This window comes from Microbacterium sp. NPDC087592, from assembly GCF_044743585.1.
In the GTDB taxonomy this organism is placed as follows: Bacteria; Actinomycetota; Actinomycetes; order Actinomycetales; family Microbacteriaceae; genus Microbacterium.
In genome coordinates, this window is the sequence record NZ_JBIUWT010000001.1 from 2147713 (window position 1) to 2257840 (window position 110128).

Below are 110128 nucleotides of genomic sequence, written 5' to 3' on the forward strand. Positions count from 1 at the left end.
CGAGATGCCGGGCCGAGGGGGTGCGCCGGCCGAGCGGTGGCTGCTGGACGGCGAGCACACGGTCGGCGTGATCGCGTCGGTGACGGCCCCGTTCTGCGGAGACTGCGACCGCCTGCGGCTCACGGCCGACGGACAGTTGCGCAACTGCCTGTTCTCCGCCGATGAGTTCGACCTCCTCCCGGTCCTGCGCGCGGACCGGCTTGGGGTCGGCGACTCCGACGCGGCGATCGACGCTGTGCTCCGCGGATGCGTGTGGGCGAAGCTCCCCGGTCACGCCATCAACGACCCCTCATTCCTGCAGCCCGCACGCGGGATGAACGCCATCGGCGGCTGATCGCCTGAGGGTGAGTGGTGTCGGGCTCGGACTGCGAGGTCAGCGTGCCGAGTCGGCGACGGCCGCGGCGAAGGGAGTCGCCGGGGAAGCGAGCACCTCGGCGACGGCGGCATCCTGAACGATGCGCCCGGCCTGCACGATCACCAGCCGCTCCGCGAGAGCCTGGGCGTCGAGGATGCCGTGGGAGACGAGGATCGTCGTGGTGGCTCCGCGCTGTTCGCGCACGACCTCGCGCAGCTGGGCCGCGGCCTCGACGTCGAGCGAGGTGAACGGCTCGTCGAGCAGCAGCAGCCGCGGCGAGGCGGCGAGGGCTCGGGCGAGGGCGATGCGCTGGCGCTGTCCGCCGGAGAGCTCGTCGGGGCTGCGGGTGCCGTACTCGGCGAGGCCGATGCGGTCCAGCCACTCGGCCGCGAGCCGGGTGGACTCGTCCCTGGTGCGACCGCCGACCTGGGCGGCGAACGCGATGTTCTCTGCCGCGGTCATGTGCGGGAACAGCAGGGCGTCCTGCCCGAGCAGGCCGATCGCACGGCGTGACGGCGGCGTGTGCTGCCGCGGTCCGGAGAGGCGGATCCCATCGAGGTCGACGTGCCCCTCGTCGAGTCGCACGAGCCCCGAGATCGCCTCGAGGAGAGAGGTCTTGCCGGCACCGCTCGGGCCCATGATCGCGACGAACTCGCCCGCGGCGACGCGGAGCGCGGCATCGAGACCCGCATGCCGCACGATGACGTGAGCGTCGAGGGCGCCCTGGTCGAGCGAGCCGACGTCGCCGGTCATCGGAGGGCCCCCGGCCGCCACGCCCGCACGAGCAGCAACACGGCGACGGCCGTGCCCAGCAGCAGGATCGACAGGGCCACCGCCGTCTCGCGGCCGGCACCGGCCCCGTTGAAGGCGGTGTAGATCGCGAGCGGCATGGTCTGCGTCACGCCGGGGGCATTGCCGGCGAACAAGGCTGTGGCCCCGAACTCGCCGATGGCGCGGGCGAAGCAGAGGATCACCCCGACCACGATGCCGGGCGCGGCGAGGGGCAGCGTGACCCGCCACAGCACCGTGCTCGGCGAGGCCCCGAGTGTGGCAGCGGTGCGCTCGTATCGGCTCCCCGTGCTGCGGATCGTCCCCTCGACCGCGAGCACCAGGAACGGCAGCGCCACGAACGCCTGCGCGAGCACCACGGCCGCCGGCGTGAACGGGATGCCGGTGCCGAACCACGCGGCGATGACGCCCCCGAGTGGACTGGAACGGCCGAGGAGGAACAGCAGGGCGACCCCGCCCACCATCGGCGGGAGCACGAGTGGCACCGCGACGAGAGCTCGCAGCAGGGCGGAGGTGCGCGGTCCCGAGCGGGCGATCAGCAGGGCGAGCGGGAGGCCGAGCACGATGCACAGCGCGGTCGCGGCGAGCCCGGTGGTGAGTGAGAGGCGGAGGGCGTCCAGTGCCACCGTGGAGGTGATGTCCGTCCAGAAGGTCGACCAGGACGCGCGCGTGAGAAGGGCGACCAGCGGCAGCGCGAGCAGGAGGATACCGAGCACGGCGGGCGCGACCAGGAGGAACGGGGGCGCTGCGCCCGTGTCGACCCGTCGCATCCTCGTCATGCTCGTCCTCGTCATGCTCCGCCGTGCGGGCCGATCCCCGATCACGGTGCGCCGAAGCCGTGGTCGGCGAGGATCCGGCGGCCGACCGGCCCCCGCACGAACTCGGTGAATGCTCTTCCGGCATCCGTGGCTCCGTCGAGTGCGACGATCGGGTAGCGGTTCACGACCTCGTCGCTGCCCTCCGGAGCGAAGCTCTCGACGTCTTCGCCCACCACATCGGTTGCATAGACCAGACCGGCGTCCGCTTCGCCGGCGACGATCTTCTGCAGGACCGCGGAGACGTTCTGCTCGAGGCTCGCCGCCGTGACCGAGACGCCGGCGGCGTCGAGCAGCGTCTGCGACGCCGCCCCGCAGGGCACCTCGGGCGCACACAGCACGGTGGTCGCGTCTGCGAGGTCGGCGAGAGAGGTGATGCCGGCGGGGTTTCCTGCGGGGAGCGCAACCACGAGGGTGTTCGTCGCGAACGGCTCCGGGGCGTCGGCGAGTCCGGTGTCGATGAGCGTCTGCATCGTGCGTTCGTCGGCGGTGGCGAGGACATCGGCGTGTGCGCCCTCGGCGAGCTGGGTCACGAGCACACTCGACCCGTCGTAGACGATCGGAGCCACGTCGACCGCCGGATGCTCCGCGGTGAAGGCCGCGGCGATCTCGTCGAAGACCGGGCTCAGCGAGGCCGCGGCGAAGACGGTGACCTCGCCGGTGAGCTCGCCATCGGCGGGGGAGGGCGACGGATCGGCGGAGGAGACGGCAGCGCAGCCGCCCAGCAGCAGGGCGAGGACCAGCGCTGCCGACCCGGTGAGGAGCCGGTGGTTCACCGTGGCGTCTCCACGATCACGGTGGTGGCCTTGATCACCGCGACGGCGAGAGACCCCGGCTGCAGATCGAGCTCGCGTACGGCCTCGGCCGAGAGCAGGGACACGAATCGATGCGGACCCGCCTGGATGTCGACCTGTGCCATGACGCCGTCGATCTGCACGCGGGTGACGAGTCCGGTGAAGCGGTTGCGGGCGCTGGAGGGCACATCGCCCGGAGTGGGTGGCGCGGCGGCGAGGGCGACCGCGTGCTGGGCAAGAGCCTCGCCGGGGATGCGGGCGGGACTGTCGGCGGTGACCGGCAGTGCGTCCTGGTCGATCCACCGTCGCACCGTGTCGTCGCTCACCCCGAGCAGCCGTGCGGCTTCGGCGATGCGATAGGTGGTCACAGACCGAGCCTAAAGGCGCGAGTTCCGCAGATCCAGGCCATCTGCCGTGCATATTCCGCATCCGCGGAGATCTGCCGCATCATCGGTCCTTCGGCGGGGGATTTCTCCGGCGCTCGGAGGCCCCGCTGCCACGCGGCCCGGGGTAGCCTGAGCGCATGCCGCTGCCTCCGCTCGTCGAGCCCGTCGCAGCACTCAGCGCCGCGGAAGCACAGCGGACCGCGCGGCACCTCGTCCTCGCCGATCTGGGGGAACTCGGGCAGCGACGGCTGCGCGCGGCTCACGTCGCCGTCGTCGGCGCGGGAGGGCTCGGATCCCCTGTCGTGCTCGCGCTCGCCGCAGCCGGTGCCGGCACCCTCACGGTCATCGATGATGACGTGGTCGAGCTCTCGAACCTGCAGCGTCAGGTGCTGCACCGTCTGGCCGACGTCGACGCGCCCAAGGTCGACAGTGCGGTGCGCGTCGCGGCGGATCTCGCGCCGGAGACGACCGTTCGTCCCGTGCGCGAACGACTCACCGCGGCCAATGCCGAGGCGCTGTTGTCCGAGGCCGACCTCGTGATCGACGGGTCCGACACGTTCGAGACCCGCACGCTGGTGGCTGCGGCCTGCGAGCGGCTCGGGGTGCCGCTGGTGTGGGGTGTCGTGCAGGAGTTCGCGGCTCAGGTGACGGTGTTCTGGTCGGCTCCGCCCGAGGGAGTGCCGCCGGTCGTGCTGAGCGACCTGTACCCGCCCGAGGGGGTCGGCGAACTGCCGAGCTGCGCGGCGGTGGGAGTGCTCGGGGCACTCTGCCTCCAGGTGGGTTCGGTGCTCGCGATGGAGGCCATCAAGCTCATCGCCGGCATCGGGGAGCCGCTGTTCGGTCGCGTGCTGCTGATCGACGCGCTGCGGGGACGGATGAGTGAGGTTCCGCTGCGCGGGCGCGCGGAGACGGCCGGTGCGGCGACGGCCAGCGAGGCGACCTCGGTTCCCGCGCGCCCGGCGGTACCTCACGTCGCCGCGGACGCACTCGACGACGAGGTCGCCGCCGGGGCGTTCCTGCTCGATGTGCGCGAGGCGGATGAGGTCGCCGCGGGGGCGATCCCCGGCTCCCGGCACGCGCCGCTGGCGGAAGTGCTCGGTCGTCCCGAGGCATTTTCCGCAGAGGGCCGGATCGTCGTCGTGTGCCAGCGCGGACTGCGGGCAGCGCGCGCTGCGGCAGCCCTGCGGGACGCCGGGGCCGATGCGGTGGTGCTGACCGGCGGCATGGACGCCTGGAGCGCGCGATGAGCGGCATGCGCACGGTCGAAGAGCAGCTCGCCGTGGTGCTCGCCGCCGTGCGGACTCGTCCGGCGGTCACCCGGACTCTGGACGAGGCCGTCGGCTTCACGCTGACGGAGCCTGCTCGCGCGCAGAACCCCGTCCCCGTGTTCGACAACTCCGCGATGGACGGCTTCGCGGTGCATTTCGCCGACGTCGCCACGGCATCCTCGGAGCGACCGGCCGTGCTGCGCGTCGTGGCGGACGTCCCGGCGGGCAGCGCGGAGGATCCACCACTCGCTCGGGGCACGGCCGCCCGCATCATGACCGGCGCTCCGGTGCCGGCTGCGGCCGACACAGTCGTGCCTTTCGAAGACACCGTGGGTGGCCTCGCCGACTCCCTGGGCGAGATCCGGGTGTTGCGCGCGCCGGCGGCGGAGGGCGCGCATGTGCGGCGGGCGGGGGCGGATGCCGCGGTCGGCGCCGTCGTGCTCGAGCCTGGATCGCTGCTCGGCGCCCGGCAGCTGGCCGCACTGGCATCCGTCGGCATCGCTCGGGTCGCCGTCGCCCCGCGGCCGCGGGTGGCCATCGTCTCGACCGGCGCCGAGCTCGTCCCGCCGGGGGAGCCGCTGGCCCGAGGGCAGATTCCGGAATCGAACGGGCTGCTGCTCGCCGGGCTCGTAGCCGAGGCCGGGGCCGAGGTCGTGTTCCGGGAGGTCGTCGGTGACGATGGTGCAGGTCCTGCCGCGGCCGTGGCCCGTGCGACCGCGCTCGGGCTCGATGCCGTGATCTTCTCCGGGGGCGTGAGCGCCGGTGCATACGAGCCGGTGCGGCAGGGGCTGAGCGACGCGATGGAGTTCGTGAAGGTCGCGATGCAGCCGGGCAAGCCCCAGGGGTTCGGGGCGACGGCTGAGGGGATGCTGCTGTTCGGCCTGCCCGGTAATCCGGTGAGCGTGGCCGTCTCTTTCGAGGTGCTGGTGCGGCCGGCGTTGCTGCGTCTGCAGGGTCGCCGCGATATCCAGCGCCCACGGAGACGTCTCGCCGCGGGCGTCGGGTGGCGCACCCCTCCCGGTCGTCGTCAGTATCTGCCCGCCGTGATCGACGCGGAGGGCCGCGTGCATCCGGCGACCCGCGGGGGATCCGGCTCGCACCTCGCGGTCGGCCTCGGGGCCGCCACCGCCTATGCCATCGTCGCCGCCGAGACCGAACAGGTCTCAGTCGGCGACCTCATCGACGTGCTGGAGCTGTCATGACCTTCACCCACCTGGATTCGGCCGGCCATGCGCGCATGGTCGATGTGACCGAGAAGCAGCCGACCGTGCGGGCCGCGACCGCGGCGGGTTTCGTGCGCTGCGCGCCGGAGACGGTCGCCCTGCTCCGTGACGGCACCGTGCCCAAGGGTGATGTGCTCGCGGTGGCGCGCATCGCCGGCATCCAGGCGGCCAAGCGCACGCCCGAACTGCTGCCGCTCGCACATGTCATCGGCGTGCACGGCTCGGTCGTCGACCTCGACATCGAAGACACCGGGATCCGGATCAGCGCCACCGTGCGCACGGCCGATCGCACCGGGGTCGAGATGGAGGCGCTCACCGCCGTCTCGGTCGCCGCTCTCGCCGTCGTCGACATGATCAAGGGTGTGGATCGCGCCGTGACGATCGAGAACGTGCGCATCGTCGCCAAGGAGGGCGGGCGCAGCGGGTCCTGGCGGAGGCCCGGGGAGTGACCACGTCGCCGCACGCCGGGGTCGGCGCCGTGCTGCTCGTCGGCGGCGAGGGTCGCCGGATGGGCGGCATCGCGAAGCCTCTTCTCACGGTGGAGGGGCGATCGCTGTTCGCCCGCACCGTGGAAGCGCTGGTCGCAGGCGGGGTCGGGCCGATCGTGGCGGTCGGTCCGGTGCTCGAGGAGTCGGCCGACGTGGTCTGGACCAGGGAGGAGCCGCCGCTCGGCGGTCCGGTGGCGGGGATCGCGGCAGGACTCGCGCGGATGCCGGCGGAGAGGGTGCTGATCCTCGCCGGGGACCTCGCGCGACCGGATGCGGTCGTGCACGGATTGCTCTCCCACCGCGCCGATGATGCGGGGGCAGCGGCATCCGTCGACGGTGTCGTGTTCTCTGCAGACGGGCAGCCGCAGTGGCTGGCCGGCCTGTATCGCACGGCATCGGTCCGCGGCGCGCTCGACGTGATCACGACCGACCGCGATGCCTCCGTCCACGCCCTCCTCGGCGGTCTCGCCATCGAGTGGGTCGTCGACCAGGAGGGGACCACCGCCGACATCGACTCGCCCGCCGACCTGGCTCGCGCACGACAGGAATTCGAGGAGACGCCATGACCGAGAACAGCCGCACTCTTCCTCCGGAGGCGCTCGACGCCTGGGCAGCCGAGCTGCGCGAACGATTCGACCTGGGTGAGGAGGATGTGCCGGTCGGGCTGATTCTCGACCTCGCCCGAGACGTCGCAAACGGGGTCGCGCGCCCGGCTGCGCCGTTCAGTGCCTTCGTCGCCGGTCTGGTCGCCGGTCGCGCCGGCGGTGCGCCCGACGATGTGCGGGCTGCGGTGGCGGCGATCGTCGAGCTCGCGAACGCGCATGCCGCGGAGGGGCAGAGCTGATGGCGACGGTGCGCTACTTCGCGGCCGCGGAGGATGCGGCGGGGCGGGCGAATGAGCCCACGGATGCGGTGACCCTCGGCGCGCTGCGGGCCGAGCTGGTGGACGCGCATCCGGCACTCGGAGCGATCCTCGACCGCTGTGCGCTGCTCGTGGACGGCGCCAGGGTGGACGACGACTTCGCGCTGGCGGGGGTGGGGACCGTCGACGTGCTGCCTCCGTTCGCCGGAGGCTGAGGCTCAGCCGCCGATACCCTTCCAGGCGGTGGTGCCGTCGGCCTCGACCTGACGCTTCCAGACCGGGAGCTCGCGCTTGATGGCCTCGATGATCTCGCGGCACACCACGAACGCCTCGTCGCGATGTGCGGCGGAGACCGCGACGACGACAGCGGCCGAGCCGACGGGCAGGCGGCCGATGCGGTGGCTCACGGCGACGATCGCCTCTCCGCTGACACCTGCGGCGACGGCGCGTTCGGCGAGGTCGCGAAGGATGCGCTCGGCGTCGGGGTGCGAGGAGTACTCGAGGGCGACGACCTCGCCGGCGGCATCCGGGTCGTGGTCGCGGACGCGTCCGAGGAACGTCGTGACCGCGCCCGCGCGGGCGTCGTCCACCGCGGCGAGGTGCGCATCGAGAGACAGGGCCGTGTCGCTGATCGCGGCAAGGGTGACGGTCATCGGTGGTCCTCTCCGTCGAGCTGGGCGATCACGTGCTCCGCGACCGACAGGATGATCGGCATGCCGTCGGCGACGCCGCCGGGGGAGCCGGGCAGGTTCACGATCAGCGTGCCCTGCGCGGTGCCGGCGAGGCCGCGGCTGAGCATCGCGGCGGGGAACCTCGCGGCCCCCTGCCGCCGCAGCTCTTCCGGGATTCCCGGGAGCTGGCGCTCGAGCACGCGTGCGGTGCCCTCGGGGGTCTCGTCGCGCGCGGCGATGCCGGTGCCGCCGGTGGTGACGATGAGCCGCAGACCGCGGGCGAGGAGTCCGCGCAGCGCCTGCTCGACGGCATCCGCGCCGTCGGGGATGATCACAGGGTCGGCGCAGTCGAACCCCGCGTCGCGAAGTGCGGCGACGGCGAGGGGACCGGCCGTGTCGGCGCGGGTGCCTGCCGCACCGCGATCGGACACGGTGAGCACGGCGGCGGAGGTCATAGGCCGAGGGTAGCGTCGGGCGTTCCGGACACGAGCGGTCAGACGCTCATGTCGACGGGTGGTTCCATCACGATGCCCTGCGCTTCGAAGGCGCGGCGGCGCTCCTCGATGCGGCGGTGCAGCTCGACCTGCGCGTCGTCGACGAACTGAGGGTCGAGGTCGACGGTCGGCGGATGCGGGTCGCCGTGGTTCGCGGCGATGTACGCGTCGAGCTCGGGTCCGCTCGTCCACGACGTGATGAGGGCGTAGCGCGGGGCGGTGCCGCGGTGCCAGACCGCGTGCCAGAAGCGCTGGGTGTCGACGATGATGCGCGAGCCCGCGCGCAGCGGCAGGCGGATCTCGGTCGCCGGGTCGAAGCGGTCTGAGCGCAGGATCAGCATCGACTCGGTGTCGTCCGAGAGGTTGAAGAACCCGCGGACCACCCACCCGGTTCCCTCTTCGTTGAGGCGGTTGTTGTCGTCCTGATGCAGGTTGTAGATCGCGTCGGCGTACTCGTTGGGCTGCAGCTCGATCACGCGGCAGCGGCCGATGCCGGAGCCCGGCTCCTGTGCCCGGCGCTGGAGCGTGGGGGCGATCGCGATCTGCGACTCGACCCAGACGCCGTCTTTGTCGGCCCGCGGCGGGGTGTGGTTCCAGAAGCCGTTGCAGTCGACGTCGCCCGCGTAGCTGGTGAGCGGGGCGAAGCGCGTGATGCCCGAGGAGCGCCACCCGACGTACTCCAGATCGAGCCATTCGGCCGGATCGGCGGCCGACGTGTGGTCGTCGAGGACGACGTAGCCCGTCTCGGCCAGTGCCTCGGACGTGATGAAGCCCATGATGAGTACCCTTCCCGTCATCGCTGCCCCCACAGGCGGCGGGTTCTTAGGCAATCCTAACCCGCATCTCCCGCTCTCGCGGAGGGATGCTGCCGTGCAAAAGCGCGAGGGTGCCGGTCCTGCACGCCGATACTCTGAGGGCATGACTCAGCCGCAGGGCGCCCTCCTCGTGGGCAGTGTGAACTTCGACGACGCCGAGACCACGATGCGCACGGCGGCAGAGCTTCTCGGTGACCGACTTCGCCGGATCCCGGACGGTGAGGTGGGCAAGCGGTTCCACTGGATCATGTTCCAGCCCGACGTGATCGGCCGGGCCGACGGCATCGAGCGCATCGGCGACGAGCCCATCCCGTTCCCCGCGGGGATCGACGCGCGTGGCCTGCGCATTGCCGAGGGAGTGGATGCCGCGAGCATCGTGCTGCCGCAGCTCGGCTACGCCGCCGCTGCGATCGAGTCGTACGCCGTGTTCGCGCGTCTCCGCGCTGAGGGGGCTGTGCCCGCCGGCATCCGATTCCAGGTGTCGCTGCCGACCCCGCTGGCCGTGATCTCCTCGTTCTTCCACGGCGACGATCGGGCCGCGATCGAACCCGTGTACACCGCCGCGATCCTCCGGGAGCTCGCCGAGATCCTTGCGGCGATCCCGCACGAGGACCTCGCCGTGCAGTGGGACGTCGCGAGCGAGATGGGGATCATCGAGCGCGCAGCCGGCTACGGCGCGGTGATGGAGGCGTGGTGGCCCGGCGACCCGTTCGACGGTCTGGTCTCGCGCCTCGCCGCCCTGGTCGACGCCGTGCCCGCAGACGTCGAGGTCGGCGTGCACCTCTGCTACGGCGACGCGGGGGAGAAGCACTTCTTCGAGCCGACGGATGCTGCGAACCTCGTGCGCTATGCGAACGCCGTGGCCGCGGCATCCGCCCGCCCACTGACGTGGCTGCACCTGCCCGTGCCGATCGCTCACGACGATGCCGCCTACTTCGCGCCGCTCGCCGACCTCGCGCCCGTGAACGAGCTGTACCTCGGGCTCGTGCACCGGGAGGACGGCGCGGAAGGGGCCGCGCGCCGCATCGCCGCAGCCACTCCGTATGCGGCCGAGTTCGGCGTCGCGACCGAGTGCGGCATCGGCCGCGCACCCGCCGGCTCGACCGACGTCATCCTACGCACCCACGCCGAGGTCGCCGCCGCCTGGTGACCCGCATCGCTCGATTCGCGCGCTCGCCCCGCGTCGCGTAAGCTATTCCGCGGTGACGTGTCCGAGCGGCCGAAGGTGCAACTCTCGAAAAGTTGTGTAGGGTAACCCCCTACCGTGGGTTCAAATCCCACCGTCACCGCCACCACGAAGGCCCCGACTCCCTTGTAAACACTGGGAGGCGGGGCCTTTGTCATGCGCCCGACCCACGCGCCGGGGCTCGTGAATCGGGCGCCCGTCACGCGGGGATGATGTGCCGCGAGGGAACCGGGCTGGAGTAGACGACATTGGTCGTCACACCGCCGAGTGTGGCGAGACTGCCCGTGATGCGCTCCAGGTCTCGCATCGATCGGGCGAGGACCTTGATGATGAAGCAGTCAGCGCCCGTGACATGGTGAGCCTCGACGATCTCGGGGAGATTGTCGACGAGGTCGTGGAACGGCTTGTAGTTACCCGAGGGATAGGCGAGTCGTACGAATGCCGTGATCGTGTAGCCGAGCGCTTCGGGGTCCACCGTGATGGAGTAGCCGGTGATGACACCAGCGTCGGTGAGGCGGCGCAAGCGGTCCGCGGTCGCACTGGGCGAGAGGGCAACTGCCCGCGCGAGCTGCGCGACACTCATCCGTCCATCGTCCTGCAATGTCGCGATGATGGCGTGGTCGGTCTTATCCAGATCCAACCGTGAATTCGCGGGCATGCGACCAATTCTACCGTTGGAAGCGGCGTCGCGACGGGCATACGCCGTCGAACATCTCTTCACCTGCCGCTGTCTGGATGTTTCGATTGATCCATGACCCTCTCCCTCTCCGCGGCCGACTTCTTCGCCGCCAAACTCGCCTTCGAGATCGACCCCTCCGACCTCGCAGCCGACCGCGCGGCCGGTACCGCACCGCTCGTCATCGACACCCGGTCGGCCGCATCCTGGAGCCAGGGTCGCATCCCCGGCGCGGTGCACATCCCGAACGCGGAACTCGAGGGGCGCATCGCCGATCTCGCCCCCGACAAGGGCACTCCGATCGTCGTCTACTGCTGGGGTCCGGGCTGCAACGGGAGTACGCGCGGAGCGCTGACCCTGGCAACCCTCGGCTACTCGAACGTGCGTGAGCTCATCGGCGGTTTCGAGTACTGGGCCCGCGAGGGCCTGTCCACCGTCAGCGACAACGGCCGCGGCCGGCTCGAGCCCGATCCGTTGACCGCCCCTGTCGCCTGAGCGCGTCTGCGAGGATCGGAAGATGCGCCAACCCGTCGACGTCTCGAACGCTGATCACTATGTGTGGGGCGAGGTCGCCGATGGGTGGCGATTGCTCGACAGCCCCGGACTGTCCGTGATCGAGGAGCGAGTGCCGGCCGGTGCCGGCGAAGAGTGGCATGTGCACGACACTGCCACGCAGTTCTTCTACGTGCTCGAGGGAACGCCTCAGATGCAGACGGCCGAGGGGGTCGTGGAACTCGCCCCCAGACAGGGCGTCGATATCCCGCCCGGACTCGCGCATCGATTCTTCAATCCAGGGGACATGGAGACACGATTCCTCGTGATCAGCTCGCCGAACACCCGAGGAGACAGACGGCCCGTCGACGCGGTGTGAGGCATCTGCCGCTGGGCAGCCTGACGTCGGTCCTGTAGGTATCTGCGGCGACCATGGTGGTCGCAGCGCATGGCGTCCGCCCAGACCCCGGGGGCGGCCGGAACTCCTAGGAGTCAGATTCAAGGGCCAGGTCGGCCCGCAGCTTCGCGCGTGCCCGTGAGTACTTGCTGCGGACGGTCGCCGGCTTCTTGCCGAGGATCTTCGCTGTTTCTGCAAGGGAGAACCCGTCCCAGTGGACGAGCTGGATGATCTCGCGATCACCCGCCGGAAGTGCCTCGAGTGCTTCCCACACGTCATCACGCACGGGGCGGGCATCGCCGCTGACGAGTGCTTCACCCGTGAGTCTGTCGCTGAGCTTCCGCCTGCGGGAGAGGGCGCGTCGGTGGTTGGCCAGGACGTTCCGGGCGATCCCGAACATCCACATCCGGGCTTCGATGTGGTCGGGCGGCATGGCGTCGATCTTGCGCCACATCGTGAGCAGGACCTCGCCGGTGAGGTCGGCCGCATCGTCGGTGGAGACGACCCGTCGAGCGAAGTAGCCGAACAGTGCACGTTTGCTTTCATCGATCAGGCGAGGAAGGTCGAGCCTGTCGTCGCTCCACATCGATACCAGTGCTTCGAGGGGCTCCTCAGGACGGCCGGGCATCAGTGCCGCACCCATGTGCACGTCGACGTGCCGGCGGTGCCGATACCGGGTGCGTTGATCAGCTCGAACGGGATCTCGTTCCCGATAGCGGTGACGATGCCTGTGGACACGGTCGTCCGGTCGAGGTCCTCCTGGGTGAGCTCGGGAGCCACGTCAGGGTCGCCGACAGAGTCCGGGTTCTTCTCGCCGAGGTCGTAGCCGCGTTGGCCGATACCGGTCCAGTCATGCGAGGCGATCCATTCCTTCGCCTCGGTGACGTCCGTGCCATCCCAGGACGTGACCGCGAGCGAGTACGTGCACTCCACCGTCTTACCCTCATCCGTGACGTAGGAGATCGGGATGACGACGTCCGGGGTGAAGCTCGGGGCGATGTAGACGGCTGCCGCAGTCGCGATCGCTCCGACGCCCAGAAGTGCAGCCACGACCGCGGCGACGCGGACACCACGCCGGCGACGCGGAGGCCGCGCGGGCTGCTCTGCGGCATTCCTGGCGACGCGGTCGAGCATCGCGTCAAGGACTTCGGGCGACTCCGCCCACTTGTCGTGTGGAGTGAGCAGCCGGTTGAGCTGTGTGTCGTCCATGGGTTTCCTCCGATGATCCGTTCACCACTGCTCATGTCCGATCATCGCCGAAGTGTTGCATCGGGGAAGAACCTCGGGAGTCGCGCGAACTATCCGTGCCGTCGCGGGTTGGCAGGAACCCAGGGCCTCAAGTCCGTCGCTCGGGGGATGCTCGCGAGCATCCGGTTTCGTAGCGTGGATCCCATGGATATCGCTTCGATGATCATGGGGGCCTCGATCGTCTCGATCGCGTGGATCGCCTTCTGGCCGTGGGCGCAGCTGAAACGCCTTCGCGAGCTCGAGGCGAGTGCCGCCGTGGACCCCGATCAGGAGTCGTAGATTCAGCCGGAAAAGGGTCTCACAGCACCTCGAGCTTGTACGCGAGGATGACCGCGTGCACGCGGTCCCTCAGGTAGAGCTTGGCGAAGACGCGGTTGACGTGGGTCTTCACCGTCGCCGGAGTGAGGTGCAGGCGCTCACTGATCTCCGGATTGGAGAGCCCTGTGGCGATCGCGAGGAAGACGTCGTATTCGCGAGGAGTGAGACGGTCGAGGGGTGAGGGCGGGCTACCGGTGACCGGAGTCGCGTCGCGCTTCACGTAGTGGTCGATGAGTCGTGTCGTGATGCGCGGTTCGACGACACTGTCGCCCGCGGCGACGGTGCGGACGGCCGCGGTGAGTGTTTCCGGCGTGGCGCTCTTGAGGAGGAAGGCACTCGCACCTGCATGGAGCCCGCCGAAGGCGTACTCGTCTATGTCGAAGGTCGTGAAGACGATGACCTTGATGCGGGAGTCTTCGGTCGTGATCAGTCGCGTGGCTTCGATGCCGCCGATGCCGGGCATGCGCACGTCCATGAGCACGACGTCGGGGCGCAGCTCCGCTGCCAGGGCGACAGCCTCTTCGCCGCTGCCGACTTCGGCGATGACCTCGATGTCGTCGGCACTGTCGAGCACGAGCGCGTTGCCCATGCGCACGAGGGGCTGGTCGTCGACGACCAGGACGCGGATCGGTGGCGGAGTCATGAGGGATCGGCTCGGCTTTCGTCGTCGAGGTGCAGGGTCGCGGTCGTTCGCCATCCGCCGGTGGGGAGTCGTCCGCTCGCACTGGTGCCCGAATACGCGGCGGCACGTTCCGCGACGCCGCGGAGCCCTCTGCCGCTGCCCTGGCTCGGTGCCCCGGCTGCGGGCGCGTGTCCGTCGTCGGTGATCGTGAGGGCGACCTGGACCCCGTCGGATTCGAGTCGCACCTCGACGCGGGTGGCTCCTTCGGCATAGCGCAGCGCGTTCGTCAGGCCCTCTTGAACTATTCGGTAGACGGTGGTCGCCAGGGTGGGGTCGTGCGGGATGGCGCTTCCGACGCGGACCAGGTGCACGGGGAGTCCCGCAGCGCGGAAGACGTCGACGAGTTCTTCCAGGTCGGGAAGGTTGTGGCCGGAATGATGCAGTGCTTCTGCGAGCCCTGCATCGTCATCGCGGAGCAGGTGGAGGATGCGGCGCATGTCGCTGAGCGCGGTTCTTCCGACATCGCTCAGGTTCCGCAGCGCGGTTGCGGAACGGTCGGGATGCTTCTGCCACCCGGTCGATGCGCCGTCCGCGAGGGCGATCATGATCGAGATCGAGTGGGCGACGACGTCGTGCATCTCGGCGGTGATCCGGTTCCGTTCGCTGACCCGCGCGTTCTCCAGTCGCTGTTCGACGAGCGCCGCGTGTGATTCCTGACGTTGCCGGCGGTTCTTCACGGCGAGCCCCAGCGACAGCGCGACGAGAGCGAGCGGATCGAGGAACAGCGGTGAGAACGACACCCCGTTTGTCAGGAAGAGCGCGAAAGCACTCAGCGCCGGAAGGCAGACGCCGATCGCGTACCCGAGGGCGGCGCGCGGAAAGGGGCGAGTGGCGGCGACGGTGTAGAGCGCGAACGCGAACGGGAAACTCAGCGCCCCGACGCCGGGGAGCACCCACACGGCGGCGGCGCCGACGCACACGGTCGCGCAGAGTGCGAGCAACGGTGATCGGCGACGCCAGAACAGCGGTACGGATGAGACGACGGCGATCAGGGCACCGGGCCAGAGCGGACCCTGCCCGGCCAGGGCGAAGGCGAGAACCTGCAGCGCGACGGCGGCGATCACCACCAGCACGTCGACGACGAACGGGTGTGATGTGAACCAGCGCATCTTCTCGAGCATCCGTCCTGCGTGCTGTTCCTTCTGCGGCATCGGGGCGGCGGCCCGGAGCTCGGACCGCCGTCCGCATGCGGTCATGCGTCCCGGCGTCTGAGCACGATCGCGGCTGCGGCGAACAGGACGACGGTCCAGGCCAAGAGTACGAGATAGCCGCCCCAGGGCCCCATCGGGTCGGTTCCGAGGGGCGCCAGAAGAAGCGACCCGGACTCGATCGGGAAGAATCGGGTGATCTCGGTGCCGTACTCGGAGAACATCTGCGGGATCACCGGCACGATGACCAGGAACACGATGGTCGTCAGGACGGCCGCGACCACGTTTCTGATGAGCGAGCCGACGGCGATGCCGATGATGCTCAGCGTCGCCAGGTAGAGCCCAGATCCGAGGATGAGGCGGATCGCACCAGCGGTATCCAGCGGATAGCTGTAACCACCGCCGGCGAGGATGGTCGGCGCGATCGCGAATCCGATGCTCGAGCTGACCACGCCGATCACGAAGGACACGGCGGCGATGATCGCGGCCTTCGACACCAGGGCCGGAACCCGCTGGGGGACCGACAGGAGCGTCGTCTTGATCTGACCCGAGCGGTACTCGTTGGTCACCATCAGGGCGGCGAGGACCGCGAGGACGACGCCGACGTATCCGGTCTTGTCGACGATCATCTCCGCGTAGGCCTCGTAGTCGGCCTTGGGCGAACCGCGGTCACGGAACACATAGGCCAACGGCATCGCGATCCCGTTCGCGATGAGCAGCAGCAGGGTGAATCCGGCCAGGGCGAAGTTCGAGGTGAGGCCCCGGAACTTGATCCATTCCGAACGGATCGCGCCGAGGAGGTCGGTGTTCCTTCCGGTGGCCTTCACCGGCTCGGTGAGAGTGGTCATCATGGTCCTTTCTGCGGTGCGGATCTCAGCGCCCGGTCGAGGCATACTCGACGGCGTCTCGGGTCAGCGCGTTGTAGGCGTCTTCGAGGGTCTGGCGTACAGGCGTCAGCTCCGTCAGGAGGATCCCGGCTTCCTGCGCTGCCCGAGCGATCTCCTCCGCGGTGAGTCCGTCGATCTCCAAGAGCTCCAGCTCCGAAGAGGTGACCGTGACGCCGGCGTTCGCGATCCGGTTGCTCAATGCGGCGGTCTCCGTGGTGCGCACCCGCACTCTGGTCTGCCCGCCCGCCGTGAGAGCGTCGATCGGTGAGTCCGCGATGATCTCGCCGCGTCCGATGATGATGACGTGGTCGGCGATCAGTGCGAGCTCGCTGAGCAGGTGCGACGAGAGGAACACGGTGCGCCCCTCAGCGGCGAGATCACCGAGCAGGGTTCGCACCCAGGTGACGCCTTCGGGGTCGAGACCGTTCACGGGTTCGTCGAGGATCAACGTCGACGGGTCGCCCAGCAGCGCGGCGGCGATGCCGAGCCGCTGGCCCATGCCCAGCGAGAACCCGCCCACCTTCTTCTTCGCCACCGACGTCAGTCCGGTCGCGTCGAGCACCTCATCGACCCTGGCCCTCGGGATGTGATGGGTGGCCGCGATGGAGGCCAGGTAGTTCACCGCCGTGCGGGACTTGTGGGCCGATCTCGCGTCGAGCAGAGCGCCGACCTGCTGCAATGGTGCTCGGTAGGAGGCGTACTGCTTCCCGTCGATCAGTGCCTGCCCCGAAGACGGGCGGTCGAGTCCGACGATCGAGCGCATCGTGGTCGACTTGCCCGCTCCGTTCGGCCCGAGAAATCCCGTGACCGCACCCGGCTGAACCGTGAACGACACGTCTCGCACGGCATAGCGATCGCCGTACCGTTTGCTGAGATTCTGAACCTCGATCGTCATTGCGTCTCCTTCGATCCAGCGTCCATCGCTGACCTGTTTCCAGGCTAGAAATTCGCACTCCGCCCGCCCGCCAACCAGGGGTTGATCTTCGAGGTCCACCGACGGATGGGGGCGTCCGGAGGAGGGCCTACAGAGCCCGGTCGGGTTCGGCGAGGACGCGCCGCAGCAGGGGAGCCGTCGCGACGACACCGAGCTGCACGAGCAGAACGCCGAGCGCGATGCACGCGATGACGGTCGCGATGAACAGAGGGGCGGTGAAGACCGACAGTGCGACCACCGGTGCGAACAGGACGCACGCGGCCACGGCCGGGAAGACCGCCGCGACGAACAGCGGAGAGGCCACGGCGAGACGTCGGGAGCGATTCATCACCCGTGGCGGCATGCCCAACCGGTCGAGGCTGACGTAGAGGGCACGACGTTCCCGCACTGACGCCGCCTGAGTGATGCCGACGGTGCAGGCCACGAGCAGATACGACACGGCCACGGCGGCGATGACGACCGTGCGGATGTCTACGAAGAACACCAGCTGGTCCGCTGCGAGGACGGTGTCGCCGTTCTGCACCATGTCGAGGAAGCCCAGAACCGAGCCCGCCGGAACCGCGATGAAGCTCGCCAATCCCACCCCGGACACCCACCGCCACGCCGCCGCCGGGGACTCCAGCACACCGCGAGCCGCGATCAGGTCTTCAGCCGTCCGGGCGCGAGCGAGCTTTCGCCGTGCGGCCCCGCCGATCAGGAACGGCCCCACGAGATTGAGAACACCCATGACCGCCACGAGCACGACCACGATCGCCGCGGTGATCCCCACAGCGCCCCAGCTCACCGACGTGACCTGCATCAGCGTGACGCCACCGGCGAGCACGACGGCGCCCGCCAGCAGCCGAACCCAGTGGAGACGCGGAGCATCCGTCCGCATCCGAACTCCCAGAGGTGAGATGATCACGCGGCGCAGCCCCACCGCGGCACTGATCGCCGCCACGGCTGTGAGGGCGCAGACCAGAACGCCGAGTGTCCACGCGGGGAGCCACACCTCGGAGAGAGCGGGGCGCTCGCCGGCTATCGGCACCAAGCTGAGCGCGGGGACGAGAACGGCATAGCCGAGCAGGCCGGCGATCGCCCCAGCCGCAGCGAGAAGAGACGCCTCGATCACGGCGAACCCACGGACCCACGTCGATGACGCACCCAGCAGGCGCAGCACCGCCAGGCGATCTTCTCGTCGACGGGCGGAAAGCTGAGCCGCCGATGTTCCCAGAGTGCCGGCGGGCACCACCAGCACGGCGACCATGGCCACCGCCAGGATGTTGTACTGACCGAAACCGTCATCCGAGGCCATCCAGAACAACCTCGCCAAGGCTGCGGCCAGATACGTCACCGCTCCGATGATCGCGAAGGCCACCACTGGCAGCGTCACCGCGGAAGCGTCGCCGCGCGAGGGACGCACGAGCACGGCCAGCGCCCGCAGTCTCATCGGGACGCCTCCTTGGCGGCATCGATTCGTCCGTCGCGGAGGCGCACCACCCGATCGCACCGCGCGGCGACATCCTCGTCATGCGTCACCACGACCAGGGATCGCCCCTGCCCCGATGTCGCCGCCAGAAGTACCCCGAGAACATCCGACGCCGTGCGCGAATCGAGCGCCCCGGTCGGTTCGTCGGCGAAGATCACGCGGGCGTTCGTCGCGCGTGCGCGGGCGATGGCGACCCGCTGTGCCTGTCCGCCGGAGAGCTGGCCGATCCGGCGGTCTCCCAACCCGCCCAGGCCCAGCTCCGCGAGCAGACTCTCGGCGGTCCGCTCGGCATCCGCCCGACCTGCGCCGTTCAACAGCAGAGGCAGAGACACATTCTCTGCGGCGGTCAACTCCGGAATGAGCAAGCCCTCTTGGAAGACGAAACCGAACTCCGTCAACCGCAGGGCGGAGCGCTCACGATCCGCCATCGCCGCCACATCCACCGCGCCCTGCTCGGTGTGCAGCATCACCGTGCCGGAGTCGGGGCGGATGACCCCGGCCAGCACGAGGAGCAGCGTGCTCTTCCCCGATCCGGATGCCCCCATGATCGCCACGGCTTCGCCGTCCAAGATCGTCAGCGAAACCCGGTCGAGCGCGACCGTCGAACCATAGTGATGGGTCAGGTCGGTCGCACGGAGGCGCGGTATTCGGTCACGGCTGTCGACGTCGTGGGCGTGATCTGATGCGTGCATGGAGCACACGCTAAGAGGCGCCGGCTCACGCGAATACCAACCACGGGTTGAGGTCTGCGGCTCCCTCGAGGTCGGCTAGCGTGGTGCGCATGCCTCTCCGCTCAGATGTCTCCCACAGCCACGCCGAGGGCGCTGCCGCATGAGCAACGACGTGTGGTTCCTCGCGGCGAACGCCTCGTTCGACGAGTTCGTCGCCGCATTCCAGCCGGGCGACGCCGGGCGTGACTTCGGTGAGGGGCAGACCCTGCTGCACCGCGCTTTGACCAACGGTGACCTCTCGGCACGCGTGGCGATCAGTTCGTTCCTGCTCGACGAGGGGGCCGATGCCACCGCCCTCTCCGGGGTCGGTGGCGAGCGGAACACCGTGCTGCACGCCCTGCTCGGCCGGGGTGACCACGACGTGCCGGCGGAGGTGCCGTTGCTGCGCCGGCTCATCGAGGCGGGTGCCGACATCAATCACTTCTCCGGTCGGTTCCGCACCCCGCTGCTCACGATCGCCCGTCAGGCGAAGTTCTCGGATGCCACTCTGGCGCCGTTCTACGACGTGTTCTTCGAACAGCCGCACCTCGACCTGCGGGCAACGGCGAAGGATGGGCGCTCGGTGTACGAGAGCATCCAGCTCATGCGCGAACCGCATCGTTCCGACCTGAAGCGCCGTGCGGCCGCCTACCTCGCAGAGCGCGGCCAGCACGCACCCGAGACCCCAGCGAAGGAGTAGATGGATGAGCATGCGGCCCGCCGACATCATCACCAGCGCGGTGAAAGACACCCTGAAGCCGTATCTCCTGGAGAAGGGGTTCGAAGCGGATGGAACCACCAAGTTCCGACGTTCGGTCGGTGAGACGGTCCAGACAGTGGAGATTCAGCGCCATGGCGTCGGCGGGGGTCAAGGCTTCGTGTATCTCAACGGCATCATCCACCTGCCGGCGATCAGCGAACTCCTGGCTGGGGTGGATAGCAGGCCACGCCCGAGTAATTTCATGTTCCGCCCCCACAACGTCGATCGGAACCTCCCCGAGGCGATCACCATCACCCAGGAATCCGACCCGGCCGACATCGGTGCGGTGGGGGTTCGCGGTATCGACGCGTTGCTCGGCAGGATGAACGAATTCACGACGACGGCCGATGCCGTCGACTATCTCTCCGGGAAGAAGCTCTCCGTTTTCGAGGGCGTCCTCGCGTGGTACCTGCAACACGATCAACTGGACCGCGCCCAGGCTTTCGTCACAGGGCTCCACGAGTACTTCGGTGCTCAGCCGCGGTGGGAGAAACTCGCGGGGATGCTCGACGCCGTCGCCGCGCACATCTCTCCGGAAACGCCCTGGCGAACCTGGCTCGTCACCCCGTGACCGGCGCGATCGGATGACGGGCGGCACGCCGCAGCCGCTGGTCGAGCTGCTGGTCGAGGGTGTCGATCTCGAGCTGGTCGATGTCACGGTCGAGCCCCCGTCGGTGCCGACGACGCTCGCGTGGTGCTGGGCCCACCTCGACCGCTCCGTTCCGGACCCTGCACGCGTGCGGCTCGTGGTGACCGGGTACATGGCCGGCTCGGTGGAGCGCTGGTCGCCCGACAAGGACGCCACGGGAACCCATACCGTCGAGCACGGTGCGGGACTCTCCGCAGGGAAGACGATCCGCCTGCCGGACGGCCGCGCCGTCGTGCTGCTGCACGCACACTACTTCCGCAAGGATCTCGAGCGCGACCAGACCGAGGTCAACGAACTGATCGCCAGGCGCGTGCTCGTGCACGAAACGCAGCACGTCGTCATGCACCAGAACCGACAGGTCTACCAGCCCGATGCGACCGCGAGCTTCCGCGATCTCAATCTCGTGGGCGGAGCTGCAGCGATCATCGAGGAGTACCGGGCAGAGATCAGCGTCGGCGAAGAGTTCCGCCGCGGCGAGCCGCTGTGGGAGCCGGCTGCGATCATCGCCGACCTGCAGGCCAACCTCGATACAGCTGTCGCCACGTACCAAGGTCATCGCTCCGTCGACCGGCTGGTGTTCGAGGTGACGAGTTGTGTGCTGATCGGGTGGCGCGGACTCGCGTATGCCGCCGCCCGAGACGTGGTCGTCCCCGATGGCCGACTCCTGAGCGAGGTCAGCACGGACCCGGTGTGGTTGCGGGGATTCGACGACTTCTGGCCCGCCTTCACCGCTGTCCTCGAACGCATCGACCCCGCGGATGCCGTCATGTCGAGACAGGCTCTGGACGACGCGGCCGCGGAGTTCGCCCGGATCCTCGGTGTCTCGATGATCGGCCTCGGCTTCCGCTGGCAGGGCGACATGTTCGCGATCGAGCCGTGGTTCGTCGAAACCTCGACGTACGCGGCCGCTCGCGTCGACGCGGTGACGGCCATGCAGCGGCTGCGGATGAAATGGGCCCGTCGCCCCGCGCTGGGTGGCCGCATCACGAGTTGAGGGTTCATCGCCGCCTCGACCTATGGTGGGACACAGTCAGATAGAACACGGCCAGATAGGAGATGGATGATGCCGAGCGCATACGGATCAGCAAAGTCGGGTTCCTACGAGGACTTTCTCGCCCTTTACGACGGAGATGCTCACGCTGTCAGCTCCACGGGGCTGACTCTGCTGCATCGTGCGCTCGGAAACCGGCATCTCGACGCTCGTATCGCGATCTCGAATCGGCTGCTCGACGACGGGGCGGATGCGGGAGCCGTCGTCGCCCCGGAGGGGTATTCGACGCTGCACATCCTCTTCTCCCAGACCTCCCATGACTTCGCCGGCGAGGTGCCGCTCCTCGAGCGGCTCCTGGAGGGTGGGGCGGACGTGAATGCCACTGCTGCCCGCTGGGGCACGCCGCTGCAGACGCTCGCGGGGTTGCACAAGTACTCCGACGAGGAGCTCGCACCGTTCTACGACGTGCTTTTCGCGCGCGACGATCTCGATCTCCTCACGCCGGCAGGTGAGGGGATCAGCCCGCTCGAGACCAGCCGACGGCTTGAAGAGCATCGTGCGAACCTCACCGCGCGGATGGAACAGTACCTCTGACGCTCGATCTGACCGCACCGGAGAGCGGGATCGAGGGTGTCGATCTCGGGCTGGCGGGCTAGGCCTGCGCGGGTGCCGACGCGGTGGACGTGGCTCCGACCGGCCTCTCGTCTGTTCCCTTGATCACCCAGCGGACGACGACGACAGCGAGGATGCCGATGACTGGTGCCAGGATGCTCGCCCCGGCACCGTTGAGCGGGGCGAAGCCGACCGCGAAGACGGATACATCCCAGAGTCCGTGCAGTGCCATGGCCCAGATGAGAGAGCCGGTGACCCGTCGCACGATGTAGAAGCAGGTGCCGGACATGGCGGCGATCACCACTTGACCGAGAGTGCCCGGGAGCGGGGCCCCGAGGGCGGCGTTGAGCAGGTGCATCGCACCGAAGAGGATCGACGTGAGCAGCCAGACCCAGACCTCGGAGAAGCGTGAGCGGAACGCTGTCAGCAGGAGGCCTCGCGACATCAGCTCCTCGCAGAATCCGACGGCGAATCCGAGGGCGAGCAGGGACAGGAGGAATGACGCGTCGAATTTGGACCAGTCGGTGCTGAACAGGTTCACCACGGCGACGACGAGCATCAGCGCGGGAACGAAGATCGGCCACTTGTGGTGCGATCGCTTCCGCTCGAACAGCGCAGGCTTCCACCATCCCAGCGCCCAGGTGGTGATGGCGAGCAGGACAGCGCCGACAGCGAGATCGAGCACCGCACCGCGCCAGGTGAACTCGGCGGACTTTCCGATGTCGGTGTATGCCACCCCGCTGAGCTTCGACACGACGAAGATGACGACGACGTAACCGACGTAGATCGTCAAGCCGATCCAGACGCGAGGAGTGACGCGCATGTGCTGTTGCCTTCCGGTCAGGGAGTGGTTCGACTGCTCAACCTAGCGCGGCGCTCCGAAAGCCGCATAGCGAGGGACAGGCTCACCCGAGCAGTTCCACCCCGAACCCCGAGACGACGGTCCGCAGTTCGGCGAGGTAGCGCTGCGCCTGCTCGGTGAGCGGGATCGCGGAGTGGCCGATCCAGCCGATCTCGATGCGCTCGTCGACGTCGAGCGGGATGGCGACGATCTCGGGGTCGAGGTCGTCGCTGATGATGCCCGTCGAGATGGTGTACCCGTCGAGTCCGATCATGAGGTTGAAGATCGTCGCGCGGTCGGAGACGCGGATCTCCTGCGGGCTCGAGAGGGTGGAGAGGATCTCCTCGGCGAAGTAGAACGAGTTGTTCGCACCCTGATCGAAGGTCAGGCGCGGCACCTCGGCGAGGTCGTCGAGCGTCACGCGATCCCGCGATGCGAGGGGATTCTTGCGGGAGATGAAGATGTGCGGCTCGGCGACGAAGAGCGGGTGGAACGCGAGCCCGGAGTCGCGGAGCAGCTTGTCGATGACGTTGCGGTTGAAGTCGTTGCGGTACAGGATCCCCAACTCGCTGCGGAGGGTGCGGACGTCTTCGATGATGTCCCACGTGCGCGTCTCCCGCAGCGAGAACTCGTACTCGGCCGCCGAGGTCGCCTTCACCATTCGCACCAGTGCGTCGACCGCGAACGAGTAATGCTGCGTCGACACCCCGAGCAGGCGTCGGGAGGGCGGCCGATCGAGGTAGCGCTGTTCGAGGAGCGCGACCTGCTCGACCACCTGCCGGGCGTAGCCGAGGAACTCCACACCATCGGTGGTGAGTGTCACGCCGCGCGCGGAGCGGAGGAGGAGCACACGGCCCACCCGGCTCTCGAGGTCTTTCATCGCCGCCGACATCGTGGGCTGCGCGACGTAGAGCAGGTCGGCGGCGGCGCTGATCGATCCCTCCGCGGCGACCTCGATGTAATAGGTGAGCTGCTGCAGGGTGATGCCGCTCGAACGCTTGGCCATAGCCTCAGACTATGTCACGGCATAGTCACAGCGCATTTCTCGATAGGGCGGCTCGCACCGCACCATGGAGTCACCCCCTTTCGCGAGGCCGAGCCCGGCCGATCAGCTCACCGATTGGCAACCTCATGGCCCACGACTTCACGTTCCGCATCACGACGACCCGCTTCGACGAGGACTATTCGCCGTCGGAGAACTCCCGCATCACCACGAACTTCGCCAACCTGGCGCGCGGTGAGCACCGCCAGCAGAACCTCCGCAACGCCCTGTCGATGATCGACCGTCGATTCAACGATCTCGCCGAGTGGGACAACCCGCACGGTGACCGCTACACCGTCGAACTCGAGATCGTCTCCGTCGCGGTCCAGTTCGCCGCGGAGGGGGAGGACCAGGACTTCCCGCTGCTCGAGGTCCTGGACATCCAGATCGTCGACCGTCTCACCGGAAAGCGCAGCCACGGGATCGTGGGGAACAACTTCTCGTCCTACATCCGCGACTACGACTTCAGCGTGCGGCTTCCGGCGGCGACGGCAGCGGCAGGAGGGTTCACCATTCCCTCCGACTTCGGCGACCTGCACGGCAAGCTCTTCCAGCACTTCCTCGACTCGGCCGCCTACCGGGAGCGCTTCGCGGTGTCGCCGGTGATCTGCATCAGCGTCTCGACGAGCAAGACCTACCGTCGCACCGAGAACCACCACCCGATCCTCGGCGTCGAATACGAGCAGAAGGACCCGTCGCTGACCGACGCGTACTTCGGGAAGATGGGTCTCTCGGTCCGGTACTTCATGCCACGCGGCAGTGTCGCGCCCCTGGCGTTCTACTTCCGCGGCGACCTGCTCGACGACTACACGAACCTCCAGCTCATCGGCACGATCAGCACGATGGAGACGTTCCAGAAGATCTATCGACCGGAGATCTACAACGCGAACTCGGCCGCGGCGAAGATCTATCAGCCGAGCCTGGAGCAGCAGGACTACTCGGTGACGAAGATCGCCTACGACCGCGACGAGCGCAGCCGGCTCGCGGCCGAGCAGGGGAAGTACACGGAGGAGCACCTCATGAAGCCGCACGGTGAGCTGCTCGAGCAGTGGGCCGCCGGCAGCTCCGCCGCCTCCCTGGTCTCCGTCGGATGATGACCGGAGAATCGCCGATCATGAACACGCTGCTTCCCACCTCGATCGTCGGCAGCCTGCCCAAGCCGTCCTGGCTCGCGCAGCCGGAGACCCTCTGGTCTCCCTGGAAGCTGGAGGGGGAGGCGCTGGTCGAGGGCACGCAGGATGCGCTGCGCATCGCCGTCCAGGAGCAGCGCGTCGCGGGCCTCGACATCGTCAGCGACGGTGAGCAGACGCGCCAGCACTTCGTGACGACCTTCATCGAGCACCTCTCCGGCGTCGACTTCGATCAGCGGGAGACCGTCCGCATCCGCGACCGCTACGACGCCAGCGTGCCGACGGTCGTCGGTGCCGTGGGGCGGGAGAAGCCCGTGTTCGTGGAGGACGCGAAGTTCCTCCGCCAGCAGACCGACCAGCCGATCAAGTGGGCGCTGCCCGGTCCGATGACCATGATCGACACTCTCTACGACCGCCATTACAAGAGCCGCGAGAAGCTGGCCTGGGAGTTCGCGACGATCCTCAACCAGGAGGCGAGAGAGCTTGAGGCCGCGGGAGTCGACATCATCCAGTTCGACGAGCCGGCGTTCAACGTGTTCTTCGACGACGTGCGGGATTGGGGGGTCGCCGCGCTCGAGCGGGCGGCCGAGGGACTGCGCGCGGAGACCGTGGTGCACATCTGTTACGGCTACGGGATCAAGGCGAACACCGACTGGAAGGCGACCCTCGGCGCGGAGTGGCGGCAGTACGAGACGTCGTTCCCGCTGCTGCAGCGCTCGAGCATCGACACCATCTCGCTCGAGAGTCACCACTCCCACGTCCCCCTCGACCTCATCGAACTCATCCGCGGCAAGAAGGTCATGCTCGGAGCCATCGACGTCGCCAGCGAGACCATCGAGACGCCGGAAGAGGTCGCGGACACCCTCCGCGACGCGCTCCGCTTCGTCGATGCCGACAAGCTCGTGGCGAGCACGAACTGCGGCCTGGCGCCGTTGCCTCGTGACGTCGCACGTGGAAAGCTGCACGCGCTCAGTGCGGGTGCCGCTCTTCTGCGCGAAGAGCTCGCCGTGGTCGAGGACTGACTGCGCGGCACCGGCTCCGCGTGCCGCTAGCATCCGCCGGGTGAGCGGGCAAGGGGCGCGGGGATGCGGCGCTGGTGCCGTAGAACGGCACTATGCAATCGATCCTGTATGGCGGCGAAGAGTTCCTGACCGGTGACGACATCGCGGACGCTCTGCTGGCGTACGGGCGCGCGCTGGGAGATGAGGAGCGCGCGGAGATCATCGAGATACCGGTGCGGGAGCAGGACGGCACCGTCGTGTCGGCGAAGTTCCTGATCGGTCCGGCCAGCCAGATCGTGGCGAAGGCGATCAGCGGCAGCGGGCCCGAGCTGGAGGATCCCGAGCTGGTCCGTCGTCTGCAGGCGCTCACCCGCGCGGTCGAGTCCCCCTCGGGGCCGCCCCTCGACGCACCCGAAGGCCCGGACTACGAGCTCGGCTAGACGGCGCGTACAGTTCTTCTCATGGGAACTCTGGAGTACAACAGTTCGCGCCCCGCGATCGAGATCGACGACGCCACTCTGGCGCACCTCAAGATCGTGATCGGCACGAAGCTCCGCCGCAACGAGAGCTTCATGATGACGTGGCTGCCGAAGCCCGAAGTGCAGTCGGGGCGGTTGAGCATCTGGGTGCACCCGAGCATCCCGTTGGTCTTCGAGTTCGACAAGCCGACGGTGCCGAGGGTCGAGGCCAACCGGGTCACGCACATGATGGAGCAGTTGAACTCGCGCGGTGAGCTCGTCCTCGATCAGCTCTGAACCGTCACGCGGTCAGCCCTCGGCGTTCCAACGGAGGCGCGGGGGTGAGGCGTCGAGGTCGGCGAGCAGCGCGGTCGGGTCGGCGACGGGGAACATCGTGATGAGTCGGCGACCCTGTGCGGGGGAGTCGAGCGCGTAGGCGAGCGCCGAGGGGTGCGGCTGCCGATCGGCGACCGCGACGACGGCATCCACCTCGCCGAGTCGTTGCCGCCGCACCGGCACGCCGGCGATCAGGGTCTCGGCGACATCGGTCACGCGGTCGAGGAGTGTGCGCTCGCCGATCCAGGGGACGAAGGCGTCGGGGGCCAGTCTGCACGCGCGGGCCAGCTCACCGCCGAGCCAGCGATCGCGCTTCAGGCCGTACGGAGTGGGCGTGGTCGAGAGCAGATAGCCGTACACGTGCAGCAGCCCGGCGTTGCCGACCGGCCACGCCGAGTCCAGACCCGCGCGGTCGTGCACTGCTTCGAAGGTCGACCGTGACAGCACCGGCGCTCCGACGTTCTCGTCCACGGCGGTGGATCGGCCCCAGCGGGCGAAGCGCTCGTCCTGAGCATCGGCATCGATCGCCGGACCGAGCCAGTCGAACATCGACAGCACGTCGGCGGCGTCGTGCGCGGTGGCCGCGGCATCCAGTCGTTCGATCACGACGATGAGCGTAGCGGGCGCGGATGCCCGCACCGGAATCGGAGTTCACGCACTGTTCACACGGAATGGTCGTATCGTCCATAAACGACTGCGACTATGGACGCATCGTCCCGATCCTGACCAGGAGAACCGTGCCTCCCACCATCGTCCTCGACTTCGACGGCACCATCGCGCTCGGCGCGGGACCGCTCGAGGCCTTCGCCCGCGCCGTCGCCACCTCTGCCGACGACCCGACGTTCGCGGATCGCGCCATGTCCGACCTCGCCGCCTTCGAACGCGGCGAGACCGCCGCACGCGACGGCTACGACGTGATCAGCTCACTCGCCGCCGGGGAGGGCGTGACCGCCGATGCGCTCGAGGCCGCCTACCAGTCGTCGCGGGCGCTGTTGGGCTCCGAGCACGCGGCGATCGCGCCACCGGCAGGGCTCGCCGACTTCCTGAACCGTGTCCACCCGCAGGTCCGGCTGGTCCTCGCGACCAATGCGCCCGGTGCCGGCATCCGCCCCGTGCTGGACGGGTGGGGCATCACACCCCTGTTCGACGACCTGCACTTCACGGTCGGCAAGCCCTCGGGGCTCATCCCCATCATCCAGGCGGCGGTCGCCGAGGGGCCGGTGCTCTCGGTCGGTGACATCTTCGAGTTCGATCTCGCGCCGGCCGCCGAGCAGGGTGCAGCGACGGCGCTCGTCGGCGCCACCGCCGAACACTCCCCGGCCGCCGTGACGATGCGCGGCCGGACCATCGCCGACCTCTACGGCGACATCGAAGCCTGGGCCGCGACTGCGGCTTCCAGTACCCCCCGCAGCACCACCCTCACCGAAAGGCACGATCCGAATGCGTAAGTCCTTGCTCACCACGGGCATCGCCGCCGTCGCCGTCTTGGCGCTCGCCGGCTGCAGCAGCAGCGCACCCGCCGAGACGGCAGACGAGACGACCGAATGGCCGTCCTCCATCACCCTTTCGCTGGTGCCGTCGGTCGAGGGTGAAGACCTCGCCCAGGCCCTCGACCCGCTCACCACGTACCTGTCCGAGAACCTCGACATCGAGGTGAAGGGGGTCGTCGCCTCCGACTACGCCGCCACGGTCGAGGCCCTCGGCACCGACCAGGCGCAGGTCATCGTCACCGACGCCGGATCGCTGTACAACGCGACCGAGCGCTACGACGCCGAGCTCATCCTCCGCGACGTGCGCTTCGGCGCCACCTCGTACGCCTCGGTGGCGTACACGAACAACCCCGACAAGTACTGCGAGGACGAGCCGGTCATGTCGACCTACGCGGCCAGCGGCATCGAGCTCTCCTACTGCAACGGCATCGAAGAGGCCGCCGCCGACGCGACCGGCTCCGGTCCCGCCGGCATCGAGGCGCTCGGTGAGATCTCCGACGGCACGAAGGTCGCCCTGCAGGCAGCCACGTCGCCGGCCGGTTACCAGTACCCCGTCGTCGCGATGCGCGAACAGGGCGTCGACACGGATGCCGGCATCACGCAGGTGCCCGTCGAAGGCAACAACAACGCGGTCCTCGCCGTGTACAACGGCGACGCCGAGGTCTCGTTCGCATACTGGGACGCCCGCACGACCGTGACCGAAGAGGCCCCGGACATCGCCGAGAAGGTCGTGGCCTTCGCCTACACGGAGATGATCCCCAACGGCGGCGTCGCGGTCACCTCGACACTTCCCGACGACCTCGTCGCGGAGCTCACCGAGCTGCTGGACGGCTACGCCGACTCGTCCGAAGAGGCCGCATCCGTGATGTTCGACCTCGTCGGACTCTCGGACTGGACCAGCGAGACCGCCGAGGACGAGATCACCCGCTACGGCGAGATCCTCGCCGAGTTCTCGAACTGACACGCAGAACTGAGAACATGCACACTGATCCGCAGCGCGCGGAGGCCGGAGCCCTGCTCCCGGCCTCCGCGTCGTGGTCGATCCGTCTCGACGACGTCTCGGTCACCTATCCCAACGGCACCCGCGCCCTCCGCGGTGTGTCCCTCGACATCGCCGCCGGCGAGATGGTCTCGGTGGTCGGCCTCTCCGGCTCGGGCAAGTCCACGCTGATCCGCACGATCAACGGTCTCGTGCCGGTGACGAGCGGCACGGTCACCGTCGGCCCGCACGCTGTCACCGGCATGCGCGGACGACGCCTGCGTGAGACCCGAGGGCACATCGGCATGATCTTCCAGGGGTTCAACCTCGCCGATCGGGCCAGCGTCTACCGCAACGTGCTGGTCGGTCGGTTTGCCCACACGGCGACCTGGCGGACGGTGCTCGGCCTGAGCACGGCGCAGGATCGCGAGCTCGCCCTGCGCGCACTCGACTCGGTCGGCATGCTCGAGAAGGTCTGGAACCGCGCCGGCCAGCTCTCCGGCGGCCAGAAGCAGCGCGTCGCGATCGCTCGGGCTCTGACCCAGCAGCCGAGCGTCATGCTCGCCGACGAGCCGGTCGCCAGCCTCGACCCGCCCACCGCGCACGCGGTCATGCACGACCTGCGCCGCGTCAACGTCGAGGAGCACCTCACCGTGCTCGTCAACATCCACCTGATGGACCTGGCCCGCCAGTACACGACGCGCATGATCGGCCTGCGGGCCGGTGAGGTCGTCTACGACGGGCCGGCAGCGGATGCCGCAGACCACGACTTCGAGCAGATCTACGGGCGTCCGATCCAGCCGAGGGATGTGCTCGGCGCATGATCACAGAGCCCCGCCCCCTCGTCGTGCCGCCCAAGCCCACGTCGAGACTGCGCACCAGCCTCGTCGTCCTGGCGTTCGCCGCGTTCACCGTCGCCACCTGCATCCCGGCGATCGGCGGCATCGAGCTGGACTTCGGTGCGCTCATCCACAACTGGGACAACGGATCCGTGCTGCTCGTGCAGTTCCTGCAGCCGGACTTCTCGTTCCTGCCGCGCACGTTCGGGCCCATGCTCGAGACGCTCCAGATGGCCGTGGTCGGCGCGGCGGTGGCCGCGGTGATCTCGGTGCCGCTGACGCTGTGGGCCGCCGCTCCGACCAACCCGAACAGTCCGACCCGCATCGCGGTGCGGACCGTCATCAACGTCATCCGCTCCGTCCCCGATCTCGTGTACGCGACCGTCCTGGTCGCGATGGTCGGCGTCGGCGCGCTGCCCGGCCTGCTCACCCTGCTCCTGTTCGACATCGGCATCATCGTCAAGCTCGTGTCGGAGGCGATCGACTCCACCGATCTCCCGGTCATCGAGGCCGGACGCGCCACCGGCGGCGGCCAGACGCAGATCAACCGCAGCGTCGTGCTGCCGCAGACCTGGCCGCTCTTCGCGAACCAGTGGCTGTACACGCTCGAGCTCAACGTGCGTATCTCGGCGATCCTCGGCATCGTCGGCGCGGGCGGCATCGGTCGACTCCTCGACGAGCGGCGGGCGTTCTACGCCTATGACGACGTCGCGGTGATCGTGCTCGAGATCCTCGTCGTCGTGGTGCTCATCGAAGTGTTCTCGAACTTCCTGCGGAGGCGACTGGTATGACGCTCTCGACCACCGCACGGGGTATCGGGCTCGACCTGCCCCGGCATCCCTCCCGTCTCGTCCCGACCGTCGTCGCCGTCATCGTCGGCGTCGTGGTGCTGGCTGCCGCCGCAGGATTGCCGATCCCGTGGAATGACCTCGGCGCGCTGCCCGCACAGATCGCGCACTACCTGACGCTCATGTTCGCCGACCCCAATTGGGAGAAGCTGCCGCAGGCGCTGTTCGAGACGTGGCGGTCGATCTCGATGGCCTGGATCGGCGCGATCGGCTGCGTGATCGTGTCGATCCCGCTCGGCATGCTCGCCGCGAACAACGTCGGACCGGTCTGGGTGCGGCTCCCGCTGCGCGGGCTGTTCGCCGTGATCCGCGCCGTGCCCGAAGTCATCATCGCGCTGCTGCTGCTCACCGTCACCGGGCTCACGCCGTTCACCGGCGCGCTGGCGCTGGCGATCGCCGGCATCGGCACGCAGGCCAAGTGGGTCTACGAGACGGTCGAGTCGGTGCAGGAGGGCGCTTCCGAGGCCGTCAAGGCCGCCGGCGGCAACACGGCGCAGGTGACGCGGTGGGCGCTCTGGCCCGCGGCGGCCCCGACGCTGCTGTCGTTCGCGCTCTACCGTTTCGAGATCAACATCCGCACCTCGGCGGTGCTCGGACTCGTCGGCGCGGGTGGAATCGGCAGCATGCTCGCGAACTACACGAACTTCCGCGAGTGGGATACGGTCGGGATGCTGCTGATCGTGGTGGTCATCGCGACGATGCTGATGGATGCGGTCTCCGGTGCGATCCGCCGCCGGATCATGCGCGGCCCGCGGGTCAAGGCGATCGTGGAACCGAAGAAGGAGCGCGCCGATGTGGCAGGGACCCGCTGAGACGCCCCCGACGGCCCGCATCGCGATGTTGGCTCCGTCGATGCAGCCGAGCGAGCGCCGTGTGGCCGAGGCGATCGCCGCCGACGTCGACCTCTCGATCGAGCGCACGGCGCAGGAGATCGCGGATGCCGTCGAGGTCGGCCGCACGACCGTCGTGCGCACCGCCCAGACCCTCGGCTACGACGGTTACCCGCAGCTGCGGGTCGCGCTCGCGCGTGAGCGGGCGAGTTCGGCGCCGTCGCAGGATGCCACCGCCGATGCCACGATGCTCGGGGCGCTGCGCGGTGCGGTCGACCGCTTCGCGTCTCGCCTCGCCCACACGGTCTCCGCCGTCACCGAGGAGACCCTGGCGGCCTTCGTCGGCGAGCTCGACGGCTCGACGCGGCTGCTCGTCGCGGCCAACGGTCTCTCCGCGCCGATCGGGGCCGATCTCTCGATGCGCCTGACCTCGGCCGGACGACCCGCCGAATACGTGGCGGACACCCTCGGACAGCAGATCACCGCGTCGCAGCTCGGTGCCGGCTCCGCCTGCCTGGTCGTGTCCGGGTCGGGAGTGAACCGCGCATCGATCGACGTGATGACGGCCGCACGGGCGAGCGGCGCCCGCGTGCTCGCGATCACGTCGTTCCCGCGCTCGCCGGTCGCCGAGATGGCCGACGTGGCACTGGTCGTCGCCCCGATCAACGACTCGTTCCGCGATGAGCTGCTGTACACCTCGCGCGCCGCGCTGATGCTCGTCACCGAGTCGGTCGTGGGTCTGCTGGTGAGCAGGCGCGGGGCGAGTGCCACCGCGGCCCAGGTCGCGACGTTCTCCGTGCTCGGCCACTCGCTGTCGGAGTGATCACCAGCCGAGGAGGGCGAGTGCGCCTGTCGCCGCGGCCGCGATGAGGCTCGTCCACAAGACGATCGCGACGACCTGCCACAGGATCACCCATCGCTTGCTCACCCCGGACGCGACGAAGAATGCCGCCGTCAGCATCGTGGGCAGGGCGAGCGGAGCCAGGACGCTCGCGCCGGGAACGCCGAAGCGCACCAGCCAGCGACCGAGCTTGGCCCGTCCCTTCGTCTTCCGCGACGGCTTCTCCGGATCCGCGTCGCTCGGCGACGTTCCGCCGGAAGCCGTCGCCGTGCCAGATCCGCCGACGAGGGATGGCTCGAGGCGCATCGCCTCGGCGCGGGCTGCTTTCCGCGACACGACGCCCGCTCTCATGCGTGCGCCGAGGAAGACCACTCCGATGACGCACAGGATGTTTCCCGCCGCCCCTGCGACCGCGGCGACGATCGGGTTGATCCCTGCGAGGATGCCGAGGCCGGCGGCGCCTTCACCCTCGATGTAGGGGATCGCACCCGCCAGCATGACGAGAAGCGGCTGCAGGAACTCCGGCAGCTGGTCGATGGCACTCTGCAGCCACTCGTACGGGTTGTCCACCATGGCGGTGTCTCTTTCTCTTCAGGCGCGGCCGGAAGCCGGCGCGGGGCACGAGAAGCAGTACAGACCCTGTTCCCCGCACAGGGTCAAGCGACCTCGGCAGATCGACGTCGGGTCTTGACCCTGTTCCGAGAACAGGGTCTTGAATGGTGCTGAGCGCCACGACCGAGACCCCGGCCCTGAGCGCCGACAGAAGGATGGACGGATGCCCTGGAGTACGAGTGAACTCGCCGAGCTCGCGGGGACGACCGTGAACACGGTGCGTCACTACCACCGCTCCGGCCTGCTCGAGGAGCCGGAGCGGATGTCGAACGGCTACAAGCAGTACCGCGCTCGGCATCTTGTCCGGCTGCTGCAGATCCGGCGGCTTCGCGACCTCGGCGTCCCGTTGGCCCAGATCGAGTCCGTCGGCTCTGCGGGGGACACCACGAAAGAGGCGCTGCTCGCGATCGATGCCGACCTCGCCGCGAGCATCGAGCGGTTGCAGCGGGCACGGGCCGAGATCCGCGCCATCGTCGACGGAGCATCGACGACCGACCTGCCGGCCGGGTTCGAGGACGTCGCGGGGAGACTGTCGACCACCGAGCGGTCGCTCATGCTCGTCTACGAGCAGCTGTACGACACGGAGGCGATGGCGGATCTGCGCACGATGGTCGAGACGGAATCCGACGACGGCAGTGCAGAGTTCGAAGCGCTCACGGTGGAGGCGGATGACGAGACGCGTCAGCGCGTGGCGGAGATGTTCGCGCCGGTGATCGCGCAGCACCTCACCGACTACCCGTGGCTCAGCGAGCCGACCGAGCATCTGTCGAAGGGCCCGCGCGTCACGGCGCAGGCTTTCCTGGAGACCGTCGGTGGGCTGTACAACGAGGCGCAGCTCGACGTGCTCGGCCGAGCATCCGCGCTCGCCAGGGAGCAGGCGTTCGGGTCGAGCGCCGCACCGAGCGACGACGCTGCATCAGCCGACGCTGCACTCGCCGATGCCGCACCCGAAGAAGGAGAGAGATGATGACGGACCAGCCCGACGCCCGCTCCACGAACGATTCGCCCGACCCGCACCTCGGCGAGCCCCTGCTCGTCGAAGACGTGCTGCTTCTGCTCTTCCAGCCTGATTCGGGGTCCATCGCGGGGGAGAACATCCTCTTCTACGTCCTCGGCGGCGCTGCTCTGGGCGACCTGGCGCTGCAGGAGCGGATCGAGGTGCGCAACGAGGGAGCGCTCACGAGCCGCATCCACGCGCTCGACGCTCACGCCGCGCCCGACGAGCTGCTCGTGCCCGGGCTCGAGTACATCGAACGGAAGCCGCGCGATGCGCAGACGGTGCTCGCGGCGATCGGTCCGAACCTCCGTGCACCGGTGCTCGACCGCCTCGTGGAGCGCGGCGATCTCACCAGGGAACACGGTAGATCGCTCGGAATCTTCCCGACGACGAAGCTCGCCCTGGGAAGCGACCGACGTGCCGTGTTGATCGAGCGGGTGCGCTCCGTGCTGACCGACGGCGAGACGCCCGACATCCGCACAGCCGCGAGCATCGCCCTCCTGTCGGCGAGCGGAACCCTGCCGCAGTTCCACAGGGAGATCCCGTGGAGCGGCGACGTCTACACGCGCGCCAAGGCGATCGAGCGCGGCGACTGGGGTGCCGCAGCCGCGGCTGAGGCCGTGGCCCGCACGATGAGCGCGGTGCTCACGAACGCGCTCATCGCCGCCCTCGCCCTCCCCAAGAACTGACAGGGCACACCGGCTCGCGCGGGAGCTGAAAGCGCTCTTCAATCCATCCGGCCGTCGGCGCTGGTGCCCGGCCCCGGCATGCGCGTCACGCGGCCGGATGCGCGCTCATCGTGCGGCCGCGGGTCACACGCCGCCGCGCGGTGTGTAGATTGCAGGACGTGGACCTCTCCGACATCCTCGCCGCCCTCGGTCTCGTCCTTCTCGCGCTCGGAGGCGGAACGTTCTGGTCGTTCTCGACCGGCGTGATGCCCGGCCTGGCCCGCACGGATGACGACACGTTCGTGTCCTCGATGAGGTCGATCAACCGCGCTGTCGTGAACCCGCTGTTCCTGCTGCCGATCTTCCTGCCGCCGGTCCCGCTCGTGTGGGCGGGGCTCCTCGATCTGGATGACCCGCGCGGATGGATGCTGGTCGCGTCGGGCGTCGTCTTCTTCGTCGGGGTCATCGTCGTCACAGGTGCAGGCAACGTCCCGTTGAACAATGCCCTGGACGGCTCGACGTCATCGTCGACGGCTGCGCGCGCGGCGTTCGAACGGCGCTGGAACGCGCTGAACGGCGTGCGCTCCCTCTCGTCGGTCGTGGCGATCGTGCTCGCGGTACTGGCACTCGTGGTCTGAGCGCGAGGATGCGGAGTCGCGGCGTCGCGCTCCAATAGGCTTCGGGGCATGACGACTTTTCGCCGCGCCGCCGTTGTGAGCGTGTCCCTCGCCGCCATCACCTTCCTCGCCGCAGCGTGCGCGCCGTCCGCTGATGTGCAGGAGAAGCCGACCACGGATCCCGCCGGGGCCGGCTGCGACGTGGACGAGTCCGCTCTCGGCGCTGCCGCGGCATCCGAGGTCGTCACAGACGAGCGGGGAGGCTACTGCCATCTCGAGGTCGATCTCGCTCAGGTGGAATTCACGCCCCTCGAGGATGTCCGCGCCGGCACCTGGGCATCTGAGACCGGCATCACATGGAGCGACGAGGCACCCGCTCTCGACGCGGAGGCCATCGAGATGTCGCAGCGGATGAGCGCGGAGTGGGTCGTCGGCGACTTCCTGGACGGACCGGCGATCGAGCTGTCGGCCGACGATTACTCCGCATGGATCGAGAGCACTGACCTCATCGGCGAGGACTGGCGTGCGGGCTATCTGTCCGAGTGGAACGACAACGGCTCGACCGGCGGGCTGACGGTGACCCCGTTCACGACGCCCCTCGTGCGGGACGACGCCGCGCGGGTCTCGCAGATCGCGCTCTCCCCGTCGTCGACGAGCGTCCTCGATGTCGAGGGGCGCACGTTCGTGGAGACCTGCTACGACGTCACCGCCGTCTATCACGGTGAGGGCGAGGCGGCTTTCGACTTCTCGGGCAAGGCGTGCTCCACCTTCCCGCACGACGGCACCACGATCAACCGCGTTCTCGAAGGCACGCACGGGGGCTTCACCGTGACCGACGAGTCCGGAACCGACATCGCCGAAGAGCAGGACAGCTGAGCCGGAGCGACCTCAGCGTGCGCTCCGTCTCGTCGGTCGTGGCGATCGTGCTTGCGGTACTGGCACTCGTGGTCTGAGCGACCCGTTGGGCTGATAACCTTATCAAGGCTGCGGCATGTTGATAATGTTATCAACATGCGTGATGCACTCGACAACCCCTTCAGCCCTGGCTCTGACACCATCCCCGAGGTGTGGGCGGGACGCACCGCGCAGTTGAGTGACTGGCGCGACGTTGTGCGTCCTCGCCGCCTCGCGGGCCTACCGGAGCGCGGCAGAACTATCCTCGGGGAGCCGGGGCTCGGGAAATCGACGCTCGTGCGACGCATCGCCCAGGAGGCATCGCGTGCCGGCGACTGGGTCACCCCGCAGCTGCGCATCCCCACCGGAGCTGACCCTTTGAAGCTCGTCGCCGGAGCCGTGCTGAAGCTCGCGACCGACGCCGGACTCTCCGCGTCGCGTGAGAAGCGCATCGGCGATGCCATCGCACGCGTGCAGGCCGTCGCCGTCTCCGGCATCTCCCTCACGCTTCGCGGTGTCGACGGGCCCGAGCCCTTCACGGCTCTCACCGAGCTGCTGATCGAAGTCGGTCTCGCCGCGATCGCCAACGGCCGTGCCATGGCGCTGATCCATATCGACGAGGTGCAGAACATCACCGATGAAAAGGCGCTTTCCCAGCTGCTCATCGCACTCGGAGACGCCCTCACGCACCAGGTCGAGGTCGCCGTGCCCGGTGGCGCACGCGTCAGCCGCTCGTTGCCGATCGCCGTCTACCTCACCGGCCTCCCGGATTTCGAAGACATGGCTGGCGCCCGCATGGGGGCGACCTTTGCCCGCCGTTTCAAGACCACCACTCTGTCGGCCATCGACGACGAGGATCTTGCCCAAGCGCTCCAGGAGTTCGTCCTCGAGGGGTGGGCAGTTCCCGACGGCGCCGGCGGATCCACTCGCGTGCGGATGGACCCCGACGCGGCAGCGCTCATCGTCGACGTCTGCCGCGGAGAGCCGTTCCTGTTCCAGCTTGCCGGTGAGCAGTCCTGGTACGCAGATTCCACTCCGACGATCACCGCGGACCAGGTCCGCCGCGGCTGGCAGGGCGCGCAACGGGAAGCGACCGCGCACGTGGAACGGATCCTCGAACGACTCCCCGCCCGAGAGCGCCAGTTCCTCCAGGTGATGTCAGCGCTGCCTGCCCCGGAGCGCACAGCTACCCGCATCGCCGAGGCGATGGGGTTCTCGAAAGTGACCGAGGTGGGGCCCACAGCCCAACGCCTGGACACCGTGCGCGGCGTCATCGACAGGGGCAAGCCCTACAGCTTCCGGCACCGCGCCGTCGAGGCCTACCTGACCAGCGAGTGGCCGAGGGCCTGAGCGACGGACAGATCTCAGTCGAATTCGTGCAGGTCTGAGGTCATGTCGCCGCCGGCGTCTCCGGTGTTCACCGTGCCCTTCGGCTCGAACAGGATCGCGTGCACCTCGTCGGTCGCCTTCGGGCAGTGCTCGACTCCGCGCGGCACGACGAACACGTCATTCGGGTTCAGTACGACATCGCGGTCGCGGAGCTGGATCGTCAGCTGACCGCTCACGACCATGAACAGCTCATCGGTGTCGGGGTGGGTGTGCCAGACGAACTCGCCCTGCAGCTTGACCACCTTGACGTCGTAGTCGTTGATGCTGGTGAGCCGATGCGGCTGCCAGTGCTCGTCGATCGTGGAGAGGGCTTCGAGCACGTTGCGAACATCGTCTGCCATACATCTCAGCGTAGCCGCGGCGTCATCGGCGGGGTCTGTCGAGCTAGGGCGCAGCGCCCACGCGGATGAACTCCCGAATGTCCGTAGCGAGTGCGACCCGGGGTGCCTCTCCGAGATAGGGCATGTGGCCGGATCCGTAGACCTTCAGGTGTACGCGCGAGCGATCGAACCGGAAGCGGGTGAAGGTGAACTCGGTCGCCGCCCTGGTCGTGACGAGGTCGTACTCGCCCACGCCGATCATCAGCTCGAAGCGCTCGTCGCGACGCACCGCCTCGGTGAAGTCGCCGAAGCAGTTGCTGTGGGGCGAATCGTGCCCGTCCCAGTCCCAACCGCCCATGGCGAGACGGAAGTCGATGGCGCGGTACTCGTCGTCACTCTCGTATCCGAGCTCTTCGCGCAGATAGTGCTGGATCGCTCCGGTGAACTGCGGTGCGTACGCGCCCATCGCCGGGTCGTCGGCGACCGGGTCGGAGCCGGCGCCGTCGGCGGAGAGCGTGTAGCGGCTGTCGTACATCCCGAGCTGGCGACCCTGCTCACGCAACGCGAGCCGGGCGAAGGCATCCGGGGTGATCCGCAGATCGTGCTCGATGATTACCGGGGTGGGGAGCCCGAGAAGCTCCCCCATGCGCGCCGCGAGGGCCTCCCGCTCCGCGTCGTCCAGCTGCGTTCCGGCGACGAGCGCCGGGAGCAGTTCGGTGCGGGCGAAATCCGAGACATCGTCATCGGAGAGGTCGGCGGCGGCGCCGTGCTGGCGGGCGGTGCGCACGAGCGTGGGGAACTCCAATGCCGCCTGGACGTCGCTGCTCCAGGCGGGTTCGCCGAGTCCGAACGCCGGCCCGAGCACGATCGCGCCGTTCAGCGAGGTCGCCCTCGTGGTGCCTCCGCGCATCGGGCCGCCGTTCGCGAGACGCGACATGCGCGCCGCACGATGCGTGCCGTAGCTCTCGCCCATCACGAAGCGCGGCGACTGCTCCCGGCCGTTCCGACGCACCCAGCGACCGATGAACTCCAGAGTCGCGCGGGCATCCTGCTCCACGCCGTGGAAACGTTCGCGATCGGCATCCGGGTGGATCCTGCTGTAGCCGGTGCCGGGCGGATCGATGAACACCAGGTCGGCGACGTCGAGCGGCGATTCCTCGTTGTCGACGAGGGCGAACGGCGGAGCCATGCGCGGATGCAGCGTGTCGGCGTCGGCCACCCGCCGAGGTCCGAGGCCCAGGTGCAGCCACACCGATGACGAGCCGGGGCCGCCGTTGAAGGCGAACAGCACGGGGCGCGCGGCGCGTTCGTCGTCGGTCAGGTCGGTGCGGATGTACTCGGTGAAGACGTAGCGCGCACCGGGGCCGTCTTCGCCGTCGGAGACGTCGATCTCCCCGACGGTGCCGCGGTACTCGATCTCGGCGCCGCCGATGCGCGCCTTCCGGACCGGGGCGGTCACTCGTGGCCGCCCGTCACGAAGTCACGCAGGTCGGCGTTGAGCTTCACGATCGTGTCTCTCTCGCTGTACATCATGTGACCGCCGTCGTACCAGTGCGAGGTCACGCGCTCCCGCGGCAGGTCCCACTGGCGAAGAAGATGATCCGCCGAGCCGATGGTGGTGAGGGAGTCGTAGATCCCGGTGCCGATGAACAGGCGCCCGGTCGGCATCTGCTTCATCCACCGGCTCAGGCGTGCCGGGTACGGGTAGGTGTGGAACGGCGACGGCTTGCCCATCGACATGAACAGGGCGCCGCCCTGATCCGCCCATTCCCACTCCCTGGCGGCGTTCGCGTCGTGGACGAGATAGGGGATGCCGGGGGTGTCGTCGAAGAGCTCCTCGAAGAGCTGCGCGAACGCCGCGGTGTAGCGAGGGGAGAGATGCGTGCCGGCCGCGTCGAGTCCGAGCTCGCCGAAGCCGGGGTCGGTCGCGGGGGAGGTGTAGCGGCTGTCGTTCACGCCGACCTCGAGCCCGCGATCTCGAAGCAGTCGCGTGCGGAAGTCGGTCTTGGAGATCCAGAGGCGGGACCGGACCAGTTCTTCTGCGGGGATCCCGATCATGCCGGACAGGCGGGCGGCCACAGCCTGCAGCTCGGCGCCGGGCAGCGACGTCCCCTGCAGCATGGCGGTGGCGAGGTCGCCCCAGGCGTAGTCGAGCGCGGCGTGGATGGCATCCTCGACCGACTCATGCTCGCGTGATCCCGCTCCGTGGTACCAGGCGACCGCGGCCTTGTACGGCACGTTCGCCAGGGCGCCGGGCACGTTGCCGGGTCGCTCAGCCGTCTCCTGGATGTTGACCGCCTGGCCCAGCAGCGCGATGCCGTCCAACGGCACCGTCGACATGCCGTGTGTGCTCGACGCGAGGAACGCGGCCCGGTGGGTGCCGTAGCTCTCGCCGAGGAAGTGCTTCGGGGAATCCCAGCGTCGATGCCGGGCCACCCAGTCGGTGAGGGCCCGGGCGAACGCATCGGCATCGCCCTCCATGGAGAAGAAGGGAGCGAGGTCTGCACCCTCCGCCACCGTGCCGAATCCCGTTCCCGGAGCGTCGATGAACACCAGATCCGCGGCATCCAGCAGCGACGACGGGCTCTCCTCGATGCCGTAGGGGGCGCGGACCCCCGACTCCAGGTCGGCGGGGATCTGGGCGCGGAACGGGCCGATGCCGCTCAGGTGCAGGTAGCTGGATGCGGCGCCGGGGCCGCCATTGGTGAGGAACAGCACGGGGCGGTGCCGACGAGTCTCGGCATCGGTCTCGGCGACGTACGAGAACGCCGACAGCGTGCCGACCTGGGTGCCGTCGGCCGTGCGCAGCGGGATCTGCTCGAGGCTCATCGCGTAGTCGATCGGGCGTCCGTTGCAGGTGGCGGAGCGGATGACGCGTCGTTCGTCCACGAATCCCTATGCCTCTTCGTTCGAGGCGTCCGCGGATTCCTCGATCTCGTTCAGATAGTTGTAGATGGTGTGGCGACCGACCCCGAGGTTCTGGGCGGCGATAGGCACGGCCTCGCGCATGGTGAAGAAGCCGCGATCGCGCAGCTGTCGGACCACCTCCACCTTGTGCCGCTTCTTCATGGCCTCGACGGGGATGCCGGTCTCGGTGACGGCCTCGGCGAGGATCCCCTGCGCGAGATCCTCGACGGAGGCGGGGAACTTCTCGGCGGTCATCGTCTCGGATCGCAGCGACGGGTCGATGGTCGTGATGGCGCTCAGGCTACGCAGCAGCTCCTGTGCGCGTACCACTTCGCTCACATCGGTGTTCAGGCACAGGCAGGCGACGGGTCGACCGCTGGCGGCGTGGAAGAAGATGCTGGACGAGCGCATCGGCAACCCGTCGTTCGTCTCGGTCCGGTAGCCGATGAGGTGCTCGTTCCACCCCGACGAGAACGTGCGCAGGCCGAGATCGGTGGCCGGCCCGCCGATACCGCGCCCCGTGATGTTGCCGCCGATCGCGGCGATCGTGCCGGGCATCTTGGTGAGATCGTGCAGCAGCACCTCGGTGCGGGGAGCGAGCGCGCGGGCCAGCGGCACGATGATCGGACCCACGATGTCGACGATCGTGGCGGCATGCGCCCGCTCCTCATCGGTGAACGCGGGGATGCGCGATGTCGTGTCCGACGTCGGTGGTGCGGTATCCGTCATGGTCCCTCCACAGTTCTGGGTACCTGGAATTTGGCACAGATTGTAGAAATTTGCAATGAATTCTTGCCCGGCCCGGATGGGAGGCAGATTCGCTCTCTCCCGGAATCACGGGGTATTTGGGCGAGTTATCACCGCCGTAACACAGTTGTTACATGAACGTTCTTCGTCATGGTGTTGAATAGCGCCCAACAAACTGTCGAAGGCGACGACGCTCGCCCCGAACCCTGGAGGACCCTTGCGCACTACCCCGAAGTCCCCGCGCCTCGTCCCCGCTGCGGTGGGGGCCGGCCTGGCCCTGGCAATGGCGCTCACCGCGTGCACCCCCGCCATCCCCGGCGAATCCGGCGGAGGTGGTGACAGCTCGAAGCTCACCATGCTGCTTCCGGACACGGTCAACAGCATCGACCCGGCACTCGCGTTCAGCACCGGCGGACGCCAGGCCACCTGGCTCATCTACGAGGCGCTCGTCCGGGAAGACCCGAAGACCGGCGAGGCCATTCCCGGACTCGCGGAGTCGTGGGACTTCACGCCGATGTCTGCCTCCTTCGTCATCAAGGAGGGCGCGATGTGCGCCGACGGCAGCGAGATCACCGCCGGCACCGTCGCCCGCAACTTCGAGCGGTGGAAGGACCCGGAGACCAACGCCCCGCTCGTGAACAACTTCTTCGGCTCCTCCGACTTCACCGTCGAGTACGACGACACCGCCCGCACGGTCGACGTCGCCCTCACGGTCGGCATGCCGTTCCTGGGTGCAGAGCCCTCGTTCACCCAGCTGGGGATCGTGTGCGACTCGGCGCTGGAAGACCCGTCGGTGCTCACCACCGGCTCCGACGGCACCGGCCCCTACGTCGTCGACGAGTTCGTCACCGGCTCGCACATCACCCTCACCCGCAACGACGACTACGCCTGGGGCCCGGAAGGGTTCTCGGTCAAGGACCTCCCGAAGACCGTCAACCTGAACATCGTCGAAGACCTCAACACCCAGGTGAACCTGCTCCTGGGCGGCGACGCCGACACCGCGCTGCTGCAGGTCGATCAGCTCGCGCGGCTGGAGGGCGAGTCGGGCTTCACCGAGCAGGTGGCCGACACCGGCGTCACGATGATGATGTTCAACGAGCGCGACGGCTACCCGACGCAGGACGAAGCCGTGCGTCGTGCGCTCGCCCAGGCCCTCGATTTCGAGGAGCTCACCCAGGTGCAGACCCAGGGGCTCGGCTACGTGGCCGACTTCCTGCGCGCACCCTCGAACATCTGCGTCGACCAGAAGGCGATCGCCGACGTCATCCCCACCGGCGGCATCGAGGCGGCATCCGCCACGCTCGAAGAAGCCGGTTACGCGAAGGGCGACGACGGGATCTACGCCAAGGACGGCGTGCCGCTGAGTGTGCAGCTGCTGCAGATGGAGTTCACCTCCGCCGCATCCGAGCTCGTCTCCAGCGCCTGGAAGGACCTCGGCGTGAAGGTCGAACTCGACAACCGCGGACCGGCTCAGGCCGTCGACGTGCTGTACTCCGGCACCGGATGGAGCGTCAGCTTCGTCTCCATGGGGGCGTCGCAGCCCACCGGCTTCCGTCCGTTCTTCGTCGGCCCGGCGGCTCCCGAGGGCCCGAACTTCGGTGCGATCAACAACCCCGTCTACGCCCAGAAGCAGGGCGAGGCGTCGCAGGTCGGCGGACTGGACTCCTGCCCGCTCTGGATCGAGGCCGAGGCCTCCGTGGTCGAGCGCGCGGACTGGGTGCCCACCATCGCCGCCGACTCCAAGTGGGTGCTCGGGGAGGGCGTGAGCTTCTTCTCGAAGGGCGCCTTCGTCGATCCGCTCACCCTCCGCAAGAACTGATCGCAGGACAGACCGCGTGATGACCAGCACCGTCACCACCCCCTCCCGGGAGGACTCGTCGGAGTCCTCCCGGAAGGGGGCGCGATCGCCGTGGGTGGGCTTCATCGTCCGACGCACCGGATCGCTGATCCTGAGCCTCTGGCTGATCGCCACCCTCATCTTCTTCCTCTCCCGCGCCATCGGCGGGGATGCCGTCCGCGCCGCCGCGGGCGTCACCGCGACTCCGGAGTACGTCGCCGCCCGTCGTGCGGAGCTCGGCCTGGATGACCCGCTGCTGGAGCAGTACGGCCGGTTCATCGAGCGGATCGTCACCTTCGACTTCGGCGAATCGATCTCGACAGGCAACAGCGTGGCCGTCGAGATCGCCGCGCGACTGCCGTACACGGTGCAGCTCGGCCTCTACGCGTTCCTGCTGGCGATGCTCGTCTCGATCCCGCTCGGGATCTGGATGGCCGTGCGCACCGAGAACGGGCGCGGCGAGCGCACCAACGCCGCCTTCAACGCGATCTCCGGGTTCTTCGCCTCGATCCCCGACTTCCTCATCGCGATCTCCCTGGTGATGATCTTCGCGGTCGGTCTGCGCTGGCTGCCGGCCGCCGGGGGAGAGGGCGTGACCGCGTTCATCCTTCCGGTGCTCACGATGTCGCTCGGTCTCATCGCCGTGCTCAGCCGTCTGATGAAGGCCGAGACGACCCGGGTGCTGCGCGAGGACTACACGCGCACCGCCCGCGCCAACAACCTTCCTCCCCGCGTGGTGCTCTTCCGGCATGTGCTGCCCAACGTGATGACCGCCACGCTCACCTACTCGGGCATGATGCTGGCCTCGCTCATGGGCGGCGCGATCATCACCGAGACCGTATTCGGATGGCCGGGCATCGGCAACCTCTTCGTCAAGTCCATCGCCGTGTACGACTATCCGCTTCTGGAAGGTCTGGTGATCATCATCGCGACGTTCTCGCTCGTTGCCACCTTCATCGTCGATCTGATCCTCGCGAAGGTCGATCCCAAGTCTCTGATCCGGAGCAGCTGATGACCGAGTCCCTCACCACCACGCTCGGCACCAAGACGCCCCGACGACTGCTGCGGCGGGTGTTCCAGACGCCGGCGGGCCTGGTCGGGTTCGTCCTCGTCCTGTTCTGGGTGCTCGCCGCCCTCTTCGCTCCGTTCTTCCTCGAACCGCAGGCGAACGACTTCGACACCGCCAATCCGCTCGCCGGGCCCTCTCTCGAGCACTGGTTCGGCACCGACGCCCTGGGGCGCGACGTCCTGAGCCGTGTGCTCGTGGCGGCACGACTGACCTTCGCGCTCACCTTCGGTGCCGTCATCATCTCTCTCGTTCTGGGTGTGTTCATCGGGGTGCTCGCGGCCGTGCTCGGCAACGGTGCCCGCCAGGTGCTGTTCCAGCTGATCGCCGCGGCGACCGCGTTCCCCTCGATCATCCTCGCCCTGCTGCTGGCGACGATGCTCGGCCGCTCGGGAACCGCCGCGATGCTCGGTCTCGCGCTCGCCGGTGTGCCGTCGACCGCGCGACTGGTGGTCAACCTCACCGCCACCGTCGCGGGCGCCGACTTCGTCGGAAGTGCGCGCCTTCTCGGCGTGCCCAAGGGGCGACTGATGTGGCGCTACATCGTCCCCAACGTGGCCGAGCCGATCGTCACGCTCACCGTCGTGACCATGGGCGCGAGCCTGATGATGATGGCCGCCCTCTCGTTCCTCGGCATCGGAGTGCAGCCGCCCGAGTACGACTGGGGCGGGATGATCGCCGAGGCGATGAAGGACATCTACTCCACGCCCTGGACCACGATCGGACCTGCCGTGGCGATCGTCTCCGCCGGGATCGGCTTCAGCCTGCTCGGCGAGAAGCTCGCGGAGCTTCTCGACCCGCGGGGCGCGGTGATGACCCCGGGCCGGATGCTGCGCCGTCTCGCCCGCGACCGCGGCCGTGGTGGAGCACCCGCCGCCGAGATCGACGACGCACCGTCGTCGCAGGCCCCGAAGGGCGAGCTGCCGCAAGACGTGGTGCTCGGTGTGCAGAACCTGCGCGTCTTCACCGGCCACGGCGACGATCGGCGCGAGCTCGTGCGCGGGATCGACCTGGTCGTCCGCCGCGGTGAGCGCGTCGGCATCGTCGGAGAGTCCGGCTCCGGGAAGAGCCTCACCATCTCGGCGCTCGCCCACATGCTCCCCGGCCTGCTCGAAGCCGAGGTAGACGCGCACACCTTCCTCGGCACGGATCTGCGCGGGCTCAGCCGTTCACGCCTCCGCCGCATCATCGGCGCGAAGATGCCGATGATCTTCCAGGACCCGATGTCGTCGCTCAACCCGTCGCTCACGGTGGGTCGGCAGATGCGCGACAAGCTCGACGCTCACACCTCGTTGCGCGGTGCTGCGGCGAAGGCGCGCATGATCGAAGCGCTCGAGAACGTCGGCATCCCCGAGCCCGCGCGGCGCCTTCGGCAGCATCCGCACGAGCTGTCGGGCGGCCAGCGTCAGCGCGTCATGATCGCGATGGCCACGCTCGGCGATCCGCAGGTGATCCTCGCCGACGAGCCGACGACCGCGCTCGACGTGTCTGTGCAGGCGCAGGTCATCGACCTGCTGAAGAAGCTCAACGAAGAAGACGGGACGGCGCTGGTGATGGTCTCGCACGACCTGGCGCTGATCAGCCAGGTCTGCGAACGCGTGATCGTCATGTACGACGGTCGGATCGTCGAGGAGGGGCCCATGGCCGAGGTGATCGGTGACCCGCAGCATCCTTACACGAGGGCGCTGCTCGGCGCGGTACCCGATCTGTCGGGCGGCACCGCGCACGAGCTGACCACGATCGACGACTACTCGTGGAACACGGATGCCTACCGCGCCGCGCATCCGGTGCCGAGGCACACGGACTCCGCAGCGAGCGTCGCAGGAGGTGCACGATGAGCGGTCAGCTGATCGGCTCGGACATCCATGTCGTCTACGGGCGCGGGTCTACTCGGGTGCACGCCGTGCGCGGGGTGAGCGTCGCGGTCTCGACCGAGCGCTCGCTGGGCCTGGCCGGAGAATCCGGATCGGGCAAGTCGACGCTCGCCCGCGCCCTCGTGGGCATGAGCCGGCCCACCGACGGGCGCGTGGAATGGAACGGCGCCCGATTGGAGACGCTGCCCGCGCGCGGCGTGGGGTCTCGTCCCCGCATCGTGCAGATGGTGTTCCAGGACCCGATGTCGTCGCTGAACCCGCGCATGACCGTGGGCGATGCGATCCGCGAGGCGCTGCAGGTCAACGACATCCCGGGAGACCACCGCACGGAGACGGTCCGGCTGCTGAACATCGTCGGTCTGAGTGCGACGGACGTCGAGAAGTATCCGTTCCAGTTCTCCGGCGGGCAGCGTCAGCGCGTGGCGATCGCCCGTGCGCTGGCCGTGCGACCCGAGGTGCTCGTCTGCGACGAGGCCACGAGCGCGCTCGACGTGAGCGTGCAGGCGTCGGTGCTGAACCTCCTTCGCGACATCCGCCGCGAGTCGGGTCTCGCGCTCGCCGTGGTGTCGCACAACCTCGATGTGCTGCGCTACCTCTGCGACGACATCGCCGTCATGCGGCAGGGCGTCGTCGTGGAGAACCGGCCGGCGGAAGACCTGTTCCGCGACCCGCACGATCCCTACACGCGGATGCTGCTCGACGCCGTGCCCCGGTTCTCGGTGACGCCGGGAATCGACCGGGGGACGGCCGCATGATCGACGAACGCGCCATCGCCGAGCACTTCCCTGATCGTCCGCGCGGGTACTTCGATCACGCGGCGGTGAGCACGGTCCCGGTCGAGGTGGAGTCGGCCGTCGCCGGGGTCGCGCGCGCTCTCGGTCGCGGGACGCGCGGTTCGTCGGACTGGCATGAGCTCACGGATGACGTGTCGGTGCTGCTGGCGGACGAGCTCGGGGTCGTGGCGACCGCGGTCTCGGTGCTGGCGAACACCGGCACGGCGATCAACTCCGTGGCCCGTGCGATCCCCTTCGTCGACGGCGACGAGGTCATCGTGCTCGCCGATGACTTCCCGAGCCCGCGGATGCCGTGGCGCACGATCCCCGGGCTCTCCGTCCAGGAGGTCGCCACCACCACGCACGCCGACCGCACGACGGCGCTCATCGCGGCGATCAGCCCGGCCACGCGGGCGGTCTCGGTGACGCACGTGCACGCGACGACGGGTGATGCGCTCGACCTTGCTCGGCTGCACGACGCGTGCGTGTCTGCGGACGCGCTCCTGATCGTGGACGGGGCGCAGGCGGCCGGGCTGTTCCCCGGTGCCGCTCGCCACGCCGACGTCTACGTCGCCGCGTCGTACAAGTGGCTGCTGGCGGGATTCGGCGCCGCCGTGGTCGCGACCGGCGAGCGCTTCGACGACCGCGCGGTCCCGGGGCTCATCGGCTACATGAACGAGCCGTCCTCGCCGCGACTGGCCGTCGGCCACAGCAACCTGTTCGGCATGGCCGCGCTGCAGGCCGCGGCCCGCGTGCGGCAGGGGATCGGGCTCGAGGCCATCCGCGCGCACACCCTCTCGCTCACCCGGCGCATCGCCGACGGAGCAGCCGAACTCGGCCTGCCACCCGCCGCGGCCGAGCCCGCATCGGGCATCGTCAGCCTCACGGTGGCGGATGCCCCGACACTGACCGACCGGCTGAAAGACCGCGGAATCACCACGACCGTCCGGGACGGCGCCCTGCGCGTCTCGCCGTACCTGACGACGACCCACGACGACGTCGACCTGCTGCTGTCTGCGCTGACAGAGCTCGCGCCGGCACACCATCCCCATGGAGGACACTCATGACCACGCGCGCCACCCTCGTGCCGCAGCCCAAAGGCCCCTACGCCACGACCAGGCGGGTCGGCGACGTGCTCTACCTGTCGGGCCAGGGATCGATCGACGTGGCAACGGGCGATGCCGTGCTCGACGACATCGGCGCGCAGACCCGCCGCACGCTCGAGAACGTCGAGGCGCTGCTGGCCTCGGAGGGATTCGCCCTCGAAGACCTGGCGCAGATCGTGTGCTTCCTCACCGACATGGACGAGTGGCCGGCCATGAACGAGGCGTATGCGGCGTACCTGAGCGATCGCGCCCACCCGGTGCGGACGGCAGTGGAGGTCTCCCGCCTGCCGTTCGGGATCAGCGTCGAGATGTCGTGCATCGCGCATCGACCGGCGGCTCGGGGATGAGCATGCCGCGGTTCGAGCTCGACCTCCGGCCCGTCGCGGACGGCGATGTGTGGACGGCGTTCGACGTGCACTACCTCGTCGACCTGCCCGCGGTGGCGGCGGGCGAGACGCTGCTCAGCATCCCGGAGGTCGTCGTCTCGATTCCGGCGACGCCCTACCGCACGGAGGATCTCGCCGTCTCCGACGACGCGGGGCCGCTGGTGCTCACGGAAGCCGAGCCCACGTCGGATTCCTCCGGTGTCTACCGTCACTGGGTCGCGGATCGCACGACGGAAGGCCGTGTCGAGGTCGCCTTCCGGGCGCCCGTGCGACCCCACGACGAACTCACTCCGGTGGGGCCGCTGTTCGACCTCCGGGCCGAAGAGCTCGGACTGTTCGGCGCCGGCCTGAACTTCCTGGTGCTTCCCGGCGACGTCTCGACCCCCGACGGTCCCGTCTTCGACTTCTCGCTCCGTTGGCTCCTGGACGAGGGCGTCCAGGCGGTGTCGAGCTACGGCACCGGCGATCGCTCGTGGAGCGGGCCGCTGCAGTCGGTCGCGTTCTGCTACTACGCCGCCGGCACCCCGCACCGCACTCCGGAGGGGTCAGGGGACTTCGGCATCCACTCCTACAACGACACCCCGTTCGATCTGGACGAGATCGGCGAGTACGTCGCGAGGCTGCACACCGAGTTCACCCGGTTCTTCGAGGACGAGGGGTCGAGCTACCACGTGCTCATCCGCAAGAACCTCGGGCAGGGGACGGGCGGTTCGGCGTTCCCCGGCTCCTTCGCGTTCGCGTTCTCAGCGGTCGGCGAGACCGAGACGGACCAGCTGCGGAGTCTCCTCGCGCACGAGATGGCGCACAACTGGCCGACCCTGAACGACCACCGCTCGGCGATCTCCTGGTACACCGAGGGCACCGCCGAGTACTACTCGCACGTGCTTCCGCACCGCACAGGCATCCTTTCGACCCCGGCGCTCGCCGCGCAGCTCACCGACAGGTTCCAGCAGTACGACACCAACGCCATGCGAGGGCTCGACAACGACGCGGCCTCCGCCGCGTACTGGGCCGATCCCCGCGCGCAGCGCATCCCCTATGGGCGCGGTCTCCGCTACCTGATCGCGACCGACGGCCGGATCCGGCAGGCCACGGACGGCGAGAAGACGCTCGACGACGTCGTGCTCGACATCCTGCGCGCGCAGCGTGCCGGCGAGCAGGTCGGAGCTGCGGGATGGGTCGAGCGGGTGGCGGCGTTCACGGGGGTTGACGCGCAGCGCGACTTCGACGCCATGGCCGCAGGGACCCCCATCCCGCTTCCGGATGTTCCATTCGAGGGGATGCGAGCGGTCCCGGCGACGGCTGCCGAGTACGACCTCGGCTTCGACGTCGCCTCTTTCCGCAGCGACGGGCGGCGCGTGCAGGGTCTGCGTCCCGATTCCGCGGCCGCCCGTGCCGGGGTGCGCGACGGGGATGCACTGGTCGATCTCGCGCTGCCGTACCACGCATCCCGCTACAGCGACCGACCGCTGTCGCTGAACGTCGTGCGCGCCGGCGAGCCGCTCGTCTTCGACTATCTGCCGGCCGGCGACCAGGTCGCCACGGTGCGCTGGGAGGCGCTCTCATGACTCTGCCCGTGTTCGATCTCGAGCTCACCCCGTTCCGCAGCGCCGAGGGATGGGCGGGCATCGACGCCCGCTATCGCGCCGAGTTCGGCCCCGTCGCCGCGGGGGAGGTGCTGCTTCGGCTTCCGGCGGTGATCGCCTCCGTTCCCGGCGCGGTCTACGGGCTGGAAGACATCCGGGTGAGCGATTCCGCCGGCGCCGTCCCGTTGACGGAGGTCGAGGGCACGTCGGATCCCATGAGCACCTATCGGCACTTCCTCGCCGACCGCGACGTCGACGGCGTCGTGGAGGTCGCGGTGCAGGCCCCCGTGCGCGATGTGGATCTGCGCACACCGGTCGGGCCGCTGTTCGACCTGCGCCGCGAGCAGCTCGGACTGTTCGGCGCCGGCTGCACCTTCCTTCCCGTGCCGCTCAGTGCGGAGAGCGAGTTCGACTTCTCGCTGACCTGGCACCTCGACGACGGCGTGACGGCGGTCTCGAGCCACGGGGCCGGCGATGAGGTGCGGCGCTGGTCGGGCGACATCGCATCGATCGAGCACTGCCTGTTCGGCGCCGGGACCCCGATCATCGCCCCTGAGGGGGCGACGAACTTCGGCATCCACGCCTACAGCGACGTGCCCTTCGACCTCGACGGCCTCAGCAGCTACCTGCGAGACATCCACACCGCGATGAGCGCGTTCTTCGAAGAGGAGAATCCGCAGTATCACGTGCTCGTGCGTCGCAACCCCGACAAGGGCTCCGGCGGCACGTCCTTCCCGTCGTCGTTCGCGTTCGGCTATTCGCCGACGACCGAGGTCGACGAGGCGGATCTGCGCACTCTGCTCGCGCACGAGATGGTGCACAACTGGCCGCACCTCGACGAGGACTGGACCGTCGGATCCTGGTACAGCGAGGGGACGGCCGAGTTCTATTCGCTGGTGCTGCCCTGGCGAGCAGGGATACTCGACTCCGCGACCTTCGGCGAACAGCTCACCGACATGTACCGCCGGTACGACGCGAACCCGCGACGGCACCTGAGCTATGCGGCCGCGGCCGATCTGTTCTGGGCGGATCTGCGGGCGCAGACCATCCCCTATGGGCGGGGCATCCAGTACCTCGTGGCCGTCGATGCCCGTCTGCGGGCGGAGTCGGCCGGAGAGGTCTCGCTCGACGACATCGTCATCGACATCCAGCGGGCGCAGCGTCGCGGCGAGAAGGTGCTCGTGGAGGGCTGGCTGCAGCGGATCGAGAAGGTCATCGGCGAGCGGGCGCGAACCGACTACGACGCGATGGTGGCCGGCGAACCGATCGAACGACCGACGGAGCTCTTCCAGGGAGTGCTTCGCCCGGTGGCCGCTATGGCCCCCGAGCATGACCTCGGTTTCGACATCGTGTCGTTCCAGGAGCCGCGGCGCATCACCGGTCTGGTCGCGGGGTCTGCGGCCGAACGCGCGGGACTCCGCGACGGCGACGAACTCGTCACGCGTCGCTTCTCGTACAGTGCGGCACGGGACGGATCCACGCCGCTCGATATCGTCATCGCGCGCGACGGCGAGGAGGTGACCGTGCGCTACGAGCCCCGAGGTGGCGACATCCGCACCACCGACTGGGTGGTGGACGGGTGAGGTCGATCGACGGACGCGTATCGCTCGGCGCAGATCTGGGCGGCGGCGTCGCGCGATGGAGCGAGCTGGTCCTCCTCGGACCCGACGGGCAACCGGATGCCACCATCAGTGCGACGAGCTACGTCCGGCACTCGGACACGGAGCGCCCTGTCGCCTTCCTGTGGAACGGCGGCCCCGGCGCCTCGTCGTCTCCGCTGCACATGAACGCCCTGGGCCCGCGCATCCTCCGCTCCGGTGAGGTCGTCGAGAACGCCGTCTCGCTGCTCCACGTGGCCGACCTCGTCTTCGTCGATCCGGTCGGCACCGGGTTCAGCCGGGTGCTCCGGGATGAGGCTGCTGTGCGGATGCTCACGGTGCCCGGCGATGCGGATGCCGTGGAGACCTTCATCCGCGCGTGGCTCCGCGCGAACGACCGCGAGCACGCCTCGATCCATCTGATCGGGGAGAGCTTCGGCGGCTACCGGCTCGCCGCCGTCGCCCCGCAGCTGACGGATCTGCGGTTGGACAGCATCACCCTCATCTCGCCGATGCTCGACGCCACGACGGCCGCCGAGGCACCCGAGAACGACCTCGCCGCGGTGTTCGCGCTGCCGACGATGGCGGTGGCGGCCTGGTTCCACGGTGCCGCCCGTGCGGGCGTCGATCACGTCGCGGAGGTCTGGGCCGAGGCGGAGCGCTTCGCCGTCGACGAGGTGCTTCCGGCGCTGCACCGGGGAGCCGCCCTCGAGCTCGAAACCCGCATCCGCATCGCCGCACGGATCGCCGAGCTCGTCGGCCTCTCACCGGATGACGTGCTCGCCGCCGACCTGCGAGTGGGCAGCGAGGACTTCCTCCGCCGCCTGCGGGCCGACGAGGGACTCGTCGTCGGACGGCTGGACGTGCGCGTGACCGGTCCCCTGCCCGAGCCCCATCCCGACGGTCGTCCGCCGGCAGCCGATGACCCGGCTCTCGGTCTCGGCCGCGGCAACGTCATCCACTCCGCGCCCATCGCCCGGTACCTCCGCGACGAGCTGCGCGCACCCGTCGATGCGGACGAGCCCTACGTGTCGCTCTCCCTCGACCTGAACTTCGCCTGGGACTGGCGTCCGGCAGAGGCCATGCCGCCGATCTTCCGCACTTCGGTGGCGAGCAACCTCGGCGAGGTCGCGAAGGAGCGGCCGGACCTGCGCATCCTCCTGCTCGGGGGCTACTTCGACCTCGCCACCACGCTGTCCAGCACGATCCACGCGGTGCGGCACTCCGGGGCTCCGGCATCCGTGGTCGAGATCCATCCGCTGATCGCCGGGCACTCCCTCGAGGAGACGGTTCTCGTCGAGGCCCGCGACGCGATCGGCCGAACCATCACCCACACCTCGAAAGCAGGGACCCGCCGATGACGGTGCAACTGATCCTCGTGTCCAACGGCGAGCCTGTCGGATCACTCTCGGCCGACACCGATCCGGACGGCCGCACCCGCATCGTCTACGAGGTCGACAACAACGGCCGCGGTGCGAGACTCGCCGAGACACTCCGGCTCGATGCCGGTCTGCCGGTGCGGTGGGAGATCGACGGCACGTCGCTCATGGGCGGCACGGTGCACGAGAGGTTCGCGATCGACCCCGACGGGGCGGCGCGCTGGAGCAGCCAGGCCGACGAGGGCACCACCACGGCGGAGGGCTTCTACCTTCCCGCCGACGCCAGCCCGTACGGCCTGGTGCTGCTGGTCGAGCGCGCCCTCGCCACCGGAAGGCCTGTTCCACTGCTGCCGGCCGGGGAGGTCGCGGTCGTCTCGGTGCCGCTCGGTGAAGTCGGCGGCCGTGATGTCGAGGCCTTCGCGCTCACGGGTGTGCAGCTGCGGCCGCAGTACGTGCTGCGAGACCGCGTCACCGGGGAGCTGCTCGGCATCGCCGACGGCGAGCTGCTGCTCCACCCGGATCTCGTCGGCGCGGCAGCCGAGATCGATGCGGCGCTGCAGCGAGCGACCAGACGCCGCTTCGCCGCGATCTCCCGCGAGGCCACGCTGCACCAGGGCGGGACGCTCGTCGTGCGCGACGTGCGCATCTTCGACCCGGTGAGCGGGCAGGTCGGCGATCCGCAGACCATCGTGGTCGACGGGCGACGCATCACCGGGATCGGCCCCGACATCGCGGTTCCCGACGGCGCCACGATCATCGACGGGGCCGGTCGCACCGCCATCCCCGGCCTGCACGACATGCATGCTCATCTCGACACGTCATCCGCTCTGCTGTACATCGCCGCCGGAGTCACGAACATCCGCGACATGGGCAACGACAACGATGCGCTCGCCGCTCTGATGGGCGCCATCGAGGCGGGGGATGTGACGGGGCCTTCCACTGTGCCCGCCGGATTCATCGAGGGCCGGAGCGCGCACGCGATGCGGATGGGCCACGTCGTGGAGAGTCTGGACGAGGCGCTCGCAGCCGTCGACTGGTATGCCGACCGCGGGTTCCACGCGATCAAGATCTACAACTCCTTCACGCCCGATTGGGTCGCCGAGACCGCCGCGCGCGCCCACGACCGGGGGATGCGGGTGCAGGGCCACGTGCCGGCGTTCATGGATGCCGATCGGGCCATCGCCGACGGGTACGACGAGATCACGCACCTCAACCAGCTCGCACTCGGCTGGGTGCTGGAGCCGGAGGAGGACACCCGCACCCCGCTGCGGCTCACGGCGCTCACCCGGGTCGCCGACCTCGACCTCGACTCCGAGCGAGTGCAGCGCACCATGATCTCGATGGTCGACGGGGGCGTCAGCCTCGACGTGACCCTGGTCATCCTCGAGCAGCTGATGCTGAGCAGGGCGCGCACCGTGATCGCCGCGCACGAGCCGGTCATCGAGCACTTCCCGGCCGGCGTCCGCCGCTATCGCCGACGTACCTACGTGCCCTACCGGGACCAGGCCGAACTCGACAGCTACGAGACGGCGTTCCGGCGCCTTCAGGAGATCGTGGTCCGGCTGCACCAGAAGGGCGTAAAGCTGTGGCCGGGAACGGATGACGGCACCGGCGTCACCGTGCACCGCGAACTGGAGCTCTTCGTCGATGCCGGCATCAGTCCGGTCGACACGCTCCGCATCGCCACGATCGAATGCGCGGAGCACCTGCATCGCGCCGAAGACCGGGGCACGATCGAGGTGGGCAAGGCCGCCGACTTCATCCTCGTCGACGGTGATCCGACGCGGTCGATCAGGGACATCCGCAACGTGGCCCTCACCGTGGCCGAGGGGCGGGCCGTGAGTCCGGAGCGGATCTACCGCGGCTTCGGGATGGTGCCGTTCGCCGCGGAGCCGGGCGTGACGACCGGATAGTCTCCCGCCCCGGTTGACGCGATGTCGATCCTTCGTGATACTTAGGTGCATGCCTAAGTATCACGACGAGATCGACGCCGTGTTCCGCGCTCTCGCGGACCCCACGCGTCGCGCCATCGTGGAACGGCTGGCGCAATCTCCCGCTGTCGTCTCGGATCTCGCGGCACCGTTCACCATGGCGCTGCCGTCATTCCTGCAGCACCTGAGCGTGCTCGAGGGTGCCGGAGTCGTGACGTCGGAGAAGCTCGGGCGGGTGCGCACCGTGAGTCTGCGGCCCGGCGCCCTCGACGTGCTGCACCTGTGGCTCGGCGAGCAGCGCACACCCGCGGAGCACCACGCCGACCGACTCGGCATCCATCTCGCTCTCACGACCCCGAAGGAGAACTGACATGACACGTGTCCGCATGGACCTGTTCGCCTCGCTGGACGGCTACACGCCGTCGGATGCGACCCCCGAGAATCCGATGGGCGAAGACTGGGCGCGACTTACCGCTGCGTATGCCGCCACCCGAACTTTTCGCGAGAACGTCTTCGGGGACACGAGCGGCGCGGGAACGACCGGCGTCGATGACCGTCATGCGGCCGCGTTCTTCGACGGAGTCGGCTCAGAGATCATGGGTGCCGGCATGTTCGGACTCCACTCCTTCCCCGACGATCCGGACTGGAAGGGCTGGTGGGGTGACACGCCTCCGTTCGGCACCCCGGTCTACGTCCTCACCCACACGGCACCTCGGGCGCCGCTTCCGATGAACGGCGGAACCACCTTCCACTTCCGCGACGCCCCGATCGACGAGGTGCTCGCCGAGGCGAAGGAAGCCGCCGGCGACCTCGACGTGCGCGTCGGCGGAGGGTACCGAACGGCGCGAGACTTCCTGCGCGCAGGGCTGATCGACGACCTGCACCTCATGGTCGCCCCGATCTTCCTCGGTCGAGGGCATCGACTGTGGGACGACCTGGTCGGCTTCGAGGTCACCCACGAGGTGACGACAGAAGTCGCCGAGAGCGGCGCGATCCACGTCACTCTGGCCCGATAGGAGGCGGGGATGACGATCGAACGCCGACTCGCGCGCTCCGGATTCACCCTGACCCGCGACTATGCGGCGCCCATCGAGCGCGTCTGGGCGGCGTTCGCCGACGAGGACAGCAAGCGGAGCTGGTGGGGCGACGCCGACCGCATCAGTACTCGGGAGTGGGTGTTCGACTTCCGCGTCGGCGGCCGCGACATCGACGAGGGCAAGTTCCACGGCGGTCCGGTTTCACGGTACGAGGCGACGTACACCGACATCGTCGAACACGTCCGCATCGTCACGACGTACGACATGTGGCTCGACGGGGCCCACATGTCGACGTCGGTCGCGTCGTTGGAGTTCGAACCGATCGATGCCGGTACCCGCTTCACGCACACGGAGCACGGCGTCTTCTTCGACCAGTTCTGGGCGGACGGGCAGGGGCGTGAGGACGGCACGCGCGGTCTCCTCGACGCCCTGGGTCGCCACCTCGCCTGACCTCCGCAAGTCTCAGCGGGTGAGCAGCGCGACCACGACGATGATGGCGGCGATCGCCACGACCAGCGCGGCCCAGCCCAGCCAGCTCTCCCGCGGCGGGCGTCCCATCGCGGGAGGAGACCCCAGTCGGAGGCGGATGGCGTCGGCTTCGGCCTCGAGTTCTTCCTCGCCATCGTCCGGGGGGAACGTGGCGAGCGTCCCGCGCAGTCGCTCGCGCGCGATCACCTCGAGTTCGACCTGGATGTCGGCCAGACGGCGCTCCAGCTCCGCCCGCTCCTGAGCGGGGAGTGCCTCGCGGTGCCCGTGGTCGCTCACGGGGTCAATCGTCGGTCTCGATGGCGAGGGTGTTTCCGTCGGGGTCTTCCACCCAGGCGATGCGGCCACCGCCCGCACGCGGTCCGATCCCATGATCGTCTTGCCCGAATCCCTCGTAGCGGACGGGTTGCGCCCCCGCGGCCTTCAAGCCGGCGACGACCGCATCGATGTCGTCGACGTACCAGGTGGCCACTGTCGAGCGCGTCGAACCCGCAGTGGGCGTCTCGAAAACGTTGAGCACGGTCCCCTGCCCGCAGGCGTAGAACCGAGCGCCTCCTTGGATTCCGGCACTCGGGCCGATGCTCGCGGGGACGAGGCCCAGCACTTGCTCGTAGAACGCCGCTGACCGTTCGATGTCGGTCACCCCGATCGAGGCCCTGACCGGGTAGTTGCTTAGCGTCATGAAGTCACCCCTCAGCGCCCTTCGAGCAGCTGATCCCGCACCTGGCGGCGCAGCACCTTGCCGATGAGCGACCGCGGCAGCTCATCGACGGCGGTGATGCGGCGCGGCACCTTGTAGGGCGTGAGTCGGGTGCGGCAGAAGTCGCGCAGCGCATCCACGTCGAGGGTGGCGCCCTCGCGGAGCACGACCGCGGCGGCGACGTCTTCTCCGCCGTGGGGCCTCGGAAGACCGACGACGGCGGCGGCGGTGACGTCCGGGTGCGCCGCGAGCACGTCCTCCACCTCGCTGGGTGACACGTTGAACCCGCCCGTGATGATGAGTTCCTTGAGGCGATCGACGATGCTCACGAACCCGTCGTCCGAGACCTCGGCGATGTCTCCGGTGCGGAGCCAGCCGTCTGCCAGCAGCGCATCCGCCGTCTCGCCCGGACGCCCCCAGTAGCCCTGGAAGACCTGAGGCCCACGGATGAGGAGCTCTCCGCGCTCGCCGGCGGGCATGTCCACGTCCGTGTCCTCGGGGTCGACGACGCGGATCTCGGTGCTCGGGAAGGGCACGCCGACGGTGCCGGGACGACGGGTCGGCCCCATCGGATTGCCGAGTGCCACCGGCGAGCTCTCGGTCATGCCGTAGCCCTCGACGAGGAGGCCGCCGGTCGCCTCTTCCCAGCGCTTCACCGTCGCGACCGGGAGGCTCATCGCGCCGGAGATGGCGAAGCGGACCGTCGAGAGATCGATGGTCCCGCGGGCTGCTGCGCGAGCCAGAGCGTCATAGATCGGCGGCACGGCAGGAAGGAAGGTGGGCGGAGTCGAGCGCGCCGCCGCCGTGACGAGCCCCAGATCGAACGTGGGGAACAGGACGAGCCGCGCGCCGATGCTCATCGCGAACGTGAGGCACAGCGTCATCCCGTACGCGTGGAACAGCGGCAGCACGCCGTAGAACGTCTCCTCGCCGTCGACGAGTCCTGGCACCCACGCCCGTCCCTGCATCGCGTTGGCGCGGAGGTTCGCGTGCGTGAGGATCGCGCCCTTCGGAACGCCCGTCGTCCCGCTCGTGTACTGCAACAGCGCGGTGTCGCCCAATGCGGGGCCGGGCACGCGTCGCGAGAGCCGTCGGTGGTCGACGAGAGTCTTCCAGGCGACGAGGTGCCGTGCCTTCGGCGTGCCGGTCAGCTTCGCTCGTGCCTCACGAGCCTTGGGTACCGGGAGGCGGAGCGCGACGCGCTTCGAGAGGGGCATCGCCGCGGTGATGTCGACGCTGACGATGTGCTCGACCCGGAGGTCTGCGGGAAAACCGGCGACCATGTCGGCGGCCTTATCCCAGACGATGGCGACGCGGGCGCCGTGATCCTCGAACTGGTGTCGCAGCTCGCGGGGCGTGTAGAGGGGGTTGTGCTCGACCACGATCGCGCCGAGTCGCAGAGTCGCATAGAAGGCCACGACATGCTGCGGGCAGTTGGGAAGCACGAGGGCGACGCGATCGCCCTTGCCGACCCCGAGCCGCCGGAGACCTTCGGCGGCTCGCTCGATCTGCTCCCCGAGCTCCCGGTAGGTGGTGACCGCGCCGAAGAAGTCCAGCGCCGGACGCCGGCCGAACGCCTTCACGCTCGCCGACAGCATCTCCGGGAGCGTCTGCGTCGGCTCGTCGATCTCCGCGGGGACGCCCTCCGCGTACGAGTCGAGCCAGGGGCGTGAAGAGAGGGGAGGAACGGGCATGCCTCCATCCTGCCGGGGAATGCCGGTGCCTGTCAGGCCGGCCGCCGTCGATTCATCCCACGAACAACAGGATGATCGAGAGCACGACCGCCGCAGCACCGACGCTGGCGAGCGTGACCCCGAGTACCTGAACGGCATGGAGGAGAGGGCGGCGGGGTTCGAATCGCATCAGGCTCGGGTGGTGCTCGCTGACGAACGCGTCGACCTCTTCCCGTCCCTGCCAGTGGCCGGATTCGTCGGCGCGGAGCGGGCGCTCCCAGAAGTCGCCGGCGGTGAACCAGCGGGCACGGGCGCGGCCGTCGTCCTCGAGGATGAAGACCTCCTGCGGCACCCAGCGGCCATCGTGCACTTTCACCAGGAAGACGATGAGCAGGAGGGGGAGACCGATCCCGAGGCCGATCCACGACAGGATCTCGGCGATCAGCCCGATCGCATCGGCAGCATCCATGATCGGCTCCGTTCTCCTGAGAAAACAGTACCGGGGGTGTGGGGGCGCTCGTGTCAAGGCCCGAGCCTCGAGCGCGTCGAATCCGTAAGGTGGGCGGTCGCCGCCCGATACCCGACGGGCGTCAGGAGGATTCGACGATGACCGATGACTCGCTTCCTACCGAAGCGCTGCTCGATGGGCGCTATCAGCTGCAGGAATGCGTCGGGCAGGGCGGCATGGCCCGCGTGTATCGCGCCGACGACATCTTCCTCGGCCGCACCGTGGCGATCAAGATGCTGCGCGAGGAGATGGACGACGCCCAGTCATCCGGTCGTGCGCGCAGCGAGATGACGGTTCTCGCCTCGCTCAATCACCCCGGCCTGGTCACGCTCTATGACGCGCAGCTCGTCCCGGGGCGAGCCGAGTACCTGGTGATGGAGTTCATCGATGGGCCGACCTTGTCCGCCCGCATCGCGCAGGGGCCGCTCGCGCCCGCGGAGGTCGCCCGGCTCGCAGCGGACCTCGCCGAGGCGCTGCACGTCGTGCACGGCGCGGGCATCGTGCACCGCGACATCAAGCCGTCGAACGTGTTGATGTCGCGGACGCCGCTCGCCGGCAGCCGGTCGGGGGCGAAGCTCGCGGACTTCGGGATCTCCGTCCTCGTCGACGGCGCGCGGCTCACCACCCCCGGGCTCGTGATCGGAACCGCGGCGTATCTCGCCCCGGAGCAGCTGAGAGGGGAGCCGCCCGCTCCGCCCGCCGACATCTATTCGCTGGGGTTGGTGCTGCTCGAGGCCCTTACCGGCACTCGCGCGTTCCCGGAGGCCGAAGGTATCGGCGCCGCGATGGCCCGGCTCATCGAGACCCCGGAGGTGCCGGCGGCGCTGGGATCCGAGTGGTCCACCCTCCTGACCCGGATGCTGGCAGCGGACCCGGGCGATCGGCCGAGCGCCTCGGAGGTGTTCGCTGCCTCGTCGGCACTCGCGACGGCACCGTCAGCATCGTCGCGTCCGGCACCTCCTGCGCCTCCGCGTCCTGCCGTTCCGGCCACGGTCGCCGCGATGGCCGCAGCGGGCGCCGTGTCATCGCCGGCCACCACCCCGACCCTCCTTCTTCCCGACGGAGCTGTCGGACCGAGCGGTCGGACAGCGCGAAAGGCTCGCAGACGTCGCCGGGGGATCATCGGCGGCGCGGTGGTCGCGGTGGTCGCGGCATCCGTCCTGACCGGGGTGTGGCTGTCGGGCCTCGGCCCCGTGGATCCGGAGGTGACCGACACCGTCGACACCGAGCAGTCTCCCGCGACGACTCCGGAGCCTTCCACGACACCCGCGAACGCTCCCGTGCAGCCTGCTGAGCCGGTCGTGCCCGTCGTGCCCGTCGAGGACGCCGAGCCCGGCGGCGGGAAGCCGACCGACGAGCAGAAAGCCGCCGAGAAAGCGGCCAAGGAAGCGGAGAAGGCGCAGCAGAAGGCCGATGAAGAGGCCAGGAAGCAGGCGGAGAAGGTGCAGAAAGAGGCGGAGAAGCGGGGCGACGGCTAGATCCTCCGGCCCGGACGGCCCGCTACTCGACGATGCAGGCCGAGGTCACGGTGAGGTGGATCAGGCCGTCGATACTCGACGTGTCCTTGATGCTCATCCGCTCCACGGGGCGACTCTCGCTGTAGCGGATGTCCTCCGCGAGGGCGGTGGCGCAGCCGGAGAGGACGATGCCGATGATCTTGACCGCCGGTCCTCAGCGTCAGTTCGTTCCGGGTGGGAGCTTGTCGACGCCGTGCCGGTTCGGCTTGCCGGGTTCGGCCGCTGTTTCGGGCGAGGCGTGGGTCTCACCGACGGGTGCCTCGGAGGTCGGATAGCTCGGCTCTTCGATCTCGATCGCCTTGTCCCGCTCTTCGAGGGGAGGCAGGTGGTCCAGGGGCTGTTTGATGTCGTCTGGGTGTGTCATGCCCCGAGGATGCGACGCTTCGGAAGAGAGCGCCAGGGGGTTGCGCACGCGCGAATCAGGTCACTCGTCCTGGTCGGCGACGTCGATGTCGTCGTCGTCGTCGATGTCGTCATCGGTGGACGGCATGTCCGGGTCGATGCCGACGGCGTCGACGACGGGCTGGTCATCGTGGTTGTTCTGCGGATCTGACATCAGAGACTCCGTTCGGATGAAAAGGGTGGGAGTTCAGTCTCGCCCTGCCGGCCCGGGCACGCGTGCCCATTGACAGACGCGTGCGCCGGGCCGGAGAATCGCGACCCTCGGTGGGTCGGGCGGCGGCGTCTCGTCGACGTCAGGCGGTGGCCAGCGGTGGCAGATGCGGGATCGGGACCGGGCGGCCGGCACGGCTCGGCGAGTGGAACCGCTGCACGTCCTCCAGAACATCCGCCGCAGACATGTAGTAGGTCGCGAGCGGCAGGTCTCGCAGCCAGACGGCCTCGACCTCGACCGTGTCGACCTGATAGATGCAGGCGACCGTGCGGCGCGAGTCATCCGCGGCGTAGCGGTGGTCGAGGATCAACCACTCTGTATCGGTGATCTTCCTGAGCTCGAATCGGGGATCGGGCATCGTGAACATCTCAACACTCCAATCAGTCGGCCGGCATCGGCTGGCGAGGAGCGCACCGCATCCGAGGATGCAGATCCCTGCATCGTGCGGTCGAACGGGCGCCCTTTCAGCCCGCCGGATTTCATCGAAATTCTACGTCCGACCCGATATGTTGCTCAACTTCCGGTGCGCGTCGTTCGCGTGGGGCCGCCGAGTGCACGGCGTGCCCGCGAGTGCACGGATCGTCGACGCGGATAGCCCGTGCACTCGGCGACAAGGCGTGCACTCGGCGGAGAGGCGGGGGGGAGAGGGGAGGCGTGGAGGGGTCCCGGGGTCAGCGGCGGACGCGGGCGCGGGTCTTCGCGACGCTCGTGAGAGTCGCCCGCACCGGGGTCCCGAGGTAGAGGCCGAGCGAGGCGCCGGACGCCAGACCGATGCCGATCACTGCGGCGTCGATGAGCGATCCGCCGGCGACCAGCATCCCCGTGGACGTCCCGGTGGCGTGCACCATCTCGAGCAGGCCCTGGAACACGGCGACACCGGGAACGAGGGGCACGATCGCCGCCGTCGTGACCGCGACCGACGGGACGTGCAGGTTGCGGGCGATGAGCATCCCGAGGAAGCTCGCGAGCAGAGCGCCGACCGCGCTCGCCGCAGCCGGGTGCAGGTTCAGCGCCACCGAACCCGCGTAGCCCGCGAGGGTCACCGCACTGAGCAGCGCGCTCACCAGGATGATGCGGATGCCGGCGCCGTTGAACACCGCGACGGCGATCGCGATGATGATCGCGCCGACGAACTGGTTCAGGATCGGGCCGAACGGTGCCGGGTCGTCGGGAAGGTCCATGGTGAACCCCAGGACGCTCCCGAGTTCCAGGCCGACGAGGATGCCGATCACCACGCCGAGGGTCTGCATCGTGAGGTCGAGGATGCGTCCGCCCGCGGTGAGCGCGAAGCCGTCGATCGCGTCCTGCGCGGCGCCGACCACGGTGAGACCGGCCAGCATCAGCACGATGCCCGAGGCGACGATGATCGACGGGCGGATGCCGACGAACGGCTCGATCCCCGCCGAGCCCAGCGCCGAGACGACGACCGCCACGACGGTGGTCACGAACCCTCCGGCGATCTGGCTGAAGAACAGCGGAACGCGGAGGCGAGCGAGACCGGCCTGGGTCAGAGCCGCGCACAGGGCGGCGACGAACGTGAGTCCGACGATGATCGGGGAGGCGCCGAGCATGATGCTCACGCCGACGGCGAGCAGCGCTCGGGCGACGATCACGACCGGCTGCTGATAGCGGAACGGCACCCGGCGGATCGCTCGGAAGGTCGTGCGGGCGGATTCGAGGTCGAGCCCGCCGTCGATGTCGGCGACCAGAGCCTGCACCCGCTGCAGCTTCGCGTGGTCGGGGGCGGTGACCCGCACGACGCGAACCAGCGTCTCGGGCCAGACCTCGCCGCTCAGGTGGAACGACACCGTGATCGAGTTGTAGGTGACGTCGACCTGCACGCCCTTCATCCCGTACGCGTCGCAGACGCGGGTGATCGCGAGGGTCACCTCGTGGGCCGAGGCGCCGACCGCGAACATCGACTCCCCGATCCTCGTCGCCAGGTCGAGCACCCGGGGCACCGTGCGTTCGTCGATGACGGGCAGGACCTCGGTGTGCGCGACCGTGGAGGGGTCGGTGTGCAGCAGGCGGCGCACAGCGGAGAGCAGCGGCCGGCGGGGTGTCGCGGACATATCGTCCATTCTCCCGGACGGGAGCCGCCGATCGAGGTGATCGAAGGCTCTGCTTTCGAAGCGGATGCCGAATACCGTGCGGATCGTCGCTCCTGCAACCCCTACGGCGCGCGCTTAGCGCACCCTTGCGGCGGCTGTAAAGGGGAGCGCGCTGTGGACGGTGCGCACGTATCGTTCCAGAGTGCCGAACTCCGCCCGACCCGATCACGACGTCCTCTGGGCCTGCGTCGAGGAGGGCTTCCATGTCGGAAGCCGCCGCGGCGACTTCCTCGGATACATCGACAGGCAACCGGACGGAGGGTATCGCGCGTTCGATGCCCGGTCACGGCCCCAGGGTGACTTCCCGACGTTGCCGGCGGCCACGGCCGCGGTGGAGCAGCTGATGGTCGAGTCGTCGCCCGAGTTCCATGACGGCGAGCAGGGGGTGGCGTTGTGAGCACGAAAGCCGACACCGGTCTGGTCTCGCTGGTCTACACCAGCACTGCTTCCCAGCCGTTCCGTGAATCCGCACTCGAGCAGCTCCTCACCGTGTGCCGCCGTCTCAACGATGGGCGTGCCATAACCGGCATGCTCCTTCATCGAGACGGGCGCTTCATCCAGGTGCTGGAGGGGCATCCGGAGACCGTCGCGGACCTCGTCGACGTCATCCGCAACGACTCCCGACACCACGACCTGCGCGTGCTCATGCAGGAGTCGATCGCCGAGCGCCGCTTCTCGGACTGGACCATGGGGTACCAGGTGTTGCATCGCGGCGAGAGGCGCCCCGAGGGGTACCGGGACTCGTTCGCCGACCTGGACGCCGGCTCAGACGTGGACACCCTCGTCCGGGCGCTGACCGAGCTCACCCTCTGGTTCCGGGTGCGCGCGGGGGATCGGTCGGTCACTGCCGAAGCTGTGGCGAGTCCGGGGCGGTTCGGCGAAGCGAGCGCCTGAACGATCACCAGCGGGCGCGAGCGTGCGCCCGCCGCGGCCTCAGCCCTGCGCGAAGATCTCGGGGTGCGCGCCGATGAGCTCGGCCTGCTCCGTCCACGAGAGGCCCACGATGCTCAGCACCACGCGCACGACGGTCGAGTCCGCGTCGGTCGTGGTGAGCCGCAGCTCGCGCAGGGTCGCCCGCGCCGTCTCCTCGATGAGGAAGGCGAGCAGCTCGGCCGGCATGTCTGCACGGAACGCCCCGGAGTCCACTCCGGCCCTCGTCAGATCGCGGATCCGTCGGCGCAGCGGTGCCAGGGCGAGCACGGTGTCGGTCAGATGAGCATCATCGAGGGCGATGTTGGCCGAAGCGCGCACGGCCGAGGCCTCCCGCCACAGCCGCGTCGCCATCCGCGCCAGCGTGACGCGGGGGTCGGATTCGTCGGTCGCCTCGGCGATCGCGTTGAACCGCTGTGCGCCGACGGCGATCACCTCGCGCAGCAGGCTGTCGCGGTCGGCGAAGTGGCCGTAGACGGAGCGCCGCGTGAGGCCGGCGGCCTGGGCGATCACGTCGAGCGACGCCGTGGGGTTGGTCGCGAGCACCGACTGCGCCGCGCGCAGCAGGGCCTCGCGGTTGGCGAGCGCATCGCGCCGACGCCGGGGATTCGGTGCGGTCACTTCATGGTCCTTTCGCGGAGACACAGGAGTCACGACATCAACTTGGTCGACGCGAGTGCGTCGACGAGCTTGCGGTTGTACGTCATCAGCGGGCGCCGGAGCACGAGACCGAGGAGCAGTGCGGGGATGATGAACAGCGCGAGCGCGCCCAGCGACCACCAGAAGTCGCCCTGGTAGACGCCGGCGATCGCCGATCGCACCATGTTCACGGCGTAGGTCGCGGGCAGGAACGGGCTGATGCTCTGGAACCAGTCGGGCAGCAGCTGCAGCGGATACGCGCCGCCCGAACCCGAGATCTGGATCACCAGGAGCAGCACCGAGAGCGCCTTGCCCGCATTGCCGAACGCGACCACGGCCGTGTAGACGATGAGGGTGAACACGGTCGAGATCACCCACCCGGCCAGGATCAGCAGGAGCGGATGTGCGGGTTCGACCTGGACGAAGAGGATCAGCCCGAGCGTCAGCAGCGTGCTCTGTGCGAGCCCGACCAGGCCGAAGATGCCGTAGCGGCCGAGATACTTCTGCGTCGGAGTGAGTTCGGCGCGGTCGGGGAGCGTCTCGGCGTTCACGTCGACGCGGATCGTCACGGTCATCAGCAGCGCACCCACCCAGAGGGCCAGGATCATGTACAGCGGTGCCATGGCCGCGCCGAAACCGGCCACCGGGAACACCGCGGTGCGGTCCACGCGCACGGGCTCGGCGAGGGAGGTGGCGAGCACGCCGGGGTCGGCGCCCATCAGCTCGCTGAGGTCGCCGGTGTCCGCGGCCTTCGTCATCGCCTGCTGCACGGTGTCGAACCGGTCGGCCAACGTGTTCAGCGATGCCGACAGCTGCGTCGTGGCCTCCTGTGCGCGCGACAGCGTCGACTGCACGGAATCGGATGCTCCGGAGAGGCCGGACGTGATGCCGGAGAGGTCGGAGCGGACCGCCGACACGTCGGAGCCGATCTGCGTGAGGGTCGACGCGAGGGCGTTCAGTTGGGCTTTCAGCCCATTGTCGTAGGTGCTCCGTGCGTCCGTGATCGCCTTCTTCGCCGCGGCGATGGCGGCGGTGATCTCCTGGTGCGAGCTCTGCGCCGAGTCGTTGCCGGCCGCGATCTCGGTCGCCGCGGTCTGGAGGCGCTCCTGCAGGGCCTGCTGCCGGGCGATGGCCTCGTCGAGTCGGCTGATCACGGCGTCGAAGTCGGGCTGCGCGGATTCGGGAAGGTTCGGTCCGACCTCGGTCTCCAGGGTGTTCTTGACCGCGGAGTACTGGTCGATCTGCTGCTGCACGCGCTCGGCGAGCGTGGTGATCGCCTGCACCTGGCTGCCGCTGAGCGAGTCGGCACCGGCGTACAGCTCGTCGATGCGATGGCCGACGGCGTCGTAGCTGCTCGCCGTCGCCGCGAGCGCATCCGTCAGGGACTGGGCGGCCGTCTGGAGGGTGGACTTCAGCGTGCCGGCCGCATCCACACCGCTGCCGAGCGCGCCCGAGGTGTCGGTGAATGCGTCACCGGCCGAGCCGATCAGGCCCGAGGCGCTGTCGAGCAGGGGCCGGCTCGCCTCCAGCAGCGCCGTGAAGGTGTCGGCCGTGTGCGCCCCGGACCGCAGCTGATCTCCCACGCTCCCGAGGCGGGCCTCGATGCGGGTGAGTGCGGCCTGCGTGTCCTCATCGGTGAGGTAGTCCGACATCGACGAGACGAGGCCGAGAGCCACGTCGCCGAGCGTCTCGGCGAAGGTGCTGCTGATGGCGGACGAGACCCCTTCCGCGCCCTGTCCGGTGATCTTCGGCGCCAGGGCGTTCTTCTTCTCGTTCGTGTAGAGGGCGATGTGCGTGCGGTCGCCGCCGTCGGCGTAGAACGTCAGCATGTCGGCGCTGAACGTCTCGGGCAGCACAATGGCGGCGTAGTACTCGCCGGACTTCGTCCCGTCGATCGCGTCGTGCTCATCCGTGATGACCCAGTCGAGCTGGTCGTTCCCGCGAAGCTGGGAGAGGACCTGTTCGCCGACGTTCACGCGGATCGGCACGAGGTCGCTCTCGTACCCGGCATCGGTGCTCGCGACCGCGATCTTCAGATCCTTCGTGTTCGCGAACGGATCCCAGCTGGCGATGACGTTGAACCAGGTGAACAGCGACGGGATGACGACGAGGCCGAACAGGACGATGCACGCCATCACGTTCTGGGTCGCGTGCCGCACGTCGCGGGCCGTCAGGTGCAGGATGTCCCTCATGCGCGGTCCTCTCCTTCTGCGGTCCGGTGTTCGTCTTCGTCGGTGAGTGGATCTTCGTCCGCGAGATCTTCTTCTGTCTGCTCGGCGTCGGTCTGCTCGGCGGTCTGCCCGGCATCCGGTCCGATGCGGGGTTCCGTCTCCGGCCCTGTCTCCGTCTCCGTCGCCGTCTCCGGGTACGGCTGCGTGTCCGGCTCGGGCTCGAACCATTCGGTGAGCAGGGCGTCTGCCTCGGCGCCGCCGGCCGGTGCGTCCGGTGCAGTCGGCGCATCAGGCGCATCCGCCTCGGTGGGGACGACGGGCGTGTACGGGACCGTGTCGAAATTCTCGTCCGCTGAGGCGGGCATGACCGCGTCACGACCGGCGGGACCGACGAGGGCGAGCTCACGCAGCTCGGCGTCGTCGAGGGCCGCGACCTCTGCGCCGTTCTCGAAGCTGTGCTTGATGTACTCGATGGCCACGAGGAATCCGATGACGAGCAGGATCCAGAGAGTCCACAGGCCCAACAGCAGCGCCTTCGATTCGGGGAGCGCCCAGGTGATGACTCCGAGCACGACGAGCCCGGCGACCCCCGTGAGCACCGTCGCCTTCAACAGGGTGGGGTAGCGGCGGGTGAACGGCTCGGCGCGTCGAGCGAGGTCTTCGCGGTATTCGCTGCGGTTCGAGAGCGCGCGGATCACGTCGGTGAGCCGGTACCCGCTGCCGACGACCTGCACCTTCTCGCCGATCAGGAGGTCGGTCGCGAGCACCTGCCGGTTGAAGAGCAGGGTGAAGTTCGCGAGCCGGCGGCGGAGCACGAGCCCGATGAGGAACGCCAGGGCGACGAACACGGCGAGGGCGCCCAAGTACCGCCAGTAGTGGCCGTCGTAGAACCCGCCGATCGTCTCGCGCATCGCGTCGATGCCGTACGAGAACGGGAGGAGCGGATAGATGGCACGGAAGAATCCGGGCATCAGCTCGATCGGGTACAGCCCGGATGCTCCGGGGATCTGCATGATCACCAGCAGGATGCACAGGCCGCGGCCGACGTGCCCGAACGCGACGCAGAGGGCATAGATGATGCTCACGTAGGCGAGGGCGATGAGCACACCCGTGCCGACGAAGGCAGCGGCGCTGACGGTCTGCACGCCGATGATGAGGTTTCCGGTGCACACGATCAGCGCTTGGCCGACGGCGAGCGTCGCGAAGAGGAAGAAGCGGCCGAAGTAGGCCTCGCGCACGGTGACGCCCTCGACGCCCTCGGTGTCGACCTCGACGCGGAAGATCACCATGAGCACGAAGGCGCCGATCCACAGCGACAGGTTCGTGAAGAGCGCGGCCATCGCCGACCCGTAGGTGTCGACGGGGAACACCAGGTGCTCGTCGACCTCGACGGGGGAGGAGATGAATTGGGCGATCTGCTCGGGCTCCAGGTCGGTGAGCGTGCCCAGCAGACCCCATTCGGATGCGGCGTTGAGGGCGACGACGTCGGTGCGCGAGGTCTGCAGCCCTTGCTCGATGCCGGCGAGGTCGCCGTCGAAGCTCTCCAGTGCCGACGAGGTGGCCACGAGCTGCGAGTCCAACCCGCCCAGCAGCTGGTCGGCCTCGGCGAGCACGCCCTTCTGCGCATCCAGCGCCGCCGACAACGATCCGACGCTCGCTGACAACTGCGACATCGCGCTGTTCAGCGAGGGGACGGTGCGGGTGAGGATGTCTCGCATCGCCGACGAGGCATCTCGGGTGTCCTGCATCGCCTTGTCGACCGCGTCGGCCGTCGCCTGGACGGAGCTCACGGTGTCGGATGCGCTGGCCTTGAGGTCCTTCAGGTCTGCGAGCAGCTGCTGGTCGGTGGCGTTGCGCTGCTGCAGTGAGGCGATGACCTCGGTGAGCTGCTGCTTCGTCTCGTCGCTGAGGTCGGTGTCGTCCACGAGCGCCTGCAGACGCGCGGCGGCCGCTTCGTTCGCCTCGAGCACGTTCGAGACGTCGTCGATCCCGGCGTCGATGCGCACGCCCGCCTGCTCGAGGCTCTGGGTGAGACGGGTGATCGAGACGTTCGCCTTCGACGACGCATCGGCGAGCAGCGTGGTGCCCTGGAGGAACGCGGTGGTGGCGCTGTCGGTGAAGGCGATCACCTCCTTCTGCGTCTCGGCGATGATCGACTGCGTCTGGTCGAGCGACTTCTGCACATCGCCGAGCGTCTTGTCGACGTCGCCGAGCGTGCTCCGGGCGGAGGCGAGCGTGCCGCGAGACGAGGTCAGCCCGTCCTGCGTCTCGGCGAGGTTCTCGCGCGCCGACGAGATGGTCTGCGCTGCCTGGTCGAACGCGTTGAGGGTGTTGTCCCTGGCGTTCAGCAGCCGCAGCTCGGTGGAGTCGCCGACGTCTTTGAGGGCGTTCGTCGCGGCGAGTGCCACCTGCTCCTTGAAAGCGGTGGTGACCTGCTTGTCGAGTTCGGAAGCGCCGACGTCGGTGATCTTGGGCGCGATCGCCCCGGCCTTCTCGTTGACGTAGTACTCCAGCGCCGGCTGGGTGAAGTCACCGCTGGTGATGCTGAGCAGATCTTCGCTGAACTGCGCGGGGATGACGATGGCGGCGTAGACGTCGCCCTTCTTCACGGCCTCCTGAGCCTCGTCCTCGCCCATGAACGTCCAGCCGAGCTGGTCGTCGTCCTCGAGCTGCGCGGTCACCTGCTCGCCGATGTCGATGTGACCGGTGAGGTCGGAGGTGGCGCCCTCGTCGAGATCGACCACCGCCACGCGGATGTTCGCGGTGTTCGCGTAGGGGTCCCAGAACGCGTTTATGTTGAACCACGCGTACAGGGCCGGGGTGATGAGCACCCCGATGATGATGATCCAGGCTTTGGGTACGCGGGAGAGTCTCTTGACGTCGCGCTTGTAGACCCGCCAGCTCTGTTTCACAGGACGAGTTTACACAATACGTGCACACGAGCGTGCAAGTTAGCTGAGTAAAGCGGTCGGGGCGTGCGTCAATTCAGGGTCGTGACCGTCAGCTCGTTGGTGGCGGTGTCGCACATCGTGAGCTGCCACACGGGCGCGCCGTCGTCCATCACGCGGGCCATCTCCACGATGAGTGGACTGGGGTATTCCTCGCCCGAGAGCTGCGCCGCGGTGTAGGCGCTGCTGCCGTTCAGCTGCTGCTCCGCCTCGGTGAGCTCCGTCTCGCCGGTCGAGAGAACCTCCAGGGTGCGGACGTCGACCAGCGACTCCCGGCCGAAGCTCGGGTCGTCGACCCGCTCACCGAACGTGTCCTTACGGGTGTCGGCGCTGCGCAGCCGCCACGCGAAATCGTCGTCGAGCCACTCGAGGCGCAGACCGACGATGGCGCCGCCGATCGCCTCGGACTCTCCGGGCAGGGACTCGAGGAAGTCGGACGGCCAGGAGACCTCCGACGGCAGGCAGGTGCCGGGGAAGTCGTCGCCGACGGCCGCCGGCGGGCTCGGGACGGCTGTCGCCGAGCATCCAGCACAGGCCAGCATGCCTGCGAGCACGAGTGCGCTCGCGCGAAGTCTGAGGGGAGTGGGCATCAATGCCTCCGTGGGGGTCGACGGCTTCTGGGAGCCTAGCCGGGCCGTCGCGGTCGTCTGCCCGACCGGGCCGTCAGTGCGGCGCGCTCCGCGAGGGGATGCCGATCAGTCCGCGCAGCTCCTCTGCGGTGACGTCGGCGCCGAACGCGGGGTTCCCAGGTTGGAGCGCAGCTCCGGCCGCCAGAGTGTCGATGAGCACGGGGTCGAAGCCGAGCCTGTCGATCAGCTCCGCGACGCGGGCGAGGTCGGCGGACTCGTCACCCGCGACGGCGATGGCCTTGCGCCCGGGCGCTCCGGCGGGTCGCGATTCGTCTTCGAGGTCGTGATAGCCCATGTGGTTCAGGGCCTTCACGACCCGCGACTCCGGCAGGAACTCCTGCACGAGCTCGCTGGTCGAGGTGCGTGGATCACTCAGGTCGTCACGGATCCCGTCGGTCTCCCACCAGTAGTTCATGGTGTCGAGCACCAACGTCCCGCGCAGCTGCTCGACCGGGAGCGTGCGGTACTTGCCGAGGGGAAGCGCCAGGATGACGGCATCCGCCCCGGCAGCCGCGTCCGCGGCCGTCACCGCGCTGGCCCCGGGGGCGAAGACGTCGATGGTGAGCGCGATCCGCTCTGGAGCGCCCGAGCCGGCGATGAGCACGCGGTATCCCGCGGCGAGGGCGAGGCGGGCGATCGTGGTGCCCACCTTGCCCGCGCCGAGGATGCCGATGGTTTCGATGGTGTCGTTCATGGTGATCTCCCTCACGCGTGGACGGCCTTGCCGTCTTTCGTGATCCGCGCCACACCCGGGTCAGCGAACGCACCCTCTCCCGGGTCGGCGGCGAGCAGTTCGCGCACGCGCGGGGCGACCTTCTCTCCGAAGAGGCGGATGCTGCGCTCGCGCACGTCCTTCGGCAGGTGCATGAGGTCGTACTTCAGGTCGAACCGCGACAGGTGATTGCTCCGAACGGCGGCGGCGAGCTTGTGCGCGACGGTCTCGGGGGAGCCGACGTAGAGGGCGCCGGTGTCGACCTCCTCTTCGTACCGTTCGAGGGTGGGCGCGTAGAACCCGCGCTCCTTGCTCATCTGAGTCACGACCGGCTCCCAGTGCTTCCAGTGCACGTTCTTCGCCTCATCGTCGGTGTCGGCGATCAGGCCGAGCGAGTGCTGCCCGATCGGGAGTTCCGCCCGCCCGAACTGCTCCAGTGCGCGCAGGTAGAGGCGCGCGTGGCCGGCGAACCGCTCGGGTCGTCCGCCGATGATCGCCATCATCAAGGGCAGTCCGTTCTCGGCGGCGCGGATGACGGAGTCGGGGCTGCCGCCGATCCCGATCCATGCCGGGATGCCGCCCTCGGGCATGCGCGGATGCAGGCGCACGTTCTCGAGCGGGCTGCGGTAGGAGCCGCTCCAGGTGACGTTGTCCTCGCGCATCAGGCGCAGGAACAGGTCGAGCTTCTCCTCGAAGATCCGCTCATACTCGGCGATGTCGTACCCGAAGAGGGGGAAAGACTCGATCGCCGACGCCCGCCCGAGGATGAGCTGGGCGCGTCCGTCGGAAAGCCCGTCGACCGTCGCGAACTCCTGGTAGAGCCGCACCGGGTCCTGTGTCGACAGCACCGTGACCGACGAGCCGAGCCCGATCGTCGACGTGGCCTGCGCCGCGGCGGCCAGCAGCACCGGGGTCGCGGAGTCCATGTGTCCCTCGCGGTAGTGCTCGCCGACGCTGAACACATCCAGGCCCACCGACTCGGCGAGCTGCGCCTCTTCGACGAGCAGCCGCAGCGTCTCACCGTCCGACAGGATGCGACCGCCGTCCGTCGCCACCTCGCCGAAGGAGTTCAGCCCGAACTCGAGTTCCGTCATGTCCATCACGACCCTTCTCCACGGCACCGGTCCCTCCGGATTGACGTGTCAATACCTTGCAACCGTACAATTGACATATCAATTCCCAGGAGGTGTCATGATCGAAGAACGTCGTCGCCGCACGCCGACGCCCGAGCAGCTGCGCATCTGGCGGGACTTCATCGAGACGAGTGAGGTCCTTCGCTCTCGTCTCTCCGCACAGTTGCAGGGCGAGTCATCGCTCTCCTCCGGCGACTACCAGGTGCTGCTCGCGCTCAGCGAAGCCGACGGCCGCAGGGCGCGCTCGTCTGAGCTTGCGACGCTGATCGACTGGGAGCGCAGTCGGCTGTCTCACCACCTCGGTCGGATGGAGAAGCGTGCGCTCATCCGACGGGTTCCCTGCGCCGACGGCGTGCACGGCGTCGACGTGCTTCTCACCGAGACCGGAGCCGACGCGTTCCGGGCCGCGAACGTGCCGCACCTCCGCGCCATCCGCTCGCTGTTCGTCGATGCGCTCTCGCCGGAGCAGCTCGCGCAGGTCGACGACATCACCACTGCGCTGCGCAGGAACCTCGACGGCTGATCGGGCCCCGGGAGGCCTCAGAGCGCGGCATGGTCGGCGGCGACCTGGCGCCCGATCTCGGCCGACAGGATCACGCCGGGGTGGGCGATCGCCAGATGGAGGCCGGGCATCGCCGGCACCGGCCCGACCAGGGGGTGACCGCCCGCCGGGATCGGACGGTCGGCGATGACGGCGTGCTCGAGGCGGACGTCATCGGCGTCGACGAAAGAGCGGCGGATCGCGGCGAGGGTGGCGACGGCGAGCTCTCTCGGATCACCGGAGAAGCCCTCGGGAACGTCTTCTGCGGCGAGAAGGGTGGTGTCGTCCAGTTGACGAACCTCGAGGTCCGGGGTGGAGAGGATGCCGCGCACGAGCGGGCGGGGCGTGGAGAAGCGCAGCAGGCAGCACGGCGACCCCACGACGTCGATGTTCACTCCGGCGGATGCGGCGATCCCCACGGAGGCGGTGCCCGCAGCGACCACGACGCTCTTCGCCACGAGTTCGCCATGGTCGGTCAGAACGCCTCGAACCCCTCCGCCATCGCTCAGCAACTGCACGACGGCCGTCCCGGTCCGCACCTTCGCACCGTGCTCCTGCGCGCTCTGCAGCAGAGCACGCGTATACGCGATGGGGTCGATTCCGACATCGTCGGGGGCGTAGGCGATGACGTCGGGTACCGCGCGAAGCCCCGGCTCTCGCCGCAAAGCCTCGCGCGCCGTGAGCGGTTCCATCCGGTGCCCTGCGGCCTGGTGATCGGAGACGAAGGCGCGAGTCAGAGCATCGGACTCCTCCCACGTGACCGCGCCGAATGGACGGAGCCCGATGGGTGCGGTGAGTTCCGTGAGGACACGATCGAACTCCGGCCGCGCACGCTGACGAAGGGACCCGGCGTAGGCGTCGGCGGGACTCTTAGCCATGCCGACCCAGGCGAACGACGCGGCGGTCACCCCCGCCCCCGATTCCCCGCGGTCGAGCACGATCACGTCGTGTCCCGCGCGAGCCAGATGATGGGCGATCGAGGCGCCGATCACACCGGCGCCGATCACGACGATGGGTTCGCTCTCGGAGAGCCGGTCCTCGGGCTCCGCTTCCCGCGTGGTCACTCGAAGACCGGGCTCAGGAAGCGACGCTCGTAGCGGCGGATGCACTGCGTCCGGCGGGCGAAGTCGAACGCCTCGACGCACTCCGGATCGGTCTTCGATGCGGTCCGGTAGACCTCGTACTCGGCGAGGGAGGGGAACGTGAACAGCGCGAACGCCTCGTCGCTGTCGCCCTCGCTCGGCAGGAAGTAGCCGTGGTGGGTGCCGCCGTGCTTGGCCACGAGCCGGATCCAGGTGCGCCCGTACTCGGTGAAGTCGTCGAGCTTGTCGGGGTCGATCTCGTAGCGCAGGTGAACGGTGATCATCCCCCGATCCTCTCAGAGCACCGAGGCCGCCTGACGTGCCATGCCGACGGCGACATACTCCGCGGCCTCCGGCACCTCGACCGGCAGTTCGAAGACCAGCGGGGCGATCTCGCGGACGGCCTGCGACTGCGCGCCCCCGCCCACCAGCAGCACCCGCTCCAGGGGGATGCCGAGCTCGCGCAGCGCATCGAGCCCGAAGCGCAGTCCGCCGAGCATGCCCTCGACCGCAGCCCTGGCGAGGTTCTCGCGGGTGGTGGAAGCGAGCGTCATGGCGTTCAGGCTCGCGGTGGCATCGGGCAGGTTGGGGGAGCGCTCGCCCTCGAAGTACGGCACGAGTTCGAGTCCGCCGGCGCCGGGTTCGGCGGTCAAGGCGAGCGTGCTCAGCCCGTCGTGGTCCACCCCGAGCAGGCGCGCGATCACGTCGAGCACCCGTGCGGCGTTGAGCGTGCAGACCAGGGGCAGGTGTCCGCCGTCGGCATCGGCGAAGCCCGCGACGATGCCGGTGGGCTCCGCCACCGGGCGGTCGGTCACGGCGAAGATCGTGCCCGAGGTGCCGATCGAGACGACGACATCGCCCGTCCGCGCGCCGAGGCCCAGCGCGACGGCGGCGTTGTCTCCCGCACCGGGGGCGACGCGACGCGAGGCAGCGTCCGTCACGGACTCGCGCGGTCCGAGCACTCGCGGCAGGATCACGTCGTGGCCGAGGGCGGCGACGAGCAACTCGCGGTCGTACTCGCCGGTCGCCGGGTTCCAGTAGCCGGTGCCCGAGGCATCCGACCGGTCGGTCACGAGTTCATCGAAGTCGGGCCGTTCGGGGCCGAACCCGCGCAGCCGCCAGGTCAGCCAGTCGTGCGGCAGGGCGACGGCGGCGACGCGAGCCGCGTTCTCGGGCTCGTGGTCGCGCAGCCAGCGCAGCTTCGTGATCGTGAACGACGCGACCGGCACGAGGCCGGTGCGGTCGGCGAGGGCTGTGGCCCCGAACTCGCCGATCAGGTCTTCCGCCGCCTGCGCGGAGCGGGTGTCGTTCCACAGCAGGGCGTCGCGGATGACGCGTCCCTGCGCATCGAGGGCGACCAGGCCGTGCTGTTGCCCGCCGATCGCCCAGGCTGCGACGTCGTCGAGGCCGCCGGCATCCGCGATGGCCGCCTGCAACGCGACCCACCACGCCTCGGGATCGACCGACGTGCCATCGGGATGCGGAGCGCGGCCGGAGCGGACGACGGCATCCGTCTCGGAGTCGACGACGACGACCTTGCAGGTCTGGGTCGAGGAGTCGACCCCGAGGACGAGTGCCATCGCCGGACTCAGCGCGCGCCGAGCAGGTGCTCGGTGGCGAGCTGCTGCAGGCGCACGAAGCCGAAGCCCTTGCCGCCGAGGTACGCGTTCGCGTCGAAGTCCTCGTAGGCCGAGCGGTCGGCGAGGAAGTCGTCGTATGACTCGCCCTCGTTGAGCGTCGGGGTCGAGAGCTCGGCGACCTTCGCGGCGGCCAGTGCCTCCTGCACCTCGGGGTCGGCGCGGAAGGCCGCGGCGCGCTCCTTCAGCAGCAGATACGTGCGCATGTTGGCCGCGGCCGAGGCCCAGACGCCGGCCTCGTCCTCGGTGCGCGAGGGCTTGTAGTCGAAGTGACGCGGGCCGTCGTAGGCGGGAACACCGCCGGGGCCGCCGTTCTCCAGCAGGTCGACGAGCGAGAACGCGTTGTGCAGGTCGCCGTGGCCGAACACCAGGTCCTGGTCGTACTTGATGCCGCGCTGGCCGTTGAGGTCGATGTGGAAGAGCTTGCCGTGGAACAGCGCCTGCGCGATGCCGGCCGTGAAGTTGAGTCCGGCCATCTGCTCGTGACCGACCTCGGGGTTCACGCCCACGAGCTCGGGGCGCTCGAGCGAGTCGATGAACGCGATCGCGTGGCCGAGCGTCGGCAGCAGGATGTCGCCGCGGGGCTCGTTGGGCTTCGGCTCGATCGCGAAGCGGATGTCGTAGCCCTTGTCGGTCACGTAGTCGCTGAGCAGGTTCACAGCCTCGCGGTAGCGCTCCAGTGCCGCGCGCACGTCCTTCGCGGAGTCGTACTCCGCGCCCTCACGGCCGCCCCACATGACGAAGGTCTTGGCGCCGAGCTCGGCACCGAGGTCGAGCTGGCGGAACACCTTGCGCAGCGCGAACCGGCGCACCTGGCGGTCGTTCGAGGTGAAGCCGCCGTCCTTGAAGACCGGGGCGCTGAAGAGGTTGGTGGTGACCATCGGAACGATCAGGCCGGTGTCGGCGAGTGCGCCCTTGAGACGGTCGATCTGGGTCTGGCGCTCGGCATCCGTGGATCCGAAGGCGAACAGGTCGTCGTCGTGGAAGGTGAGGCCGTAGGCGCCGAGCTCGGCGAGCTTCTCGACCGCGTGCACGACGTCGAGGGCCGGACGGGTCGGGCCGCCGAACGGGTCGGTGCCGTTGTAGCCGACGGTCCAGAGTCCGAACGAGAACTTGTCGTCGCGGGTGGGGTTGGGCATGATCGCTCCTCTGCGAATGCTGCGGGCGCGCGGGATGCACGGACGCAATAAGTTGTGCTTCACAACATAACCGATGACAGGTGGCATTCGCACCCCTAAAGTGGGAACGTGCCCCCTGAATCCGCTGCCCCGCGCTCCCGCGAAGCGAACCTGGCGTGGATCCTCTCGATCGTCCACCACGACGGCCCCCGTTCCCGCTCGGCCCTGACCGAGGCCACGGGCCTCAACCGCTCGACCATCGCCGCGCTGGTGGCGGAGCTCGTCGCCGCCGGACTCGTCGACGAGCGGCCGCCGGAATCCTCGGCGCGAGCCGGACGCCCCTCTCCGGTGGTCGCGCCTTCGGCTGACGTCGTCGCGATCAGCGTGCACCCCGAGGTCGACGCGGTCGAGATCGCCGCCGTCGCCCTCGACCGCAGCATTCGCGTCCGCGAGCGCATCGTCAACACCGGTCAGCCGACCACGGCCGATGTCGCTGCCCTCGTCGCCGAGCGCCTCGAGAGCTGGCGGACGGATGCTCTCGCCGACTGCGCCGTGATCGGTATCGGCGTCGCCGTGCCTGGCCTCGTGCGCTCGGCCGACGGCGTGGTGCGCAACGCCCCGCACCTCGGCTGGCTCGACGAGCCGCTGGCCGCCCTGATCCAGGAGGCGACCGGCATCCGCACCGCGGTGGACAACGACGCGACCCTCGGCGCGCTCGCCGAGCACCTCTTCGGCGCCGGCCGGGGTATCGACGAACTCGTCTACCTCAACGGCGGCGCCTCCGGCATCGGTGGAGGACTCGTGATCCACGGTCTGGCCGCCACCGGGGCGAGCGGCTACGCGGGCGAGTTCGGGCACAACCGGCCCGGCATCGACGGTGCCGACCGTCGCACCGACGACGGCGTGCTCGAAGACGAGGTGAATCGCCGGCACCTCCTCGACCTGCTCGGGCTCGACGACGCCGACGACGACGAGCTCGCCGCAGCCCTCGCCGCCACGGAGGCGCCCGAGGTGCACGCGGAACTCGTGCGGCAGGCCAAGATCCTCGGAAGTGCGCTGGCGAACGCGGTCAACGTGCTCAATCCGGCTCTCGTGATCCTCGGTGGCTTCCTGGCGCTCGTCGACGAGGGGGCGCACGACCTGCTGGTCGACGAGGTCTCGCGGTTGGCGATGCCCGAGAGTGCTGCCGCGGTCGAGATCCGCGCCGCCGAACTCGGCTCCGATCGGCTGCTCGTCGGTGCAGCCGAGCTGGCGTTCCGCCCGCTGTGGGGGAGCACCAGGGCCTTCGACGCGACCCGCTGAGCGCCGGATCCGCCGGCCGGAATACTCCCGGTCCTCCCGCCGCGGCCGAACACTACGCTGAGTCTCGTGACGAACTCGCGCGACATGGTCCACATCCCCGGCGGCACGTTCCTGATGGGGTCGGACGACTTCTATCCGGACGAACGGCCGGCGCACGAGCGCGAGGTCGAGTCGTTCTTCATCGACCGCTACCAGGTGACGAACGCGCAATACGCCGAGTTCGTCGACGCGACCGGATACGTGACCGTCGCCGAACGAGAGCTCGATCCCGCGGCGTTCCCCGGAGCCGATCCCGCCGACCTCGTTCCCGGGGCGATGGTCTTCACTCCGACCGCCGGTCCGACGAATCTGGGTGACTGGCGCAACTGGTGGCGCTGGCAGCCCGGGGCGTTCTGGCGCAAGCCGTTCGGCCCTGACTCGTCGATCGATGACCGGCTGCAGCATCCGGTCGTCCACATCGCGTTCGAGGATGCCGTGGCCTACGCCGACTGGGTGGGGATGCGGCTGCCCACCGAGGCCGAACACGAATACGCGGCGCGGGGAGGACTCGAGGGCGCGGCCTTCGCCTGGGGCGACGAGGCGTACCCCGACGGGGTCGCACAGGCGAACTCGTGGCTCGGACGCTTCCCGTACGACAATCAGGGCGTCGGCGGCACGGCGCCCGTCGGCTCGTACCCGCCCAACGGCTACGGCCTCTACGACATGATCGCGAACGTCTGGGAGTGGACGACCGACTTCTACACCCCGCGCCACCTCCGCCTCTCGGACACCCCGGTCGATGCCGGCAAGCGCACGAACCTGCTCGCCGCCGCCAGCGCGCAGGACGGCTTCCCCGACATCCCCCGGCGCGTCCTCAAGGGCGGGTCGCACCTCTGCTCCCCGGACTACTGCCTGCGCTTCCGACCGGCCGCGCGCTCGCCGCAGGCCGAGGATACGGGGATGTCGCACATCGGATTCCGGCTCACCCGCTCCGAGTGAGGGCCCCTGGGCACACGCCCGGAATACTGCTTGGCTTCGACCGAGGGCACGCGCCCGCCTCACCGGTCGAAGCTAGGAGTCACTCATGGCTGAGAAGCCCAACATCCTCATCATCTGGGGAGATGACATCGGCATCAGCAACCTCAGCACGTACTCCGACGGCCTCATGGGCTATCGGACGCCGAACATCGACCGCATCGCCGACGAGGGCGTGAAGTTCACCGACTACTACGGCGAACAGAGCTGCACCGCGGGGCGGGCGGCCTTCATCACCGGCCAGAACCCCTACCGCACCGGTTTGACGAAGGTGGGGATGCCGGGGGCCAAGCTGGGTCTCCAGCCCGAGGACCCCACCATCGCCGATGCGCTCAAGCACCACGGCTATGCCACCGGACAGTTCGGCAAGAACCACCTCGGTGACCGGGACGAGCATCTGCCCACCGCGCACGGTTTCGACGAGTTCTTCGGCAACCTCTATCACCTCAATGCCGAGGAGGAACCGGAGCACCCGGACTACCCGACGGACGAGGAGTACCCCGGGTTCAGTGAGAAGTTCCGTCCGCGCGGGGTGCTGCACTCCTGGGCGAACGGTGACGGCACGCAGCGCATCGAAGACACCGGTCCGCTGACGAAGAAGCGCATGGAGACGGTCGACGAGGAGTTCCGCGACGCGGCCGCCGACTTCATCCGCACGCAGGCCGAGGATGACACCCCGTTCTTCGTCTGGTTCAACTCGACGCACATGCACTTCCGCACGCACACCAAGGAAGAGAGCAAGGGGCGTGCGGGACGCTGGCAGTCGAACTACCACGACACGATGCTCGACCATGACGACGTCGTGGGCAGTCTGCTCGACCTGCTCGACGAGCTCGGACTGGCCGAGAACACGATCGTCATGTACTCCACCGACAACGGCCCGCACATGAACAGCTGGCCGGATGCGGGCATGACCCCGTTCCGCAACGAGAAGAACTCCAACTGGGAGGGTGCCTACCGGGTGCCCGCCATGGTCCGTTGGCCCGGGCACATCCCCGCGGGGACGACGCTCAACGGCATCGTGAGTCACAACGACTGGTTCGTCACGCTGCTCGCGGCCGTCGGCGACGACGACGTGGCCGAGCGGTTGAAGTCCGGGACCGAGTTGCACGGCACCGAGTACAAGGTGCATCTCGACGGCCACAACCAGCTCGACTACATCACGGGTGCGGTCGAGCACAGTCCGCGCCGACACTTCTTCTACGTCTCGGACGACGGCGACCTCACGGCGCTGCGGTTCGAGAACTGGAAACTCGTGTTCCTCGAGCAGCGCGCCGCGGGGACCCTGCTGGTGTGGCAGGAGCCGTACACCGAGCTGCGCTTCCCGAAGCTGTTCAACCTGCGCACCGATCCGTTCGAGCGGGCCGACATCACGTCGAACACCTACTGGGACTGGGTGATCGACCGCATCTTCCTGTTCGTGCCGGCGCAGGCCTATGTGGCCCGGATGCTGCAGTCGCTCGTCGAGTTCCCGGCACGGCAGGAGTCGGCGTCGTTCACGATCAACCAGGTGATGAAGAAGCTGAACACCACAGCCGGCAACTCCTGACCGACGCACCGTGGGCCCGTCGCCGCATAGCGGCGGGCTCGCGGTCGCTGGCTCAGCCGCGCGGCGGGCCGGACGACTGGCGGATGATGAGCTCGTGCGCGGTCTCGATCGTCCGCGCCTCATCGCTCGCGGGGCGGAGGATGAGCGAGACGGCGTGCTGCCCCATCTCGAACATCGGGATGCGCGCGGTGGTGAGCGCCGGCGCGACATCCGGGGCGACGGAGATGTCGTCGAAGCCGACGACCGACATCTCCTCCGGCACGCGGATGCCGTGCTGTCGCAACTCGCTGAGGATGCCGATGGCCATCGCGTCGTTGAGGCCGACGATGGCGGTGACGTCACGGTCGAGCAGTTCGCGGGCCCCGGCGATGCCGCCCTCGCGGGTGAACTCGTGGGAGACCACGACGAGCTCCAGGTCCGGATCGCTCGTGCCCTCGCGGAGCCCGGCGATGCGGTCGGCGACCGTGTTGAGGTCGAGCGGGCCGGCGACGACGCCGATCCGTCGGTGCCCCAGCTCGGCGAGGTGGCGTCCGACCGAGATGCCCGCCCGGTGGTTGTCGGGCAGCACCGCGTCGACCGGAAGGTGGTGGCGGCCGATGACCGCGGCACGGCCCCCGGACAGGGTGAAGTCGAGCAGCGCCTCGGTCATGCCCTGCTCGCGTCCGGGGTCGGCGTATCCGGAACCGGCGATGATGATCGAGCCGACGCGCTGGCGCAACAGCGACTTGACCTGCGCGAGTTCGCTGTCGGGGGTGCGGTCGGCCTGGGCGATCTGCACGGATCGGTTCTCGAGCGTCGCACTGCGGATCACGCCGCTGGCGATGTCGGAGAAGTAGGGGTCGCCGATCTCGTGCACCACGAGGCCGATCGTCGGCACGAGCCCGCCGGCGAGACCTCGCGCATGCATGTTGGGTTCGTAACCGAGCTGCTTCGCGATGACGCGCACGTGCGCCGCCACTTCGGGAGAGATGCCGGAGCCTCCGGTCATCGCCCGCGACGCGCTCGCCAGGGAGACCCCTGCGGTTTCGGCCACATCGATGAGTCGTGGCGCGCCTTCACGCTTCACGAAACCTCCCCCTTGTGGAGCAAGATCAACGCTGATTGCGAGGTAGGTTGCTCTTCGTTCTTCGGTCCCACTATAGTGGCGGAAGCGCTTACGAAAGCGCTTTCGCTACGATGACGTAGGAGACTCGGATGACTGCACCCAGACACGGTCGACGGATCGCGGCAGCGATCGGAACGCTGTCGATCGCCGCGCTCACGGTTTCGGCCTGCTCGGCCCCCGGCGATCAGGCGGAGGGGGGTGGATCCGACGATCCGATCGTCATCGGCATCTCGCTGCCGCTCACCGGCGACTTCTCCGAACCCGGCAAGGGTGTCGAGCGGGGCTATGAGGCCTGGCGCGACATCGTCAACGAGAACGGCGGCCTCCTCGGACGCCAGGTCGAGCTGAAGATCCTCGACGACCAGTCCAACGCCGACCGCGTGGTCTCGGACTACGAGTCGCTGATCGCGCAGGACGGCGTCGACCTCGTGTTCGGCCCGTTCTCGACCCGACTCGTCGTTCCCTCGGCGCGCGTCGCCCAGGAATACGGCATGCTCTTCGTCGAGCCGGCCGGCGCGGCGGAGGAGGTCTTCGAGCAGGGCTTCGACAACCTCTTCTACGCGGCCCCCGCGATCGCGAACGACCACTACAACAACCTCGCGGACTACCTGCTCGCGCTTCCCGAAGCAGAGCGGCCCGAGACGGTCGCCGTCGCCGCGATGGACGACCCCTTCGCGCAGGGCACCGCCTACGGCCTCCGGGACAAGCTCGAAGAGGGCGGGGTCGAGGTCGTCGTGAACGAGGTCTACCCGCCGAACACGACCGACTTCTCCACGATCGCGGCCAAGATCGCGCAGTCGGACGCCGACATGGTCATCGGCGGCACGCAGTATCAGGATGCCGTCAACCTGATCATCGCCCTCCAGCAGCTGAACTATCAGCCCGAGCTCGCGGCATTCTCGACCGCACCGACCAACCCCGAGTTCGCCGCTGCGATCGGCGGTGCGACCGAGGGCATCCTCGCTCCCACCGGCTATTCGCCGAAGTCGCAGTTCCCCAGCAACATCGAGTTCGTCGAGAAGTACACCGAGATGCACGGCAACCCGCCGTCCGAGGACGAGGCCAACGCGTACACGACCGGTCAGGTCGTCGCCGCTGCGGTCGAGGCCGCGGGCTGCGCCGAGCAGGGTGAATGCCAGCAGGAGCTCATCGACTGGCTGCGCGACAACTCCGTCGACACCGTCGTCGGCGAGCTCAGCTGGGACGAGACGGGCAAGCCCACCGGCGCGCACCTCATCCAGCAGTGGATCGACGGCGAGATCCTGATCGTCCTCCCGGACGACGTCAAGGAAGCCGACTTCCTCTTCCCGAAGCCGACGTGGTGATCCGCACATCGTGAGTGGAGCACTGCTGCTGCAAAGCCTGATCCTCGGCATCCTGCTGGGAGGGCTCTACGCCCTCCTGGCGGCCGGGCTCACGCTGTACTTCGGAATCATGCGCGTCGTCATGATCGCGCACTCCGCCTTCCTCATCCTGGCCGCGTACCTCGCGTGGTGGTTCAACCGGGAGACCGGCATCGACCCCCTCGTGTCGCTCGTCGTCACGGTGCCCCTGTTCTTCCTGACGGGTGTCGTGATGCAGCGACTGCTCGTCTCGAGGCTCAAGCCGCTGACCTTGACCATGATGTCGGTGCTGCTCACGTTCGCCGTGGCACTGATCATCGAGGGGGCGCTCGGGTTCTTCTTCACCGGCACCCAGCGCCGCATCCCCCTGCCGTACGCGAGTGCGAGCCTCGACTTCTTCGGCGCGCAGGTGCCGGTGGTCAAGCTCATCGCCTTCGGGCTGGCGGCGGTGGCCCTCGCGCTCCTGTTCGTGCTGCTGAAGTACACGAAGTTCGGGCAGGCGCTGCGGGCGACGATCCAGCACCCCGAGGCCGCGCGACTGGTCGGCATCAACACCGACCGGGTCGCCGGCTACGGGTTCGGACTCGGGCTCGCCACGGCGGCGATCGGCGGCACCGCGCTCTCGCTCGACGCCACGATCTACCCGTCGCTGCACTGGCACTGGATCGGACCGCTCATGGCGATCATCGTCGTCGGCGGACTCGGCAGCATCCCGGGTGCCGCCATCGCGGCTCTCGTCCTCGGCGTCGCACAGAGCCTGCTCCAGCTCCCGCTGGGGCCGACCTGGGCACAGACGGTGTTCTACGTCGCCCTGTTCGCCACGCTCATGTTCCGTCCGCAAGGATTCTTCGGAGGTCGTCTTGCCCAGCGTTTCTAGCAGAGAGCCGATCCCCACCGAAACGGTCGTGATCGCTCCTCCCGCCCCCGTGCGGCGCTCGTCGTCGAAGTGGGTGCGGATCGTCCTCCTCGTCGTGGGCGCAGCCCTCGTCCTCTCGTTCCCGACCATCGCCCCGAACCCGTACATCCTGTCGGCGGGCGTCGTCATCCTCAACTACGCCGTGCTGTCGACGGGGTGGAACTTCATGGGCGGGTTCACGGGCTATATCTCCCTCGGACACGCCGCCTACTTCGGGCTCGGCGCCTACGGCACCGGACTCCTCATCAAGTACCTGGCGCTGCCCGGCTTCGTCGCCTGGATCCTCGCGGCCGTGCTCGTCTCGATCATCGCGATCCCGATCGGCATCGCCGCCCTCCGGGTGCGCGGAGCCTCGTTCGTGATCGTCTCGATCGCCTTCGTGCTGATCATGCTGCTGGTGTTCCAGAGCTGGCGCGACGTCACCGGCGGCTCCGAGGGACTCAACGTCCCGCGTCCGTTCGACGTGCTGCGACCCGAGCACCACCGCATCTTCTACTACCTGTTCGCGGGCCTGCTGGCCTTCGCGCTCGTGGTGTGGTGGACCATCGACCGGTCCAAGTTCGGCACCGCGCTCAAGTCTGTGCGTGAAGACGAGGACAAGGCGCAGGCCCTCGGCGTGCCCACCACGCGGTACAAGCTGATCGCCTACGTGCTGTCGGCACTCTTCGTGTCGCTGGGCGGCGGACTCTACGCGCTGTGGTTCGGAGACCTGGATCCCATCTTCCAGTTCTCCATCCTCATCGGCTCGTACATGGTGCTGATGGCGCTGCTCGGCGGGGTGCGAAACCTCTTCGGTCCGCTGCTCGGCGCCGTCGTCGTCGGTCTCGCGCTCGAGTACTTCAAGCTCGAGTTCGGCGACACGCAGTTCCACCTCATCGCCACCGGCATCCTGCTCGGCATCGTCGTGCTCTTCATGCCCGACGGCATCATCCCCGCCGTGAAGGGACTGTTCACGCGGTCGTCGAACGCGGCATCGATCCGCGAGTTGACCGCCGGGCAGCTGCTCGAGCAGAACGAGAAGCGGGCAGCGGATGCGTCGGCCCGAACAGCGGATGCCTCGACGAAGGAGACGTCGTCATGAACGCCCCCACGGCACAGCCCACGACGCTGGAGAGTCTGAGCACGGTCGAGATGACCAAGTCGTTCGGCGGCGTCACCGCCGTCGACGGTGCGACGGTCACCTTCCAGGAGGGCAAGGTCAACGGCCTGATCGGGCCGAACGGCTCCGGCAAGACCACCTTCTTCAACTGCGTGACCGGCATGATCAAGCCCGACTCGGGCGAGGTGCGTTACCGGGGGCAGGCGATCACCCGCAAGTCGCCCGACCGCATCGCCCGCGCCGGCATCGGCCGCAGCTTCCAGCTGTGCCGGGTCTTCCCTCGCATGACCGTGATGGAGAACCTGCTCGTGGCGGTGCGCAGCACCAGCATCCGCCAGCAACTGCGCTCGGCGCACGATCCGGAGGAGCTGGAGCGGGCGCGCGGCTGGCTGCGACGCGTCGGCATCGACCACCTTGAGCACGCCGAGGCGCGAAACCTCAGCTACGGCCAGCAGAAACTGCTGGAGCTGGCGGGCGTGCTCATGGGCGAACCCGACACGATCATGCTCGACGAGCCGGCCGGTGGGGTGAACCCCGCCCTCATCGGACGCATCGCCACCCTGGTGCGCGAGCTCAACGAAGAGGGCAAGACGTTCATCATCGTCGAGCACAACATGGAGATGGTCATGAGCCTGTGCGACCACGTCGTGGTGTTCGACCGCGGGCGCCAGATCGCCGAGGGAACGCCTGAGATCATCCAGCAAGACCCGCGAGTCCTGGAGGCCTACCTTGGAGTCTGAAGCGAAGAACCTGCTCGAGCTGCGCGACATCGAGGCCGGCTACGGTCGGGCGGCGCTCGTGCTCCGCGGCCTCACGGTCGAGGTGCCGCCCGGATCGGTCGTCTGCCTCGTCGGGCCCAACGGCGCCGGCAAGTCGACCGTGCTCAAGGTGGCATCCGGCATGCTCAAGCCCCGCTCGGGCAGCATCCGCGTCGATGGTCGTGACATCACCGGCGAGGGACCGCAGTCGATGCTGCGGCACGGGCTCGCGCATGTGCTGCAGGGGCACAGCGTGTTCCGGGAGATGACGGTCGGCGAGAACGTGATGCTCGGCGCCTTCACCCTCAAGGATCAGAAGGTCATCCAGGAGCGCGTCGATTTCGTGCAGAACCTCTTCCCGATCGTGGGGGAGCGGTGGAAGCAGCTCGCCGGCCTGCTCTCGGGCGGTCAGCAGAAGCAGGTCGAGTTCGCGCGGTCGCTCATGGTGAGCCCGAAGGTCGTGCTCCTCGACGAGCCGTCGATGGGCCTCGACCCCAAGACGACCGAGAAGGTGTTCGAGCAGATCGTGCGCATGCGCGATGCGGGCACCGCCGTGCTGCTCGTCGAGCAGAACGCGCGACGGGCGCTCGAGACCGCTGATATCGGGTGTGTGCTCGACCTCGGTCGCGTGCACATCTCGGGTCCGGCATCCGAGCTCCTCGCGGATCCGACCCTCGCCGCGCTGTATCTCGGCGGCAAGCCCACCGTCCCCGACGCGGGATGAACCTCCGGCGGGAGGAGGCAGCGACTGCCTCCTCCCGCCTTTCTCGTCCATCCGACGAAAGCGCTTGCGAAAGCGTTTCCGCCCCCGACCCGCAGTACCGTTCCACGCCTTCTCCGCTGCAGTGCCGCCCCGGAGAAGGCGGCACGACCCATCGGCACGACACCACACGACGACGACGTTGAGAGGTTTCTGATGCACGAACGATCCATGCGACCCGCGAGCTCGAGCACTCGATCGGCAGCACCTCCTCCTCGATCCTTCGGGGTGCGACGAACGGGTGCGCTGGTCGCCGCGGCGGCCGTCGTCGGAGCCCTGCTCACCGCGACCCCCGCTGCCGCGGCGGAACCCTTCACCGAGCTGGTCGACTTCGAGGCGTACGAGCGCGTCGCGCTGAACGGGCAGGACGGATGGACGTCGTCTGCGGCTCCGCGTGTGATCGCCGACCCGCTCAACGGCAACAACCAGGTCGTCGAGTCCGTGGGTGGCGGGCAGCAGTCGTATCGCGCGATCCCGGCCATCGCCGAGGGCGATACCGGCACGCTGTTCTTCCGCTTCCTGCGCACCGGCAGCGTCGACACCTCGTTCGGCCTCACCGACGTGGATGCGCCGAACGACTACGTGAACAGCCGCGCCTACGTGAACAACCAGAACGACGACGTGCTGCGCGTGCGTGACGGCGGCGCCTTCAAGCCCGCGGGCGTGTGGTCGAAGGACGCCTGGCAGTGCGTGTGGATCGTCGCCGACAACGCGACCGACAAGGTCACCGTGTACAGCCAGGGCGGCGCGTACGAGGAGCAGACCCGTCTCCCGGAGGGCACCGAACAGCAGTTCGGCTTCCGTCAGGCGGTGAACGGCGCGCTCGACCGGTTCTTCTGGAAGAACGGCGCCACGAGCACCGGACGCCTGCTGCTCGATGACGTGGCCGTCGACAACACGGGGGAGAACCTCGCGATCGCCACCGGCAACCCCGGCGACTGTGCACCGGGCGGCACGGCGAACGAGCCGCTGCTGAACCCGCTGCCCGACCCCGCGCTCGCCGACCTCGGCATCGAGGTGACCGAGCTCGCGCAGCTGCCGAAGTCGCAGACCACCCCGGCCACGCAGGACCAGCGCCTCGTGCGCCACAACCGGATCACGCACCTCGACGAGGTGCCCGACGACTCCGGCCGGCTGATGGTTCCCGACAACAACGACATCCTCTATCTGGTCGACAAGGAGTCGGGCGAATACGTGCCGTACCTCAACGTGCGGAACGAGTTCATCGACAACTTCCACAACAGTGCAGGGCTCGGGACGGGCCTCGGCTCCGCGGAGTTCCACCCCGACTTCGCTGAGAACGGGCTTTTCTACACCGTGCACACCGAGGGCGGCACCGCGCTGACCGAAGACACCCCGGACTTCCCGGCCTTCGGCACCACCGCGTTCCACAGTGTGATCACCGAGTGGAAGGCCGATGACCCGTCGGCGGCGACCTTCGCCGGAACGCACCGCGAGGTCATGCGCATCCCGTTCGCGGGCCGCGTGCACACCGTGCAGCAGATCGCGTTCAACCCGACGGTGTCGGAGGGCGACGCCGACTACGGCAACCTCTACATCCTGGTCGGTGACGGCGGCAACGGCGTCGGGAACGGCAACCCGCAGGATCTGGCCACGCCGCAGGGCAAGATCCTGCGTGTGAACCCCACGGGCGACGACAGCGAGAACGGCGAGTACGGCGTTCCGGCCGACAACCCCTTCGTCGATGACGCCGATGCGCTGCCGGAGATCTACGCCGTCGGCATGCGCGACCCGCACCGCATCAGCTGGGACACCGAGGGCGACCACACCATGTATCTCGCGCACATCGGCGAGTGGCAGGTCGAGTCGGTCTACGCCGTCGAGCCGGGGGACAACTTCGGCTGGTCGGTGCGCGAGGGCTCGTTCCTGGCCGAGAACCGGCAGATCTTCCCGCTGCCGAAGGACGACGCCGAGAACGGCTTCACCTACCCGGTGGCCGCCTACGATCACAACCGCGACCCCGGTCAGACCGGTGATGCGGGCGTGGCCGTGAACGGCGGATTCGTCTACCGCGGCGACATCCCCGAACTCCAGGGCCGCTACCTCTTCACCGATCTGGTGCGCGGCTGGGTGCTGTCCACGGATGCCGAGGAGATGGTGCGCAACGACGGCGACATCGACGACCTCGCCACCATCGAGGAGCTGCGGGTCTTCGCCGACGGCGAGGAGACCACGTTCCAGGAGCTGGTCGGCGACAAGCGCGTCGACCTGCGGTTCGGCTCCGACGCCGACGGCGAGCTGTACCTCGTCTCCAAGGCGAACGGCAAGATCTGGAAGGTCACGGGGGCGCGCTCGGTCGATGAGCCGACCAACCCGTTCGTCCTCCCGGCGCTCGCGCCGAACCTCGTCACGCACCACGACTTCGATCACCCGGATGCGGCGAAGCCGACGATCGAGGTCGACCAGGGTCGTTCCGGCACCGACATCTCGCTGATCAACGGCGGGGTCGAGATGCGGGTCGCCGACCGCGCCTACCCCGGTGCGGGCGAGGCGCTGCAGACCCAACAGATGAGTCCGCGGACCGCGTCGAACGACGACTGGAAGGCGGGCATCTACAACGCGAACGGGGTCGAGTCGCTGGACGCGTTCGCCGGTACGGACAAGGCCTCCGTCATGGGCTGGTTCAAGCCGACCGGCGATCACCCGGCACTGAACTCGGGCACCGCGAACCCGGACGACGTGTACAACGCGATCGGTCTCGCGGGCGTGCTCACCGGCACCTCCGACGGACACGCGGTGCGGGCGCTGCTCGAGGTCATCACGGTCGACGGCGAGCTCAAGCTCGTGGCGCTCGGGCGTCGTGTCGACGGTGCCGGCTCCTGGACGTTCGCGGCCGACCTGCCGTGGAACGAGATCCTCAAGAAGGGGCAGTGGGTGCATCTCGCGGCGACCTTCGACTTCGCGGCGGGCGAGATGAAGCTGTTCATGAACGGCGAGGAGCTGGCGGGGAAGTACACCGCGGCCAACCCGTGGGGTGAGGGATCCACGTCCGACACCGCACCGGCCGGCATCAAGATCGGCGGCAGCTTCCCGCAGAACACGCGCGAAGCCAACCCGTTCAACGGGCGGATGGACGACATCATGCTGCTCGACACCGTGCCGACGGCCGAACAGGTCGCCGCACAGTACGCGCTGTACGCGGTGCCCCCGGTCGAACCGCCGACGCCGCCCACCTGCACGCCCGACGGCGAGGTCATCACCGACGTGATGGCGGAGGGCGACTGGGCACCGCGGACCCCGGCCAAGTGGGACTTCCCCGGCGACGAGGTCGTGCTCACCGAGGCGGGGACGAACCCGAACGACGGCATCCGCCGACCGTTCGAGTACGCCGTCCTCACCGAAGGGCCGGAGCTCGGATCGTTCGACCTCACCGGCCAGGTGCGGCTCGACGAGAAGGCCTCCGTGAACAACCGCGACGTGATCATCGTCTTCGGCTGGAAGTCGGACACGGAGTACTACTACGCACATCTCTCGCAGGACAACTCGATCTACCCGCACAACGGCATCTTCAAAGTGAACAAGGCCGACCGCGAGCGGATCGACGACCAGTGGGACGGTGCGGTCGGTGCTCCGCCGGCGGTCACCGACGAGGAGTGGCACGACGTGCGCGTGGTCCGCTGCGTGGACAGCGGCGACATCGCCGTCTACGTCGATGGACTCGACGCCCCGCTGATGACCGCGAACGACAAGACGTTCCCCGAGGGTCGGGTGGGCTTCGGCTCGTTCGACAATTTCGGGCGTCTCCGCGACCTCTCGGTCACGGCGGCGGCGACGGACACCACGGCTCCGGCGGCGACCGTCAAGAGCGGCGCGGAGTTCACGGTCGGTCGTGACGGCGTCTACAGCAAGGTGTCGTTCAAGCTCCACGACGAGGGGAAGATCGATCGACTGACCCTCAACGGCGTCGAGAAGGATCTGACCGACAACGTCTGGTCCGACCTGAACCACGTGAAGCCGGGAGTGTTCGGCGCCGTGGCCGGGGCGAACACGCTGGTCGTGTACGACGTGGCGGGCAACGCCACCACGGTCACCTTCACGCTCGACGTCACGGCTCCCGCCGTCACGGTCAAGGAGGGTGGCCAGTACACCGTCGGTGCGAACGGCTCCTACAGCCTGGTGTCGTACAAGCTCAACGATGCAGGCAAGGTCGATCGGCTGACGGTCAACGGAGTGGCGAAGGATCTGACCGACAACGTCTGGTCCGACCTCAACTTCGTGAAGCCGGGAGCCTTCGGCGCCAAGGTCGGGGCGAACACGCTGGTCGTGTACGACGTAGCGGGTAACGCCACGACGGTGCCGTTCACGCTGACCGGCGCGGGCGGGTAGTCGCGATCTCGGACGGCGCGGCCTCGGGAGCGGATCATCGTTCCCGAGGCCGCGCTGCGGATGCGCGTCAGACGACGGCCGAGCTCGCGCGGGCGAAGAGCGTGGGCGTCATCGTGATCGTGCGGTGCGTGTGGTCGGCGGGGTCGGCGATCTCCTCGTAGAGCACCTGAGCGGCGGTGCGCCCCATCTCGTGTCCCGGCTGGCCGACGCTGGTGATCGGGATCGAGCTGTCCTGCGCGAAATGGTTGTTGTCGTAGCCGACCACCGCGATGTCCGAGGGGACATGCATGCCAGCCAGCTGCATGGTCTGGATCGCTCCCGCGGCGAGGGCGTCGGCGGCGGCGAAGAGCCCTTCGGGGCGCTCGCCGACGGGGCGCGAGCTGAGCATCTCGCCGAGCGCATAGCCGCCGCGCACGGTGATGCTGTGCGTCTCGATCGTCTCGAGATGGGCATCGGCGACCTCCGCCACCGCCCGCTGCGCTCCGATGTGACGCTGGGCGATCGCGGAGAGTGAGAACGGCCCTCCGGCGAAGGCCAGGCGTCGCAGACCCTGGTCGAGCAGGTGCCTGGTCGCGAGGTAACCGCCGAGCTCCTCGTCGACGACCACGCCGCAGGAGTCGTCATCTCCCGGCCAGTTCACGTGCACGACGGGCATGCCGCGGTGGCGGGCGGCGCGAGCGGCATCGAGCGGTGCGTCGAGCGGCGCGAGGAGGATGCCGGCTACCTTCGCCTCCTCGAACACGCTGATGTAGGAGTCCTGCTTCGCGAGGTTCACGTCGCTGTTGGCGAGGAGGAGGCGGATGTTGTGCGCGTCGAGCTCTTCCTCGACGCCGCGCGCCATGTCGACGAAGAACGAGTTGCCGACGTCGACGACCACGAACCCGACGGTGTCCGCTCGTCCGGTGACGAGAGAGCGCGCGGCGTTGTTGCGCACGAACCCGAGTTCGTCGATGGCGTTCAGCACCCGCTCGCGCGTCTCCTGGGCGACGATCTGCGGATTGTTCAGCACGTTCGACACCGTGCCGAGGGCGACGCCCGCGTGCCGGGCGACGTCAGCCATCACCGGGCGGGGCCGACTCGCGTCGGGGGAGGTGTTCATGTGTTCGACGTCCATTCGTCACGAATTGCCGTTTGCATCTTGGAGCGCTTCAAGCGTACTATCTGAAGCGCTTCAAGTGTGTGATCAATGCGGCTCGCCCGTTTCAAGGAGGAAATCATGAAGCTGACCACAGCACGGCTCTGGAGACGCGGTGCGATCACCGCCATCGCCGGAGCATCGGCCCTCGCACTCACCGCATGCGGCGGCGGCGGGGGATCGACGGCGGGCACGGACTCGCTGTCCCTGTTCGTGAACGTCGAGAACACCGAAGTACCCGCCATCCTGGAGACGCTCGCCGGTAAGGCGTGCTCCGCCGAGGCCGACACCCTGCCGCTCGATGTCGAGACGGTGCCGCAGTCGAACCTCGACCAGCAGCTGCAGCTCAAGGCCGGCCAGGGCGACCTGCCCGTGCTCTTCAGCGCGGGCAACGCCCCCGCACTCACCAAGACTCTCGCCGATTCGGGCAACGTCGCCGACTTCGAGGAGATCCTCACCGACCTCGACGTGATCGACAACATCGAGCCCGCGGCGATCTCGACCATCGAGAACCTCTACGGCGGCTTCCGTGTGCTGCCCTTCGAATACAACGTCGAGGGCATCTGGTACAACAAGGCGATCTTCGCCGAGCAGGGCATCGACGAGCCGCAGACCTTCGACGAGCTCACCGCCGCCGCCGCGAAGCTCGAGGCGGCCGGCATCCAGCCGTTCTCCGCGAGTGGCGAGCAGGGCTGGCCCATCACGCGCCTCATCTCCGGCTACCTCTTCCGCGACCTCGGTCCGGACGCACTGCAGAAGGTCGCCGACGGCGAGGCGAAGCTCACCGACCCCGAGTATGTGGCCGCCGCGCAGGCGATCGCCGACCTCGGCGCCGAGGGCTACTTCGGCAAGGGAGTCGGCTCCATCGACATGGCCACCAGCGAGAACCAGTTCCTCAACGGCTCCGCGGCGATGTTCTACATGGGCTCGTGGTTCCTGAGCCAGGCGAACGACCCCGAGGTCAACCAGATCGGCGCCGAGAACGTCGGCTTCATGCCGTTCCCCGGTGTCGAGGGCGGAGCGGGTGACCGTTCGCAGCTCGCCGCCAACGTGGGCCTTCCCATCACGATGAACGCCAAGGCCGTGAACGACGACACCGAGGCGTGGCTGTCCTGCATCACCGAGAACTACGGCTCCGTGGCGCTCGAGCAGGAGAACCGCGTGTCCGGCTTCGCGCTGAACACCGAGGTCACCGATGTGCCGCCGCTCACGCAGCTCATCCAGGAGCAGGTCGCCGACACCGAGACCACCGTCCTCTGGTTCGAGGCGCTGTTCTCTGCGGAGGCCACGACCACGAGCCAGCGCAACGCGGCACCGCTGATCACCGGCAGCGTCTCCGCCGAGGAGTTCATGTCGATGATCCAGGCGGACCTCGACTAGCGAGAAAACGAGAGGGGGCGGCGTCCCCGCGCGCCGCCCCCTCATCCTTCAGGAGAACGAATGCAGAACGTGCTGGGCGACCGCAAGGCGATCGCCATCCTTCTAGGCCCCGCCTTGCTCATCTACTCGGTGGTGATGCTCATCCCCGTGTTCTGGTCGCTGGGCTACACCCTGTTCGAGGGCAACGCCATCGTCGGCTTCGAGTTCGTCGGCCTCGACAACTTCGTCCGGCTGATCGGCGACTCCGAGGTGCACGCCGCGCTGCTGTTCACCCTGAAGTACGCCGCCGTGGTGACCATCGGGCAGGTCCTGCTCGGGTACCTGCTCTCGCTCCTCTACGTCTTCGCGCTCAAGCGCGCGTCCGGCCTCGTCCGGACGCTGGTCTTCTTCCCCGTCGTGATGCCGACGGTCGCTGTCGCGCTGCTCTTCCAGCAGCTGTTCTCGATCGCGCCGACCGAGGGTGTCGTCAACTCGATGCTGTCGGGTCTCGGCGGAGTCCCCGTCGACTGGTTCGGTGACGGCGCGAGCGCGTTCATCGTCATCGCGATCATGGACATCTGGCGCTCCATGGGCTTCTACGGTGTGCTGCTCTACGCCGGGCTGATCGACATCCCCGAGGATGTGCTGGAGTCGGCCCGCCTCGACGGCGCCAGCGGATGGAAGCTCGTCCGCCACGTGGTGCTGCCGCTCTCCGCCCCAGTGCTGATCTCGTCGCTGATCTTCTCGGTCAACGGAACCCTGAAGGTGTTCGACAGCGTGCTCGCCCTGACCAACGGTGGCCCGGGCACCTCGACCAGCCCCCTCACGATCTCCATGTTCGACAACGCCTTCACCTACGGCAACTACGGCTACGGCTCGACCATCGCGATGCTGCTCACCATCATCTGCCTCGTCGTGACCGTGTTCATCTTCCGTGCCAATGCCCGCACGGCGAAGAAGGGAGGCGTGGCATGAGCGCGTCGACACCCGTATCCCGCCGTGCGGCGAGGATGCTGCGCCGCACACCCATCTGGCTGCTCGTCGCCGTGCTCCTGGTCATCGTCGGCTACCCGCTGATTTGGCTGCTGCTGGGCTCGTTCAAGAGCCAGCGGGAGTTCCTGGAGTCACCCACCTGGGCGCTGCCCGAGCAGTGGAACTTTGACAACTACATCGTCGCCTGGGACACGGCCGGCCTAGGCCAGTCGCTCTTCAACAGCGCCATCACGGTGCTGCCGTCGCTCTTCCTCATGTTGCTCCTGGGCACCGCGGCGGCGTTCGCGCTCGAGGTGCTCGTGTGGAAGGGTCGCAACGGGGTGCTCATCATCTTCCTCGCCGGCATCATGGTGCCGACGCAGATGATCCTGCTCCCGCTGTTCAGCACCTACTTCCAGCTCGGGCTCACCGGCTCGCTGTGGCCGCTGATCATCACGTACACGGCCACCGGTCTGCCGTTGACGGTCTTCCTGATGGCGACGTACTTCCGGGCGATCCCCCGTGAGGTGTTTGAAGCGGCGACGCTCGACGGCGCCAGCATCTACCGGCAGTTCTTCTCCATCGCGCTGCCGATGATGAAGAACGGGCTCTTCACGGTCGGACTCGTGCAGTTCTTCTTCTTCTGGAACGACCTGCTCATCGCGCTGACCTTCGCCAACTCCGGCGACCTGCGCACCCTGCAGGTCGGGCTGCTCAACTTCAACGGCCAGTTCGGCACGACCCAGTACGGTCCGCTGTTCGCCGCCATCAGCATCAACGTGTTCGCCCTCCTGATCATCTACCTGGTGCTCAACCAGCGCATCCAGAAGGGCCTGACGGCCGGAGCGGTCAAGGGATGAGCGCGCCCACCTCTGAAAGGACGTTCGTGAAGGTCTCCGCTCCCCGGTTCGAGCACATCGACGACACCCTCGGGATGGGGGCTCGCACGCCGCGGCTCTCCTGGAAGACCGAAGCCCCGGAGGGCTGGACTCAGCACGGGTGGCAGCTCGAGTGCGAGCGCGCGGACGGCACGGTCATCGCCTCCGGTACGAATGCCGACCAGGTGCTCGTGGCGTGGCCGTTCGAGCCGCTGGCTTCCCGCGAACAGGTGCGCGTGCGCGTGCGTGTCCGTGACGAGGATCAGCGCTGGTCGTCGTGGAGCGACCAGACGACCGCCGAGGCGGGGCTGTTGGATGCCGCCGACTGGATCGCTGCTCCCGTCGGAGCCTCATGGCCCGAGACGCCCGACACCGATCGTCGCCCGGCACTCGTGCGGCGCACCTTCCGTCTCGACCGCCCGGTCTCGAGCGCACGCCTGTACGTCACGGCGCACGGACTCTACGAGGCGGAGATCAACGGCGCGCGCATCGGCGACCATGAGTTCTCGCCGGGATGGACCAAGTACGACGAGCGTCTCGTGTACTGGACCTTCGACGTCACGGACGAGCTCGTCGAGGGAGAGAACACCCTGGGCGCCTGGCTCGGCGACGGCTGGTACCGCGGCCGCCTCGGCTTCAACGGCGGTTACCGCGACCTCTACGGCACGGATCAGGCCCTCATCGCCCAGCTGGAGGTCACGCACGACGACGGGACCACGACGGTCGTCGCGACCGACGAGAGCTGGTCGGCCGCGCCGAGCCCGATCCTGGTATCGGGCCTGTACGACGGTGAGAAGCACGATGCCCGCGAGGAGCAGCCCGGGTGGTCGCGCCCCGGAGCCGGTGACGACGGATGGAGCCCCGTACGTGTCGGACATCGCGACCCGGCGACGCTGGTCGCCCCGGCACTCCCGCCGGTGCGCTGCACCGAGGAGCTCGCGCCCGTCACCGTCACCCGCGTCGACGACACGACCCACCTGCTCGACTTCGGGCAGAACCTCGTCGGGCGATTGCGCGTCCGTGTGCAGGGGCCGGCCGGGCACGTGGTCGCGCTGCGCCATGCCGAGGTGCTGGAGCACGGCGAGCTCGGCATCCGTCCGCTGCGCCTGGCCGACGCGCAGGATCTGATCACGCTCGACGGTGGCGAGCCGCGCTTCTGGGAGCCGAAGTTCACCTTCCACGGCTTCCGCTACGCCACGGTCACCGGCCTCGACGAGATCGGGGACGGGGACGTGGTCGCCCGCGTCATCCACAGCGACATGCGCCGCACCGGATGGCTGGAGACGTCGAACCCCGACCTGAACCGCCTGCACGAGAACGTGCGGTGGGGCATGCGCGGCAACTTCCTCAGCATCCCCACCGACTGCCCGCAGCGCGACGAGCGCCTCGGCTGGACCGGTGATGTGCAGGTCTTCGCGCCCACGGCATCCTTCCTCTACGACTCGGCCGGTTTCCTCGAGAGCTGGCTCACCGACGTCGCCTTGGAGCAGCTGCCCGACGGCACCATCCCGTGGTTCGTCCCGGTGATTCCCGGTGGCCCCACCTGGAACCCGATCCGGACGGGGGCCGTGTGGGGAGACGTCTCGGTGCTCACGCCGTGGACGCTCCACGAGCGGTTCGGCGACCTCGAGGTGCTGCGCCGCCAGTACGACAGCGGCCGGAAGTGGGTCGAGCGGATGATCGACCAGTCCGGACCGTCACGGCTCTGGCGCGACGGTCACCAGCTGGGTGACTGGCTCGACCCGGCGGCACCGCCGCACGATCCGGCCGACGCGCGCACCGACAGGTACCTGGTGGCCGCGGCATACTTCGCGTTCTCGACGCGGCGCCTGGCGGACACGGCTCGACTACTCGGTCTCGCGGCCGACGCCGACCGCTACGCGCGGATCGCCGAGGAAGCCCGCGACGCGTTCCGTGCCGAGTACGTGCGCGGGGACGGGACGCTCACGTCCGACGCGCAGACGGCCTACGCGCTCGCGATCCGATTCGGTCTGCTCAGCGTGGATGAGGAGGTCGCCGCCGGCCGCCGGCTCGCGACACTCGTGCGCGAGGCGGGCAACCGCATCGCGACGGGCTTCGCGGGCACCCCGGTGATCAGCGACGCGCTCACGTCCACGGGACACGTCGAGACGGCCTACGACCTGATCCTCGAGACCGAGTGCCCGTCGTGGCTGTACACCGTGCGGATGGGTGGCACCACCATCTGGGAGCGCTGGGATTCGATGCTGCCCGACGGATCGATCAACCCCGGCGAGATGACCAGCTTCAACCACTTCGCGCTGGGGAGCGTCGCCGACTGGATGCACCGGGTCATCGGCGGACTCTCGCCGGCCGCTCCCGGATACCGCCTCATCGAGTGGGCACCGCAGCCCGGGGGTGATCTCGAGCATGCCCGGGTGGCATTCGACTCGCCCTACGGCCTCATCGAAGGGTCATGGGAGCGTGTGGCCGAAGGGATCCGGTACTCGCTCTCCGTCCCCACCGGTGTCGAGGGCACGATCCGCGTGCCGGGTCTCGACGAGCAGTACGTCGTCTCGGGCGGACGGTTCGAGACGGTCGTCGCGACGATCGACACGGTCGCCGCATGACCGGCCACGTCGAGGCGACGCGGCGTACGCCGTCCTGAGCGCGCTCAGTCACCGCCCGCGGTGGCCGTGATGCGCCGGTTGTGCAGGGCGAGCGCCACGAAGGCGATTCCCGGAACGACGAGCACGATCAGCACCGGCCACCGCCAGCCCTCAGCGGTGAGCATCACGGCTCCGAAGACCAGGAGACCCGCGCCGGTCGAACGCATCGCGACCGAGCCGACGGGAGTCGCGGCCGGGTTGCGCCAGAACGGCACCGTGCTCGTCGCATTCGCACGCAGCGTCATCGCCAGGGCGGTCAGGAAGAGGATCGAGCCGGCCAGGGAGAGGAGCACGCCGAACACATTCATGCCTCGAACGTATCAAGGACGTCACGCGGTCCCGTGGATCGACGATCGCCGCCGTGGGAGCCATCGCTCTGGTCGTGCTCAACGCGCGGGTGCCGCTCGGCGCGCCGCCCCGCGCCCGCTGACCGCTAGCCCCCGTAGGGGCGCACGCAGGTGTCCTGCGCCGCGCTCTGGCCATCGAGGTTCTCGGGGAGCGGGGCGGCGTCGGCCGGTGGTTCCTCCTCGGTCGCACCATCGTCGGGTTCCGAGCTCGGCGGGGCGGTGTCGTCGGACAACTCGCTGCCGCGGCCGGTGCGGTCGGCGCTGATGTTCACCGTTTCGCCGGCCTTCACCCGGTCCATCAGCTCGGCAGCGGCGTGCTCGTCGGGGACCACGCGGTCGCCCGCGGGCAGGTGCGGGTACGACACGAACGCGATGTTCTCGAGGGGGAGGTCGCTGAACACCTTCGCCATCGAGGTCAGCGTGCCCAGGTCGGCCAGCTGCGTCGACAGGGTCATGTTCCGCGTCGCCGCATCGGCGATGCCGTAGAGCTTCACCGGATCGGTGAGGGTCGACTGGTCGCGCAGCGTGCGCACGAGAGAGGAGAGGAAGACCTGCTGGGTGGAGATGCGGGCGAGGTCGCTGCCGTCGCCGACGCCGTAGCGGGAGCGCAGGAGCGCCAGGGCCTGCTCGCCGCTCAGGTCGTACGTCCCCGCGGCGGGGATCTCCAGTCCGGAGTGCCGATCGTGGATGGGGCCGGCGAAGCAGATGGGGACGCCGCCGACGGCGTTCGAGGCCTCGATGACGCCGGTGAAGCTGATCTCCGCCGCGTAGGCGAGGTCGATGCCGGTCAGTGCGGTGACGGTGGAGGTGACGCAGCCCAGTCCGCCGCGGGCGAGCGATTCGTTGAACTGCACCCGCCAGCCCGCGTTCCAGGTGCTTCCCGTCTCGGGATCGGTGCACGCGGGGATGTCGACGAGCAGATCGCGCGGGAAGGAGATGACGGTGGCGGCGTCGTGCGTCTCGTTCACGTGCAGCAGGAGGGTGACGTCGTTCCGGCTGCCTTCGACATCGCCGCCCTCCCCGTACTGGACGCCCTGCCCGGCGCGGCCGTCCGATCCGACGAGCAGCACGTCGAACTCCCCGTCGAAGTCGGCCACGGCGGGAGGCTCCTCGCTGTCGCGTACCGGCTGCAGCTCGACCGTGGTCACGTTCTGGGACAGCCGGATCGCCGCGATCGCGACCGTGCCGCCGGCGATGACCAGGATCCCGACCGCAGTCAGTGTGAGGAAGCGCCGCAGGCGTCTCCGGCGTCGTCGGCTCGGAGAAGGGGGAGGGGGGAGACTCATGGGAAGACCTCTCGACATGGGCGAGCAGCCATCGTCGAGGACGAATGTCACACGAGTGTCACAGGCGAGGAAGGGTCACGCGGAACGTCGCGCCGGGGGAGCGGGGGAGCAGCGCGAGCTCCCCGCCGAGGAGCCGCGCGTTGTCGCGGGCGATCGCGAGTCCGAGCCCAGTGCCCACACCATCGGAGCGCGAACGGTCGGTGGTGACGAAGCGGTCGAACACCCGTTCGGCATCGGGCTCGCCGATGCCGGGGCCGTGGTCGCCGATGTCGATGTGCAGCATGTCGCCGTCTTCGTGCACGCGGACCGTGACGGGCGGGCGACCGTGCCGGGATGCGTTGGTGAGCAGATTCGCCACCACGGTGTGCAGCCGCGACGAGTCGGTGCGGATCCGAAGGTCCGGGGCGACCGACAGCTCGGCCACGTCGACTCCGGTCGCGTCGATCACGTCGGCGAGTAGGTCGGGAAGCGTGACGGCCGTGCGGTGCACGCGCGCGACCCCGGCATCGAGGCGGGAGAGTTCGAGCAGGTGCTCGATCAGGGAGTGCAGGCGGCGCGTTCCGGCGCGCACGACCGCAGCGGCGACCGCCCGCTCCTCCGCGGTCGCCTGCTCGTCGTCGTCGTCGAGGAGCTCGTCGACCGCGATCATCGAGGTGAGCGGTGTGCGCAGCTCGTGGGCGACGTCGCTGACCAACTGCCGGGACTCCGCCTCACGGCGCTGCAGCTGCCCGATGGTGTCGCCCAGACGCTCCGAGGAGCGGTGGAGGGCGTCGGCCACGCGGTCGACGTCGTCGAACGACGGCTTCCATTCCCGCGGGCCTTCGCCGGATCCGACCGCATGAGCGGTGTCGACCAGACGTCGAAGCGGGCGCGTCAACGCACCGCCGAGCAGACGCTCGAGCAGGACGACGAGGACCACGACGCCCCCGCTGAGGAGCGCGCCCGAGACGATGAGCTCTCGCACCTGATCCTGCTGCGGCTGCATCGAGTACGCCGTGACGACGGCGAGGCGAGCGCTCGGATCCTGGGGGAGATCGTCCCGGACCGTCGAGACGAAGAACACTTCACGACCGTCGAGCGTGGTCATCAGCGAGGTCAGATCGCCGGAGCGACGGCTGTCGTCGATGCCCAGCGCATCCGGCACCTGACCCGGACGGAGCTCTCCGGCGCTGCGGCCACTGTCGAGGTCGATGATGACGGTCTCGCCGGGGAGGATCTCGGCGTAGTACTTCCACGTGTCCTTCGGGGACGCGGTGGAGATGGAGGTGAAGAGGGCATCAGCGGTCGTGGAGAACTCGTCGAGCAGACCTTCCTGCCGCGACTCGTACACGATGCGCCCCGCCGTGAACACGACGACACCGGTGACGAGCACCGAGACCGCGATCGTGCTGCCGACGAGAGCGAGGGCGATGGCCGTGCGGAGGGTGGGGCGACGACGACGTGCGGTCATCGCAGCCGATATCCGATCCCCCGCATGGTCTCCAGCTGTGGCGTCGCGACGTTCGCCGCGGTCAGCTTCGCACGCAGCCGCTGGATGGCGGTGTCGACCACCCGCGGAGTGTCGGGTGGCGACTGCGCCCAGACCGCGTCGATCAGGCGCGAGCGGCTCAGGGCGTGACCGTCGTTCAGTGCCAGCTCATGCAGCAGGCGGAACTCGGTGGGGCTCAGTGGCAGGGCCTCGCCGTCGGCCAGTGCCTCCGCGGAGTCCTCATGCAGCTCGAGTGCGCCGACCCGGAGCGGCTCCGCGGTGAGGCGGGAGCTGCGGCGCAGGACCGTCCGCAGGCGCGCTTCGAGCACGGCCACACTGACCGGCTTCGTGATGTAGTCGTCTGCTCCGGCGTCGAGGCCGATGACGACGTCCGCATCCTCATCGCGCGCCGTGAGCATGACGGTCGGGAAGCCCCATCGGGTGCGGATCTCGCGGCACAGCGAGAACCCGTCGCCGTCGGGGAGCATGACGTCGATGATCGCGACATCGGGAGCGATCCGTTCGGCGAGCACGCGGGCAGAGGCGACATCCTCGGCGGTGTCGACGGTGTGACCGCGGCGCCGCAGGGCGGTCGTGAAGCCGAGGCGGATCTCCGCATCGTCATCCACGAGCATGACCTTCATCAGGCGCCCACCTCCTCGGCCATCGCGCGCTTGCGATGTTAGACGCCTGCGCCCGTGGAAGTGCTCCATACGGCGACCGGCATGGGTCGCAGGAAGGCGCCAGGTCGAGCCGCTACCCTCGGGGCATGCGCCGAATCCTCGTCCTCCCGCTCGTGCTCGCCGCCGGCCTCATCCTGGCGGGCTGCTCGCAGGTGACGCAGATGGCGGGCGATGCTCTCGGCGTCGACGTGCAGGCCGCCTGCACCACCATCGACGACGCGTACGGGCAGTACCAGACGCTGCTCGACCAGGGGGAGCTCTCGGCCGAGCAGGCGGATGCCGCGCGCGACGACCTGGTCGCCTCCCTCAACGGGCTGGCCGAGAACACCGACGGTCAGCTGGGCGACCTCATCCGCTCGGGTGCGGAGAAGATCGGCGGGATGACAGACCTGCAGGCGCCCGAGACAGTCGAGGCGATCGAGCAGCTCAAGAACTCCGCCTCCGCGTTCTGCGGCTGACCGCGAGAGGTGCTCGCTGATCGCATCGGTGTCAAGGGGCGTGCCACTGCGCCTGCACCGCCGTAGCGTCGGACCGACATGGACGCCGCCCCGCATGCGCGGAGCCTGCGGCGTCTGCCCACGGGAAGGAACGCACATGAGTGGTGGAAGCGACGACATCCGCACCGACCGGAACGACATCAGCACGGAGCCGGGCCCGGGTGCAGAGGAGAACGACAACCTCGGCGCCGAGGACGGCAAGGGGAACCCGCCCACGGTGGTCCCGAGCGACGGAGGCGACGCCGACGACGCCGATGTCCTCGCGGAAGACCCCGAAGACGGCTGACCGCGCTCCTGGCCGACGTCTCAGTTGAGGCGTTCGGTCAGGATGGTGAGCTTGATCACCGCTGAACGCCCGCATGCATGCGCGAACCGACGCTGAGTCCAGTCGCTAACATTATACTTCGGAGTCATTCGGGAATCTGATCAAGAGATTTCCGAGGTTGTGAGGAGTTCAACGTGACCGAAGCGCGAACCACGCGTCCATCAGGCGCAGTCATCACTGGCTGGGTGGCAGTTCTCTTCTGCGGAGCTCTCGCGTTTCTCAACGCGACGATCGCAACCGAAGTTGGATTTCGGGTCTTCTTCCTCGCTCTTGGGGCAATCCTCGTTGTCGGCGTAATTTGTCTCATCGCACGCTGGTATCTCGTGAATTCGAAGATCAGCAACGCCCCGAACTGATTCAAGTCGGACGAGCACGCAGAAGGAGGGGACGACCGGACTGGTCGTCCCCTCCTTCTTGCCTGCGGGCGGAAAACTCCGAAAGGACCGCCAGAGGCAGGCGCGCCCCGGACCGTCGCGCCGGATCCGAGGCGCCGACCGGTTAGGCCGCGACCTGCGCCGCGGGGGAGTTCGATCGCTTCGCCGCGGCCGGCGTCGCCCGCTGCATCGCATAGGCCCAGGTGGCGAGACCCAGGAACGGTCCCCAGAGCCAGAACGGGAACATCAGAAGCACGTACACGGAGTTCTCCACGGTACCCACCCCTTCCAACGCGAACTGGATGCCGGCGGCCGTGAACAGGACGCTCACGACGCTCGCCGGGACGATGGCCAGCCCGGGCGGCACCGATCGACCGCTGAGCCCCGCGAGGAAGCGCGGGAACCGCTCGCCCCAGGGCAGGATCAGGCCCAGGGTGAGCACGCCTCCGGTGAGCATGGCCGCGCCGAGCGCGAGACCGAGCGCACGGACCGACGGGTCTGCGGCGAACATCTCCGCGCTTCCGCCGAACAGCGGCCACGGGGTCAGCCAGCTCGCACGCGCGAACGCGTAGGGGAGAGCGCACGCGGCCGCCACGATCGTGATCGCGCGGCGGTGACGGAGCACCTCGCGCGCGAATCGGCTTCGGCGGGACGACGGGTCGGCGATCATCCAGATCAGCAGGCCGGCGGCCGCGGCGACATGCGCGAGTGCCAGACCGGCCTGCGGGAGGATCATGCCGTAACTGCCCAGGATCTGTGGGACGAGCGGCCCGGCCCCGAGTCCGATGGCGGCGTAAGCGAGGGCGCCGACGACCCCGGCGGCGAGGAGGAGACCGAGCAGCGGACGGCGCAGCACCGTGAGCACGATCAGGACCAGAACTCCGACGATGACCATCATCGCGAAGGTGTAGCCCGCCGCGGCGATCACTCCTCCGGGCATCGTGACGGCGAGGATCCCCGCGGCCACGAGACCGACCGTGCGCAGGAGCCACCGCGGCACGGCGCGGTTCGCGAGGTCACGAGTCGCCAGTGCGGACACGGATACGAGGAGCGCGGCGAGCGCCCCCGTGAGGGAGAGTGCGAGTTCGACCCCGTGGCCGAGGTTGCCGATCAGGCTCGAGGGCAGTGCGTCGGTGCCGGGGGTGAGCATCCTCACGAGGCTGGTGACGGTCACGGCCAGGGCGCCGACAGCGGCGGCGAGAAGGACGATGATGCGTGTGGGAATGGACATGCTTCCACGCTAGGAACGCGTTCCGCCGCCGACTTCAACCGCAGGGGTCATCCTCCTCACCCGCAGGAGTGAACCTGCGGGCGCAGAGCGGTCAGCGTCCCGGGCGCAGCAGCCCGTTCTCGTATGCCCAGATGACGACGTGCACCCGGTCGGGAACGCCGAGCTTCGCGAGGACGGCCTTCACATGCGTCTTCACCGTGTTCGCCGAGAGGAACAGCGTCCGAGCGATGTCGTCGTTCGAGGCGCCGGTGGCGAGAGCGCGGGCGACCTCCTGCTCGCGAGGGCTGAGGGCGGCGAGCGCCGACGCCGGGTCTGCTCCGGGGGCCCCGTCGCGAACGAACCCGATCAGTGCCTCGGTGGCGCGTGAGGACATCACCGACTCGCCGGAGGCCACGGCGACGGCGGCATCCGCGAGTTCCGCCGGGCTGGCGTCTTTGGTGAGGAAGCCACTCGCCCCCTCGCGGATCGCGGCATACACGTACTCGTCCAAGTCGAAGGTGGTGAGGATCAGGACCCGGGTGGCGGGCCGGAGCCGCAGCACCTCCCGGGTGGCGGCGATGCCGTCCATCCCCGGCATCCGGATGTCCATCAGGACCACGTCGACGGCATGAGCGCGCACATGCTCGATCGCTGCTTCACCCGACGAGGCGGTGGCCACGTCCGACAGGCGCGGGTCGCGCGAGAGCATCAGCGCGATGGCCGTGCGGAACAGCTCCTGGTCATCGACGATCAGAATGCGAAGGGTCATCCGATGCTCCTCTCGGTCGGAAGATCCACCGTCACGATCCATCCCCGCAGATCCCGTCCGTGCGCGGTGAGCGTGCCGCCGGCGAGCCGCACCCGCTCGGTGATGCCTACCAGGCCCACGCCGCTGCCGAGATCGGTCACGACCGGGCCCGACCCGCCGTCATCGCGCACCGTGGCATGCACGGAGTCGGGTCGCCAGTCGAGGCTCACCTCGATCTTTACCGGGGAGGCGTTGTGTCGGACGGAGTTCGTGAGCGCCTCGCGCACCGCATGATGCAGTGCCAGCGCGGCGTCGGCGCGAAGCGGAGCCCTGGTGCCCGACTCGCTCAGCCGCACGTCGGTCGAGGGAGTACGCACGCCCTCGACGAGCTCCTCCAGGGAGTCAACGGTGGGCAACGGCTGGCGCGGGGCATCGTCGGCGACGACCGAACGCATTCCGCGCAGAGCCTCACGGCCGGTGTCCACGACGATGCCGAGAGCGGCGTCGCTCCGGTCGGGGTCGTCGGCGCGCACCGTGCGGGCGACCTCGGCCTGCGCGATCATCACCGTCATCGAGTGGGCGACGATGTCGTGCAGGTCGCGGTTGATCCGTCCGCGCTCATCCGCGATCGCCTGCGAGACGCGCGCCGCCATCCGCTCCTCGGCCTGGTCGCGCCGCACCCGCAGGACCAGCCCCAGCGCCCAGGCCGCCGCGATCGCGCCGCTGAGTCCGAGGAACGCCCCGAGGCGGAGCTCCGGATCGTCGAGTCGAAGCTCGGTGAAGGCGATGAGGCCCGCGCCGAAGATGCCGCCCGCCAACGCCGCGATCCGCACGCTCGAGCGGGTCTGCGCGGCGACCTGGCCGATGACGAGCAGGTAGGCCGCGGCCGAGGGGAGGAAGGCGCCGGATGCCGCGCGGATACCCGGGACGAGCACGAGTGCGCACATGATGGCGTTCGCGATCACGATCGCGGCGACCGGGTGCCGCACGGCGAGCAGCGTCGTGAGGTGCAGCACCACGTAAAGGGCGATCATGAGCGCGAGGATCCAGGGCTCGGGGCGCGTGGCCGGCTCTGTGAGGATCGCGATGCTCGACGGCAGCAGGATCACGAGGGCGATGAGCGCCACGATGACGTCGACACGCAGCCAGGCGTGCCGACGGGGACTCGCGACAGAGGCCTCGGACCGCATCGCCCTCATGCTCTCACGCGGCTTCGCGGCTGCGGATCACCCCTCCGGGTGAGATCCGGGCAAGGGGGCTGTTCCGAAAAAGCGGAGGGCGCTACGATCGGCAACCACCGGCGGAGGGCCGGTCCCGGTTCGGCACGAGGGGGCCACATGAACCGCATTACTGCTGCACCTCGGCGCGGTCCGCTGCTCGTGGCGGTGGCGCTCGCTGCGGCTCTGGCGGCTGGTGCAGTCGCCTCGGCGCCAGCCGTGGCAGCACCGAGCATGCAGGGCCCCGTTCCCGCAGCGCTGCCGCCGACCGCCGTGGAGACAGGCGACCCGGAGCCGCCGGACGACACTCCGGTTCCGGATGGCCTGGACGAACCGTCGCCCGTTCCGGATGATTCCGTCATCGAGTTCCCGCCCCCTCCGGCGCCGAATCTGATTCCGAACGCCAACACCGTGCGGATGGCGTGGGTCGGGACACCGGACCAGCGCCCGGCAGACAGTGCGTTGCTCACGCTCCAGGCGGCGATCACCGCGGCCCCGGCGGACGGGGTCGTCTCCTTCGTCCCCAGCGACTACGCCTTCACCGGAGCGCTCACGGTCACTCGCGCGGTGACGCTCGACACCAGCGCCGCTTCCACGCTGTACACGCGGTTCACCGTCAGCAGCGGCGGATTGCAGTTGGCCGATGACGTCACGGTGGGCGTTGCATCGACGGGGGCCACCATCTCGGTCACGGGCGCCGGCGTCGCGCTCCGGGATGTGACGGTGCGGAATCCGAATGCGGTCGCGAGGCCCACCGGCATCCAGGTGGGGGCGGGGCTGACGGGCGTCGTCATCGACGGTTTCACGATGGACGGCGGCGGAGTCGTCTCGTCGTACGGCATCAATCTGACGACGGGGTCGGCCTCGATCACGGATGCCGAGATCAGCGGCGTGGCGACCGGCGTCACGGTGACCGCCGCCTCGACCGCCGGCGGGATCGTCATCACCGGGGGCAGTTTCACCGCGGCCACCGCGGGTATCTCCCTGGGGGCCACGACGGAACCGGAGATCTCGGGAGCCGAGGTCACCGGAACCGCCGGGACGGGCACCGGGATCGACCTCGCGAACTCGAGCGGAGCACGCGTCGAACTCGTGAGCGTGGACGGCTTCGCCCGCGGCATCGGCACCTCCACGACCAACGCCTCGGCCGGTGCGACCATCACCGACGCGACCATCACCGGGGCCAGCCGCGAGGGCATCGCGCTCGGTGCCACCACGGGCGCGAGCATCGTCCGCGCGGACATCACGGGCACGGGTGCCGTCCAGTCGACGGGCATCCTGACCCTCTGCTCGACGAGCGTCAGGATCGACGCACCGACGATCACCGGGATGATGTACGGCATCACGACGCACGTGGACAACGACGGTGAGGGCCCGGAGATCATCGCCCCGCGGATCACCGCGTTCGGCGGGATCACTCTCGGTTCGACGCAGCGGGCCTCGGTCACGGATCCTGTGCTCGACGCCGGAGCGTGGGGCGAGAGCGGCACCGGGATCAATCTCGTCAACGCCGGCCGCGTGACGGTGACAGGCGTGCAGGCGACGGGGTTCCTCTACGCGATCGGTTCGCAGTCGTCGTTCACCCCGGAGTCGGATCGCGCGGACATCAGGATCTCCGATGTCCGCGCCGACGGGGCGCCCGATGCCTCGAGCGGCATCTACCTGCTCGGTGTGACGAACGCGACGATCTCGGATGTCGATGCCGAACTGACCGGCGCGGCGCTCGTCATCCACCAGTCCATCGGTGTGCGTGCGCAGGACATCGTCGTCCACGGCCGCTCCGGTCCGACGCCGGTGACCGGTGCGGCGATCCTCCGGGCTTACGGCTCGCAGGATGTCCACGTCGATCGCGCATCCATCGACGCCGGCTCATACGGGTTCTTCTACTCGGCGACCTCCGGAGCGACGGTGCAGAACGCTACGGTCGCCGGTGTGGTGGAGCGCGCGCTCTACGGTCGCAGCGTTTCGAACCTCGATGTGGGTTCCTCCACCTTCACGGGCAACGCCGCGGTCGGCGCATTCGTGGTGACGACACCCGAGAACGGCATCAGCCACGACATCGTCATCCACGACAACGTCATGACCGACAACGACGGCGGGATCCACGTGCTCCAGGGGACGACGGCCACCCAGGTCGTGCGCAACACGGTGAGCGGCCAGTCCGACGTGGTGACGGCCGGAGGAGCGCACGATCTGCTCGTCGCGGAGAACGACATCGACCACGCGGCCGACGGCGTCGGGGTGCGGGTCGCACCGCTCTGGGAGGACGGCGCGGAGCCGGGTTCGTACTCGTCCTCCGAGGTCCGCGTGCGCGACAACGTCTTCACCGGAGTCGGGACATCCGTGGTCGTCGGCACCGCGGATCCGGCCAGCCCCGAGGCGGAGCGACGGACTCTGCGGGATCCGGTCCTCGTCGTCGGCAACACCTTCGATCCGGACTCCACGGCGGTGCGGACGTTCCTCAATGCCGTCGTCGGTGCGGATGCGGCAGCGGGTGTCGAGCGCTCGCTGCCCGGAGACGGCCCCGTGGCGGTGGATGCCCGCAACCACGACGACCCCAACGACTGGGGCTCCGAGTGCCTGGCGACCGGATACCTCGATGACGCGCTGTTCTACGACGGGGGCGGGGCCGCCGTCTACGAGCTGACGGAGGCGCCGGTCCTCTACCCGATGAACTGCATCGACCTCTCACTCCAGCAGACGCTCGAACTCGACGACGATCAGGTCCTCGCGGCGGGCGACACCGTCACCTGGACTCTCACGCCGCAGAACATCGGACCGCGGGCGGCGCCGGCCGGGTGGTCGATCACCCAGCTGCTGCCCGACGGGGTGGAACTCGTGTCGATGTCGGGCGACGGGTACACGGTCGACGGACTCACGGCGACGGCCGCCGAAGAGCTGCCGGCGGGCGCCGACGGGCCGGTGCTGTCGGTCGTCGTCCGGATCGTCTCCGTGCCCGCCGGCACCGAGGCGATGCGCAACGTCGCCTACGTCGCACCGGCGGGGACCACCGACCTCGACGGCGATGGGTTCGACGACGTCGTGTTCGAGCAGCTGAACCCGCTCGAGGTGCCGACGATCGACACCGACACCGAGGCCTCCGCCACGGACAACGATGCGCAGGGGATCTGGGCCGTGCGTGCGGGCTCGGATCCGTCGGGCGGCGGTGGCGGTTCTGGCGGCG

115 protein-coding genes and 1 tRNA gene (2 of these 116 running past the window's edge) are annotated in these 110128 nt (G+C 68.9%); 65 read left to right on the forward strand and 51 right to left on the reverse strand.

The window, feature by feature from the left end; genetic code table 11:
• Positions 1-334, forward strand: the 3' end of a protein-coding gene (gene moaA, locus ACIOTO_RS10185; protein WP_400858083.1) for a GTP 3',8-cyclase MoaA. It extends 683 nt beyond the left edge of the window; 334 of the gene's 1017 nt are visible here — the last part of the coding sequence; its start codon lies beyond the left edge, outside the window; its stop codon occupies positions 332-334.
• Positions 335-373: 39 nt separating this feature from the next.
• Here moaA and ACIOTO_RS10190 read toward each other — a convergent pair whose 3' ends face one another.
• From ACIOTO_RS10190 to ACIOTO_RS10205, 4 genes are read right to left on the reverse strand one after another with little or no spacing between them, the layout of a single operon-like run.
• Positions 374-1108 carry an ATP-binding cassette domain-containing protein gene (locus ACIOTO_RS10190; protein ID WP_400857694.1) on the reverse strand — a complete coding sequence of 245 codons (735 nt, stop codon included), beginning with the start codon at positions 1106-1108 and terminating at the stop codon, positions 374-376.
• Positions 1105-1914 carry an ABC transporter permease gene (locus ACIOTO_RS10195; protein WP_262001580.1) on the reverse strand — a complete coding sequence of 270 codons (810 nt, stop codon included), beginning with the start codon at positions 1912-1914 and terminating at the stop codon, positions 1105-1107. Before ACIOTO_RS10195 ends, ACIOTO_RS10190 begins: the two co-directional genes overlap by 4 nt.
• A 50-nt stretch (positions 1915-1964) precedes the next feature.
• Positions 1965-2735, reverse strand: coding sequence for a molybdate ABC transporter substrate-binding protein (modA, locus tag ACIOTO_RS10200; RefSeq protein WP_400857695.1), 771 nt, complete (start codon positions 2733-2735; stop codon positions 1965-1967).
• Positions 2732-3121, reverse strand: a complete 390-nt coding sequence (locus tag ACIOTO_RS10205) for a molybdopterin-binding protein (protein WP_400857696.1) — start codon at positions 3119-3121, stop codon at positions 2732-2734. Before ACIOTO_RS10205 ends, modA begins: the two co-directional genes overlap by 4 nt.
• A gap of 155 nt (positions 3122-3276) precedes the next feature.
• On the opposite strand from ACIOTO_RS10205, the gene ACIOTO_RS10210 reads away from it, so the two are divergent.
• From ACIOTO_RS10210 to ACIOTO_RS10235, 6 genes are read left to right on the forward strand one after another with little or no spacing between them, the layout of a single operon-like run.
• The gene (locus ACIOTO_RS10210; protein ID WP_400857697.1) at positions 3277-4386 is read left to right on the forward strand and encodes a ThiF family adenylyltransferase; all 1110 of its coding nucleotides are present in this window, start codon (positions 3277-3279) and stop codon (positions 4384-4386) included.
• Positions 4383-5609, forward strand: a complete 1227-nt coding sequence (gene glp, locus ACIOTO_RS10215) for a gephyrin-like molybdotransferase Glp (RefSeq protein ID WP_400857698.1) — start codon at positions 4383-4385, stop codon at positions 5607-5609. The genes ACIOTO_RS10210 and glp overlap by 4 nt, the downstream gene beginning before the upstream one ends.
• On the forward strand, positions 5606-6079 hold the full coding sequence (gene moaC / locus ACIOTO_RS10220; RefSeq protein WP_400857699.1) for a cyclic pyranopterin monophosphate synthase MoaC: 474 nt from the start codon (positions 5606-5608) through the stop codon (positions 6077-6079). Before glp ends, moaC begins: the two co-directional genes overlap by 4 nt.
• The gene (locus tag ACIOTO_RS10225) at positions 6076-6684 is read left to right on the forward strand and encodes a molybdenum cofactor guanylyltransferase (RefSeq protein ID WP_400857700.1); all 609 of its coding nucleotides are present in this window, start codon (positions 6076-6078) and stop codon (positions 6682-6684) included. The genes moaC and ACIOTO_RS10225 overlap by 4 nt, the downstream gene beginning before the upstream one ends.
• The gene (locus ACIOTO_RS10230; RefSeq protein WP_400857701.1) at positions 6681-6962 is read left to right on the forward strand and encodes a DUF6457 domain-containing protein; all 282 of its coding nucleotides are present in this window, start codon (positions 6681-6683) and stop codon (positions 6960-6962) included. The genes ACIOTO_RS10225 and ACIOTO_RS10230 overlap by 4 nt, the downstream gene beginning before the upstream one ends.
• A complete protein-coding gene (locus ACIOTO_RS10235) occupies positions 6962-7195 on the forward strand; it encodes a MoaD/ThiS family protein (RefSeq protein ID WP_400857702.1) in 234 nt (77 codons plus the stop codon). The genes ACIOTO_RS10230 and ACIOTO_RS10235 overlap by 1 nt, the downstream gene beginning before the upstream one ends.
• A gap of 3 nt (positions 7196-7198) precedes the next feature.
• Here the strand turns inward: ACIOTO_RS10235 and ACIOTO_RS10240 are convergent, their stop codons facing one another.
• The 3 genes from ACIOTO_RS10240 to ACIOTO_RS10250 are packed head-to-tail and all read right to left on the reverse strand — an operon-like array spanning position 7199 to position 8921.
• On the reverse strand, positions 7199-7633 hold the full coding sequence (locus tag ACIOTO_RS10240) for a molybdenum cofactor biosynthesis protein MoaE (RefSeq protein WP_400857703.1): 435 nt from the start codon (positions 7631-7633) through the stop codon (positions 7199-7201).
• Positions 7630-8106 carry a molybdenum cofactor biosynthesis protein B gene (locus tag ACIOTO_RS10245; protein ID WP_400857704.1) on the reverse strand — a complete coding sequence of 159 codons (477 nt, stop codon included), beginning with the start codon at positions 8104-8106 and terminating at the stop codon, positions 7630-7632. The genes ACIOTO_RS10240 and ACIOTO_RS10245 overlap by 4 nt, the downstream gene beginning before the upstream one ends.
• A 38-nt stretch (positions 8107-8144) precedes the next feature.
• Entirely contained in the window at positions 8145-8921 is a 777-nt protein-coding gene (locus tag ACIOTO_RS10250; protein ID WP_308737270.1) for a hypothetical protein, read from the reverse strand.
• A 142-nt stretch (positions 8922-9063) separates the two neighbouring features.
• On the opposite strand from ACIOTO_RS10250, the gene ACIOTO_RS10255 reads away from it, so the two are divergent.
• Positions 9064-10110 (forward strand): hypothetical protein, encoded by a 1047-nt coding sequence (locus tag ACIOTO_RS10255; protein ID WP_400857705.1) that lies wholly within the window; start codon positions 9064-9066, stop codon positions 10108-10110.
• A gap of 51 nt (positions 10111-10161) precedes the next feature.
• Positions 10162-10252: transfer RNA gene (locus ACIOTO_RS10260), tRNA-Ser, on the forward strand.
• Between the two features lie 93 nt (positions 10253-10345).
• Here the strand turns inward: ACIOTO_RS10260 and ACIOTO_RS10265 are convergent.
• On the reverse strand, positions 10346-10804 hold the full coding sequence (locus ACIOTO_RS10265; protein WP_029262414.1) for an Lrp/AsnC family transcriptional regulator: 459 nt from the start codon (positions 10802-10804) through the stop codon (positions 10346-10348).
• Between the two features lie 93 nt (positions 10805-10897).
• Here ACIOTO_RS10265 and ACIOTO_RS10270 point away from each other — a divergent pair, with 93 nt between their 5' ends.
• Together ACIOTO_RS10270 and ACIOTO_RS10275 are read left to right on the forward strand one after the other, a co-directional pair.
• A complete protein-coding gene (locus tag ACIOTO_RS10270; RefSeq protein WP_029262413.1) occupies positions 10898-11317 on the forward strand; it encodes a rhodanese-like domain-containing protein in 420 nt (139 codons plus the stop codon).
• Between the two features lie 22 nt (positions 11318-11339).
• A complete protein-coding gene (locus ACIOTO_RS10275; RefSeq protein WP_400857706.1) occupies positions 11340-11693 on the forward strand; it encodes a cupin domain-containing protein in 354 nt (117 codons plus the stop codon).
• A gap of 106 nt (positions 11694-11799) precedes the next feature.
• Here ACIOTO_RS10275 and ACIOTO_RS10280 read toward each other — a convergent pair whose 3' ends face one another.
• Together ACIOTO_RS10280 and ACIOTO_RS10285 are read right to left on the reverse strand one after the other, a co-directional pair.
• The gene (locus ACIOTO_RS10280; protein WP_400857707.1) at positions 11800-12339 is read right to left on the reverse strand and encodes an RNA polymerase sigma factor; all 540 of its coding nucleotides are present in this window, start codon (positions 12337-12339) and stop codon (positions 11800-11802) included.
• On the reverse strand, positions 12339-12920 hold the full coding sequence (locus tag ACIOTO_RS10285) for a hypothetical protein (protein ID WP_400857708.1): 582 nt from the start codon (positions 12918-12920) through the stop codon (positions 12339-12341). Before ACIOTO_RS10285 ends, ACIOTO_RS10280 begins: the two co-directional genes overlap by 1 nt.
• 183 nt (positions 12921-13103) lie before the next feature.
• Here ACIOTO_RS10285 and ACIOTO_RS10290 point away from each other — a divergent pair, with 183 nt between their 5' ends.
• A complete protein-coding gene (locus tag ACIOTO_RS10290; RefSeq protein ID WP_258134285.1) occupies positions 13104-13238 on the forward strand; it encodes a hypothetical protein in 135 nt (44 codons plus the stop codon).
• 19 nt (positions 13239-13257) lie between these two features.
• Here the strand turns inward: ACIOTO_RS10290 and ACIOTO_RS10295 are convergent, their stop codons facing one another.
• From ACIOTO_RS10295 to ACIOTO_RS10320, 6 genes are all read right to left on the reverse strand, one after another.
• Positions 13258-13920: a response regulator gene (locus ACIOTO_RS10295; protein ID WP_400857709.1), complete on the reverse strand. Its 663-nt coding sequence runs from the start codon at positions 13918-13920 to the stop codon at positions 13258-13260.
• Positions 13917-15080, reverse strand: a complete 1164-nt coding sequence (locus ACIOTO_RS10300) for a sensor histidine kinase (RefSeq protein WP_400857710.1) — start codon at positions 15078-15080, stop codon at positions 13917-13919. The genes ACIOTO_RS10295 and ACIOTO_RS10300 overlap by 4 nt, the downstream gene beginning before the upstream one ends.
• Positions 15081-15151: 71 nt before the next feature.
• Positions 15152-15955: an ABC transporter permease gene (locus ACIOTO_RS10305; RefSeq protein ID WP_400857711.1), complete on the reverse strand. Its 804-nt coding sequence runs from the start codon at positions 15953-15955 to the stop codon at positions 15152-15154.
• A 25-nt stretch (positions 15956-15980) separates the two neighbouring features.
• A complete protein-coding gene (locus ACIOTO_RS10310) occupies positions 15981-16889 on the reverse strand; it encodes an ABC transporter ATP-binding protein (RefSeq protein WP_400857712.1) in 909 nt (302 codons plus the stop codon).
• Between the two features lie 127 nt (positions 16890-17016).
• On the reverse strand, positions 17017-18357 hold the full coding sequence (locus ACIOTO_RS10315; RefSeq protein ID WP_400857713.1) for an FtsX-like permease family protein: 1341 nt from the start codon (positions 18355-18357) through the stop codon (positions 17017-17019).
• Entirely contained in the window at positions 18354-19088 is a 735-nt protein-coding gene (locus ACIOTO_RS10320) for an ABC transporter ATP-binding protein (protein ID WP_400857714.1), read from the reverse strand. Before ACIOTO_RS10320 ends, ACIOTO_RS10315 begins: the two co-directional genes overlap by 4 nt.
• A 139-nt stretch (positions 19089-19227) precedes the next feature.
• On the opposite strand from ACIOTO_RS10320, the gene ACIOTO_RS10325 reads away from it, so the two are divergent.
• The 4 genes from ACIOTO_RS10325 (at position 19228) to ACIOTO_RS10340 (ending at position 22100) form a co-directional block, all read left to right on the forward strand.
• A complete protein-coding gene (locus tag ACIOTO_RS10325; protein WP_400857715.1) occupies positions 19228-19806 on the forward strand; it encodes a hypothetical protein in 579 nt (192 codons plus the stop codon).
• A 4-nt stretch (positions 19807-19810) separates the two neighbouring features.
• A complete protein-coding gene (locus ACIOTO_RS10330; protein ID WP_400857716.1) occupies positions 19811-20437 on the forward strand; it encodes a hypothetical protein in 627 nt (208 codons plus the stop codon).
• A gap of 13 nt (positions 20438-20450) precedes the next feature.
• The gene (locus ACIOTO_RS10335) at positions 20451-21509 is read left to right on the forward strand and encodes a hypothetical protein (RefSeq protein ID WP_400857717.1); all 1059 of its coding nucleotides are present in this window, start codon (positions 20451-20453) and stop codon (positions 21507-21509) included.
• 66 nt (positions 21510-21575) lie between these two features.
• Positions 21576-22100, forward strand: a complete 525-nt coding sequence (locus ACIOTO_RS10340) for a hypothetical protein (RefSeq protein WP_400857718.1) — start codon at positions 21576-21578, stop codon at positions 22098-22100.
• A 58-nt stretch (positions 22101-22158) separates the two neighbouring features.
• On the opposite strand, the gene ACIOTO_RS10345 is transcribed toward ACIOTO_RS10340, so the two are convergent.
• Both ACIOTO_RS10345 and ACIOTO_RS10350 read right to left on the reverse strand, forming a co-directional pair.
• Positions 22159-22941, reverse strand: coding sequence for a lysostaphin resistance A-like protein (locus ACIOTO_RS10345; protein WP_400857719.1), 783 nt, complete (start codon positions 22939-22941; stop codon positions 22159-22161).
• Positions 22942-23023: 82 nt separating this feature from the next.
• Positions 23024-23965: a LysR family transcriptional regulator gene (locus ACIOTO_RS10350; protein ID WP_029262409.1), complete on the reverse strand. Its 942-nt coding sequence runs from the start codon at positions 23963-23965 to the stop codon at positions 23024-23026.
• Between the two features lie 125 nt (positions 23966-24090).
• Here ACIOTO_RS10350 and ACIOTO_RS10355 point away from each other — a divergent pair, with 125 nt between their 5' ends.
• The 4 genes from ACIOTO_RS10355 to ACIOTO_RS10370 all read left to right on the forward strand — a co-directional run bounded on the left by ACIOTO_RS10355 (position 24091) and on the right by ACIOTO_RS10370 (position 26887).
• The gene (locus ACIOTO_RS10355) at positions 24091-25095 is read left to right on the forward strand and encodes a DUF1852 domain-containing protein (RefSeq protein ID WP_400857720.1); all 1005 of its coding nucleotides are present in this window, start codon (positions 24091-24093) and stop codon (positions 25093-25095) included.
• A 20-nt stretch (positions 25096-25115) separates the two neighbouring features.
• Positions 25116-26153, forward strand: coding sequence for a methionine synthase (locus ACIOTO_RS10360; RefSeq protein ID WP_262001511.1), 1038 nt, complete (start codon positions 25116-25118; stop codon positions 26151-26153).
• A gap of 92 nt (positions 26154-26245) precedes the next feature.
• A complete protein-coding gene (locus ACIOTO_RS10365; RefSeq protein ID WP_029262406.1) occupies positions 26246-26572 on the forward strand; it encodes a hypothetical protein in 327 nt (108 codons plus the stop codon).
• 21 nt (positions 26573-26593) lie between these two features.
• Positions 26594-26887, forward strand: a complete 294-nt coding sequence (locus tag ACIOTO_RS10370) for a hypothetical protein (protein ID WP_400857721.1) — start codon at positions 26594-26596, stop codon at positions 26885-26887.
• 12 nt (positions 26888-26899) lie between these two features.
• On the opposite strand, the gene ACIOTO_RS10375 is transcribed toward ACIOTO_RS10370, so the two are convergent.
• A complete protein-coding gene (locus ACIOTO_RS10375) occupies positions 26900-27532 on the reverse strand; it encodes an amino acid deaminase (RefSeq protein WP_400857722.1) in 633 nt (210 codons plus the stop codon).
• Between the two features lie 131 nt (positions 27533-27663).
• Between ACIOTO_RS10375 and ACIOTO_RS10380 the strand changes: the two genes are divergently transcribed.
• Genes ACIOTO_RS10380 through ACIOTO_RS10405 form a run of 6 tightly spaced genes read left to right on the forward strand, consistent with a single transcriptional unit; the run spans position 27664 to position 32735 of the window.
• Positions 27664-28374 (forward strand): HAD family hydrolase, encoded by a 711-nt coding sequence (locus ACIOTO_RS10380; RefSeq protein WP_400857723.1) that lies wholly within the window; start codon positions 27664-27666, stop codon positions 28372-28374.
• Positions 28367-29377: a phosphate/phosphite/phosphonate ABC transporter substrate-binding protein gene (gene phnD / locus ACIOTO_RS10385; protein WP_400857724.1), complete on the forward strand. Its 1011-nt coding sequence runs from the start codon at positions 28367-28369 to the stop codon at positions 29375-29377. The genes ACIOTO_RS10380 and phnD overlap by 8 nt, the downstream gene beginning before the upstream one ends.
• 17 nt (positions 29378-29394) lie before the next feature.
• A complete protein-coding gene (gene phnC, locus ACIOTO_RS10390; RefSeq protein ID WP_400857725.1) occupies positions 29395-30219 on the forward strand; it encodes a phosphonate ABC transporter ATP-binding protein in 825 nt (274 codons plus the stop codon).
• Positions 30216-31025 carry a phosphonate ABC transporter, permease protein PhnE gene (gene phnE / locus ACIOTO_RS10395; protein WP_400857726.1) on the forward strand — a complete coding sequence of 270 codons (810 nt, stop codon included), beginning with the start codon at positions 30216-30218 and terminating at the stop codon, positions 31023-31025. Before phnC ends, phnE (ACIOTO_RS10395) begins: the two co-directional genes overlap by 4 nt.
• The gene (phnE, locus tag ACIOTO_RS10400; RefSeq protein ID WP_400857727.1) at positions 31022-31894 is read left to right on the forward strand and encodes a phosphonate ABC transporter, permease protein PhnE; all 873 of its coding nucleotides are present in this window, start codon (positions 31022-31024) and stop codon (positions 31892-31894) included. Before phnE (ACIOTO_RS10395) ends, phnE (ACIOTO_RS10400) begins: the two co-directional genes overlap by 4 nt.
• Positions 31875-32735 (forward strand): MurR/RpiR family transcriptional regulator, encoded by an 861-nt coding sequence (locus ACIOTO_RS10405; RefSeq protein WP_400857728.1) that lies wholly within the window; start codon positions 31875-31877, stop codon positions 32733-32735. Before phnE (ACIOTO_RS10400) ends, ACIOTO_RS10405 begins: the two co-directional genes overlap by 20 nt.
• Here ACIOTO_RS10405 and ACIOTO_RS10410 read toward each other — a convergent pair whose 3' ends face one another.
• Complete coding sequence (locus ACIOTO_RS10410) at positions 32736-33326, reverse strand: small multidrug efflux protein (RefSeq protein WP_400857729.1); 591 nt, start codon at positions 33324-33326, stop codon at positions 32736-32738.
• Positions 33327-33528: 202 nt separating this feature from the next.
• Between ACIOTO_RS10410 and ACIOTO_RS10415 the strand changes: the two genes are divergently transcribed.
• The 5 genes from ACIOTO_RS10415 to ACIOTO_RS10435 all read left to right on the forward strand — a co-directional run bounded on the left by ACIOTO_RS10415 (position 33529) and on the right by ACIOTO_RS10435 (position 37891).
• Positions 33529-34332 (forward strand): MerR family transcriptional regulator, encoded by an 804-nt coding sequence (locus ACIOTO_RS10415; protein ID WP_400857730.1) that lies wholly within the window; start codon positions 33529-33531, stop codon positions 34330-34332.
• Positions 34332-35051, forward strand: a complete 720-nt coding sequence (locus ACIOTO_RS10420) for a GPP34 family phosphoprotein (protein ID WP_400857731.1) — start codon at positions 34332-34334, stop codon at positions 35049-35051. Before ACIOTO_RS10415 ends, ACIOTO_RS10420 begins: the two co-directional genes overlap by 1 nt.
• A gap of 158 nt (positions 35052-35209) precedes the next feature.
• Positions 35210-35668, forward strand: a complete 459-nt coding sequence (locus tag ACIOTO_RS10425; protein ID WP_400857732.1) for a DUF1772 domain-containing protein — start codon at positions 35210-35212, stop codon at positions 35666-35668.
• Positions 35669-35716: 48 nt separating this feature from the next.
• Positions 35717-36523 carry a hypothetical protein gene (locus ACIOTO_RS10430; protein WP_400857734.1) on the forward strand — a complete coding sequence of 269 codons (807 nt, stop codon included), beginning with the start codon at positions 35717-35719 and terminating at the stop codon, positions 36521-36523.
• 135 nt (positions 36524-36658) lie between these two features.
• Positions 36659-37891: an ATP-binding protein gene (locus ACIOTO_RS10435; protein WP_091029794.1), complete on the forward strand. Its 1233-nt coding sequence runs from the start codon at positions 36659-36661 to the stop codon at positions 37889-37891.
• A gap of 14 nt (positions 37892-37905) precedes the next feature.
• Here ACIOTO_RS10435 and ACIOTO_RS10440 read toward each other — a convergent pair whose 3' ends face one another.
• The 4 genes from ACIOTO_RS10440 to ACIOTO_RS10455 are packed head-to-tail and all read right to left on the reverse strand — an operon-like array spanning position 37906 to position 41886.
• Positions 37906-38271, reverse strand: coding sequence for a cupin domain-containing protein (locus ACIOTO_RS10440; protein WP_029262391.1), 366 nt, complete (start codon positions 38269-38271; stop codon positions 37906-37908).
• A 43-nt stretch (positions 38272-38314) separates the two neighbouring features.
• Positions 38315-39709, reverse strand: coding sequence for a S10 family peptidase (locus tag ACIOTO_RS10445; RefSeq protein WP_400857735.1), 1395 nt, complete (start codon positions 39707-39709; stop codon positions 38315-38317).
• Positions 39706-41139 carry a hypothetical protein gene (locus ACIOTO_RS10450; protein ID WP_400857736.1) on the reverse strand — a complete coding sequence of 478 codons (1434 nt, stop codon included), beginning with the start codon at positions 41137-41139 and terminating at the stop codon, positions 39706-39708. Before ACIOTO_RS10450 ends, ACIOTO_RS10445 begins: the two co-directional genes overlap by 4 nt.
• A 6-nt stretch (positions 41140-41145) precedes the next feature.
• A complete protein-coding gene (locus ACIOTO_RS10455; RefSeq protein WP_400857737.1) occupies positions 41146-41886 on the reverse strand; it encodes a transcriptional regulator in 741 nt (246 codons plus the stop codon).
• A 235-nt stretch (positions 41887-42121) separates the two neighbouring features.
• Between ACIOTO_RS10455 and ACIOTO_RS10460 the strand changes: the two genes are divergently transcribed.
• Genes ACIOTO_RS10460 through ACIOTO_RS10520 form a run of 13 tightly spaced genes read left to right on the forward strand, consistent with a single transcriptional unit; the run spans position 42122 to position 56927 of the window.
• On the forward strand, positions 42122-43723 hold the full coding sequence (locus tag ACIOTO_RS10460; RefSeq protein ID WP_262001496.1) for an ABC transporter substrate-binding protein: 1602 nt from the start codon (positions 42122-42124) through the stop codon (positions 43721-43723).
• Positions 43724-43742: 19 nt separating this feature from the next.
• Positions 43743-44753 carry an ABC transporter permease gene (locus ACIOTO_RS10465; RefSeq protein WP_105712310.1) on the forward strand — a complete coding sequence of 337 codons (1011 nt, stop codon included), beginning with the start codon at positions 43743-43745 and terminating at the stop codon, positions 44751-44753.
• Positions 44753-46645 (forward strand): dipeptide/oligopeptide/nickel ABC transporter permease/ATP-binding protein, encoded by a 1893-nt coding sequence (locus ACIOTO_RS10470; protein WP_105712309.1) that lies wholly within the window; start codon positions 44753-44755, stop codon positions 46643-46645. Before ACIOTO_RS10465 ends, ACIOTO_RS10470 begins: the two co-directional genes overlap by 1 nt.
• Positions 46642-47436, forward strand: coding sequence for an ABC transporter ATP-binding protein (locus ACIOTO_RS10475; protein ID WP_400857739.1), 795 nt, complete (start codon positions 46642-46644; stop codon positions 47434-47436). The genes ACIOTO_RS10470 and ACIOTO_RS10475 overlap by 4 nt, the downstream gene beginning before the upstream one ends.
• Positions 47433-48521: an aminotransferase class V-fold PLP-dependent enzyme gene (locus tag ACIOTO_RS10480; protein ID WP_400857740.1), complete on the forward strand. Its 1089-nt coding sequence runs from the start codon at positions 47433-47435 to the stop codon at positions 48519-48521. The genes ACIOTO_RS10475 and ACIOTO_RS10480 overlap by 4 nt, the downstream gene beginning before the upstream one ends.
• A complete protein-coding gene (locus ACIOTO_RS10485; RefSeq protein WP_105712306.1) occupies positions 48518-48907 on the forward strand; it encodes a RidA family protein in 390 nt (129 codons plus the stop codon). The genes ACIOTO_RS10480 and ACIOTO_RS10485 overlap by 4 nt, the downstream gene beginning before the upstream one ends.
• On the forward strand, positions 48904-50514 hold the full coding sequence (locus tag ACIOTO_RS10490) for a hypothetical protein (RefSeq protein WP_400857741.1): 1611 nt from the start codon (positions 48904-48906) through the stop codon (positions 50512-50514). Before ACIOTO_RS10485 ends, ACIOTO_RS10490 begins: the two co-directional genes overlap by 4 nt.
• Positions 50511-52115, forward strand: coding sequence for a hypothetical protein (locus ACIOTO_RS10495; RefSeq protein WP_400857742.1), 1605 nt, complete (start codon positions 50511-50513; stop codon positions 52113-52115). Before ACIOTO_RS10490 ends, ACIOTO_RS10495 begins: the two co-directional genes overlap by 4 nt.
• Positions 52112-53491 carry a hypothetical protein gene (locus tag ACIOTO_RS10500; protein WP_400857743.1) on the forward strand — a complete coding sequence of 460 codons (1380 nt, stop codon included), beginning with the start codon at positions 52112-52114 and terminating at the stop codon, positions 53489-53491. The genes ACIOTO_RS10495 and ACIOTO_RS10500 overlap by 4 nt, the downstream gene beginning before the upstream one ends.
• Positions 53488-55422: an amidohydrolase family protein gene (locus ACIOTO_RS10505; protein ID WP_400857744.1), complete on the forward strand. Its 1935-nt coding sequence runs from the start codon at positions 53488-53490 to the stop codon at positions 55420-55422. Before ACIOTO_RS10500 ends, ACIOTO_RS10505 begins: the two co-directional genes overlap by 4 nt.
• A gap of 49 nt (positions 55423-55471) precedes the next feature.
• Positions 55472-55810 carry an ArsR/SmtB family transcription factor gene (locus tag ACIOTO_RS10510; RefSeq protein WP_400857745.1) on the forward strand — a complete coding sequence of 113 codons (339 nt, stop codon included), beginning with the start codon at positions 55472-55474 and terminating at the stop codon, positions 55808-55810.
• 1 nt (position 55811) lies between these two features.
• Positions 55812-56456 carry a dihydrofolate reductase family protein gene (locus ACIOTO_RS10515; protein WP_400857746.1) on the forward strand — a complete coding sequence of 215 codons (645 nt, stop codon included), beginning with the start codon at positions 55812-55814 and terminating at the stop codon, positions 56454-56456.
• Between the two features lie 9 nt (positions 56457-56465).
• Positions 56466-56927, forward strand: coding sequence for an SRPBCC domain-containing protein (locus ACIOTO_RS10520; RefSeq protein WP_400857747.1), 462 nt, complete (start codon positions 56466-56468; stop codon positions 56925-56927).
• 12 nt (positions 56928-56939) lie between these two features.
• Here the strand turns inward: ACIOTO_RS10520 and ACIOTO_RS10525 are convergent, their stop codons facing one another.
• The 4 genes from ACIOTO_RS10525 to ACIOTO_RS10540 are packed head-to-tail and all read right to left on the reverse strand — an operon-like array spanning position 56940 to position 59805.
• Positions 56940-57242 (reverse strand): hypothetical protein, encoded by a 303-nt coding sequence (locus tag ACIOTO_RS10525; protein WP_372468956.1) that lies wholly within the window; start codon positions 57240-57242, stop codon positions 56940-56942.
• A 4-nt stretch (positions 57243-57246) separates the two neighbouring features.
• Positions 57247-57645: a VOC family protein gene (locus ACIOTO_RS10530; RefSeq protein ID WP_400857748.1), complete on the reverse strand. Its 399-nt coding sequence runs from the start codon at positions 57643-57645 to the stop codon at positions 57247-57249.
• 11 nt (positions 57646-57656) lie between these two features.
• On the reverse strand, positions 57657-59357 hold the full coding sequence (locus ACIOTO_RS10535; RefSeq protein WP_400857749.1) for a long-chain-fatty-acid--CoA ligase: 1701 nt from the start codon (positions 59355-59357) through the stop codon (positions 57657-57659).
• 52 nt (positions 59358-59409) lie between these two features.
• Complete coding sequence (locus ACIOTO_RS10540) at positions 59410-59805, reverse strand: hypothetical protein (protein ID WP_091029736.1); 396 nt, start codon at positions 59803-59805, stop codon at positions 59410-59412.
• Between the two features lie 137 nt (positions 59806-59942).
• Between ACIOTO_RS10540 and ACIOTO_RS10545 the strand changes: the two genes are divergently transcribed.
• A complete protein-coding gene (locus ACIOTO_RS10545) occupies positions 59943-61322 on the forward strand; it encodes a serine/threonine-protein kinase (RefSeq protein ID WP_400857750.1) in 1380 nt (459 codons plus the stop codon).
• Positions 61323-61521: 199 nt separating this feature from the next.
• On the opposite strand, the gene ACIOTO_RS10550 is transcribed toward ACIOTO_RS10545, so the two are convergent.
• The 4 genes from ACIOTO_RS10550 to ACIOTO_RS10565 all read right to left on the reverse strand — a co-directional run bounded on the left by ACIOTO_RS10550 (position 61522) and on the right by ACIOTO_RS10565 (position 64046).
• The gene (locus ACIOTO_RS10550; protein WP_029262377.1) at positions 61522-61725 is read right to left on the reverse strand and encodes a hypothetical protein; all 204 of its coding nucleotides are present in this window, start codon (positions 61723-61725) and stop codon (positions 61522-61524) included.
• Between the two features lie 60 nt (positions 61726-61785).
• Positions 61786-61917 (reverse strand): hypothetical protein, encoded by a 132-nt coding sequence (locus tag ACIOTO_RS10555; protein ID WP_400857751.1) that lies wholly within the window; start codon positions 61915-61917, stop codon positions 61786-61788.
• A 139-nt stretch (positions 61918-62056) separates the two neighbouring features.
• Complete coding sequence (locus tag ACIOTO_RS10560; RefSeq protein ID WP_258134277.1) at positions 62057-62332, reverse strand: hypothetical protein; 276 nt, start codon at positions 62330-62332, stop codon at positions 62057-62059.
• A 313-nt stretch (positions 62333-62645) separates the two neighbouring features.
• On the reverse strand, positions 62646-64046 hold the full coding sequence (locus tag ACIOTO_RS10565; protein ID WP_400857752.1) for a threonine/serine exporter ThrE family protein: 1401 nt from the start codon (positions 64044-64046) through the stop codon (positions 62646-62648).
• A gap of 181 nt (positions 64047-64227) precedes the next feature.
• Here ACIOTO_RS10565 and ACIOTO_RS10570 point away from each other — a divergent pair, with 181 nt between their 5' ends.
• Together ACIOTO_RS10570 and ACIOTO_RS10575 are read left to right on the forward strand one after the other, a co-directional pair.
• Entirely contained in the window at positions 64228-64482 is a 255-nt protein-coding gene (locus tag ACIOTO_RS10570) for a hypothetical protein (protein WP_105710589.1), read from the forward strand.
• On the forward strand, positions 64479-64979 hold the full coding sequence (locus ACIOTO_RS10575; protein ID WP_400857753.1) for a BLUF domain-containing protein: 501 nt from the start codon (positions 64479-64481) through the stop codon (positions 64977-64979). Before ACIOTO_RS10570 ends, ACIOTO_RS10575 begins: the two co-directional genes overlap by 4 nt.
• Before the next feature lie 39 nt (positions 64980-65018).
• On the opposite strand, the gene ACIOTO_RS10580 is transcribed toward ACIOTO_RS10575, so the two are convergent.
• The 6 genes from ACIOTO_RS10580 to ACIOTO_RS10605 form a co-directional block, all read right to left on the reverse strand.
• Positions 65019-65636, reverse strand: coding sequence for a TetR/AcrR family transcriptional regulator (locus tag ACIOTO_RS10580; RefSeq protein WP_400857754.1), 618 nt, complete (start codon positions 65634-65636; stop codon positions 65019-65021).
• 29 nt (positions 65637-65665) lie between these two features.
• The gene (locus ACIOTO_RS10585) at positions 65666-67846 is read right to left on the reverse strand and encodes a YhgE/Pip family protein (RefSeq protein ID WP_400857755.1); all 2181 of its coding nucleotides are present in this window, start codon (positions 67844-67846) and stop codon (positions 65666-65668) included.
• Positions 67843-70737, reverse strand: coding sequence for a YhgE/Pip family protein (locus ACIOTO_RS10590; RefSeq protein ID WP_400857756.1), 2895 nt, complete (start codon positions 70735-70737; stop codon positions 67843-67845). The genes ACIOTO_RS10585 and ACIOTO_RS10590 overlap by 4 nt, the downstream gene beginning before the upstream one ends.
• Positions 70738-70805: 68 nt before the next feature.
• Positions 70806-71363, reverse strand: a complete 558-nt coding sequence (locus tag ACIOTO_RS10595; RefSeq protein ID WP_400857757.1) for a hypothetical protein — start codon at positions 71361-71363, stop codon at positions 70806-70808.
• A 73-nt stretch (positions 71364-71436) separates the two neighbouring features.
• A complete protein-coding gene (locus ACIOTO_RS10600) occupies positions 71437-72096 on the reverse strand; it encodes an NADPH-dependent F420 reductase (protein WP_400857758.1) in 660 nt (219 codons plus the stop codon).
• Between the two features lie 11 nt (positions 72097-72107).
• Positions 72108-73214: an LLM class flavin-dependent oxidoreductase gene (locus ACIOTO_RS10605; protein ID WP_400857759.1), complete on the reverse strand. Its 1107-nt coding sequence runs from the start codon at positions 73212-73214 to the stop codon at positions 72108-72110.
• 91 nt (positions 73215-73305) lie between these two features.
• On the opposite strand from ACIOTO_RS10605, the gene ACIOTO_RS10610 reads away from it, so the two are divergent.
• Positions 73306-73770: a MarR family winged helix-turn-helix transcriptional regulator gene (locus ACIOTO_RS10610; RefSeq protein WP_400857760.1), complete on the forward strand. Its 465-nt coding sequence runs from the start codon at positions 73306-73308 to the stop codon at positions 73768-73770.
• Between the two features lie 17 nt (positions 73771-73787).
• Here the strand turns inward: ACIOTO_RS10610 and ACIOTO_RS10615 are convergent, their stop codons facing one another.
• The 4 genes from ACIOTO_RS10615 to xylA are packed head-to-tail and all read right to left on the reverse strand — an operon-like array spanning position 73788 to position 77646.
• Positions 73788-74852: an NAD(P)/FAD-dependent oxidoreductase gene (locus tag ACIOTO_RS10615; RefSeq protein ID WP_400857762.1), complete on the reverse strand. Its 1065-nt coding sequence runs from the start codon at positions 74850-74852 to the stop codon at positions 73788-73790.
• Positions 74849-75154 carry an NIPSNAP family protein gene (locus ACIOTO_RS10620; protein WP_136043093.1) on the reverse strand — a complete coding sequence of 102 codons (306 nt, stop codon included), beginning with the start codon at positions 75152-75154 and terminating at the stop codon, positions 74849-74851. The genes ACIOTO_RS10615 and ACIOTO_RS10620 overlap by 4 nt, the downstream gene beginning before the upstream one ends.
• A 12-nt stretch (positions 75155-75166) precedes the next feature.
• Positions 75167-76450 carry a xylulokinase gene (gene xylB / locus ACIOTO_RS10625; protein WP_400857763.1) on the reverse strand — a complete coding sequence of 428 codons (1284 nt, stop codon included), beginning with the start codon at positions 76448-76450 and terminating at the stop codon, positions 75167-75169.
• Positions 76451-76458: 8 nt separating this feature from the next.
• Positions 76459-77646 (reverse strand): xylose isomerase, encoded by a 1188-nt coding sequence (gene xylA / locus ACIOTO_RS10630; protein ID WP_400857764.1) that lies wholly within the window; start codon positions 77644-77646, stop codon positions 76459-76461.
• A gap of 108 nt (positions 77647-77754) precedes the next feature.
• Between xylA and ACIOTO_RS10635 the strand changes: the two genes are divergently transcribed.
• The 3 genes from ACIOTO_RS10635 to ACIOTO_RS10645 all read left to right on the forward strand — a co-directional run bounded on the left by ACIOTO_RS10635 (position 77755) and on the right by ACIOTO_RS10645 (position 81490).
• Positions 77755-78927 (forward strand): ROK family protein, encoded by a 1173-nt coding sequence (locus ACIOTO_RS10635; RefSeq protein WP_400857766.1) that lies wholly within the window; start codon positions 77755-77757, stop codon positions 78925-78927.
• An 84-nt stretch (positions 78928-79011) separates the two neighbouring features.
• The gene (locus ACIOTO_RS10640) at positions 79012-79905 is read left to right on the forward strand and encodes a formylglycine-generating enzyme family protein (RefSeq protein ID WP_400858085.1); all 894 of its coding nucleotides are present in this window, start codon (positions 79012-79014) and stop codon (positions 79903-79905) included.
• 85 nt (positions 79906-79990) lie between these two features.
• Positions 79991-81490 (forward strand): arylsulfatase, encoded by a 1500-nt coding sequence (locus tag ACIOTO_RS10645; protein WP_400857767.1) that lies wholly within the window; start codon positions 79991-79993, stop codon positions 81488-81490.
• Positions 81491-81542: 52 nt separating this feature from the next.
• Here the strand turns inward: ACIOTO_RS10645 and ACIOTO_RS10650 are convergent, their stop codons facing one another.
• The gene (locus ACIOTO_RS10650; RefSeq protein ID WP_262001463.1) at positions 81543-82556 is read right to left on the reverse strand and encodes a LacI family DNA-binding transcriptional regulator; all 1014 of its coding nucleotides are present in this window, start codon (positions 82554-82556) and stop codon (positions 81543-81545) included.
• Positions 82557-82684: 128 nt separating this feature from the next.
• Between ACIOTO_RS10650 and ACIOTO_RS10655 the strand changes: the two genes are divergently transcribed.
• The 6 genes from ACIOTO_RS10655 to ACIOTO_RS10680 all read left to right on the forward strand — a co-directional run bounded on the left by ACIOTO_RS10655 (position 82685) and on the right by ACIOTO_RS10680 (position 91818).
• Positions 82685-83920 carry an amino acid ABC transporter substrate-binding protein gene (locus ACIOTO_RS10655; RefSeq protein WP_400857768.1) on the forward strand — a complete coding sequence of 412 codons (1236 nt, stop codon included), beginning with the start codon at positions 82685-82687 and terminating at the stop codon, positions 83918-83920.
• A 10-nt stretch (positions 83921-83930) separates the two neighbouring features.
• Complete coding sequence (locus ACIOTO_RS10660) at positions 83931-84815, forward strand: branched-chain amino acid ABC transporter permease (RefSeq protein WP_029262173.1); 885 nt, start codon at positions 83931-83933, stop codon at positions 84813-84815.
• A gap of 28 nt (positions 84816-84843) precedes the next feature.
• Positions 84844-85935, forward strand: a complete 1092-nt coding sequence (locus ACIOTO_RS10665; RefSeq protein ID WP_400857769.1) for a branched-chain amino acid ABC transporter permease — start codon at positions 84844-84846, stop codon at positions 85933-85935.
• A complete protein-coding gene (locus ACIOTO_RS10670) occupies positions 85932-86693 on the forward strand; it encodes an ABC transporter ATP-binding protein (RefSeq protein WP_262001461.1) in 762 nt (253 codons plus the stop codon). Before ACIOTO_RS10665 ends, ACIOTO_RS10670 begins: the two co-directional genes overlap by 4 nt.
• Positions 86683-87435 carry an ABC transporter ATP-binding protein gene (locus ACIOTO_RS10675; protein WP_029262176.1) on the forward strand — a complete coding sequence of 251 codons (753 nt, stop codon included), beginning with the start codon at positions 86683-86685 and terminating at the stop codon, positions 87433-87435. The genes ACIOTO_RS10670 and ACIOTO_RS10675 overlap by 11 nt, the downstream gene beginning before the upstream one ends.
• Before the next feature lie 264 nt (positions 87436-87699).
• On the forward strand, positions 87700-91818 hold the full coding sequence (locus tag ACIOTO_RS10680) for a PQQ-dependent sugar dehydrogenase (protein ID WP_400857770.1): 4119 nt from the start codon (positions 87700-87702) through the stop codon (positions 91816-91818).
• Positions 91819-91885: 67 nt separating this feature from the next.
• On the opposite strand, the gene ACIOTO_RS10685 is transcribed toward ACIOTO_RS10680, so the two are convergent.
• The gene (locus ACIOTO_RS10685; RefSeq protein WP_400857771.1) at positions 91886-92917 is read right to left on the reverse strand and encodes a LacI family DNA-binding transcriptional regulator; all 1032 of its coding nucleotides are present in this window, start codon (positions 92915-92917) and stop codon (positions 91886-91888) included.
• Between the two features lie 117 nt (positions 92918-93034).
• On the opposite strand from ACIOTO_RS10685, the gene ACIOTO_RS10690 reads away from it, so the two are divergent.
• The 4 genes from ACIOTO_RS10690 to ACIOTO_RS10705 are packed head-to-tail and all read left to right on the forward strand — an operon-like array spanning position 93035 to position 98750.
• A complete protein-coding gene (locus ACIOTO_RS10690) occupies positions 93035-94333 on the forward strand; it encodes an ABC transporter substrate-binding protein (RefSeq protein WP_167634614.1) in 1299 nt (432 codons plus the stop codon).
• Positions 94334-94393: 60 nt separating this feature from the next.
• Entirely contained in the window at positions 94394-95287 is an 894-nt protein-coding gene (locus tag ACIOTO_RS10695) for a carbohydrate ABC transporter permease (protein WP_215070205.1), read from the forward strand.
• The gene (locus ACIOTO_RS10700) at positions 95284-96144 is read left to right on the forward strand and encodes a carbohydrate ABC transporter permease (RefSeq protein WP_400857772.1); all 861 of its coding nucleotides are present in this window, start codon (positions 95284-95286) and stop codon (positions 96142-96144) included. The genes ACIOTO_RS10695 and ACIOTO_RS10700 overlap by 4 nt, the downstream gene beginning before the upstream one ends.
• Positions 96141-98750, forward strand: a complete 2610-nt coding sequence (locus tag ACIOTO_RS10705) for a family 78 glycoside hydrolase catalytic domain (protein ID WP_400857773.1) — start codon at positions 96141-96143, stop codon at positions 98748-98750. The genes ACIOTO_RS10700 and ACIOTO_RS10705 overlap by 4 nt, the downstream gene beginning before the upstream one ends.
• Positions 98751-98794: 44 nt before the next feature.
• On the opposite strand, the gene ACIOTO_RS10710 is transcribed toward ACIOTO_RS10705, so the two are convergent.
• The 4 genes from ACIOTO_RS10710 to ACIOTO_RS10725 all read right to left on the reverse strand — a co-directional run bounded on the left by ACIOTO_RS10710 (position 98795) and on the right by ACIOTO_RS10725 (position 102534).
• Entirely contained in the window at positions 98795-99097 is a 303-nt protein-coding gene (locus ACIOTO_RS10710; protein ID WP_400857775.1) for a hypothetical protein, read from the reverse strand.
• A gap of 125 nt (positions 99098-99222) precedes the next feature.
• Positions 99223-100422 (reverse strand): LCP family protein, encoded by a 1200-nt coding sequence (locus ACIOTO_RS10715; RefSeq protein WP_400857776.1) that lies wholly within the window; start codon positions 100420-100422, stop codon positions 99223-99225.
• Between the two features lie 58 nt (positions 100423-100480).
• On the reverse strand, positions 100481-101872 hold the full coding sequence (locus ACIOTO_RS10720; RefSeq protein ID WP_400857777.1) for a sensor histidine kinase: 1392 nt from the start codon (positions 101870-101872) through the stop codon (positions 100481-100483).
• Positions 101869-102534, reverse strand: a complete 666-nt coding sequence (locus tag ACIOTO_RS10725) for a response regulator transcription factor (protein WP_400857779.1) — start codon at positions 102532-102534, stop codon at positions 101869-101871. The genes ACIOTO_RS10720 and ACIOTO_RS10725 overlap by 4 nt, the downstream gene beginning before the upstream one ends.
• 125 nt (positions 102535-102659) lie before the next feature.
• Between ACIOTO_RS10725 and ACIOTO_RS10730 the strand changes: the two genes are divergently transcribed.
• From ACIOTO_RS10730 to ACIOTO_RS10740, 3 genes are all read left to right on the forward strand, one after another.
• Positions 102660-103031 carry a hypothetical protein gene (locus ACIOTO_RS10730; RefSeq protein ID WP_091028623.1) on the forward strand — a complete coding sequence of 124 codons (372 nt, stop codon included), beginning with the start codon at positions 102660-102662 and terminating at the stop codon, positions 103029-103031.
• A 136-nt stretch (positions 103032-103167) separates the two neighbouring features.
• The gene (locus ACIOTO_RS10735; protein ID WP_029262184.1) at positions 103168-103356 is read left to right on the forward strand and encodes a hypothetical protein; all 189 of its coding nucleotides are present in this window, start codon (positions 103168-103170) and stop codon (positions 103354-103356) included.
• A gap of 173 nt (positions 103357-103529) precedes the next feature.
• The gene (locus tag ACIOTO_RS10740; protein ID WP_400857781.1) at positions 103530-103751 is read left to right on the forward strand and encodes a hypothetical protein; all 222 of its coding nucleotides are present in this window, start codon (positions 103530-103532) and stop codon (positions 103749-103751) included.
• 142 nt (positions 103752-103893) lie between these two features.
• On the opposite strand, the gene ACIOTO_RS10745 is transcribed toward ACIOTO_RS10740, so the two are convergent.
• From ACIOTO_RS10745 to ACIOTO_RS10755, 3 genes are all read right to left on the reverse strand, one after another.
• Complete coding sequence (locus tag ACIOTO_RS10745) at positions 103894-105000, reverse strand: hypothetical protein (RefSeq protein ID WP_400857783.1); 1107 nt, start codon at positions 104998-105000, stop codon at positions 103894-103896.
• Between the two features lie 91 nt (positions 105001-105091).
• Positions 105092-105748: a response regulator transcription factor gene (locus tag ACIOTO_RS10750; protein ID WP_262001450.1), complete on the reverse strand. Its 657-nt coding sequence runs from the start codon at positions 105746-105748 to the stop codon at positions 105092-105094.
• Positions 105745-106917 carry a sensor histidine kinase gene (locus ACIOTO_RS10755; RefSeq protein WP_400857784.1) on the reverse strand — a complete coding sequence of 391 codons (1173 nt, stop codon included), beginning with the start codon at positions 106915-106917 and terminating at the stop codon, positions 105745-105747. Before ACIOTO_RS10755 ends, ACIOTO_RS10750 begins: the two co-directional genes overlap by 4 nt.
• Before the next feature lie 147 nt (positions 106918-107064).
• On the opposite strand from ACIOTO_RS10755, the gene ACIOTO_RS10760 reads away from it, so the two are divergent.
• A protein-coding gene (locus ACIOTO_RS10760) for a right-handed parallel beta-helix repeat-containing protein (protein WP_400857786.1) crosses the window boundary here: on the forward strand, positions 107065-110128 show its 5' portion. Its footprint extends 116 nt past the window's final position; only the first 3064 of its 3180 coding nucleotides appear in the window; the start codon lies at positions 107065-107067; the stop codon falls past the right edge of the window.

Excerpts from the sequence above, each read along its gene's own strand:
- ACIOTO_RS10190 (WP_400857694.1), bottom strand. The coding sequence starts at position 1,108 with ATGACCGGCGACGTCGGCTCGCTCGACCAGGGCGCCCTCGACGCTCAC.
- ACIOTO_RS10195 (WP_262001580.1), bottom strand. The coding sequence starts at position 1,914 with ATGCGACGGGTCGACACGGGCGCAGCGCCCCCGTTCCTCCTGGTCGCG.
- ACIOTO_RS10210 (WP_400857697.1), top strand. The coding sequence starts at position 3,277 with ATGCCGCTGCCTCCGCTCGTCGAGCCCGTCGCAGCACTCAGCGCCGCG.
- glp (WP_400857698.1), top strand. The coding sequence starts at position 4,383 with ATGAGCGGCATGCGCACGGTCGAAGAGCAGCTCGCCGTGGTGCTCGCC.
- moaC (WP_400857699.1), top strand. The coding sequence starts at position 5,606 with ATGACCTTCACCCACCTGGATTCGGCCGGCCATGCGCGCATGGTCGAT.
- ACIOTO_RS10230 (WP_400857701.1), top strand. The coding sequence starts at position 6,681 with ATGACCGAGAACAGCCGCACTCTTCCTCCGGAGGCGCTCGACGCCTGG.
- ACIOTO_RS10235 (WP_400857702.1), top strand. The coding sequence starts at position 6,962 with ATGGCGACGGTGCGCTACTTCGCGGCCGCGGAGGATGCGGCGGGGCGG.
- ACIOTO_RS10240 (WP_400857703.1), bottom strand. The coding sequence starts at position 7,633 with ATGACCGTCACCCTTGCCGCGATCAGCGACACGGCCCTGTCTCTCGAT.
- ACIOTO_RS10245 (WP_400857704.1), bottom strand. The coding sequence starts at position 8,106 with ATGACCTCCGCCGCCGTGCTCACCGTGTCCGATCGCGGTGCGGCAGGC.
- ACIOTO_RS10250 (WP_308737270.1), bottom strand. The coding sequence starts at position 8,921 with ATGGGCTTCATCACGTCCGAGGCACTGGCCGAGACGGGCTACGTCGTC.
- ACIOTO_RS10255 (WP_400857705.1), top strand. The coding sequence starts at position 9,064 with ATGACTCAGCCGCAGGGCGCCCTCCTCGTGGGCAGTGTGAACTTCGAC.
- ACIOTO_RS10265 (WP_029262414.1), bottom strand. The coding sequence starts at position 10,804 with ATGCCCGCGAATTCACGGTTGGATCTGGATAAGACCGACCACGCCATC.
- ACIOTO_RS10270 (WP_029262413.1), top strand. The coding sequence starts at position 10,898 with ATGACCCTCTCCCTCTCCGCGGCCGACTTCTTCGCCGCCAAACTCGCC.
- ACIOTO_RS10275 (WP_400857706.1), top strand. The coding sequence starts at position 11,340 with ATGCGCCAACCCGTCGACGTCTCGAACGCTGATCACTATGTGTGGGGC.
- ACIOTO_RS10280 (WP_400857707.1), bottom strand. The coding sequence starts at position 12,339 with ATGCCCGGCCGTCCTGAGGAGCCCCTCGAAGCACTGGTATCGATGTGG.
- ACIOTO_RS10285 (WP_400857708.1), bottom strand. The coding sequence starts at position 12,920 with ATGGACGACACACAGCTCAACCGGCTGCTCACTCCACACGACAAGTGG.
- ACIOTO_RS10290 (WP_258134285.1), top strand. The coding sequence starts at position 13,104 with ATGGATATCGCTTCGATGATCATGGGGGCCTCGATCGTCTCGATCGCG.
- ACIOTO_RS10295 (WP_400857709.1), bottom strand. The coding sequence starts at position 13,920 with ATGACTCCGCCACCGATCCGCGTCCTGGTCGTCGACGACCAGCCCCTC.
- ACIOTO_RS10300 (WP_400857710.1), bottom strand. The coding sequence starts at position 15,080 with ATGCTCGAGAAGATGCGCTGGTTCACATCACACCCGTTCGTCGTCGAC.
- ACIOTO_RS10305 (WP_400857711.1), bottom strand. The coding sequence starts at position 15,955 with ATGACCACTCTCACCGAGCCGGTGAAGGCCACCGGAAGGAACACCGAC.
- ACIOTO_RS10310 (WP_400857712.1), bottom strand. The coding sequence starts at position 16,889 with ATGACGATCGAGGTTCAGAATCTCAGCAAACGGTACGGCGATCGCTAT.
- ACIOTO_RS10315 (WP_400857713.1), bottom strand. The coding sequence starts at position 18,357 with ATGAGACTGCGGGCGCTGGCCGTGCTCGTGCGTCCCTCGCGCGGCGAC.
- ACIOTO_RS10320 (WP_400857714.1), bottom strand. The coding sequence starts at position 19,088 with ATGCACGCATCAGATCACGCCCACGACGTCGACAGCCGTGACCGAATA.
- ACIOTO_RS10325 (WP_400857715.1), top strand. The coding sequence starts at position 19,228 with ATGAGCAACGACGTGTGGTTCCTCGCGGCGAACGCCTCGTTCGACGAG.
- ACIOTO_RS10330 (WP_400857716.1), top strand. The coding sequence starts at position 19,811 with ATGAGCATGCGGCCCGCCGACATCATCACCAGCGCGGTGAAAGACACC.
- ACIOTO_RS10335 (WP_400857717.1), top strand. The coding sequence starts at position 20,451 with ATGACGGGCGGCACGCCGCAGCCGCTGGTCGAGCTGCTGGTCGAGGGT.
- ACIOTO_RS10340 (WP_400857718.1), top strand. The coding sequence starts at position 21,576 with ATGATGCCGAGCGCATACGGATCAGCAAAGTCGGGTTCCTACGAGGAC.
- ACIOTO_RS10345 (WP_400857719.1), bottom strand. The coding sequence starts at position 22,941 with ATGCGCGTCACTCCTCGCGTCTGGATCGGCTTGACGATCTACGTCGGT.
- ACIOTO_RS10350 (WP_029262409.1), bottom strand. The coding sequence starts at position 23,965 with ATGGCCAAGCGTTCGAGCGGCATCACCCTGCAGCAGCTCACCTATTAC.
- ACIOTO_RS10355 (WP_400857720.1), top strand. The coding sequence starts at position 24,091 with ATGGCCCACGACTTCACGTTCCGCATCACGACGACCCGCTTCGACGAG.
- ACIOTO_RS10360 (WP_262001511.1), top strand. The coding sequence starts at position 25,116 with ATGAACACGCTGCTTCCCACCTCGATCGTCGGCAGCCTGCCCAAGCCG.
- ACIOTO_RS10365 (WP_029262406.1), top strand. The coding sequence starts at position 26,246 with ATGCAATCGATCCTGTATGGCGGCGAAGAGTTCCTGACCGGTGACGAC.
- ACIOTO_RS10370 (WP_400857721.1), top strand. The coding sequence starts at position 26,594 with ATGGGAACTCTGGAGTACAACAGTTCGCGCCCCGCGATCGAGATCGAC.
- phnD (WP_400857724.1), top strand. The coding sequence starts at position 28,367 with ATGCGTAAGTCCTTGCTCACCACGGGCATCGCCGCCGTCGCCGTCTTG.
- phnC (WP_400857725.1), top strand. The coding sequence starts at position 29,395 with ATGCACACTGATCCGCAGCGCGCGGAGGCCGGAGCCCTGCTCCCGGCC.
- phnE (WP_400857726.1), top strand. The coding sequence starts at position 30,216 with ATGATCACAGAGCCCCGCCCCCTCGTCGTGCCGCCCAAGCCCACGTCG.
- phnE (WP_400857727.1), top strand. The coding sequence starts at position 31,022 with ATGACGCTCTCGACCACCGCACGGGGTATCGGGCTCGACCTGCCCCGG.
- ACIOTO_RS10405 (WP_400857728.1), top strand. The coding sequence starts at position 31,875 with ATGTGGCAGGGACCCGCTGAGACGCCCCCGACGGCCCGCATCGCGATG.
- ACIOTO_RS10410 (WP_400857729.1), bottom strand. The coding sequence starts at position 33,326 with ATGGTGGACAACCCGTACGAGTGGCTGCAGAGTGCCATCGACCAGCTG.
- ACIOTO_RS10415 (WP_400857730.1), top strand. The coding sequence starts at position 33,529 with ATGCCCTGGAGTACGAGTGAACTCGCCGAGCTCGCGGGGACGACCGTG.
- ACIOTO_RS10420 (WP_400857731.1), top strand. The coding sequence starts at position 34,332 with ATGACGGACCAGCCCGACGCCCGCTCCACGAACGATTCGCCCGACCCG.
- ACIOTO_RS10430 (WP_400857734.1), top strand. The coding sequence starts at position 35,717 with ATGACGACTTTTCGCCGCGCCGCCGTTGTGAGCGTGTCCCTCGCCGCC.
- ACIOTO_RS10435 (WP_091029794.1), top strand. The coding sequence starts at position 36,659 with ATGCGTGATGCACTCGACAACCCCTTCAGCCCTGGCTCTGACACCATC.
- ACIOTO_RS10440 (WP_029262391.1), bottom strand. The coding sequence starts at position 38,271 with ATGGCAGACGATGTTCGCAACGTGCTCGAAGCCCTCTCCACGATCGAC.
- ACIOTO_RS10455 (WP_400857737.1), bottom strand. The coding sequence starts at position 41,886 with ATGACGGATACCGCACCACCGACGTCGGACACGACATCGCGCATCCCC.
- ACIOTO_RS10465 (WP_105712310.1), top strand. The coding sequence starts at position 43,743 with ATGACCAGCACCGTCACCACCCCCTCCCGGGAGGACTCGTCGGAGTCC.
- ACIOTO_RS10470 (WP_105712309.1), top strand. The coding sequence starts at position 44,753 with ATGACCGAGTCCCTCACCACCACGCTCGGCACCAAGACGCCCCGACGA.
- ACIOTO_RS10475 (WP_400857739.1), top strand. The coding sequence starts at position 46,642 with ATGAGCGGTCAGCTGATCGGCTCGGACATCCATGTCGTCTACGGGCGC.
- ACIOTO_RS10480 (WP_400857740.1), top strand. The coding sequence starts at position 47,433 with ATGATCGACGAACGCGCCATCGCCGAGCACTTCCCTGATCGTCCGCGC.
- ACIOTO_RS10485 (WP_105712306.1), top strand. The coding sequence starts at position 48,518 with ATGACCACGCGCGCCACCCTCGTGCCGCAGCCCAAAGGCCCCTACGCC.
- ACIOTO_RS10490 (WP_400857741.1), top strand. The coding sequence starts at position 48,904 with ATGAGCATGCCGCGGTTCGAGCTCGACCTCCGGCCCGTCGCGGACGGC.
- ACIOTO_RS10495 (WP_400857742.1), top strand. The coding sequence starts at position 50,511 with ATGACTCTGCCCGTGTTCGATCTCGAGCTCACCCCGTTCCGCAGCGCC.
- ACIOTO_RS10505 (WP_400857744.1), top strand. The coding sequence starts at position 53,488 with ATGACGGTGCAACTGATCCTCGTGTCCAACGGCGAGCCTGTCGGATCA.
- ACIOTO_RS10510 (WP_400857745.1), top strand. The coding sequence starts at position 55,472 with ATGCCTAAGTATCACGACGAGATCGACGCCGTGTTCCGCGCTCTCGCG.
- ACIOTO_RS10515 (WP_400857746.1), top strand. The coding sequence starts at position 55,812 with ATGACACGTGTCCGCATGGACCTGTTCGCCTCGCTGGACGGCTACACG.
- ACIOTO_RS10520 (WP_400857747.1), top strand. The coding sequence starts at position 56,466 with ATGACGATCGAACGCCGACTCGCGCGCTCCGGATTCACCCTGACCCGC.
- ACIOTO_RS10530 (WP_400857748.1), bottom strand. The coding sequence starts at position 57,645 with ATGACGCTAAGCAACTACCCGGTCAGGGCCTCGATCGGGGTGACCGAC.
- ACIOTO_RS10535 (WP_400857749.1), bottom strand. The coding sequence starts at position 59,357 with ATGCCCGTTCCTCCCCTCTCTTCACGCCCCTGGCTCGACTCGTACGCG.
- ACIOTO_RS10540 (WP_091029736.1), bottom strand. The coding sequence starts at position 59,805 with ATGGATGCTGCCGATGCGATCGGGCTGATCGCCGAGATCCTGTCGTGG.
- ACIOTO_RS10545 (WP_400857750.1), top strand. The coding sequence starts at position 59,943 with ATGACCGATGACTCGCTTCCTACCGAAGCGCTGCTCGATGGGCGCTAT.
- ACIOTO_RS10550 (WP_029262377.1), bottom strand. The coding sequence starts at position 61,725 with ATGACACACCCAGACGACATCAAACAGCCCCTGGACCACCTGCCTCCC.
- ACIOTO_RS10555 (WP_400857751.1), bottom strand. The coding sequence starts at position 61,917 with ATGTCAGATCCGCAGAACAACCACGATGACCAGCCCGTCGTCGACGCC.
- ACIOTO_RS10560 (WP_258134277.1), bottom strand. The coding sequence starts at position 62,332 with ATGCCCGATCCCCGATTCGAGCTCAGGAAGATCACCGATACAGAGTGG.
- ACIOTO_RS10565 (WP_400857752.1), bottom strand. The coding sequence starts at position 64,046 with ATGTCCGCGACACCCCGCCGGCCGCTGCTCTCCGCTGTGCGCCGCCTG.
- ACIOTO_RS10585 (WP_400857755.1), bottom strand. The coding sequence starts at position 67,846 with ATGAGGGACATCCTGCACCTGACGGCCCGCGACGTGCGGCACGCGACC.
- ACIOTO_RS10595 (WP_400857757.1), bottom strand. The coding sequence starts at position 71,363 with ATGCCCACTCCCCTCAGACTTCGCGCGAGCGCACTCGTGCTCGCAGGC.
- ACIOTO_RS10600 (WP_400857758.1), bottom strand. The coding sequence starts at position 72,096 with ATGAACGACACCATCGAAACCATCGGCATCCTCGGCGCGGGCAAGGTG.
- ACIOTO_RS10605 (WP_400857759.1), bottom strand. The coding sequence starts at position 73,214 with ATGGACATGACGGAACTCGAGTTCGGGCTGAACTCCTTCGGCGAGGTG.
- ACIOTO_RS10610 (WP_400857760.1), top strand. The coding sequence starts at position 73,306 with ATGATCGAAGAACGTCGTCGCCGCACGCCGACGCCCGAGCAGCTGCGC.
- ACIOTO_RS10620 (WP_136043093.1), bottom strand. The coding sequence starts at position 75,154 with ATGATCACCGTTCACCTGCGCTACGAGATCGACCCCGACAAGCTCGAC.
- xylB (WP_400857763.1), bottom strand. The coding sequence starts at position 76,450 with ATGGCACTCGTCCTCGGGGTCGACTCCTCGACCCAGACCTGCAAGGTC.
- xylA (WP_400857764.1), bottom strand. The coding sequence starts at position 77,646 with ATGCCCAACCCCACCCGCGACGACAAGTTCTCGTTCGGACTCTGGACC.
- ACIOTO_RS10640 (WP_400858085.1), top strand. The coding sequence starts at position 79,012 with ATGGTCCACATCCCCGGCGGCACGTTCCTGATGGGGTCGGACGACTTC.
- ACIOTO_RS10645 (WP_400857767.1), top strand. The coding sequence starts at position 79,991 with ATGGCTGAGAAGCCCAACATCCTCATCATCTGGGGAGATGACATCGGC.
- ACIOTO_RS10655 (WP_400857768.1), top strand. The coding sequence starts at position 82,685 with ATGACTGCACCCAGACACGGTCGACGGATCGCGGCAGCGATCGGAACG.
- ACIOTO_RS10670 (WP_262001461.1), top strand. The coding sequence starts at position 85,932 with ATGAACGCCCCCACGGCACAGCCCACGACGCTGGAGAGTCTGAGCACG.
- ACIOTO_RS10685 (WP_400857771.1), bottom strand. The coding sequence starts at position 92,917 with ATGAACACCTCCCCCGACGCGAGTCGGCCCCGCCCGGTGATGGCTGAC.
- ACIOTO_RS10690 (WP_167634614.1), top strand. The coding sequence starts at position 93,035 with ATGAAGCTGACCACAGCACGGCTCTGGAGACGCGGTGCGATCACCGCC.
- ACIOTO_RS10695 (WP_215070205.1), top strand. The coding sequence starts at position 94,394 with ATGCAGAACGTGCTGGGCGACCGCAAGGCGATCGCCATCCTTCTAGGC.
- ACIOTO_RS10700 (WP_400857772.1), top strand. The coding sequence starts at position 95,284 with ATGAGCGCGTCGACACCCGTATCCCGCCGTGCGGCGAGGATGCTGCGC.
- ACIOTO_RS10705 (WP_400857773.1), top strand. The coding sequence starts at position 96,141 with ATGAGCGCGCCCACCTCTGAAAGGACGTTCGTGAAGGTCTCCGCTCCC.
- ACIOTO_RS10710 (WP_400857775.1), bottom strand. The coding sequence starts at position 99,097 with ATGAATGTGTTCGGCGTGCTCCTCTCCCTGGCCGGCTCGATCCTCTTC.
- ACIOTO_RS10715 (WP_400857776.1), bottom strand. The coding sequence starts at position 100,422 with ATGAGTCTCCCCCCTCCCCCTTCTCCGAGCCGACGACGCCGGAGACGC.
- ACIOTO_RS10720 (WP_400857777.1), bottom strand. The coding sequence starts at position 101,872 with ATGACCGCACGTCGTCGTCGCCCCACCCTCCGCACGGCCATCGCCCTC.
- ACIOTO_RS10725 (WP_400857779.1), bottom strand. The coding sequence starts at position 102,534 with ATGAAGGTCATGCTCGTGGATGACGATGCGGAGATCCGCCTCGGCTTC.
- ACIOTO_RS10730 (WP_091028623.1), top strand. The coding sequence starts at position 102,660 with ATGCGCCGAATCCTCGTCCTCCCGCTCGTGCTCGCCGCCGGCCTCATC.
- ACIOTO_RS10735 (WP_029262184.1), top strand. The coding sequence starts at position 103,168 with ATGAGTGGTGGAAGCGACGACATCCGCACCGACCGGAACGACATCAGC.
- ACIOTO_RS10745 (WP_400857783.1), bottom strand. The coding sequence starts at position 105,000 with ATGTCCATTCCCACACGCATCATCGTCCTTCTCGCCGCCGCTGTCGGC.
- ACIOTO_RS10750 (WP_262001450.1), bottom strand. The coding sequence starts at position 105,748 with ATGACCCTTCGCATTCTGATCGTCGATGACCAGGAGCTGTTCCGCACG.
- ACIOTO_RS10755 (WP_400857784.1), bottom strand. The coding sequence starts at position 106,917 with ATGCGGTCCGAGGCCTCTGTCGCGAGTCCCCGTCGGCACGCCTGGCTG.